At 66.3% G+C, this 111147-nt stretch carries 113 protein-coding genes, 2 tRNA genes and 3 pseudogenes (1 of these 118 only partly in view); 60 read left to right on the top strand and 58 right to left on the bottom strand.

Annotated elements, in window-relative coordinates:
* The 4 genes in view from ccoG to ccoS are tightly spaced (at most 9 nt apart) and all read left to right on the top strand, a layout consistent with a single transcriptional unit that may run on beyond the window.
* Positions 1-88: the final stretch of a cytochrome c oxidase accessory protein CcoG gene (gene ccoG / locus P0645_RS14050; protein WP_284165215.1), read on the top strand. The gene continues 1349 nt to the left of window position 1, outside the view; only the last 88 of its 1437 coding nucleotides appear in the window; its start codon lies off the left edge, out of view; the stop codon is at positions 86-88.
* Position 89: 1 nt separating this feature from the next.
* A complete protein-coding gene (locus P0645_RS14045; RefSeq protein ID WP_284165214.1) occupies positions 90-545 on the top strand; it encodes a FixH family protein in 456 nt (151 codons plus the stop codon).
* Between the two features lie 3 nt (positions 546-548).
* A complete protein-coding gene (locus tag P0645_RS14040; RefSeq protein WP_284165213.1) occupies positions 549-2738 on the top strand; it encodes a heavy metal translocating P-type ATPase in 2190 nt (729 codons plus the stop codon).
* A 9-nt stretch (positions 2739-2747) separates the two neighbouring features.
* Positions 2748-2906 carry a cbb3-type cytochrome oxidase assembly protein CcoS gene (ccoS, locus tag P0645_RS14035; protein ID WP_284165212.1) on the top strand — a complete coding sequence of 53 codons (159 nt, stop codon included), beginning with the start codon at positions 2748-2750 and terminating at the stop codon, positions 2904-2906.
* Between the two features lie 92 nt (positions 2907-2998).
* Here ccoS and P0645_RS14030 read toward each other — a convergent pair whose 3' ends face one another.
* Together P0645_RS14030 and P0645_RS14025 are read right to left on the bottom strand one after the other, a co-directional pair.
* Positions 2999-4882, bottom strand: a complete 1884-nt coding sequence (locus tag P0645_RS14030; protein ID WP_284165389.1) for a D-alanyl-D-alanine carboxypeptidase family protein — start codon at positions 4880-4882, stop codon at positions 2999-3001.
* 278 nt (positions 4883-5160) lie between these two features.
* Positions 5161-5865: an HAD family hydrolase gene (locus P0645_RS14025; RefSeq protein WP_284165388.1), complete on the bottom strand. Its 705-nt coding sequence runs from the start codon at positions 5863-5865 to the stop codon at positions 5161-5163.
* Positions 5866-5998: 133 nt separating this feature from the next.
* Between P0645_RS14025 and clpS the strand changes: the two genes are divergently transcribed.
* Complete coding sequence (gene clpS / locus P0645_RS14020) at positions 5999-6319, top strand: ATP-dependent Clp protease adapter ClpS (protein ID WP_420712576.1); 321 nt, start codon at positions 5999-6001, stop codon at positions 6317-6319.
* A gap of 9 nt (positions 6320-6328) precedes the next feature.
* Entirely contained in the window at positions 6329-7324 is a 996-nt protein-coding gene (locus tag P0645_RS14015; protein WP_284165211.1) for a class I SAM-dependent methyltransferase, read from the top strand.
* A gap of 6 nt (positions 7325-7330) precedes the next feature.
* Here the strand turns inward: P0645_RS14015 and selD are convergent, their stop codons facing one another.
* Positions 7331-9481 carry a selenide, water dikinase SelD gene (selD, locus tag P0645_RS14010; RefSeq protein ID WP_284165210.1) on the bottom strand — a complete coding sequence of 717 codons (2151 nt, stop codon included), beginning with the start codon at positions 9479-9481 and terminating at the stop codon, positions 7331-7333.
* Positions 9482-9667: 186 nt separating this feature from the next.
* On the opposite strand from selD, the gene P0645_RS14005 reads away from it, so the two are divergent.
* Together P0645_RS14005 and P0645_RS14000 are read left to right on the top strand one after the other, a co-directional pair.
* The gene (locus P0645_RS14005) at positions 9668-10681 is read left to right on the top strand and encodes an NAD-dependent epimerase/dehydratase family protein (protein WP_284165209.1); all 1014 of its coding nucleotides are present in this window, start codon (positions 9668-9670) and stop codon (positions 10679-10681) included.
* A gap of 82 nt (positions 10682-10763) precedes the next feature.
* Positions 10764-10840 (top strand) — tRNA-Met (locus tag P0645_RS14000).
* Positions 10841-10929: 89 nt separating this feature from the next.
* Here the strand turns inward: P0645_RS14000 and P0645_RS13995 are convergent.
* The 5 genes from P0645_RS13995 to P0645_RS13975 are packed head-to-tail and all read right to left on the bottom strand — an operon-like array spanning position 10930 to position 16203.
* On the bottom strand, positions 10930-11901 hold the full coding sequence (locus P0645_RS13995; RefSeq protein ID WP_284165208.1) for a GlxA family transcriptional regulator: 972 nt from the start codon (positions 11899-11901) through the stop codon (positions 10930-10932).
* Between the two features lie 33 nt (positions 11902-11934).
* A complete protein-coding gene (gene glnT / locus P0645_RS13990; protein ID WP_284165207.1) occupies positions 11935-13242 on the bottom strand; it encodes a type III glutamate--ammonia ligase in 1308 nt (435 codons plus the stop codon).
* Positions 13243-13275: 33 nt separating this feature from the next.
* Positions 13276-14601, bottom strand: coding sequence for an FMN-binding glutamate synthase family protein (locus P0645_RS13985; RefSeq protein WP_284165206.1), 1326 nt, complete (start codon positions 14599-14601; stop codon positions 13276-13278).
* Between the two features lie 11 nt (positions 14602-14612).
* Complete coding sequence (locus P0645_RS13980) at positions 14613-15302, bottom strand: GXGXG domain-containing protein (protein WP_284165205.1); 690 nt, start codon at positions 15300-15302, stop codon at positions 14613-14615.
* 4 nt (positions 15303-15306) lie between these two features.
* Entirely contained in the window at positions 15307-16203 is an 897-nt protein-coding gene (locus P0645_RS13975) for a class II glutamine amidotransferase (RefSeq protein WP_284165204.1), read from the bottom strand.
* Between the two features lie 275 nt (positions 16204-16478).
* On the opposite strand from P0645_RS13975, the gene P0645_RS13970 reads away from it, so the two are divergent.
* From P0645_RS13970 to P0645_RS13935, 8 genes are all read left to right on the top strand, one after another.
* A complete protein-coding gene (locus tag P0645_RS13970) occupies positions 16479-16736 on the top strand; it encodes a hypothetical protein (RefSeq protein ID WP_284165203.1) in 258 nt (85 codons plus the stop codon).
* A 2-nt stretch (positions 16737-16738) separates the two neighbouring features.
* A complete protein-coding gene (locus P0645_RS13965; protein ID WP_284165202.1) occupies positions 16739-17122 on the top strand; it encodes a hypothetical protein in 384 nt (127 codons plus the stop codon).
* Between the two features lie 6 nt (positions 17123-17128).
* A complete protein-coding gene (locus tag P0645_RS13960) occupies positions 17129-17296 on the top strand; it encodes a hypothetical protein (RefSeq protein ID WP_284165201.1) in 168 nt (55 codons plus the stop codon).
* 9 nt (positions 17297-17305) lie between these two features.
* A complete protein-coding gene (locus P0645_RS13955) occupies positions 17306-18742 on the top strand; it encodes an APC family permease (RefSeq protein WP_284165200.1) in 1437 nt (478 codons plus the stop codon).
* Between the two features lie 70 nt (positions 18743-18812).
* Complete coding sequence (locus P0645_RS13950; RefSeq protein ID WP_284165199.1) at positions 18813-19496, top strand: hypothetical protein; 684 nt, start codon at positions 18813-18815, stop codon at positions 19494-19496.
* Complete coding sequence (locus P0645_RS13945; protein ID WP_284165198.1) at positions 19493-19762, top strand: hypothetical protein; 270 nt, start codon at positions 19493-19495, stop codon at positions 19760-19762. Before P0645_RS13950 ends, P0645_RS13945 begins: the two co-directional genes overlap by 4 nt.
* Positions 19763-19855: 93 nt before the next feature.
* A complete protein-coding gene (recR, locus tag P0645_RS13940) occupies positions 19856-20455 on the top strand; it encodes a recombination mediator RecR (protein WP_284165197.1) in 600 nt (199 codons plus the stop codon).
* Positions 20455-20829 carry a nuclear transport factor 2 family protein gene (locus P0645_RS13935; protein ID WP_284165196.1) on the top strand — a complete coding sequence of 125 codons (375 nt, stop codon included), beginning with the start codon at positions 20455-20457 and terminating at the stop codon, positions 20827-20829. Before recR ends, P0645_RS13935 begins: the two co-directional genes overlap by 1 nt.
* A gap of 72 nt (positions 20830-20901) precedes the next feature.
* On the opposite strand, the pseudogene P0645_RS13930 reads toward P0645_RS13935, so the two are convergent.
* Positions 20902-21123, bottom strand: a pseudogene (locus P0645_RS13930) (methylglyoxal synthase); the annotation flags it as partial.
* Between the two features lie 155 nt (positions 21124-21278).
* A complete protein-coding gene (locus P0645_RS13925; RefSeq protein WP_284165195.1) occupies positions 21279-22031 on the bottom strand; it encodes a DUF1013 domain-containing protein in 753 nt (250 codons plus the stop codon).
* A gap of 151 nt (positions 22032-22182) precedes the next feature.
* Between P0645_RS13925 and P0645_RS13920 the strand changes: the two genes are divergently transcribed.
* Positions 22183-22830, top strand: coding sequence for a ribonuclease T2 family protein (locus P0645_RS13920; protein ID WP_284165194.1), 648 nt, complete (start codon positions 22183-22185; stop codon positions 22828-22830).
* Positions 22831-22832: 2 nt separating this feature from the next.
* On the opposite strand, the gene P0645_RS13915 is transcribed toward P0645_RS13920, so the two are convergent.
* The 5 genes from P0645_RS13915 to bhcA form a co-directional block, all read right to left on the bottom strand.
* Positions 22833-23825, bottom strand: coding sequence for a type I glyceraldehyde-3-phosphate dehydrogenase (locus P0645_RS13915; RefSeq protein ID WP_284165193.1), 993 nt, complete (start codon positions 23823-23825; stop codon positions 22833-22835).
* A gap of 68 nt (positions 23826-23893) precedes the next feature.
* Complete coding sequence (bhcD, locus tag P0645_RS13910; RefSeq protein ID WP_284165192.1) at positions 23894-24853, bottom strand: iminosuccinate reductase BhcD; 960 nt, start codon at positions 24851-24853, stop codon at positions 23894-23896.
* Positions 24854-24952: 99 nt separating this feature from the next.
* Positions 24953-26116: a 3-hydroxy-D-aspartate aldolase BhcC gene (gene bhcC, locus P0645_RS13905; RefSeq protein ID WP_284165191.1), complete on the bottom strand. Its 1164-nt coding sequence runs from the start codon at positions 26114-26116 to the stop codon at positions 24953-24955.
* 10 nt (positions 26117-26126) lie between these two features.
* Positions 26127-27080, bottom strand: coding sequence for a beta-hydroxyaspartate dehydratase BhcB (gene bhcB, locus P0645_RS13900; protein ID WP_284165190.1), 954 nt, complete (start codon positions 27078-27080; stop codon positions 26127-26129).
* 9 nt (positions 27081-27089) lie between these two features.
* Positions 27090-28280, bottom strand: a complete 1191-nt coding sequence (gene bhcA / locus P0645_RS13895) for an L-aspartate--glyoxylate aminotransferase BhcA (RefSeq protein WP_284165189.1) — start codon at positions 28278-28280, stop codon at positions 27090-27092.
* A gap of 160 nt (positions 28281-28440) precedes the next feature.
* Here bhcA and bhcR point away from each other — a divergent pair, with 160 nt between their 5' ends.
* On the top strand, positions 28441-29265 hold the full coding sequence (bhcR, locus tag P0645_RS13890) for an HTH-type transcriptional regulator BhcR (RefSeq protein WP_284165188.1): 825 nt from the start codon (positions 28441-28443) through the stop codon (positions 29263-29265).
* Positions 29266-29351: 86 nt separating this feature from the next.
* Here the strand turns inward: bhcR and uraH are convergent, their stop codons facing one another.
* A complete protein-coding gene (gene uraH, locus P0645_RS13885; protein ID WP_284165187.1) occupies positions 29352-29711 on the bottom strand; it encodes a hydroxyisourate hydrolase in 360 nt (119 codons plus the stop codon).
* Positions 29712-29855: 144 nt separating this feature from the next.
* Between uraH and puuE the strand changes: the two genes are divergently transcribed.
* The 5 genes from puuE to P0645_RS13860 all read left to right on the top strand — a co-directional run bounded on the left by puuE (position 29856) and on the right by P0645_RS13860 (position 35085).
* Positions 29856-31271, top strand: coding sequence for an allantoinase PuuE (puuE, locus tag P0645_RS13880; RefSeq protein ID WP_284165186.1), 1416 nt, complete (start codon positions 29856-29858; stop codon positions 31269-31271).
* Positions 31268-32104 (top strand): bifunctional allantoicase/(S)-ureidoglycine aminohydrolase, encoded by an 837-nt coding sequence (locus tag P0645_RS13875; RefSeq protein ID WP_284165185.1) that lies wholly within the window; start codon positions 31268-31270, stop codon positions 32102-32104. Before puuE ends, P0645_RS13875 begins: the two co-directional genes overlap by 4 nt.
* A gap of 69 nt (positions 32105-32173) precedes the next feature.
* Positions 32174-32659 carry an ureidoglycolate lyase gene (locus P0645_RS13870; RefSeq protein WP_284165184.1) on the top strand — a complete coding sequence of 162 codons (486 nt, stop codon included), beginning with the start codon at positions 32174-32176 and terminating at the stop codon, positions 32657-32659.
* An 84-nt stretch (positions 32660-32743) separates the two neighbouring features.
* Positions 32744-34231: a nucleobase:cation symporter-2 family protein gene (locus tag P0645_RS13865; protein WP_284165183.1), complete on the top strand. Its 1488-nt coding sequence runs from the start codon at positions 32744-32746 to the stop codon at positions 34229-34231.
* Positions 34232-34323: 92 nt separating this feature from the next.
* Positions 34324-35085: a potassium channel family protein gene (locus P0645_RS13860; protein WP_284165182.1), complete on the top strand. Its 762-nt coding sequence runs from the start codon at positions 34324-34326 to the stop codon at positions 35083-35085.
* Positions 35086-35087: 2 nt separating this feature from the next.
* Here P0645_RS13860 and P0645_RS13855 read toward each other — a convergent pair whose 3' ends face one another.
* Positions 35088-35414, bottom strand: a complete 327-nt coding sequence (locus P0645_RS13855) for an antibiotic biosynthesis monooxygenase family protein (RefSeq protein ID WP_284165181.1) — start codon at positions 35412-35414, stop codon at positions 35088-35090.
* Positions 35415-35531: 117 nt separating this feature from the next.
* On the opposite strand from P0645_RS13855, the gene P0645_RS13850 reads away from it, so the two are divergent.
* The 3 genes from P0645_RS13850 (at position 35532) to P0645_RS13840 (ending at position 40440) form a co-directional block, all read left to right on the top strand.
* Positions 35532-36710, top strand: coding sequence for an efflux RND transporter periplasmic adaptor subunit (locus P0645_RS13850; protein WP_284165180.1), 1179 nt, complete (start codon positions 35532-35534; stop codon positions 36708-36710).
* Between the two features lie 65 nt (positions 36711-36775).
* Positions 36776-39811, top strand: coding sequence for an efflux RND transporter permease subunit (locus P0645_RS13845; RefSeq protein ID WP_284165387.1), 3036 nt, complete (start codon positions 36776-36778; stop codon positions 39809-39811).
* A 65-nt stretch (positions 39812-39876) separates the two neighbouring features.
* On the top strand, positions 39877-40440 hold the full coding sequence (locus tag P0645_RS13840; RefSeq protein ID WP_284165179.1) for a DNA-3-methyladenine glycosylase I: 564 nt from the start codon (positions 39877-39879) through the stop codon (positions 40438-40440).
* A gap of 172 nt (positions 40441-40612) precedes the next feature.
* On the opposite strand, the gene pheT is transcribed toward P0645_RS13840, so the two are convergent.
* From pheT to lysA, 3 genes are all read right to left on the bottom strand, one after another.
* On the bottom strand, positions 40613-43021 hold the full coding sequence (gene pheT, locus P0645_RS13835; protein ID WP_284165178.1) for a phenylalanine--tRNA ligase subunit beta: 2409 nt from the start codon (positions 43019-43021) through the stop codon (positions 40613-40615).
* 130 nt (positions 43022-43151) lie between these two features.
* On the bottom strand, positions 43152-45692 hold the full coding sequence (locus P0645_RS13830; RefSeq protein WP_284165177.1) for a TIGR02302 family protein: 2541 nt from the start codon (positions 45690-45692) through the stop codon (positions 43152-43154).
* A gap of 49 nt (positions 45693-45741) precedes the next feature.
* A complete protein-coding gene (lysA, locus tag P0645_RS13825; RefSeq protein WP_284165176.1) occupies positions 45742-47007 on the bottom strand; it encodes a diaminopimelate decarboxylase in 1266 nt (421 codons plus the stop codon).
* A gap of 181 nt (positions 47008-47188) precedes the next feature.
* On the opposite strand from lysA, the gene P0645_RS13820 reads away from it, so the two are divergent.
* Together P0645_RS13820 and rlmN are read left to right on the top strand one after the other, a co-directional pair.
* On the top strand, positions 47189-48964 hold the full coding sequence (locus P0645_RS13820; protein WP_284165175.1) for an ABC transporter ATP-binding protein: 1776 nt from the start codon (positions 47189-47191) through the stop codon (positions 48962-48964).
* Between the two features lie 157 nt (positions 48965-49121).
* The gene (gene rlmN, locus P0645_RS13815; protein WP_284165174.1) at positions 49122-50312 is read left to right on the top strand and encodes a dual-specificity RNA methyltransferase RlmN; all 1191 of its coding nucleotides are present in this window, start codon (positions 49122-49124) and stop codon (positions 50310-50312) included.
* A gap of 9 nt (positions 50313-50321) precedes the next feature.
* Here the strand turns inward: rlmN and bluB are convergent, their stop codons facing one another.
* The 5 genes from bluB to P0645_RS13790 are packed head-to-tail and all read right to left on the bottom strand — an operon-like array spanning position 50322 to position 54208.
* Complete coding sequence (bluB, locus tag P0645_RS13810) at positions 50322-50945, bottom strand: 5,6-dimethylbenzimidazole synthase (RefSeq protein ID WP_284165173.1); 624 nt, start codon at positions 50943-50945, stop codon at positions 50322-50324.
* Positions 50945-51910, bottom strand: a complete 966-nt coding sequence (cobD, locus tag P0645_RS13805) for a threonine-phosphate decarboxylase CobD (protein WP_284165172.1) — start codon at positions 51908-51910, stop codon at positions 50945-50947. Before cobD ends, bluB begins: the two co-directional genes overlap by 1 nt.
* A complete protein-coding gene (gene cbiB / locus P0645_RS13800; protein ID WP_284165171.1) occupies positions 51910-52851 on the bottom strand; it encodes an adenosylcobinamide-phosphate synthase CbiB in 942 nt (313 codons plus the stop codon). The genes cobD and cbiB overlap by 1 nt, the downstream gene beginning before the upstream one ends.
* Positions 52848-53639 carry a propanediol utilization protein gene (locus P0645_RS13795; RefSeq protein ID WP_284165170.1) on the bottom strand — a complete coding sequence of 264 codons (792 nt, stop codon included), beginning with the start codon at positions 53637-53639 and terminating at the stop codon, positions 52848-52850. The genes cbiB and P0645_RS13795 overlap by 4 nt, the downstream gene beginning before the upstream one ends.
* Complete coding sequence (locus P0645_RS13790; RefSeq protein WP_284165169.1) at positions 53636-54208, bottom strand: histidine phosphatase family protein; 573 nt, start codon at positions 54206-54208, stop codon at positions 53636-53638. Before P0645_RS13790 ends, P0645_RS13795 begins: the two co-directional genes overlap by 4 nt.
* Before the next feature lie 51 nt (positions 54209-54259).
* Here P0645_RS13790 and cobU point away from each other — a divergent pair, with 51 nt between their 5' ends.
* The 10 genes from cobU to P0645_RS13740 all read left to right on the top strand — a co-directional run bounded on the left by cobU (position 54260) and on the right by P0645_RS13740 (position 66177).
* On the top strand, positions 54260-54766 hold the full coding sequence (gene cobU, locus P0645_RS13785) for a bifunctional adenosylcobinamide kinase/adenosylcobinamide-phosphate guanylyltransferase (RefSeq protein WP_284165168.1): 507 nt from the start codon (positions 54260-54262) through the stop codon (positions 54764-54766).
* Positions 54767-54781: 15 nt separating this feature from the next.
* Entirely contained in the window at positions 54782-55798 is a 1017-nt protein-coding gene (gene cobT / locus P0645_RS13780; RefSeq protein WP_284165167.1) for a nicotinate-nucleotide--dimethylbenzimidazole phosphoribosyltransferase, read from the top strand.
* Positions 55798-56565 carry an adenosylcobinamide-GDP ribazoletransferase gene (gene cobS / locus P0645_RS13775; RefSeq protein WP_284165166.1) on the top strand — a complete coding sequence of 256 codons (768 nt, stop codon included), beginning with the start codon at positions 55798-55800 and terminating at the stop codon, positions 56563-56565. The genes cobT and cobS overlap by 1 nt, the downstream gene beginning before the upstream one ends.
* A gap of 45 nt (positions 56566-56610) precedes the next feature.
* Positions 56611-57108 (top strand): tRNA (adenosine(37)-N6)-threonylcarbamoyltransferase complex ATPase subunit type 1 TsaE, encoded by a 498-nt coding sequence (gene tsaE, locus P0645_RS13770; protein WP_284165165.1) that lies wholly within the window; start codon positions 56611-56613, stop codon positions 57106-57108.
* Entirely contained in the window at positions 57105-58088 is a 984-nt protein-coding gene (locus tag P0645_RS13765) for an aminoglycoside phosphotransferase family protein (protein ID WP_284165164.1), read from the top strand. The genes tsaE and P0645_RS13765 overlap by 4 nt, the downstream gene beginning before the upstream one ends.
* Positions 58085-58783 (top strand): nucleotidyltransferase family protein, encoded by a 699-nt coding sequence (locus tag P0645_RS13760; protein ID WP_284165163.1) that lies wholly within the window; start codon positions 58085-58087, stop codon positions 58781-58783. The genes P0645_RS13765 and P0645_RS13760 overlap by 4 nt, the downstream gene beginning before the upstream one ends.
* On the top strand, positions 58767-61739 hold the full coding sequence (locus P0645_RS13755) for a PD-(D/E)XK nuclease family protein (protein WP_284165162.1): 2973 nt from the start codon (positions 58767-58769) through the stop codon (positions 61737-61739). Before P0645_RS13760 ends, P0645_RS13755 begins: the two co-directional genes overlap by 17 nt.
* Positions 61729-65088, top strand: a complete 3360-nt coding sequence (gene addA / locus P0645_RS13750) for a double-strand break repair helicase AddA (RefSeq protein WP_284165161.1) — start codon at positions 61729-61731, stop codon at positions 65086-65088. The genes P0645_RS13755 and addA overlap by 11 nt, the downstream gene beginning before the upstream one ends.
* Positions 65085-65480, top strand: a complete 396-nt coding sequence (trxA, locus tag P0645_RS13745) for a thioredoxin (RefSeq protein ID WP_284165160.1) — start codon at positions 65085-65087, stop codon at positions 65478-65480. Before addA ends, trxA begins: the two co-directional genes overlap by 4 nt.
* Before the next feature lie 91 nt (positions 65481-65571).
* Positions 65572-66177 carry a LolA family protein gene (locus P0645_RS13740; protein ID WP_502855020.1) on the top strand — a complete coding sequence of 202 codons (606 nt, stop codon included), beginning with the start codon at positions 65572-65574 and terminating at the stop codon, positions 66175-66177.
* A gap of 1 nt (position 66178) precedes the next feature.
* Here P0645_RS13740 and P0645_RS13735 read toward each other — a convergent pair whose 3' ends face one another.
* Entirely contained in the window at positions 66179-66760 is a 582-nt protein-coding gene (locus P0645_RS13735; protein WP_284165158.1) for a transglycosylase SLT domain-containing protein, read from the bottom strand.
* A gap of 186 nt (positions 66761-66946) precedes the next feature.
* Here P0645_RS13735 and hspQ point away from each other — a divergent pair, with 186 nt between their 5' ends.
* The gene (hspQ, locus tag P0645_RS13730; protein WP_284165157.1) at positions 66947-67273 is read left to right on the top strand and encodes a heat shock protein HspQ; all 327 of its coding nucleotides are present in this window, start codon (positions 66947-66949) and stop codon (positions 67271-67273) included.
* 3 nt (positions 67274-67276) lie between these two features.
* Here the strand turns inward: hspQ and P0645_RS13725 are convergent, their stop codons facing one another.
* The 3 genes from P0645_RS13725 to P0645_RS13715 form a co-directional block, all read right to left on the bottom strand.
* Complete coding sequence (locus P0645_RS13725; protein WP_284165156.1) at positions 67277-68857, bottom strand: gamma-glutamyltransferase family protein; 1581 nt, start codon at positions 68855-68857, stop codon at positions 67277-67279.
* A 243-nt stretch (positions 68858-69100) separates the two neighbouring features.
* On the bottom strand, positions 69101-69619 hold the full coding sequence (locus P0645_RS13720; protein WP_284165155.1) for an ATP-binding protein: 519 nt from the start codon (positions 69617-69619) through the stop codon (positions 69101-69103).
* Complete coding sequence (locus P0645_RS13715) at positions 69609-69947, bottom strand: STAS domain-containing protein (RefSeq protein ID WP_284165154.1); 339 nt, start codon at positions 69945-69947, stop codon at positions 69609-69611. Before P0645_RS13715 ends, P0645_RS13720 begins: the two co-directional genes overlap by 11 nt.
* 133 nt (positions 69948-70080) lie before the next feature.
* On the opposite strand from P0645_RS13715, the gene msrC reads away from it, so the two are divergent.
* Both msrC and P0645_RS13705 read left to right on the top strand, forming a co-directional pair.
* A complete protein-coding gene (gene msrC / locus P0645_RS13710; RefSeq protein WP_284165153.1) occupies positions 70081-70533 on the top strand; it encodes a free L-methionine (R)-S-oxide reductase MsrC in 453 nt (150 codons plus the stop codon).
* 46 nt (positions 70534-70579) lie between these two features.
* Positions 70580-71353: a GFA family protein gene (locus P0645_RS13705; protein WP_284165152.1), complete on the top strand. Its 774-nt coding sequence runs from the start codon at positions 70580-70582 to the stop codon at positions 71351-71353.
* A 92-nt stretch (positions 71354-71445) separates the two neighbouring features.
* On the opposite strand, the gene rpsU is transcribed toward P0645_RS13705, so the two are convergent.
* Entirely contained in the window at positions 71446-71652 is a 207-nt protein-coding gene (rpsU, locus tag P0645_RS13700) for a 30S ribosomal protein S21 (RefSeq protein WP_082400860.1), read from the bottom strand.
* Between the two features lie 105 nt (positions 71653-71757).
* Here rpsU and P0645_RS13695 point away from each other — a divergent pair, with 105 nt between their 5' ends.
* A complete protein-coding gene (locus P0645_RS13695; protein WP_284165151.1) occupies positions 71758-72444 on the top strand; it encodes a COQ9 family protein in 687 nt (228 codons plus the stop codon).
* Between the two features lie 2 nt (positions 72445-72446).
* Positions 72447-73436, top strand: coding sequence for an NAD(P)H-quinone oxidoreductase (locus tag P0645_RS13690; RefSeq protein WP_284165150.1), 990 nt, complete (start codon positions 72447-72449; stop codon positions 73434-73436).
* Between the two features lie 6 nt (positions 73437-73442).
* On the opposite strand, the gene fahA is transcribed toward P0645_RS13690, so the two are convergent.
* Positions 73443-74699, bottom strand: coding sequence for a fumarylacetoacetase (gene fahA / locus P0645_RS13685; protein WP_284165149.1), 1257 nt, complete (start codon positions 74697-74699; stop codon positions 73443-73445).
* Between the two features lie 73 nt (positions 74700-74772).
* Positions 74773-76134, bottom strand: a complete 1362-nt coding sequence (gene hmgA / locus P0645_RS13680; RefSeq protein ID WP_284165148.1) for a homogentisate 1,2-dioxygenase — start codon at positions 76132-76134, stop codon at positions 74773-74775.
* Between the two features lie 123 nt (positions 76135-76257).
* On the opposite strand from hmgA, the gene maiA reads away from it, so the two are divergent.
* Together maiA and P0645_RS13670 are read left to right on the top strand one after the other, a co-directional pair.
* On the top strand, positions 76258-76887 hold the full coding sequence (gene maiA / locus P0645_RS13675; RefSeq protein WP_284165147.1) for a maleylacetoacetate isomerase: 630 nt from the start codon (positions 76258-76260) through the stop codon (positions 76885-76887).
* A gap of 23 nt (positions 76888-76910) precedes the next feature.
* Positions 76911-77366: a MarR family winged helix-turn-helix transcriptional regulator gene (locus P0645_RS13670; RefSeq protein WP_284165146.1), complete on the top strand. Its 456-nt coding sequence runs from the start codon at positions 76911-76913 to the stop codon at positions 77364-77366.
* On the opposite strand, the gene msrA is transcribed toward P0645_RS13670, so the two are convergent.
* From msrA to P0645_RS13650, 4 genes are all read right to left on the bottom strand, one after another.
* Positions 77363-77866, bottom strand: coding sequence for a peptide-methionine (S)-S-oxide reductase MsrA (msrA, locus tag P0645_RS13665; RefSeq protein WP_284165145.1), 504 nt, complete (start codon positions 77864-77866; stop codon positions 77363-77365). The two genes, P0645_RS13670 and msrA, sit on opposite strands and share 4 nt — an antisense overlap.
* Before the next feature lies 1 nt (position 77867).
* A complete protein-coding gene (gene msrB / locus P0645_RS13660) occupies positions 77868-78329 on the bottom strand; it encodes a peptide-methionine (R)-S-oxide reductase MsrB (protein ID WP_284165144.1) in 462 nt (153 codons plus the stop codon).
* A 75-nt stretch (positions 78330-78404) separates the two neighbouring features.
* Positions 78405-79643 (bottom strand): FAD-dependent oxidoreductase, encoded by a 1239-nt coding sequence (locus P0645_RS13655; protein WP_284165143.1) that lies wholly within the window; start codon positions 79641-79643, stop codon positions 78405-78407.
* The gene (locus P0645_RS13650; RefSeq protein WP_284165142.1) at positions 79633-80517 is read right to left on the bottom strand and encodes an SDR family oxidoreductase; all 885 of its coding nucleotides are present in this window, start codon (positions 80515-80517) and stop codon (positions 79633-79635) included. Before P0645_RS13650 ends, P0645_RS13655 begins: the two co-directional genes overlap by 11 nt.
* Before the next feature lie 77 nt (positions 80518-80594).
* Between P0645_RS13650 and P0645_RS13645 the strand changes: the two genes are divergently transcribed.
* From P0645_RS13645 to radC, 3 genes are all read left to right on the top strand, one after another.
* Positions 80595-81224 (top strand): class I SAM-dependent DNA methyltransferase, encoded by a 630-nt coding sequence (locus P0645_RS13645; protein ID WP_284165141.1) that lies wholly within the window; start codon positions 80595-80597, stop codon positions 81222-81224.
* A gap of 107 nt (positions 81225-81331) precedes the next feature.
* Positions 81332-81997 (top strand): FtsZ-binding protein FzlA, encoded by a 666-nt coding sequence (gene fzlA, locus P0645_RS13640; protein ID WP_267633417.1) that lies wholly within the window; start codon positions 81332-81334, stop codon positions 81995-81997.
* A 106-nt stretch (positions 81998-82103) separates the two neighbouring features.
* A complete protein-coding gene (radC, locus tag P0645_RS13635) occupies positions 82104-82868 on the top strand; it encodes a RadC family protein (RefSeq protein ID WP_284165140.1) in 765 nt (254 codons plus the stop codon).
* Between the two features lie 39 nt (positions 82869-82907).
* On the opposite strand, the gene P0645_RS13630 is transcribed toward radC, so the two are convergent.
* From P0645_RS13630 to P0645_RS13620, 3 genes are all read right to left on the bottom strand, one after another.
* On the bottom strand, positions 82908-83633 hold the full coding sequence (locus P0645_RS13630) for a beta-ketoacyl-ACP reductase (RefSeq protein ID WP_284165139.1): 726 nt from the start codon (positions 83631-83633) through the stop codon (positions 82908-82910).
* A gap of 117 nt (positions 83634-83750) precedes the next feature.
* Complete coding sequence (locus P0645_RS13625; protein WP_284165138.1) at positions 83751-84926, bottom strand: acetyl-CoA C-acetyltransferase; 1176 nt, start codon at positions 84924-84926, stop codon at positions 83751-83753.
* A 126-nt stretch (positions 84927-85052) separates the two neighbouring features.
* Positions 85053-85892 (bottom strand): EAL domain-containing protein, encoded by an 840-nt coding sequence (locus tag P0645_RS13620; protein WP_284165137.1) that lies wholly within the window; start codon positions 85890-85892, stop codon positions 85053-85055.
* Between the two features lie 169 nt (positions 85893-86061).
* Here P0645_RS13620 and P0645_RS13615 point away from each other — a divergent pair.
* From P0645_RS13615 to P0645_RS13605, 3 genes are all read left to right on the top strand, one after another.
* A tRNA-Arg gene (locus tag P0645_RS13615) sits at positions 86062-86137 on the top strand.
* Between the two features lie 22 nt (positions 86138-86159).
* Complete coding sequence (locus P0645_RS13610) at positions 86160-86747, top strand: VOC family protein (RefSeq protein WP_284165136.1); 588 nt, start codon at positions 86160-86162, stop codon at positions 86745-86747.
* On the top strand, positions 86737-87489 hold the full coding sequence (locus P0645_RS13605; protein WP_284165135.1) for a heparan-alpha-glucosaminide N-acetyltransferase: 753 nt from the start codon (positions 86737-86739) through the stop codon (positions 87487-87489). Before P0645_RS13610 ends, P0645_RS13605 begins: the two co-directional genes overlap by 11 nt.
* Before the next feature lie 63 nt (positions 87490-87552).
* Here the strand turns inward: P0645_RS13605 and P0645_RS13600 are convergent, their stop codons facing one another.
* The 4 genes from P0645_RS13600 to P0645_RS13585 all read right to left on the bottom strand — a co-directional run bounded on the left by P0645_RS13600 (position 87553) and on the right by P0645_RS13585 (position 91086).
* Positions 87553-88794 (bottom strand): saccharopine dehydrogenase family protein, encoded by a 1242-nt coding sequence (locus P0645_RS13600; protein ID WP_284165134.1) that lies wholly within the window; start codon positions 88792-88794, stop codon positions 87553-87555.
* A 51-nt stretch (positions 88795-88845) separates the two neighbouring features.
* Complete coding sequence (locus tag P0645_RS13595) at positions 88846-89940, bottom strand: carboxynorspermidine decarboxylase (RefSeq protein WP_284165133.1); 1095 nt, start codon at positions 89938-89940, stop codon at positions 88846-88848.
* 149 nt (positions 89941-90089) lie between these two features.
* Positions 90090-90794, bottom strand: coding sequence for a winged helix-turn-helix domain-containing protein (locus P0645_RS13590; protein ID WP_284165132.1), 705 nt, complete (start codon positions 90792-90794; stop codon positions 90090-90092).
* 46 nt (positions 90795-90840) lie between these two features.
* The gene (locus P0645_RS13585; RefSeq protein ID WP_284165131.1) at positions 90841-91086 is read right to left on the bottom strand and encodes a hypothetical protein; all 246 of its coding nucleotides are present in this window, start codon (positions 91084-91086) and stop codon (positions 90841-90843) included.
* 228 nt (positions 91087-91314) lie between these two features.
* Between P0645_RS13585 and P0645_RS13580 the strand changes: the two genes are divergently transcribed.
* The 3 genes from P0645_RS13580 to P0645_RS13570 all read left to right on the top strand — a co-directional run bounded on the left by P0645_RS13580 (position 91315) and on the right by P0645_RS13570 (position 93772).
* Complete coding sequence (locus P0645_RS13580) at positions 91315-91761, top strand: hypothetical protein (protein ID WP_284165130.1); 447 nt, start codon at positions 91315-91317, stop codon at positions 91759-91761.
* Positions 91762-91931: 170 nt separating this feature from the next.
* Positions 91932-92567 (top strand): ribonuclease HII, encoded by a 636-nt coding sequence (gene rnhB, locus P0645_RS13575; protein ID WP_284165129.1) that lies wholly within the window; start codon positions 91932-91934, stop codon positions 92565-92567.
* A gap of 80 nt (positions 92568-92647) precedes the next feature.
* Positions 92648-93772 (top strand): site-specific DNA-methyltransferase, encoded by a 1125-nt coding sequence (locus P0645_RS13570; protein ID WP_284165128.1) that lies wholly within the window; start codon positions 92648-92650, stop codon positions 93770-93772.
* A 108-nt stretch (positions 93773-93880) separates the two neighbouring features.
* On the opposite strand, the gene P0645_RS13565 is transcribed toward P0645_RS13570, so the two are convergent.
* The 3 genes from P0645_RS13565 to mutY all read right to left on the bottom strand — a co-directional run bounded on the left by P0645_RS13565 (position 93881) and on the right by mutY (position 96434).
* Positions 93881-94087: a hypothetical protein gene (locus P0645_RS13565; protein ID WP_284165127.1), complete on the bottom strand. Its 207-nt coding sequence runs from the start codon at positions 94085-94087 to the stop codon at positions 93881-93883.
* A 92-nt stretch (positions 94088-94179) separates the two neighbouring features.
* Complete coding sequence (locus P0645_RS13560) at positions 94180-95322, bottom strand: alkane 1-monooxygenase (RefSeq protein WP_284165126.1); 1143 nt, start codon at positions 95320-95322, stop codon at positions 94180-94182.
* Positions 95323-95342: 20 nt separating this feature from the next.
* Positions 95343-96434, bottom strand: coding sequence for an A/G-specific adenine glycosylase (mutY, locus tag P0645_RS13555; protein WP_284165125.1), 1092 nt, complete (start codon positions 96432-96434; stop codon positions 95343-95345).
* 56 nt (positions 96435-96490) lie between these two features.
* On the opposite strand from mutY, the gene P0645_RS13550 reads away from it, so the two are divergent.
* The 3 genes from P0645_RS13550 to P0645_RS13540 are packed head-to-tail and all read left to right on the top strand — an operon-like array spanning position 96491 to position 98850.
* On the top strand, positions 96491-97036 hold the full coding sequence (locus P0645_RS13550) for a DUF721 domain-containing protein (protein ID WP_284165124.1): 546 nt from the start codon (positions 96491-96493) through the stop codon (positions 97034-97036).
* Between the two features lie 3 nt (positions 97037-97039).
* Positions 97040-97717 (top strand): DsbA family protein, encoded by a 678-nt coding sequence (locus P0645_RS13545; protein WP_349775084.1) that lies wholly within the window; start codon positions 97040-97042, stop codon positions 97715-97717.
* Entirely contained in the window at positions 97714-98850 is a 1137-nt protein-coding gene (locus P0645_RS13540; protein WP_284165123.1) for a CaiB/BaiF CoA transferase family protein, read from the top strand. The genes P0645_RS13545 and P0645_RS13540 overlap by 4 nt, the downstream gene beginning before the upstream one ends.
* Positions 98851-98907: 57 nt before the next feature.
* Here the strand turns inward: P0645_RS13540 and lpxK are convergent, their stop codons facing one another.
* The 6 genes from lpxK to P0645_RS13510 form a co-directional block, all read right to left on the bottom strand.
* Positions 98908-99903: a tetraacyldisaccharide 4'-kinase gene (gene lpxK / locus P0645_RS13535; protein ID WP_284165122.1), complete on the bottom strand. Its 996-nt coding sequence runs from the start codon at positions 99901-99903 to the stop codon at positions 98908-98910.
* Positions 99903-101120, bottom strand: a complete 1218-nt coding sequence (locus P0645_RS13530) for a 3-deoxy-D-manno-octulosonic acid transferase (protein WP_284165121.1) — start codon at positions 101118-101120, stop codon at positions 99903-99905. Before P0645_RS13530 ends, lpxK begins: the two co-directional genes overlap by 1 nt.
* Before the next feature lie 10 nt (positions 101121-101130).
* Positions 101131-101376: a DUF4170 domain-containing protein gene (locus tag P0645_RS13525; protein ID WP_284165120.1), complete on the bottom strand. Its 246-nt coding sequence runs from the start codon at positions 101374-101376 to the stop codon at positions 101131-101133.
* A 52-nt stretch (positions 101377-101428) separates the two neighbouring features.
* On the bottom strand, positions 101429-102211 hold the full coding sequence (locus tag P0645_RS13520) for an inositol monophosphatase family protein (protein ID WP_284165119.1): 783 nt from the start codon (positions 102209-102211) through the stop codon (positions 101429-101431).
* Complete coding sequence (locus P0645_RS13515) at positions 102198-103541, bottom strand: TldD/PmbA family protein (RefSeq protein ID WP_284165118.1); 1344 nt, start codon at positions 103539-103541, stop codon at positions 102198-102200. Before P0645_RS13515 ends, P0645_RS13520 begins: the two co-directional genes overlap by 14 nt.
* A gap of 107 nt (positions 103542-103648) precedes the next feature.
* Positions 103649-105163, bottom strand: coding sequence for a DUF2125 domain-containing protein (locus P0645_RS13510; protein ID WP_284165117.1), 1515 nt, complete (start codon positions 105161-105163; stop codon positions 103649-103651).
* A 130-nt stretch (positions 105164-105293) separates the two neighbouring features.
* On the opposite strand from P0645_RS13510, the gene P0645_RS13505 reads away from it, so the two are divergent.
* The gene (locus tag P0645_RS13505) at positions 105294-105917 is read left to right on the top strand and encodes an enoyl-CoA hydratase/isomerase family protein (RefSeq protein ID WP_284165116.1); all 624 of its coding nucleotides are present in this window, start codon (positions 105294-105296) and stop codon (positions 105915-105917) included.
* 2 nt (positions 105918-105919) lie between these two features.
* On the opposite strand, the gene P0645_RS13500 is transcribed toward P0645_RS13505, so the two are convergent.
* Complete coding sequence (locus tag P0645_RS13500) at positions 105920-106180, bottom strand: YMGG-like glycine zipper-containing protein (protein WP_284165115.1); 261 nt, start codon at positions 106178-106180, stop codon at positions 105920-105922.
* Positions 106181-106375: 195 nt separating this feature from the next.
* On the opposite strand from P0645_RS13500, the pseudogene P0645_RS13495 reads away from it, so the two are divergent.
* A pseudogene (locus tag P0645_RS13495) lies at positions 106376-106629 on the top strand (transposase domain-containing protein); the annotation flags it as partial.
* A 323-nt stretch (positions 106630-106952) separates the two neighbouring features.
* Here P0645_RS13495 and P0645_RS13490 read toward each other — a convergent pair.
* The 4 genes and pseudogenes from P0645_RS13490 to P0645_RS13475 all read right to left on the bottom strand — a co-directional run bounded on the left by P0645_RS13490 (position 106953) and on the right by P0645_RS13475 (position 109943).
* A complete protein-coding gene (locus P0645_RS13490; RefSeq protein ID WP_349775091.1) occupies positions 106953-108149 on the bottom strand; it encodes a GlxA family transcriptional regulator in 1197 nt (398 codons plus the stop codon).
* On the bottom strand, positions 108034-108432 hold the full coding sequence (locus P0645_RS13485) for an aldehyde dehydrogenase family protein (RefSeq protein WP_349775083.1): 399 nt from the start codon (positions 108430-108432) through the stop codon (positions 108034-108036). The genes P0645_RS13490 and P0645_RS13485 overlap by 116 nt, the downstream gene beginning before the upstream one ends.
* Positions 108433-108435: 3 nt before the next feature.
* Positions 108436-108924 (bottom strand): annotated as a pseudogene (locus tag P0645_RS13480) (dihydrodipicolinate synthase family protein); the annotation flags it as partial.
* Between the two features lie 404 nt (positions 108925-109328).
* Positions 109329-109943, bottom strand: coding sequence for a response regulator transcription factor (locus tag P0645_RS13475; protein ID WP_284165114.1), 615 nt, complete (start codon positions 109941-109943; stop codon positions 109329-109331).
* Between the two features lie 327 nt (positions 109944-110270).
* Between P0645_RS13475 and P0645_RS13470 the strand changes: the two genes are divergently transcribed.
* The gene (locus tag P0645_RS13470) at positions 110271-110765 is read left to right on the top strand and encodes a putative pterin-binding protein (protein ID WP_284165113.1); all 495 of its coding nucleotides are present in this window, start codon (positions 110271-110273) and stop codon (positions 110763-110765) included.
* A gap of 28 nt (positions 110766-110793) precedes the next feature.
* On the opposite strand, the gene P0645_RS13465 is transcribed toward P0645_RS13470, so the two are convergent.
* The coding region (locus P0645_RS13465) for a hypothetical protein (RefSeq protein WP_284165112.1) at positions 110794-111147 on the bottom strand (354 nt) is incomplete at its 5' end.

The raw sequence follows: 111147 nt of genomic DNA, 5'->3' as shown, positions 1-111147 counted from the left end.
GCTGGAGATGCGCTTCTGGGTCGTCGATCTGACAGAGGCCACCGACCGGGTCAGCGCCGACACGGTCTTCCACGGCAAGGGAGAGTGAGATGGCGCGCGAACTCACAGGACGGAAGGTCTTTGCCATCACCGCCGGGGCCTTCGCCGTCATCATCGGCGTGAATGTCTTCATGGCGGTGAAGGCGGTCGGCACGTTTCCGGGGCTTGAGGTACAGAATTCCTATGTCGCCTCGCAGACGTTCGAGGCAGAGCGCGCGGCGCAGGAAAGGCTCGGCTGGACGCTTGGCTACCGGTATGAGGGGGGCGAGCTGATCCTGTCCTTCCGCGACCGCGCGGGCCAGCCGGTCCGGGCAAAGGACATCAGCGCGCTGATTGGCCGGACGACAGAGGCGGCGGAAGACAAGCGCCCCGCCTTTACCTTTCGTGATGGTGACTTCCGCGCGCCGGTCGATCTGGGTCAGGGCCGCTGGATGGTGCTCTTGGAGGCGCGGGCCGAGGATGGCACGCGGTTTCACCAGCGGCTTGATCTTTATGTGAAAGGCTAGGCCATGAGCCTTGCCGAACCCCTTTCCCTGTCGGCTTGCCCCGCCTGTGTCGCGCTGCCCGCGACCGAGATGCTGGTGCAGTCGCGGATGCGGGCGGCTTCCGAAGGAATTGTCCTGTCGATACCGGAGGCGAAGGACGGCATGGCGATGGCCGCGATCGAGCGGCGGCTTGCGGCAGAGCCGGGCGTCCTGTCGGCGCGCGTCAACCTGACCCGCCGCCGGGTCTCGGTTGTGGCCGCGCCCGAGGTTCTGCCCGAGCGGTTGATCTCGGTGCTGGAAGAGGTCGGCCAACCGGCGTTCGAGCTTGATCCCGGCCTTCTGACCACGACCGACAGCGAAAGGCGCGGGCGAGACCTTCTGATGCGTCTGGGCGTCGCCGGTTTCGCCATGATGAACATCATGCTTCTGTCGGTCGCTGTCTGGTCGGGGGCCGAGGATGCGACACGCGATCTTTTCCACTGGATCAGCGCGATGATCGCCCTGCCGACGCTCGTCTTCGCGGGCCAGCCCTTCTTCGCCTCCGCCCTCGCCTCGATCCGGGCACGGCGGCTGGGAATGGACGTGCCGATCTCGCTCGCACTGATCCTGTCGTCCGCCGTGTCGCTTTACGAGACGGTCATGGGCGGCGAGCATGCCTATTTCGACGCGGGCGTATCTCTGTGCTTCTTCCTCCTGATCGGCCGCTATCTCGATTATCGCTCGCGCGCTCAGGCCCGGTCTGCGGCAGAGGAGCTGGCGGCGCTGGAAGTGCCGCGTGCCATCCGGCTGGATGCCGACGGCGAGGCGCGGCTGGTGCCCGTGGCAGACGTTCTGCCGGGCGATCTGGTCCTCGTGCGCCCCGGCGCGCGGATGCCCGTCGACGGCGTGGTGGAGGCGGGGGCGTCCGAGACCGACCGCTCGCTCCTGACCGGCGAAACGCGGCCCGTGGCGGTGGAGACCGGGGCCTTGGTCAGTGCGGGCGAGGTCAACCTCACCGGTCCCTTGCAGGTGCGGGTTCAGGCGGCGGGTGCGTCATCGTCACTTCATCGGCTCGCCGATCTGGTGGCGGTCGCGGAAAGCGCGAAGAACCGCTATATCTCGCTCGCCGACCGGATGGCGCGGCGCTATTCGCCGATGGTTCATCTTCTGGCGCTCGGCGCGTTCCTCTTCTGGATCACCCGCACCCATGACATGCGGCTAGCGCTGAACATCGCCTCGGCGGTGCTGATCATCACGTGCCCCTGCGCCCTGGCGCTGGCGGTGCCGTCGGTCGTGACCTCCGCCTCGGGGCGGCTTTTCCGCAAGGGGCTTCTGGTCAAGGACGGTACGGCGCTGGAGCGGCTGGCTGAAGTGAGCCATGTGGTCTTCGACAAGACCGGCACGCTGACGATGGGTGCGCCGGAACCGGCGAACCTCGACAGCCTGACCAGCGAGGAGGCGCGCGTGGCGCTTGCTCTCGCGGACGGGTCCGCTCATCCCCTGTCGCGCGCGCTGGCTGAGGGTCTGAAAGCGCGCAATGTCAGCCCGGCAGTCGTGACCGACCTGCGCGAAATCGCCGGTTATGGGGTCGAGGGCCTGTGGCAGGGCGGTCGCGTGCGGCTAGGGCGTGCGGCCTGGGTCGGCGCGGAAGCGGCCGAGGGCAGCGCGAGCTATCTTGCCGTCGGCGCGGCGCGCAAGGCCCTGATCTTCACCGACCGCCTGCGGCCGGGCGCCGAGGAGGCGGTCGCGGCGCTGAAGGCGGCGGGCCTTGGCGTGACGCTCCTCTCTGGCGATGCGGAAGGTCCGGTGGCGGGGCTGGCCCGCTTGCTGGGGATCGAGACATGGCAAAGCGGCATGCTGCCCGCCGAGAAGGCCGCCCATATCGAGGGGCAGAAGGCGAAGGGCGCGCATGTGCTGATGGTGGGCGACGGGCTGAACGATACGGTGGCGCTCGCCTCAGCCCATGTCTCGGTCTCGCCCGCCTCGGCACTCGATGCCGCGCGCACCGCGTCCGACATCGTGCTGCTGGGCCAGTCGCTGGCGCCCATCGCCGAGGCGCGCACCATCGCCGTCAGGGCGCGGGCGCGGATCAAGGAGAATTTCGCGCTTTCGCTCGGCTATAACGCGCTCGCCGTGCCCGTGGCGCTGGCGGGTTTCGCCACGCCCCTGATCGCGGCTTTCGCCATGTCGACATCGTCGCTCCTGGTGACGCTCAACGCGCTGCGGCTGAAATAGGCGCCCGCGATGGAAATGCTCGTCATCCTCATCCCGGTCTCGCTTCTCTTGGGCGGCCTGGGGCTCGCGGCCTTCCTCTGGTCGCTGAAGACCCGCCAGTATGATGACCCGGACGGCGACGCGCAGCGCATCCTGAACAAGGACTGGGACGAGAGACCGAAGCCGTGATTGTCCGACGCTGGCGGTGCCGGATTTCGACACGAAATCCGGTCCGAAATCTTTGAAAGATTTCGGGCGGCGCGGCGCTGGAAGCGCTCACTTTACCCTGCCGGACTAAGCACCGTGCATTCCGTCCCGCGCGCGCTGAGGCGGCGGCAGGCGAGTTCGGCATCTTCCTGGGTCATGCCGACGAAATTGGCGTCGAACGCGCCTTTGCGACTTGAAACCTTGCGCAAGGCCTCGTCCAGCGTCGCCATCTCGACCAGCGCAGTGCGCAAGAGCTCGCGTTCGGCGTTGTAGCGTGAGGAAAAGCTGCCGACATTGATCCCCCATTCGCGGCCGTCCGAGGTGGACACGCGGGTGACGATTTCCAGGTCGGGATTCTTCGGCTCGACCGGCAGGTCGGCGCTTGTATCGGCACTGGCAAGGATCACCTCGGCCGCCGCTTCAGTTGCCGCGTCGGATGCTGCGACCGGCGCGGGCGGCGTCAGAAGGACCGCCTCGCTCAGCTGATTGTCGTCGGGCGTGACCGGGGTCGCTGCAGGTTCGACGACTGCCGCTGCGATCTCGAGATCCTTCGGAAGGTTGGCGCTTTCGGGGTCGGCAATCACATTCGCGGCAAGCGCGGTCTCGGCAGTCTCTTCGGACGCAGGCGTCGCTTCCGCAACCGCCGTCGGCGCATCTGTCACGGTGGCGCCGGGGCGGGCGGGCGGAACGGGCGTTGCCTTCGGTGCGATTGCCGATGCGGTGGCGATGGCAGCGGTCGCGTCTTCCTCGGGGGCCGCCGCGACCGCCTCTGCGCCGGGCGGCGCTTCGGTGGTCTCCGGCGCGGGCGTTGCGGTTCCGGCCGGTTCAGCCATGGCGAGCGTCTCGGGCTGCGGCGTCGCCGTCTGCTCGAAGGCGGGCTCGGCGTTCGCTTCGGCCAGGGCGGCATCGATGGTTCCGGCGAGCGAGGCCATCAGATCATCAGTCGCGGCGGCCATCTCTGCCGCCTCTGCGGTGATCTCGGCGTCGGGCGCCACTTCGGCTGCGGCGATGGCGAGCGGTGCCGCGAGCGGCCTTGGTCGCGGCCGCGGGCTCTCGGCGACAGCGACATTCAGGCGGATGGTCTTGCCTGCGGCGGGAACCGACGGATCGACGTTCGCCGCGATGGTTTCGGCCATCAGGTCTTCGTCCGGTTCGCTGATGTCGCCATTGTAGGCGATGGCGGGCGGGGGCGAGGTCTTGGCCTTGTTCGGCGCCTTGCCGAAACCGAGGTCCAGAAGCTCGGCCACGCGGGCATTGCGGTTTGCGGTCGATTTGCCGCCGAAGACGGTGGCGATGATGCGCTTGTTGCCGCGCTGGGCCGAGGCCACGAGGTTGAAGCCCGCGGGCGAGGTATAGCCGGTCTTGATCCCGTCCGCACCTTCGTAGCTGTCAAGGAAGCGGCGGTTGGTCGAGGCGACCTGCGCCATGCCCGCATCCGCCGTGCGGCGCGAGAAGAGGCCATAATATTGCGGATAATCGTAGAAGAGCCGCCGCCCGAGGATCGTCATGTCATGGGCGGTCGAAAGGTGGCCCTGCGCGGTCAGCCCGTTGGCGTTCTTGAAGGTCGTCTTCGACATGCCCATTGCTGCGGCGGTGCGGGTCATGCGCTTGGCAAAGGCGCTTTCCGTGCCTTCGATCGCCTCGCCGATCGCGGTTGCCGCGTCATTGGCCGACTTGATCGCGGCGGCGCGGATCAGATAGCGCAGCGCGATCCGCTGGCCCGGCTTCAACCCGAGCCGCGAGGGCGGCTGGGCGGCGGCATGTTTCGACACGGTCACCATCGTGTCGAGCGATATCTCGCCATGCTCGATCGCCTCGAACGCGATGTAGAGCGTCATCATCTTGGTCAGCGAAGCCGGGTGAAGGCGCGTGTTGGCATTGTCCTGATGCAGGACCTCGCCAGTGCGCGCGTCGATCACATAATCCGCGTAGGGCGCGGCCCAGGCGCCGGATGCCATAAGGACAAGCGCGAGCGCCTGAAGGAATAGAACGGACGCGTGCGCAATGCACCGCCGTAACATGGCGAATCTGTCTGTCACTGCCTACTGCCTCGCCCCGGTCTTTGCCGGGTTCTTTCTGATTTGCCTGTGACGATAGCACAGGGTCCAAAAGCCGAAAACAGCTTTTTATTCAAAGGCTTTTCCGTTGTTCTGCGTGCAACGGTATCTGCCGGATTTGGGCGGCCGTCCCATATTTGGTGGCCAGTCGGCGCTTCACCACAACATATCAGGTTCGCTCAGCCCTCGATTGCAGCGATCAGCGCAGGCAGATCGGCGATCCCGGCAAGGCTGCGGAAGCGCGGCTCGCCTTCGGGCGGCTGGTCATGTTCCAGCGCCCAGGTCAGTTCATGCGGCACATGAACGCCCCAGCCGCCAGCCGCGATCATCGGCAACACGTCGGATTTCAGCGAGTTACCGGCCATCAGCGCCCGTTCGGCGCCTGCCCCATGTCTTGCAAAAACCTGCTCGTACGTGCGGGCGGTCTTGTCCGAAACGATCTCGACGGCATGGAACAGGTCGCCGAGACCCGATTGCGCCAGCTTGCGCTCCTGATCCAGAAGGTCGCCCTTGGTGATCAGGATCAGCGGATGGCTGTCGGCCAGCGCCTCGACCGCCGCCCGCGCGCCCGCCAGAAGCTCGATCGGATGGGCAAGCATTTCCTGCCCCGCCGCGATCAGTTCGGCGATCACCCGGGCGGGTACGCGTTCGTCCGTCACCTCGATTGCGGTCTCGATCATGGAAAGGACGAAACCCTTGATGCCAAAGCCATAACGCCCAAGATTGCGCCGCTCGGCAGCCAGAAGCCGGGCATGCAGGTGATCGGAATCTGTGTAGTCCGCCAGAAGCCCCGCGAACCTTTCCTGCGTCATGCGGAAGAAGCGCTCGTTGTGCCAGAGCGTGTCGTCGGCGTCGAAACCGATGGCGGCGAGCCGCTGCATTATCTCTCCCCGAGGTGACAACGGACAAGTTGCGGAAAGGCAACCCTTTCGTCATCTTCGCATTCGACTATAATATTCGCCCTGACGCCTGCCGATTCCAAGGAGCATTTCGCCCGTGTCCCGCCTGCCCGACATGATGACCGACCCGCGGGACGGAACCGAGGGTGACGCCTCTGTCGCGACGAAGACCAAGCCCAAGACCCAGCGCCCGCCGCTCTACAAGGTCATGCTCCTGAACGACGATTACACGCCGATGGAATTCGTCGTCCATATTCTTGAGCGGTTCTTTGGGCTCAATCACGCCCAGGCGTTCGAGATCATGCTGACCGTCCACAAGAAGGGTCTGGCGGTCGTCGGGGTCTTTTCGTTCGAGATTGCCGAGACGAAGGTGGCGCAGGTGATGGATTTCTCGCGCCGTCACCAGCACCCGCTGCAATGCACGATGGAAAAGGAATAGGCGCGGGCCATGGGATCGTCGCGCCTTGAGGATGCGCTCGCCGAGGCGGGCGGCTGGCCCGCATCGGGCCGCATCCTGATACTGCGCCCGACGCTTGCCAGCGATCTGGGCTGCGTGCCGCGTGACCGCGCGGTGATCGTCACCGGCTTCCGCCCCGATTTCGATGCCTTCCGCGAACGCGGCTGGACGGTGGCCGAGGCGCCCGAAGGCGACTTTGCCGGGGCGCTGATCTTCCTGCCGCGCGCCCGGGCGCTGGCGCGGGCGCTGATCCATCAGGCGGCGATGCTGATGCCAGGGGGCGCCCCGATCTGGATCGACGGACAAAAGCATGACGGGATCGAGGCCGCGCTGAAGGACATCCGCTCGCGTGTGTCTCTGCTGGCGCAGGCCTCCAAGGCCCATGGCCGCGCTTTCGGTTTCGCCAATCCCGGCACCGGCGCTTTCGACGGCTGGCAAGCCGCCCCGCACGAGGCCGTTGCCGGCTTCGTCACCCGCCCCGGGGTCTTTTCCGCCGACGGGATCGACCCAGGCTCGGCCCTGCTCGCGCGCCATCTGCCCGCCGACCTGCGTGGCAAGGGCGCCGATCTTGGCGCGGGCTGGGGCTGGCTCGCCGCGCAGGTTCTTGCCCGGCCGGGCGTGAAAGCGCTGCATCTGGTCGAGGCGGAGGCAGAGGCCGTTGCCTGCGCGCGGGAGAATGTCACCGATCCGCGCGCCATCTTTCACTGGGCCGATGCCACCCGCTTCCGCCCGCCCGCTCTTCTGGATTTCGTGGTGACGAACCCGCCTTTCCATGTCTCGCGCGCCGCCGATCCCGCCCTTGGCGCCGCCTTCATCGAGGCCGCGCGCGGCATGCTCGCCCCATCGGGCCAACTCTGGCTCGTCGCCAACCGGACGCTGCCTTACGAGGAGGCGATGGCTCAGGCGTTCCTCGAGGTGCGCCAGATGGCGAGCGAAGGTGGCTTCAAGGTGCTGATGGGCATGAAGCCGCGCTTCAGGAAGCGCTGAGCCAGATCAATCCTCGACTGTCAGGAAGGGCGTGCCTTCCTCGATCCGGCCGATGATCGCTGCTTCCTCGCCCAGAGCCCGCAAGGCATCGACGAGCTTGTCGGCCTCTCCCGCCGGAACCGTCGCCAGCAAGCCGCCTGCCGTTTGCGGATCGAACAGCAGCTCGGCCTTCGGCCCGTCGCTGTAGAACATCCGCGCGCGGGCCCGAAGATTTGCGGGCAGCAGGCTCGACCCATGTCCTGAAGCCGCCAGCTCGACCGCGCCGGGCAGGGTGGGAACTTCCGACAGCCGGAGAGTCGCCGCCACGTCTGATGCATCGAGGATCGACAGAAGATGCCCGGCAAGGCCGAAGCCGGTGACATCGGTCATCGCGGTCGCATGGGGCGCAAGCAGCCGCGCCGCAGCACCTTGCGGGCGCTGCATATGGGCAAGAGCCCCCGCCACCACCCTGCCCGGGGCCGCCCCCAGCATCTCGGCCGCCATGATCACGCCGATGCCGATCGGCTTCGTCAGGACGATCGCCTGCCCGGGCCGCGCGCCTGCGTGCGTCACGGGGCGCGGCGCAAGGCCCGTCACGGTGAAGCCGATGGTCAGTTCGGCCCCGAGCGTCGTATGGCCGCCGACGATATCGGCGCCCTCGGGGGCAAAGACCGACAGCGCGCCCTCCATGATCTCGCGCAGCCACTCGGCCTGCAGGTCCTCAGCCATCGGCGGCAGGATGATCTGGGCGAGCGCGGCCTGCGGTTCCGCCCCCATCGACCAGACATCGCCAAGCGCGTGGATCGCGGCGATGCGGGCCATCACGTAAGGATCGAAGGTGAAGGCGCGCAGATGGTCGGTGGTGATGACCTGATGCGCGCCGCCGATCTTCAGGACCGCCGCATCGTCGCCCGCACCGGTCGCCACATCGGCCCTCTGTGGCGCAGGCAGCCGCGCCAGGGCCTGGTCGAGCGCCCCGCGCCCGGCCTTGGCCCCGCAGCCTCCGCAGAGCGGCCGGTCGGACGGCTTACCCGACGTGGCCGCAGCCGCCATCACCGGCAGGTCCTGGAACTTCGCCATGAACCTGCGGTCAATCCGGTCCTTCCAGCGCCAAAGCAGCCCGCCGTCGAGCCTCAGCCCCCATTTGTCGGCGACCGCGCCCTTGTGGCCGGTCGAGACGAGTTTCAGATAGTCTTTCTGCGGCTGATAGCAGGCGCGTGCCGTGCCTCCGCCTGCGACTGCTCTTAGATTGGCCAGAAGCACTGGCGCCTCACGCACCGCGAAGACCCCGGCCTTGGGGCGCGGCGCGTGGGCCAGATGGGCAATGTCGCCCACCGCGAAGATGCGCGGATCGCTTTCGCTCTGCAACGTCGGCCCGACCCGCACGAACCCGCCTTCAAGCGCCAGCCCCGTCGCGGCAAGCCAGCCGCCCGCCCGCGCCGCCGCCGTTCCGATGACGAAGCGGGCGGGAACTTTCTCACCCCCCTCGAGCACCACCCCTTCCGCCGTGCAGGCAACCGCCGCCCGCCCGGCATGAAGCGCGATCCCGGAACGGTGAAGATGCGCCATCAGCGCCGCCCGCGCCCCGCGCCCCACGGCGGCCAGAGGCTCCGCCACCTCGATCAGCGCCACACGGGCGCCCGGCCCCAGCCGGTGCCGCGCCGCCAGCGCCAGCTCGACCCCGGCAATCCCGGCCCCGATCACCGCCACCTCGGGCGCCGCAGCGCCCGCTGCCACCTGCGCGACGAACGCCTGCCAGCGGTCGGCAAAGGCGGCAAGCGGCTTGGCCGGAACCGCATGGTCGCGAAACCCCGGCAAGGCAGGCATGTCCGACGTCACGCCCACGTCAAGGGACAGATAATCATAGGCGATGTCCGCATGCCCCTCGACCTGCACGCGCCGCTTCTCCCGGTCGATCCCGACAGCGCGGCCAAGCATCAGCCGCGCGCCGGCGAAGCGCGCGAGCTTTACGAGGTCGATCTCCAGCGCCGCGCGCGGATAATGCCCGGCGACATGGCCGGGCAGCATGCCGGAATAGGCGGCGGCGGGCGCGGGGTCGATCAGCGTCAGCCGCACGCCGGGCAGGGGCGCCATCCCCCACTTGCGCAGGACCAGCGCATGGGCATGGCCGCCGCCCACAAGGACGATCTCCTGCGTGATCGGGTCGGGAAGCTTCATGAATGCTCTCCTCCCTCCCCTCCTAGATCGAAACCCGCCACCGCGAAAGAGCTGGCGGTCTGCCCTTCATCTTGGCTCAAATACCTCGGGGGTCCGGGGGCAGCGCCCCCGGCCCTACTTCAGGGAATCAAGGCTTGGACTTGCCGCGCACGGGGCGCTATTCAGGCCAAAAAGCGCGAGGATGGCATGAAGCGGATCTATGTGACGGGGGCGGCGGGCTTCATCGGCTACCATCTGGCCGAACATCTGCTGGACGAGGGCTTCATCGTCCATGGCTTCGACGGGATGACACCCTATTACGATCCGGCCCTTAAAGAGGCGCGGCTCGCGCGCCTGACGGGCCGGAACGGCTTCACCTTCACCCGCGGCATGCTGGAAGAGGCCGAGGCGCTTGCCGCCGACATCAAGGCTTTCCGCCCCGATGCCATCGTCCACCTCGCCGCGCAGGCCGGTGTGCGCTACAGCCTCGAGGCGCCGCGCTCCTACCTCTCATCGAACATCGAGGGCACGTTCAACGTGATGGAGGCGGCGCGCGACCAGGGCGTGAAGCATCTGATGATCGCCTCCACCTCCTCGGTCTTCGGCGCCAATACCGAGATGCCCTACCGGGAAACCGACAAGGCCGATACGCAGGTTTCCCTCTATGCCGCGACCAAGAAGGCGACCGAGAACCTCAGCCATTCCTGGGCGCATCTCTACAACCTGCCGACCACCTGCTTCCGCTTCTTCACCGTCTACGGGCCATGGGGGCGGCCCGACATGGCGCCCTTCAAGTTCACCCGCGCGATCCTTTCGGGCGAGCCAATCGAGGTCTACGGCCAGGGCAACATGTACCGCGACTTCACCTATGTGACCGATCTCGTCCGCGCGCTCAGGCTCTTGGTCGAACAGCCGCCTGTCCGCCCGTCGACGCCCGACCAGATCGCGCCGGGCGACAGCCTGTCGCCCGTGGCGCCCTGGCGCGTCGTGAATGTCGGCAATGGCGAGAAGGTGAGCCTTGGCGATTTCATCGCCGCGATCGAGGCGGCGGCAGGCCAGCAGGCGGTGAAGAAGCTGATGGGCATGCAGAAGGGCGATGTGGTCGCCACCTGGGCCGACAACAGCCTTCTTGCCCGCCTGACCGGCTATCGCCCCGAAACCGGCATCCGCGAAGGCATGGCGCGGTTCGTGGCCTGGTACCGCGATTATTTCGGCTTCTGACGCGCTGTCGAAGCCCGGGCCCCGCATGTGCGATTCCGCCCTTGACGCGGCCGGGGGCCTGACATACCTACGCCGCCCAAGTGGCTAGGTAGCTCAGCTGGTTAGAGCGTGCGACTCATAATCGCAAGGTCGAGGGTTCGAGTCCCTCCCTCGCCACCAAAACTTTCCCCGCAGAGCTTGGACGACACCCGCCGTGGTCGAGCCGATCGCGCGGCGCGCCAGGCCTGCGATGCCGACATCTCAGGCTGTCATCCGGCCTGTGCCAGTCGGCGCTCTTCGCGCGGGCAGATGCCGAACATCTCGGTATAATGGCGCGCGAGCGTCGCAGGCGTCAGATAGCCGACCGAAATCGCGATATCGCGCAGGCCATCCCTGGAATAGAGGATGCGCTGGCGGGCCTTTCTGAGCCTCAGCTGGTGGTAGTATCTAAGCGGGCTTTGCCCGGTTTCCTGCTTGAAGAGACGCTCGAAATGGCGGTTCGACAGGCCGACCGCCTCGGCCACGTCGGGAATGCGCAACGGATCCTCGATATGGGTCGAGAAAAGGTCGATCGCGCGGCGGACGGGCGTGGCCAGCCGTTCGGACAGACTGTCGGCGCGCCCGACCGGGGTCTTCTGGGCCAGGTCCTCCTCGGGCAGAACCGGGTGCTGGAACCAGCAGGCGACCTCGGTCATGCAGTCGCGGCCAAGCCGTTCCTCGATCAGGCGCAGCATCAGGCCGAACACGGCACCCGAACCCGAGACGGTGGCGCGGCGCCGGTCGCGGCAGATGACGGTCTCGGTGGTGATGACCTCGGGAAAGCGGGCCTTGAATGCGGCCTCATAGCACCAGTGAACCGAACAGGTGCGCCCCTCCATCAGCCCGGCCTGCGCCAGGGGGAAGATGCCGCCCGAAAAGGCGCCGAGCGTCACGCCCGTCCGGTCGAGCCAGCGCAGCCGCGCCGGGCTGCGGCGCGGGTCGGCATAGGCCGCCGTCGGCGGCGAAAGGAGGTAGAGATGGTCGAGCCCGCCCGCCTCCTGCAGGGTCGCGTCGGGTTCGAAGCCGATCTCGGCCGAGGACCGGACCGGCGCGCACGCCTCGGCGATCAGCCGCCAGGCGAAGTTGCGGCGGCCGGTGATCTCGTTCGCCGCGCGCAGGGGTTCGATGGCCGAGGTCAGGCAAGCCATCGGAAAGCCGGGGAACAGCAGAAAGCCGAACTGGACGGGGCTGGTGTCAGTCATCGGTCTTGGGGTCCGGCTTTTTCCGGCTGGCGGTCAGATATCCAGCGTATTCTCGGTCTCCCAGCGGGAGAAGTGCGCGCAATAGCTGTTCCATTCCTGATGCTTGAGCTTGAGGTAGGCGGCGGAAAACGCCTCGCCCATCATCGCCTTCAGGACCTTGTCCCTGTCATATTCGCGCAGCGCGTCGAGAAGATTGAGCGGCAGTTTCGGCGCGTTCTTCACCGTATGGCCGAACTGGTACATGTCGATATCGTGCCGCTTGCCCGGATCGGCCCTGGTGCGGACCCCATCGAGGCCTGCGGCAAGGATCACCGCCTGCATGAGATAGGGGTTGGCGGCGCCGTCGGGCAGGCGCAGTTCGAACCGGCCGGGGCCGGGCACGCGCACCATGTGCGTGCGGTTGTTGCCGGTCCAGGTGACGGTGTTCGGCGCCCAGGTTGCGCCGGATGTGGTGCGAGGCGCATTGATGCGCTTGTAGCTGTTCACAGTAGGGTTGGTGATCGCCGCCAGTGCGGAGGCGTGTTTCATGATGCCGCCAAGGAAGTTGCGCCCACGGTCCGACAGACCCAGTTCCGCCTTGTTGTCGGCGAAGGCATTGGTCTTGCCGTCGATCGACCAGACCGAGATATGGGCGTGGCAGCCAGACCCGGTCAGGCCCTTGAACGGTTTGGGCATGAAGGTGGCGCGGAAGCCGTGCTTTTCGGCGACCGATTTCACCATGAACTTGAAGAATGAGTGTTTGTCGGCGGTCTGCAGCACGTCGTCGTATTTCCAGTTCATCTCGAACTGGCCGGTCGCGTCTTCGTGGTCGTTCTGGTAGGGCTCCCAGCCCAGTTCCAGCATGTAGTCGCAGATCTCCGATATCACGTCATAGCGGCGCATGACCGCCTGCTGGTCGTAACAGGGCTTTTCGGCCGTGTCGTAGATGTCGGATACGCCCGAGCCCTCGGCATTGAGGATGAAGAATTCGGGCTCGACGCCGGTGCGGACCCGCAGGCCATCCTTCGCGGCCTCGGCGATCAGCCGCTCCAGCACGTTGCGCGGCGCCTGATCGACAAGCTTTTCCTCCATCGTCGCGCGGGCGGCGACCCAGGCCACCTCTTTCTTCCACGGCAGCTGGATCGCGCTGTCGGGGTCGGGCACCGCCATCAGGTCGGGGTGGGCGGGCGTCAGGTCGAGCCAGGTCGCGAACCCGGCGAAGCCCGCGCCTTCCACCGACATGTCACCGATCGCCTGGGTGGGCACGAGCTTGGCACGTTGCCCCCCGAATAGATCGGTGTAGGAGATCATGAAATATTTGACGCCGTGTTCCTTGGCCCATTTGGCAAGGTCTTTCGCCATTCTCGTAGCTCCCTGTTGTCTTTTTGTCTTTGTTCAGAACCCGTTGCGTCCGGGTATCCAGTTCGTTCCCGCGATCGGCACCCCGGCCATCGCGGCGGCTTCGATCGTCAGCGCGCACAGGTCCTCGGGTTCCAGATTGTGCAGGTGGTTCTTGCCGCAGGCCCGCGCGATGGTCTGCGCTTCCAGCGTCATGACCTTGAGGTAGTTCGTCAGGCGCCGCCCCCCGAGGATCGGATCGAAGCGGTTGTAAAGCTCGGGGTCCTGCGTGGTGATGCCGGCCGGGTCGCGACCTTCGTGCCAGTCGTCATAGGCACCAGCGGTGGTTCCGAGCTTTTTGTATTCGGCCTCAAGTGCGGGGTCGTTGTCGCCCAGCGCGATCAGCGCCGCCGTGCCGATCGACACGGCATCGGCACCAAGCGCAAGCGCCTTGGCCACGTCCGCGCCATTGCGGATGCCGCCCGAGACGATCAGCTGCACCTTGCGGTGCATGCCCAGATCCTGCAGCGCCTTCACCGCCTGGGGAATGCAGGCAAGCGTCGGCTGGCCAACATGTTCGATGAAGACGTCCTGCGTCGCTGCGGTGCCGCCCTGCATCCCGTCAAGGACCACGACATCCGCCCCGGCCTTCACGCTGAGCGCCGTGTCGTAATAGGGTCGCGCGCCGCCGATCTTCACATAGATCGGGATCTGCCAGTCGGTGATCTCGCGCAGCTCGTGGATCTTGATTTCCATGTCGTCCGGCCCTGTCCAGTCCGGGTGACGACAGGCGGACCGCTGGTCGATGCCCTTGGGCAGGTTGCGCATCATGGCGACCCGGTCGGAAATCTTCTGACCCAGCAGCATGCCGCCGCCGCCGGGCTTTGCGCCTTGGCCCACCACCAGTTCGATCGCGTCGGCGCGGCGCAGATCGTCGGGGTTCATGCCATAGCGTGAGGGCAGGTACTGGTAGACGAGGGTCTTGGAATGGCCGCGTTCTTCTTCGGTCATGCCGCCGTCACCGGTGGTGGTCGACGTGCCTGCAGCACTCGCGCCCCGGCCCAAAGCCTCTTTCGCGGGACCGGAAAGCGAACCGAAACTCATGCCGGCGATGGTGATCGGGATATCCAGATGTATCGGCTTCTTGGCAAAGCGCGTGCCGAGCCAGACGTCGGTGCCGCATTTCTCGCGGTAGCCTTCCAGCGGGTAGCGGCTGATCGAGGCGCCGAGGAACAGCAGATCGTCGAAATGCGGCAGGCGCCGCTTCGAGCCGCCGCCGCGAATGTCATAGATGCCCGAGGCCGCCGCGCGGCGGATCTCGGCGTTCGCCTCAGGCGAGAAGGTCCAGGAAAATTTCGGGGGCGTATGGGGAAAATCGCTCATCCTCGGGCGCCTCAATATGCTGCAGCATTGTCGATGTTGAAATTGTAGAGCTTGCGCGCCGAACCATAGCGGCGGAACTCTTCGGGCTTGGCCTTCGCGTCGGCCTCGCCCCTGCGCAGAAGGTCTTCTAGGATCAGAAGATGCTCTTCCCGCATCTCTTTCTCGATGCAATCGGCCCCCAGCGACTTGACCGTGCCGCGCACGAAGATGCGCGCCTCGTAAAGCGAATCCCCCAGCGCCTCGCCCGCATCGCCCAGGACGACGATATTGCCCGATTGCGCCATGAAGCAGGACATGTGGCCGATATGGCCATGCACCACTATGTCGATGCCCTTCATCGAGATACCGCAGCGCGAGGACGCATTGCCCTTGATCACCAGAAGCCCGCCGCGACCTGTCGCGCCCGCATACTGGCTGGCGTCACCATCGACGATCACGGTGCCCGACATCATGTTCTCGGCCACGCCCGGCCCCGCCGATCCCTTGATGCGGATCGTCGCCTGCTTGTTCATGCCTGCGCAGTAATAGCCGGTCGAGCCGCGCACGGTGATATCCACCGGCGCGTCGACGCCGGCGGCGATGGCATGGGCGCCCTTGGGATTGACCACTTCCCAGGCGGTCATGTTGGTCTGGCCCTTCAGCGCGTGCAGGGCGCTGTTCAGCGCCCTCAGGCCGTCCTTGCCCAGATCAAAGCTCTGCATTCTCTCAGCGCTCCCAGAAATAGACGGTGGCGGGTTCGGGTTCCCAGACGCGGGCGTCCTCGATGCCGGGCAGGTTGACCAGCGCGCGATATTCCGAGCCGAAGGCGACATAGTCGTCGGTCTCGGCCATCACGGCGGGCTTGCAGGCGATCGGATCGCGCACCACGCCGAAGCCGTTCCTCGTTCCGACGACGAAGGTGAAGAACCCGTCGAGGTCGGTCAGCGTTGCCTCCATCGCCTTCCCGAGGCTTTCGCCATCCTGCAGCTTGTGGCTGAGGAAAGCCGCCGCGACCTCGGTGTCATTCTCGGTCTCGAAGATCATGCCGTGGCGGCGCAGGTCGCGGCGCACGGAATTGTGGTTCGAGAGCGAGCCGTTATGGACAAGGCACTGGTCCGAGCCGGTCGAGAAAGGATGGGCGCCCATCGTGGTGACGGCCGACTCGGTCGCCATGCGGGTGTGCCCGATGCCGTGCGTGCCCTTCATCTTCGCGATGTCGAAACGCGCCGCCACGTCCCTGGGCAGGCCGACTTCCTTGAATATCTCGATAGAGTCCCCGACGCTCATGACCTTCACGTTCGGACGCAGATGCGCCAGCGCCGCGCGTGCCGCGTCCAGCTGGCCGAGCGGCACTTCGACAACGGCATGGGTATTCTTGGCGATCAGCGCCACGGGCTGGCCGATCGCGTCGCGCAGGTCGGCGTCGAGTGTTTCAAAGTCCTCATCGGGCGTTGCCGACTGGATCGTGATCTTGCCCAGCCCGTCCTTGGCGCCGGAATAGATGGCGATCCCCGCCGAATCCGGCCCGCGATCCGTCATCGTGATCAACATGTCTGTCAACATGGCGCCCAGCTTCGGTTCAAGCTTGGGGTCCTTCAGGAACAGCCCAACGATGCCGCACATCGGATTCGTCTCCTTTTCTCCGCTTGTGCGAACGCTAGCATCGAGATTTGCGGCTTTCAACTGCGAAGAAACAATTTTCACCTCACGGGAAAATGACGAAAGCCTTGTCGGCTTCTCCTGGCCTAAACGGGTTTTCCTTGACAGATTGTCGCACCCCATGTTTCCTTACGGGCAAACAATATTCCGAAGAGAAAAGCGGCGGGCCCCGCCACCTTCGGTAACGATCGGGCCCAGGGGAGGAAAAGGTGAGTCAGCTGAATGAGAGAATTCAGTCCATGCACCGACGCGATGTGCGCGTTGCCTGGGCCTTCGTGATCGGTCTGTGGTTTGCGATCATCTTTGTGGCACTCGCCACCTGGAACCTCGCGCCCACCGGTGCGGCACGGACGATCCTGCTGATCGGCGGCGCGATCGTGCTTCTGTTCAACACCGGCGCGATCCTCGCGATGCTCCGCCATTACCGCGAGGACCGGGACTTCATGTACGGGCTCGACATCAAGTTCCTTGATGAAGCCCGCAAGGCGAGGGGGTAGAGATGGCGCATTACGAACCTCCGAAGCAAAGCAAGGCGAGCCAGCTTTTCGATGTGATCGTGCTGGTCATCCTGACCGTGGGCGCGCTTTTCGTGCCGATCTGGCTGAAGATGGCCGGGGCGGCCAAGAGCGTGACCCAGCCGGTCGAGAACCCGACCTGGGAAACGCTCGGCCAGACGCCCGCGCAGGCGGCCCAGTACGAGGCGCTCGGTTATGACCCGGCGTCCGCGCATGACCTGATCCTCGCGCGGTTCGATTACAGTTTCTCGGCCGGGGCGCTGATCGCGATGATCGTCGTGATCGTTCTCTACTACGTGCTGATGCTGAAATTCTCGGAAGTCGAATATCGCGAGGTGATCGCGGAAAAATTCGGCGACAGGAGGTAGGGGCAAATGGAAACCTGGCAAATCCTCGAATATGCGGCCTGGGGCGCCTCGGCGCTTCTCGGCCTCTACATGCTGATCGACTGGATGAAGGTCGATTCGAGCTATTCCGAAGATGTCCTGACCTCCTCTCGTGAAGGCGAGCTCGAGGCCATGACCGAAGAACAGCACAGGTGAGGGCGGATCATGGCTGATATCGACATTACTTCCCAGACCATGGACGGGATGGGTCCGCACGGCACGAAGGTCGGGCTCCTGCGTGTTCTCGGCCCGGCGCATGTCTGGGCGCTGGGCGTGGGCATCGTTCTGGTCGGCGAATACATGGGCTGGAACTTTGCCGTCGGCAAGGGCGGCGCCTATGCGGCGCTGATCGCGTGCTGGTTCGCGGGCATCCTCTATACCTGTGTCGCCATGATCGACAGCGAGGTCACCTCGACCGTCGCTGCCGCGGGCGGGCAATATACCCAGGCCAAGCATATCGTCGGGCCACTGATGGCTTTCAACGTCGGGCTTTACCTCGTGTTCGCCTACACGATGCTGGAGGCCGCGAATGCGATCACCGCAGGCTATCTGATCTCGGTCGTTGCGGGAATGACCGGATATGCGGGCGAGCTCGATCAGCGACCGTTCATCATTCTCGTCATCATGTTCCTGGCCTGGCTGAACTATCGCGGCGTGCTGGCGACGCTGACCTTCAACCTCGTCATCACCGCCATCGCCTTCATTGCGATCCTCGTCCTCTTCCTGTCGACAAGCGGCGTTCTGGGCGGCGGCATCATGCAGCACGCGGCGCTCTTCGAGGGGCATGAGATGCCCTATGGCTGGATCGGTGTTCTGGCGGCGATGCATTTCGGCCTGTGGTATTACCTCGGGATCGAGGGCACCACGCAGGCGGCGGAAGAAGTGCGCTCGCCCGCCCGCGCGCTGCCTTTCGGCACGCTGGCCGGGATCATGACGCTGCTGATTGCCGCGACGCTGACCTGGTATGTCTGTTCGGGCGTGCTGCCGTGGGAATTCCTCGGCGATGGCGTGAACGGATCGGTGGCGCCGCTTTTCGATACCGCTAGGCTGTCGGGCTCGAACGGGCTGATCTGGCTGCTGGGCTTCGGCACGCTGTTCGCCACCCTTGCCAGCGCAAACGGCTGCATCAATGATGCCAGCCGCGCCTGGTTCGCCATGGGGCGTGACAAGTACCTTCCGGGCTGGTTCGGCGCGGTCCATCCGCGCTATCGCACGCCCTACCGGTCGATCATCTTCCTCGTGCCGATCGCACTGATCTTCGCGCTCGGCGCGCCGCTCGATCAGGTGATCACCTTCTCGATCCTGTCGGGGCTACTGGAATATACGTTCATGCCGCTGAACATCATCATGTTCCGCCGCAAATGGCCGCTGAACTCGATCAAGCGCGGCTATGAACATCCGTTCCACCCGCTGCCTGCGGTAACCCTGCTCGCCCTCTGCGCGCTGACCTTCTTCGCGGTCTTCCTCGGCTACGGTACCCAGCTCGTGGCGATGATCGGCTTCTACATCGTCGTCTCGCTCTGGTTCCACTTCTGGCGCTACCGCTTCGTGAACCGCGGCGCGCAGTTCACCATGCCCTGGCCGAAACCGCAGGGGTACTGACCGGCGCTTGCCGATTCTGAACCGACAGGCCCGCCCGCAAGGGCGGGCCGACCCATGAGAAAGGACATACGTGCCCGCACTCGCCCCAATGTTCGCCGCACTGGCCGCTGTTCTGGCGCTGTTCCTGGCCTGGCGGCTCATCCGCGCGACAGGCGCGCGATCACGGTCCCGGGCGGGCTATTTCGACAAGGTGCGGCTGCTGTTCGAAGGCGGCGAGAGCCGCATCCAGCCCGGCGGGTTTCCCCGCATGACCGGACGGCGCGGCGACCGGTCCTTCGACCTGCAGGTCGTCCCCGACAGCCTGACCTTCCGCAAGCTGCCCGCGCTCTGGGTGATGGTCAGCCTGCCCGAGCCCCTGCCGGTGGCCGCGACGCTCGACCTGATGGCACGGCCATCGGGACAGGAGCCTTTCACCCATTTCACCCGCCTGCCCCAGATCCTGCCGCGCCCCGCCCTGCTGCCGGACGGGATCGCGGTACGGACAGACAATGCGGGCGCCGTGCCGGACGAGTCGCTCATCGCGCGCCATGCGGCGCAGCTTTTCGCTGATCCCCGGGTCAAGGAGCTTCTCATCTCCCCCAAGGGTCTGCGCATCGTCTTTCTCGCCGAAGAGGCCGACCGCTCGCGCTATCTGATCTTCCGCGATGCCGAGATGGGGAGGGAGCCCCTGTCCCCCATGCGCATCGCGCCCCACCTCGACCGGCTGGAAGCGCTGCGCGCCGACCTTCTCGGTCTGATGGAGAAGGCCGCATGAAACCGCCCCCCAATCCCCATCTCGTCCTCGCCGTCGCGCTCCTGCTGCCCGGCGTCGGTCAGGTCATGAACCGCCAGCCGATGCGCGGGCTGATCTTCCTTTTCTTCATCATCCTGCTCGGCGCCTTCACGCTGAAGACCGCGGCACCTGACGTGTCGTTTGTCGGCAAGATGTCGGGCGGGCTTTTCGTCTGGGCGATGGCGGCGCTGGATGCCTACAAGACCGCCCGCATCCGCGCCGCCGTCTGGGCGCACGGTCGCGGCTAGCCCCCTGCGCGGGCATAGCCTGGGGGCTGGACTTCGGCGCTATAGGGATTCATCGTCGCCCGAACCCGTAACCTCCTCCGCGAAGGCCTGCCCATGTCTGACGCCACCCGCGAAATCGAGGCTCTGATCGAGCTGATGGCCCGCCTGCCGGGCCTTGGGCCGCGCTCGGCCCGCCGCGCGGTCCTGCATCTGATCAAGAAGCGCGGTCAGGTGATGGCGCCCCTGGCCGAGGCGATGGCAGGCGTCGCCCTCAACGCCCGCGAATGCGTGGTCTGCGGCAATATCGCCACCGCCGACATCTGTGACATCTGCACCGACGAGCGCCGCGCGACCGGCGAGATCTGCGTGGTCGAGGATGTGGCCGACCTCTGGGCGATGGAGCGCGGCCAGTCTTTCCGCGGCCGCTATCACGTTCTGGGCGGTACGCTCTCGGCGCTGGATGCCATCGGCCCGGACGAGCTTGGCATCCCAAGGCTCGCCGCCCGCGTGGCGCAGGACGGCACGCGCGAAGTGATCCTCGCGCTCAATGCCACCGTCGATGGCCAGACGACGGCCCATTACATCGCCGAGGCGCTGGAAGCGACCGGCGTCGCCATCACCTCGCTTGCGCAAGGCGTGCCAATCGGCGGCGAGCTCGATTATCTCGACGACGGCACGATCAGCGCCGCGCTCCGCGCGCGGAAACGCTTCTGATGGAGCCGCGCGCGACGGTGCTGGCCTATTGGGAGGCGATGCGCACGAACGATTTCGCCGCGGCCGCCCGGTGGCTTGCCGAGGATGTTGTGATCGACTGGCCGCAAAGCCGGGAACGGATTCGCGGCCGGATCAACTTTGCCGCGCTGAACGATGCCTATCCGGCGAGCGGGCGCTGGCGCTTCACACTGAACCGGATCGTGGCCGATGGCGCCGAGGTCGTGACCGACGTTACCGTCACCGACGGCACGCTCATTGCCCGCGCGCTGACCTTTCACCGGGTCGCGGACGGGTTGATCACGCAGCAGACCGAATACTGGCCAGACGATTATCCGGCGCCTGATTGGCGGCGGAGCTGGGTCGAAACCTACTGATCGCCAGGGAAGCAGCCGCGCAAGCACCAGATCGCCGGTGGCCGGGCTCATGGCCAGCGGGATATCGTCGATAACAGCGAGCCGGATCAGCGACTTCACATCGACATCATGCGGCAGGGCCGACAAGGGGTCGGTGACGAAGATCAGCGCATCGAGCCGACCTTCGGCGATCATCGCGCCAAGCTGGGCGTCACCGCCGCGCGGGCCGCGCTTCTTCCGGGTGACGGCGAGGCCCATCGCCTCCTCGACCCGCGCGCCGGTCGTTCCCTTGGTGTAAAGCTCGCGGGCCCGCACTGTATCGTCCTCCCGGCCGCCTCGCCGAGGAGGGTTCGCGGGGCGGCGGGTGGCACGCGCTGCCGAACGGTCTGCGCGAAAGGCCCGTCGTCCGGGTCTCGGCCAGGACCGCCTCCGAAAGCAAGACCCCGGCGCCGGGCCGGGGTCTTTGAAAGTCAGTTGTCGTCCTCGTCGTCGTCCTCGCCCTCGTCGGGCAGGTTGAAGAAGGCGTCGGCGTTCGAGAAATCCTGCGGCGCGGCCTCCTCGGCCTCGCGGCTTTCGGCCATGAAGCTTTCGATCGCGGCCATGGCCGGGTCGTGGCGCGCATCGGGCGCCATGCCCAGCGACTGTTCGGTCGAGACGAGCTTGCGGCGCTCGTCGTCCGACATCACCGCACCATCGGCAGCCTTCTTCTTCGCGGCCTTCTGGACGGCTGCGTCAAGCTCCGACTGGCGGCAGAGGCCAAGTGCCACCGGGTCGATCGGTTGGATATTGCCGATGTTCCAGTGGGTCCGCTCGCGGATCGCGGCGATCGTGGGCTTTGTCGTGCCGACGAGCTTGCCGATCTGGGCGTCCGCCAGTTCGGGATGGAATTTCACCAGCCAGAGGATCGCGGCGGGCCGGTCCTGACGCTTCGACAGGGGCGTATAGCGCGGGCCACGGCGCTTTTCCTCGCCGAGCGCGGCCGCGTTGAACTTCAGCTTCAGCTTGTGAAGCGGGTTCTTCTCGCCCTTCTCGATCTCGGAAGCTTCCAGCTGGCTGTTCGCGATCGGGTCGAAGCCCTTCACGCCCACCGCCACATCGCCATCGGCGATGCCCTGCACTTCCAGCTCGTGCAACCCGCAGAAATCGGCGATCTGCTTGAAGCTCAGCGTCGTATTGTCCACGAGCCAGACGGCGGTCGCCTTGGCCATCAGGGGTTTCGTCATCGGATCTCTCCTTCGCTTCATGCCCCGGGGGGCCGGACAAATCTTTCCTGTGCCGGGAAAACGGCTGCGGGCCCCTGGGCGCCGCCATTCCACGTTTTCAGGGAAAGGTTGGGCGCTATATAGTCGCGGATGAGTGCCAAGGAAAGAGAAAATGCGCGCGAGCCTCATCACCCTCTGTCTGTCGCTTGGCCTGTTGGCCGCCGGCCCCGCGCGGGCCGAAGGCGAACGGGCGGGCGATTTCGACTATTACATCCTGTCGCTTGGCTGGTCGCCAAGCTGGTGCGCGCTGGAAGGCGACGCGCGCGGCGACCGCCAGTGCGATCCGGGCCGGGGTTTCGGCTTCACGCTCCACGGTCTCTGGCCGCAGTACGAGGAGGGCTGGCCGAGCTATTGCCGCAGCGGGATTCGCGAGGCGACGCGGGCCGAGACGGCCGCGATGGCCGACATCATGGGGTCGGCGGGCCTTGCCTGGCATGAATGGAAGAAGCATGGCCGCTGTTCTGGCCTTGCAGCGGGCGAGTATTTTGCACTGTCCCGCGAGGCCTATCGGGCCGTGGCCATCCCCGCCGTGCTGCGCGATCTGGCGCGCGACGTCCGCCTTCCGGCGAGCGTGGTCGAAGATGCTTTCATCGAGGCGAACCCGGGGCTGGCGCCGGGGATGATCACCGTCACCTGCGAAGGCGAGCGGATCGACGAGGTTCGTATCTGCCTCGACCCTGACCTTGGCTTCCGGGCCTGCGCCCCGGATGCGGCGCACGACTGTCGGCTGAAGGACGCGCTGATGGACAGGGTGCGCTGACATCAGCGCCCGAAGCTGCCCATGATCCGCGCCACGTCGATCATCCGGTTGGAGAAGCCCCATTCGTTGTCATACCAGCCGAAGACCCGGACGAGGCCGCCCGCCGTCACCCGTGTCTCGGGCAGGGCCATCACGATGCTTTCGGGCCGCGCCCGGAGGTCGGACGAGACGAGCGGCCTGTCGGTCACGCCGATCACCCCGCCCGCTGTCTTGAGTGCCGCGTTCACAGCCGCAACATCTGGCTTGCTTGCAAGCGTCACGGTCAGGTCTACCGCCGAGACAGAGGCGACGGGCACGCGGACCGCCGCGCCCTCGATCCGCCCGGCAAGCCCCGGCAGAACTACATCCAGAAGCTTCTGTGCCGAGGTCGTGGTCGGCACCATCGACAGCGCCGCCGCGCGCGAGCGGGCGAAATCGGCGGCGGGCGCGTCGACCGTGGGCTGGCTGCCGGTGTAGCAGTGGATCGTGGTCATCCAGCCGGTCCCGACCCCGAACGCCTCATCGAGCAGGTGCGCGAGCGGCGCCAGCGCATTGGTGGTGCAGGAGGCATTCGAGACCACGCGGTGCGCGGCAGAAAGCCCGCCCTCGTTCGCGCCAAGCACCACGGTATAGTCCGCAGTCAGCGCCGGACCCGATACCAGCACGCGCCCCGCCCCGGCCCTTAGCCCGGCGTCCGCCACCGCACGGTCCCCGGCGCGGCCGGTGCATTCCATGACGAGGTCGATATCGGACAGGTCAAGCGCTGCAAGGTCGCGTTCGCCCGTCAGGCGGATCGCATGGCCGTTGACGACCAGCGCGCCGGGGTCCAGCCGCACCTCGCCCCGGAACGGACCGAAGGTGGAATCATATTCGAAAAGATAAGCAGCCATGTCGGGCCGGGCGATATCGTTGATCGCCACCACCTCGATCCCGGTGCGCGCGGGGTTTTCGGCCCAGGCACGCAGGACGGACCGGCCGATGCGCCCGAACCCGTTGATCGCCACCCGAACCGGCATGATACCCTCCGCCCTGATCCGCCCTCACAGATCATGAAGCATATCTGCAGGCAACCGCTGGAAAACCCTTATATTGTAACCGATACGCCCAAGCCCCGTGCCTCGGCCCGCCGCACGGCGGCGCCTGCCACGGCGAGGTCTTGCAGGCCGACGCCGGTGCCGTCGAAAAGCGTGATCTGGTCGTCGGACCGGCGGCCCTCGGCCAGCCCTGCGATCACGGCGCCAATGGGAGTGATGTCCTTCGCCGCAAGCAACCCGGCGGCCGCGGCATGCTGTGCCTCGCCGATGGTGACCGATTGTGCGACCTCGTCGGTGAAGACCTTCGCGCGGGCGAGAAGGGAGGGCTCGACCTCCTGCTTGCCCTTGGTGTCGGTGCCCATGCAGGCCAGATGCGTGCCGGGGCTGACATGCCTGTCCATGAGCGAGGCGGCGGGCGAGGAGGTGATGGTGACGATCACGTCCGCCTCGACCATCCGCTCAAGGGGCACCGCCTCGAACGGCAGGCCCAGTTCGGCGGCGACCTCACCCAGTTTCGGCAGCATGTCGGCATGGTAGTTCCAGCCGATGACCTTCTCGAACTCGCGCACGCGCGCGGCGGCGCGCAGCTGGAACTGCGCCTGATGTCCGGCGCCGACCATGCCGAGCACTTTCGCATCCTGCCGCGCCAGCCGGTCGATCGAGATGGCCGAGGCGGCTGCGGTGCGCAGCGCGGTCAGCAGGTTGCCGCCCACCATCGCGACGGGCCGCCCGGTGTCCGGGTCGAACAGATAGACGGTCGACTGGTGATTGGTGATGCCGCGCGCAAGATTGCCGGGGAAATAGCCCCCCGCCTTCACGCCGAGCATCCCGCCCGCCCGGTCGAGACCCGACTTGAAGCCGTACTGGCGGTCGCCGCCCAACGCCTCGCGCACCACCGGGAAATTATGGGCCTCGCCCCGCGCCATCGCGGCGAAGGTCGCCTCGACCGCCGCGAAGGCATCCTCGGCAGAGACAAGATCGGCAATCAGCGCTTCGGGAACGATCAGCATGTCCTTACCTTCATCTTACCCCGCCGACCCGCCCCGGACTTGATCCGGGGCCTCCTGTGTCTGGCGCGGAGGTCCCGGATCAGGTCCGGGACGGGTTTTTCAATAGGCCTTGCCGCGCGCCGAAACCGGCCAGACGCATTCGACCTTGCCGCCCCTGACGCCCACATACCAGTCGTGGACATTGCAGGTCGGGTCGCAATGGCCGGGCACCAGCTTGAGCTTGTCGCCCACCTTCAGGACACCGTTGGGATCCTCGATCACGCCATGTTCGTCCGAGCATTTGATGTATTTCACATCCGTCCGCCCGTAGACGAAGGGCAGGCCGCTATCGACCGACTGCGCCTTCAGGCCCGCATCGCAGATCGCCTTGTCGGCCTTGGCGTGGCTCATCACCGAGGTCAGGATGAAGAGGGCATTCTCCCACTCGCCCTGGTCGATCCGGCGACCGTCCTTGTCGAGGATGCGGCCATAATCGGCATCCATGAAGGCGTAGGACCCGCACTGAAGTTCGTTGTAGACCCCGGAGTTAGACTCGAAATAATAGCTGCCCGTACCGCCGCCCGACACGAGTTCCGGCGTCAGCCCGTTGGCCTTCAGCCCCTGAACCGCGTCCTTGACCATGGCGATGGCGGCATCGAGCTTGGCCTTGCGGTCCTCGTAGCGGTCCATGTGCTGCATCGCGCCCTGATAGGCCTGGATGCCGGTGAACTTCAGCCCCGGCGCCGCCTCGACGGCCTTTGCGATGGCGACCACATCCTGCGTCGTATTGACCCCGCAGCGCCCCGCGCCGCAGTCGATCTCGACGAAGCACTCCAATTTCGTGCCATGTTTCACCGCCGCCGCCGACAGGTCTGCGACATTCGCCAGATCGTCGACGCAGACGATGATCCGGCTGCCAAGCTTCGGCAGACGCGCCAGCCGGTCGATCTTGGCCGGGTCGCGCACCTGATTGGAGACGAGCACATCCTTGATGCCGCCGCGCACGAAAACCTCGGCCTCCGAGACCTTCTGGCAGCAGACGCCGACCGCGCCGCCGAGCCGTTCCTGCAGCTTCTGGACGTCGACCGATTTGTGCATCTTGCCATGGCTGCGGTGGCGCATGCCGTGGGCTTTCGCATAGTCGCCCATCTTCTTCACGTTGCGTTCCAGCGCGTCGAGGTCGAGGATCAGGCAGGGGGTCTGGATATCGGCCTCGTCCATGCCGGGCTTGGCCGGGATGTCATAGCCCACTTCGAAACTGGCAAAACGGTCCTGAGCGTTCATTCTATCCTCCTTACCCCTGCATCCAGGGCAATCTGTCCAGATCGACATTGCCGCCGGTGATGATCACCCCGACGCGCTTGCCTTTGAAATAGGCCTTGTTCTTCAGGATGGTGGCCAAGGGCACCGCCGAAGACGGCTCCATCACCACGCGCAGATGCTTCCAGGTGAGCTTCATCGCCTCGACGATCTCTGGGTCCGCGGCGGTGAACATGTCGGCGACATGGCTCTTCACGAAATGCCAGGTCAGGTCCTTCAGGGGCACCAGAAGCCCGTCGGCGATAGTCTTCGGCGCATCGTCGGCAATGATGTGTCCGGCCTTGAAGCTCCGATAGGCGTCATCGGCCTGTTCCGGTTCGGCGGCGATCACCTTCGTCTCGGGCGCCAGCGTCGACAAGGTCAGGCAGGTGCCCGAGATCATGCCGCCGCCGCCGATCGGCGCGACAACGAAATCCAGCCCGTCGGTATCCTCAATGAGTTCCTTCGAGCAGGTCCCTTGCCCGGCAATCACGCGCGGATCGTTGTAGGGATGGACGAAATCGCCCCCCGTCTCGGCCTGCACCTTCGCGAACGTCTCCTCGCGCGAGCTGGTCGAGGGTTCGCATTCGGTGATCCTGCCGCCATAGCGCCGCACCGTGTCCTTCTTGGCCTGTGGGGCGGTATGCGGCATCACCACATTGCAGGGAATGCCGCGCAGCATCGCCGCATAGGACAGGCACGAGGCATGGTTGCCCGAGGAATGGGTCGCAACGCCCTTCGCCGCCTGGGCGTCGCTCAGCCCGAAAACCGCATTCGTCGCGCCCCGCACCTTGAAGGCGCCCGGTTCCTGAAAGTTCTCGCATTTGAAGAACAGCTTCGCCCCCGTCAGCTCGTTCAGATAGTCCGACGTGCGGATCGGCGTGCGGCGGATATGCGGCCGGATACGCTCGTGCGCCTCCAGCATGTCCTGATAGGTCGGAATGTACATCGCCCCTCCTTACGCTGCCGCTTTCGCGGGCTCGACCGCACTCGTCCGGTAATAGTCCTGTGCCGCTGCCACTCCGGACCCAAGCGCGACCTTCCAGCCGAGATCGGCCATGCACATTTCCGCGACCGCGAGACCCGAGAGCATCATCGCATCGGTCAGGCTGCCCAGATGGCCGATGCGGAAGACCTTGCCCGCCACGTCGCCAAGACCGACGCCGAAGGCCATGTCGTACTTCTGCGCGGCAAGCTTCACGAGGTCGGTGCCGTTGCATCCCTCGGGCACGACGACTGCCGTGACCGTATCGGAATAAAGGTCCGGCGAGGCTGCACAGGGGCGAAGGCCCCAGCCCGCGATGGCGCGGCGCACGCCCTCGGCGATGCGGTAATGGCGAGCCCAGACCGATTCCATCCCCTCGGCCAGAAGATGATCGCACGAGACTTTCAGCCCGTTCAGCAGGCCGACCGCCGGCGTATAGGGATAGCCGCCTGCCGCATAGCTTTTACGCATGTCGCGGAAGTCGAAGAAAGTGCGCGGCAGTTTGGCCTCGTCCATCGCCGCCAATGCCTTCGGGCTCGCCCCGAGGATCGCGAGGCCCGCGGGCAGCATGAAGCCCTTCTGGCTGCCGGTCACGGCGATATCGACGCCCCAATCATCCATGCGGAATTCCATCGAGGCGATGGAGGACACACCATCGACGAAGAGCATTGCCGGATGGTTGGTGCGGTCAAGCGCGCGGCGGATGCCCGCGATGTCGGACCGGACGCCGGTCGCGGTTTCGTTGTGGGTTGCCAGCACCGCCTTGATCATGTGGTCGCGGTCGGCCTTCAGCGCGGCCTCGAGCTGGCCGAGCGGCGCACCCTGACCCCAGTGCGTCTCGATCACCTGCACGTTCAGCCGGTGGCGCTGGCACATGTCGATCCAGCGGTGGCTGAACATGCCGAAGCGCGCAGTCAGAACCGTATCGCCGGGGGAGAGCGTGTTGGAGATCGCCGCTTCCCAGCCGCCGGTGCCGGTCGAGGGAAAGATGAAGACCTCGCCCGTCTCGGTCGCCAGAACCTTCTTCACGCTTGCGACCGCCGGGGCGAAGATGCCGCCGAAGGCCGCCGACCGATGGTCGAGCGTGGCAATGTCGCAGGCCTTGCGGATCACGTCCGGCATATTGGTCGGGCCGGGGATGAAGACCGGGTTCTGATGGTACATCGGGCGCTCCCTTCATTGTCGCAAGAAGGCTAGAGCGGGATGCGCCGCGCTGCAATTTTTTCGAAATTGATTTTCGATATGTGAAAATATGGGGTTTTAGTTTGAATTCATTGGTGTATTTGTTTTTCACATGCTGAAACGTATTTTCGAAGGGTTGGAGATGACGACCGCCCGCCCGCGTGGCCGCCCCAGAAGCTTCCATGACAAGACCGACCAGAATATGGTCCAGTCGCTCGACCGGGCGCTGCTATTGCTCCGCGTTCTGGGCGAGGCGGGCGGCCTGACGCTGACCGAGCTTGCCCAGCGGACCGGCAGTTCCGCGCCCACCGTCTATCGCGCGCTGACAACGCTTCAGACCCATGGCTTCGCCGAGATGGAGGAGCCCGGCCAGCTCTGGCATGTGGGCGGCGGTGCCTTCCGGGTCGGGTCGGCCTTTCTCAGGCGGACGAAGATCGTGGACCGCGCCCGACAGCCGATGGACCGGCTGATGCGATTGACCGGAGAAACCGCGAACCTCGGGGTCGAGCATCGCGACCAGGTGCTGTTTCTCGCCCAGGTCGAAACGCACGAGGCAATCCGCGCCTTCTTTCCGCCCGGGACGCTGGGCGCGATGCATGTCTCGGGTATCGGCAAGGCGCTGCTGGCCTGGATGCCGCCCGCGCGCGTGGCGGCAGTCGTCGGCGAAGGCGGTCTCGCGCGGTTCACGGCCCAGTCGCACGGCGATCTTGCATCCTTGACCGACGATCTCGACCGTACACGGGCGCGCGGCTATGCCATCGACGATCAGGAACGCGCCGAAGGCATGCGCTGCATTGCCGCGCCGATCTTCAACGCCCATGGCGAACCGGTCGCCGGACTTTCGATCTCGGGACCGACCTTCAGGATCGATCTGGCCGATACCGAACGGCTCGGCGCATTGGTGCAGGCGGCCGCAGATGAGGTGACCATCGCAACCGGCGGCACGGCGCCGCGCGACCGGGCGTGACGCGGAAAATCCTTCGCGAAGGATTTTCCGCCACAGGCGCGCGGGGCCGAAGAATTTTCGCGAAAATTCTTCGGCGGCAACCCCGGTCAGCTTCCCCGGTAGGTGGACATGCCGAAAGGCGACAGAAGCAGCGGCACGTGATAATGCGCCTTTGCGTCAGAGATGCCGAAGCGGATCGGAATCTGGTCGAGGAAACGCGGACTTTCCGGCGCGGCGCCGGTCCGGTCGAGATAGTCGCCCGCGAAGAACACCAGTTCGTAGGTGCCGACCGCGAACTTCTCCCTGGGCAGGATCGGCCCGTCGGTCCGGCCGTCGGCGTTGGTCACCGCCTCGGCAATCTTCTGGTGGCTGTTGCCGCGCAGCCGGTAGAGCGCGATCTTCATGCCCGCCGCAGGCAGGCCACGCGCCGTGTCGAGCACATGGGTCGTCAGATATCCCTCGGCCATGTCATCCTCCGTCAGGCCCCCATCATGCGCCCTGCACGACGGCCGCAACAGCGCCGGAGCCCTGTAAGACCTTCTGTATTTTGGCGATAATCCTTTCGCCAATCGCGTACTATCAAAGCACAGAAGCTGCAGGAAGGCGCATCCATGAACCGCTATCCCCGCGATTTCCGAGGCTACGGCCCGAACCCGCCCGATGCGAACTGGCCGGGTGGCGCGAAGATCGCGATCTCGCTTGTCCTGAACTATGAAGAGGGCGGCGAGAACAACCTCCTGCATGGTGACAAACAGTCCGAAGCCTTCCTGTCGGACATCGCCGGTGCCGCACCCTGGACGGGCCTGCGGCACTGGAACATGGAATCGATCTATGAATACGGCGCGCGGGCAGGGTTCTGGCGGCTCCATCGCCTGTTCGCCGGCATGGATATTCCCGTCACCATCTACGGCGTGACCTCGGCCCTTGCCCGCAATCCCGAACAGGTCGCGGGGATGAAGGCGGCGGGGTGGGAGATTGCCTCTCACGGCCTGAAATGGGTCGATCACCGCGACATGGACGAGGCAGAGGAACGCGCGCAGATCGCGGAGTCTTTCCGCCTGCACGAAGAGGTCGTGGGCGAACCGCCGCGGGGCTGGTATACTGGCCGCTGTTCGATGAACACCGTCCGCCTGACGGCCGAGACGGGCAGGCTCGACTGGATTTCCGACACCTACGACGACGACCTGCCCTACTGGATGGAGGCGGGCGAGCGCGACCAGCTGGTCATTCCCTACACGTTAGAGGCCAACGACATGCGCTTCGCCACGGCGCCGGGCTATATCGAGGGCGAGCAGTTCTTCACCTACCTGAAGGACACGTTCGACACGCTTTATGCCGAGGGCGCGGCGGGTCGGGCCAAGATGTTCTCGGTCGGCCTCCATTGCCGCCTGATCGGGCGGCCCGGCAAGATCGCCGGGCTGAAGCGCTTCCTCGATTATGCGCGGGGACATGAGGGCGTGTGGTTCGCGCGGCGGATCGACATCGCACGGCACTGGGCCAAGACCCATCCGCACAAGCGGATCGAGCGGCCCTCGCAGATGACCCGTGACCGGTTCGTCGAACGGTTCGGCTCCATCTTCGAACATTCGCCCTGGATCGCCGAACGGGCCTGGGCGCTTGAACTCGGCCCGGCCCATGACAGCGCCTCAGGCCTGCACAATGCGCTCGTCCGGATGTTCCGCTCCGCCACGCCCGAGGAACGGCTGGGGGTCCTGAAGGCCCACCCCGATCTTGCAGGCAAGCTTGCCGCCGCGAAGAGGCTCACCCCGGAATCGACCGCCGAGCAGGCATCGGCCGCGCTCGACGCGCTGACCGACGATGAGCGAGCGACCTTCCAGCGGCTGAACGCGGATTATGTCGCCAAGCACGGCTTCCCCTTCATCATCGCCGTGCGCGACAATGACAAGGCCTCGATCCTGCAGGCTTTCGAGACCCGGATCGGCAACGACACCGAAACCGAATTCGCCACCGCCTGCAAACAGGTCGAACGGATCGCCGAACTCAGGCTCAAGGACATGCTGCCATGACCGGATATTACGCCCCGAAAGGCGGCTTGCCGCCGCAGACCGCGCTGATGACCCAGCGCGCGGTCTTCACCGAGGCCTATTGCTTCATCCCCCGGGGCTGCTTTTCCGACATCGTGACCAGTTTCCTGCCGGGTTGGTCCAAGACCCGCATGTGGCTAATTGCCCGCCCGATGTCGGGCTTTTCCGAGACCTTCAGCCAGTATGTCATGGAGGTGGGCCCCGGCGGCGGTTCCGATACGCCGGAGCCGGACGAAGGCGCCGAAGGGGTGATCTTCGTCACCGAGGGCGATCTCTGGCTGTCGCTCGACGGCGAGGAGCATGACCTCGGCCCTGGCGGCTATGCCTATATCCCGGCGGGTTGCACATGGCGCGTTCACAACGGCAAGACCGCCCCCGCCCGCTTTCACTGGGTCCGCAAGCTCTATGAGCCGGCACCCGGCATTCCCGCGCCCAAGGCCTTCGTCACCTCCGACAAGGACGTGTCGCCCATCGCCATGCCCGACACGCAGGGCCGCTGGGCCACGACCCGCTTCGCCGAACCCGACGACCTTTCCCACGACATGCATGTCAATATCGTCACCTTCCAGCCGGGCGGCGTGATCCCGTTCGAGGAAACCCATGTGATGGAACACGGGCTCTACGTGCTGGAAGGCAAGGCGGTCTACAAACTCAATCAGGACTGGGTCGAGGTCGAGGCGGGCGATTTCATGTGGCTCCGCGCCTATTGCCCGCAGGCCTGCTATGCCGCCGGACCCGGGCCCTTCCGCTATCTCCTCTACAAGGACGTCAACCGCCATGCGCGCCTGAGGGGCGTCGGCGCTTTCGGGCGCTGACCGTCTCTTTCGTTTTCAAATATCCCGGGGGTCCGGGGGCAGCGCCCCCGGCCTCCGCCCGGAGGGCAGATGACCCAGACGATGACCGCAAGCGCCCTGACCGCGAACGCCTTCGCCCCGTTCGGCGAGGTGCTCGAGGTCTCCGGCCCGCCCACGAAACTGATCAACGCGGGCAAATGCGGGCGCTGGCACGACCGCGCCCTTCTCGATTTCGCCGATGCCCGCGCGGGTATCTCGATCTTCCGGTCCGAGTGCTTTGCGCTGCCCTACGAGTTCGACCTCGTCGAACGCCACCCGGAAGGCAGCCAGGCCTTCATCCCGATGTCGGCCGATCCGTTTCTTGTCATCGCCGCGCCGGATGAAAATGGCCGCCCCGGCCCGCCCGTGGCCTTCCTCACCAGCGGCGCGCAGGGGATCAACCTGCGCCGCAATGTCTGGCACGGCGTCCTGACCCCGCTCGGCGGCCCCGGCCTTTTCGCCGTCATCGACCGGATCGGCACGACGCCGAACCTTGAGGAATACCGCTACCCCGAACCTTTCCGGGTCACGGCATAGCCCCGGACGGGGCTTCTAACCGGACCGCGCCCATGGGGCGGCGCGGAGACGGCGCGAACAATAAGCCCCGAAGGGAAGTGAAACATGTCCGACAAAGTCCATCCGGCGGACGAGGTTCTGCCACCACCGAAGCTCTTCACCCTCGGCCTGCAGCATGTGCTGGTCATGTACGCGGGTGCCGTTGCCGTTCCGCTGATTGTGGGGCGCGCGCTGAAACTCGAACCTGCCGACGTCGCCTTTCTGATCTCGGCCGACCTTTTCGTCTGCGGGATCGTCACCTTGATCCAGTCGCTGGGGGCAACCCAGTGGTTCGGCATCCGGCTGCCGGTGATGATGGGCGTCACCTTCGCCGCCGTTGGCCCGATGGTGGCCATGGCGAACGCGAACGGCGGCACCGAAGGCGCGCGGGCGATCTTCGGCGCGATCATCGCGGCGGGGATCATCTCGATCCTGATCGCTCCCTTCGTGTCGAGGATGCTGCGGTTCTTCCCGCCCGTCGTCACGGGGACGATCATCCTCGTCATCGGCGTCAGCCTCATGCGGATCGGCATCAACTGGATCTTCGGCAATCCCGTCGGCCCGACCGCGCCGCAGCTTGTGGACCCCGCCCATGCAGACTGGCTGAAAGCCGTGACCGACGGCGCAGCATCGGGTGCGATTTCCGGCCTGCCCGAGATGCCCCAGGGTCTGGCGCTGGCCGCGAAATCCAGCAACCCGCTCTATGCGGCGCCGGGCAATATCGTGATTTCGGCCATCGTTTTGGCCTCGATCCTGCTCATTGCCCGCTTCGGCAGGGGGTTCGTCGCCAATATCGCCGTGCTTCTGGGCATCGTGATCGGCGCGGTCATCGCCATCGCGCTTGGCAAGATGAACTTCGACAAGGTCGCGGACGCCAGCTGGTTCGGGCTGATCACGCCCTTCCATTTCGGCATGCCGACATTTGATGGCGTGATGATCCTGACCATGACGCTGGTGATGATCGTGGTAATGATCGAATCGACCGGCATGTTCCTGGCCCTTGGCGAGATGACCGGAAAGCGGGTGGACCAGCCCGCCCTGTCGGCCGGCCTCAGGACCGATGGCCTCGGCACGCTGATCGGCGGGATCTTCAACACATTCCCCTACACGTCCTTCAGCCAGAATGTCGGGCTTGTCGGTGTTACCGGCATCCGGTCGCGCTTTGTCTGTGTCGCGGGCGGCCTCATCCTGATCGTCCTTGGCCTCGTGCCGAAGATGGGGGCGCTGGTCGAATCGGTGCCGACGATGGTTCTTGGCGGTGCAGGCCTCGTGATGTTCGGCATGGTTGCCGCAACCGGCATCCGCATCCTCGCGGGCGTCAATTTCAGCACCAACCGCAACAACCTGTTTATCGTCGCGGTCGCGCTGGGCATGGGGATGATCCCGCTCATCGCGCCGAACTTCAAGCAGTGGATGCCCCACGGCATCCATCCCCTGATCGAATCGGGCATCCTGCTCGCCTCGATCACGGCGGTCGCACTCAATGCCTTCTTCAACGGAGCATCCGCCACCGAGGAAGACCTCAAGGCCGCGGCTTCAACCGCCGACCACTGAAACAGCCGGGGGGCCGCAGCCGTGGCCCCCCGGCCCGACGGCGTTGACGTCCGCCGCTCATCCCCCCAAGAAGGGCAGGGGACGGAGGACGGATGAGACGATTTCTGACAGAGCTTTACGAACGCAACACCCGGCGCGGCGTGCGGTTTCGGTACGGGCTCCTTGCGTTCGACCTGGTCACCATCGCCTTCATCGTCGCCACATCTTTCGTCACGCGCGGGATCGAGACCGAGGCGCTCGACGTGGTGATCGGCGTGATCTACCTCGCCGACGTATCGGCCCGGGTCTATATCAGCCGCCACCGGGTGCGGGAACTTCTGCATCCCTATGGCATCGCCGATCTGGTCGTGGTCTTTTCGCTGCTCGCGCCGCTGGTGGGCGAAGGGTTCGCCTTCCTCCGCGTCGCGCGGATCTTCCGGGTGCTCAGGTCGTACGAGACGCTTCGCCGCCTCCGGCAGGATTTCCGCTTCTTCCACGACAATGAACAGACGATCATCGCCGCGACCAACCTCGCGCTGTTCATCTATCTGATGACCGCGCTCGTCTACGAAACCCAGCACCGCACGAACCCTGACATCAACAACTATGTCGATGCACTCTATTTCACCGTCACGACGCTGACCACGACCGGCTACGGCGACATTCTTATGCGCGGCACCACCGGGCGGCTGATGGCCGTCATCATCATGATCTGCGGCATCTCGCTGTTCATCCGGCTGGTGCAGGTACTGCTCAGGCCCGTGAAGGTCGAGCATAAATGCCCGGCCTGCGGTCTCAAGCGGCATGACCCGGACGCGGTTCATTGCAAGGCCTGCGGCCTGCTGCTGCATATCGAGGACGAGGGGCGCGACTGACCTCAGACAGGTTCGGCGACGGCGCTTACCTCGTACATCACCGGTTCGAACCGCGAACAAAGCGCGGCGATCCGGCGGTTCCTCTCGCGCATCTCGTCGGTCCTGAGCATCGCCTGAAAATCCTCGCGCCGCCGCCACTGGCTGTAGTTGGCGATTCGGGTCTGGGCGTCGTTCATATGCAGGCCCGCACCAAGGAAACCGGGCTGATGGCGAATGAAGGCTTCATAGGCATCCTTCAGCTCGTCCATCAGGTCTTGCGCCGTTCCGGGCGTCATCTCGAAAGTGGTGATCACCGTCTGTCCGGTGAAGTCGCGGCGGATCGCGGGCATGGTCGGTCCTTTCCGGGTCGGTTCGCGCGCTTTCAGCCTATCACAAGGCCCTGAAATCTCTAGGATCGACTCGCAAGTTGGCGCGGTTTTGCTACAGTCGCGCCTGTTGCCGCATCCATGGGGGGCAAAGCGCTGCGCCTGCAAATCGCCTTTCTGACGCTGATCCTGATCGGAACGCTTGTTCTGTGGGCGGTGTTTGTGCCTGCGTCGCGACCCGTGCTCGACCGGATCGGCGCCGCGCCGTTTTTCGAGGCGGTCGGACTGCCGCTCGCCGGGGCCGAGGTGCCGGGGTCCGGGCAAGGGCCGGGCGGCAAGTCGCCGGGCGGGCAGGCGGGGCCACAGGTCATCGCCGCTCCGGCGAGGTCGACCCGGCTCGTCGACCGGGCTGAAGCGATCGGCACAGCACGCGGCATCCGCTCTGCCTCGGTCGCAAGCGAGATCCTCGGGCGGGTCGAACGCGTGACGGCCGCCCCCGGAACCTATGTCGAAGAGGCAAGCCTGATTGCCGAACTTGATGCGGGCGGCGCCCGGATCGGCGTCGAACAGGCGCGGCTGGCGCTGGCCGATGCCGAACGCGCCCGCGACCGGCTGGACCGGCTGGCCGGGTCGGGCGCGGTGACCGTTCAGCAGAAAGAGGACGCCGCCTCTGCCGTGCGCGCGGCGGAGCTGGCGCTTGAGGCCGCGACGCTTGACCTCGCGCGGCACCGCATCCTTGCGCCGGTCGCGGGCTGGGTCGGCCTGATCGCCGCCGAGCCCGGCGATTATGTGACGGCGGGAAGCACACTCACGACGATCGAGGACCGGTCGACCCTGACGGTCGAGTTCCGCCTGCCCGAACGGCTCGCGGCGCGGCTGGCGCCGGGCATGGAAATCGCGGCCCATCCTTTGTCCGACCCCGGCCTGAGTGTCGCGGGCAGGATCACGGCCGTCGACAATCAGGTCGAGGCGGCGAGCCGGACGATCCGTGTCGAGGCGCATATTCCGAACGAGGGCGACCTGATCCGCCCCGGCATGGCGATCCGCCTGACGCTCGAGATTCCCGGGCCGGACTATCCTGCCGTCGATCCGCTCTCGATCCAGTGGGGGGCGGAGGGCGCCTATGTCTGGGTCCTGCGCGATGGCGTCGCGGACAAGCTGCCGGTGCGGGTGATCCAGCGCAATGCCGCGACCGTGCTTGTCGCCGCCGATTTCGCGCCGGATGATCTGGTGGTCAGCGAGGGGATGATGAACCTGCGCGCGGGCCAGCCCGCAACCGTCATCTTGCCGCAACCCGCCGCTGCCGAGGTCGGCGGGTGAGGCCGGAGCATCCCACCGACGCGCCGCGGTCGGGCGATCAGCGGACGGGACTCGTACGGCTTCTCGTGGAACGCCCGGTCCTTGCCTTCGTCCTCAACGCGCTGATCGTGATTGCGGGCCTTGCCGCGCTTCTGGGGATCGAGGTGCGCGAACTGCCCTCGGTCGAAGCGCCGGTCATCACCGTCTCGACCGATTTCCCCGGCGCCGCGCCCGAAACCGTCGACCGCGAGGTGACGGCGGTGATCGAGGGCGCGGTCAGCCGGGTGAGCGGCGTGAATGCCATCTCTTCCTCCTCGCGCTTCGGGGCAAGCCGGGTGAGCATAGAGTTCCGCGACAAGGTGGATATCGACATCGCGGCAAGCGATGTGCGCGACGCGCTCGCCCGCGTGACAGGGGCCTTGCCCGACGGGGCCGAGGTGCCGCGCGCCATCAAGGCCGACGCGAACGGCGAGACGGTCGTGCGCCTGGCGCTGACCTCGCCCCGGCGGGGATCCGAGGCGCTGACGGCGCTCGCCGAAGACCTGCTGGAAGACCGGCTTCTCGCCATTCCCGGCGTCGCCGACGTGCAGATGAACGGCGCGCGCAGCGCGATTTTCCGCGTCGATGTCGATCAGGCGGCTTTGGCAAGCCGCGGCCTGACTTTGGCCGACCTGACGCGGGTTCTGGGCAGTGCTACGCTCGATGCGCCGGCGGGTGCGCTGACCTCGGCCCGCCAGAGCCTTTTCGTGCGTGCGACCGCCGAGATCGCGACCGAGGCCGATATCGAGGACCTGACGGTCGCCCCCGACGTGCGGCTCGGCGATGTGGCATCGGTCTATTTCGGGCCCGAACCCGGTACCTCGGTCCTCAGGACCAATGGCGAAACCGGGATCGGCCTGTCGGTCATCCGCGCGGCGCAAAGCAACAGCCTGGCCATTTCCGCCGCCGTCACCGCACTGGTGGCCGAGGTGCAGCGCGACCTGCCACCGGATGTCACGCTCTTCGTCTCGTCCGATGCCGCCGCCTTCGTGCGCGGCGCGCTCCATGAGATCGAGGTTGCCCTGTCGCTGTCGGTCATGGTCGTCGCGCTGATCATCTTCCTTTTCCTGCGCGACCTGCGCGCGACGCTTATTCCTGTGCTGGCGATTCCCGTCTCGCTGATCGGCACGCTTGCCGCACTTTGGGCGGTGGGCTTTTCGGTCAATATCCTCACGCTTCTGGCCTTCGTGCTGGCCACCGGCCTCGTCGTCGACGATGCGATCGTGGTGCTGGAAAATATCGCCCGCCGCCGGGCCGAGGGGATGGGCCCCCGCGCCGCCGCCGTTCTGGGCACCGGGCAGGTCTTCTTCGCGGTCGTCGCGACGACGACCACGCTCGCCGCCGTCTTCGTGCCCCTCTCCTTCCTGCCCGGTCAGGTTGGCGGGCTCTTCCGGGAGTTCGGCCTGACGCTCGCCCTGTCGGTCGCCATCTCGGCCCTCGTCGCGCTCAGCTTCTGCCCGGTCCTTGCCGCGCTGACATTGAAAGGGGCGCCGGCGGGCGAGGTCCGCAGGCCGGGCTTCCTCGCCCGCGCCTATGCGGCAAGCCTCAGGGCCGCGCTGCGTGTACCCCTGGCCATCGTCCTTGCCGCCGTCCTTGCCGCGATCACCGCCTGGTTCCTGCAATCCTCCATCCGGCGCGAGCTCACACCGCCTGAAGATCGGTCGGTGATCCTTCTTTCCGTCCGCGCACCCCAGGGCGCCGCGCTCGACTACACCTACGAGAAGATGCGGCAGATCGAGGATCTGGTGGAACCCTTGCGCACCTCCGGCGAGGCGCGCAGCATCTTTTCCGTCTCGGGCACCGGCAGCGGCAATGGCGGGTTCATTGTCATCGCGCTGGTGGACTGGGCAGACCGGGCCCGCAGCCAGCAAGAGATCGCGGCCGAGGCCCAGTCGCGGATCGACGGCGTCATCGGCGTACGCGCGACGCTTCTGCAGCCCAATTCCCTTGGCATTCGCGGCGCGGGCCAGGGCCTCAGCTTCGCTGTCGTCGGCCCCGATTATCCGGCGCTGGCCGAGGCCGCTTCGCGGCTGGTGGCGCGGATGGGCGAGGACCCGGCCTTCGGCCGCACGCAGGTGGGCTATGACCTGACGCAGGCGCAATTGTTCGTCACCGTCGACCGCGCCCGTGCGACCGACCTCGGCATCGACATCGCGGGCCTTGGACCGGCGATCGAGGCGCTGATCGACGGGCGCAAGGTCGGGCAGGTCTTTCTGGGCGACAAGAGCTATGACATAAGCCTGACCTCGGGGTCCGAGCCGGTGAACGACCCCGGCGATCTGGAACGGCTGTTCGTCAAGGCGGGCGACGGGCAGATGGTGCCGCTGTCGTCCTTCGTCACGCTCGAGGAACGCCCTGTCGCGCCCGACCTGCAGCGCGAAGGGCTGATGCGTGCCGTACCGGTCAGCGCGGGCCTCACGCCCGACCTCTCGCTCGGCGCGGCGCTGGACCGGGTGCGGGCGCTGGCGCCGGAGGTTCTGGCGGAAGGGATGCGCATCGTGCCCTTGGCCGAGGCGAAACTGCTTGAAACCAGCCAGTCCGGCACGCTCATCACCTTCGGCTTCGCGCTTCTCGTGGTGCTGCTGGTCCTGGCCGCCCAGTTCGAAAGCGTCGTCTCGGCGCTGATCGTGATGGCGACCGTACCGCTCGGCCTTGCCTGCGCGGTCTTCGCGCTCTTGCTGACCGGCGGCAGCCTCAATGTCTACAGCCAGATCGGGCTGGTGCTTCTGGTCGGAATCATGGCCAAGAACGGCATCCTTGTCGTCGAGTTCGCCAACCAGCGGCGGGAGGAGGGCGCAAGCGTCCGCACTGCCATCGAGGAAGCGGCGCTGATCCGCCTCCGTCCGGTGGCGATGACGATGCTGTCCACGGTCGTGGGCGCGGTGCCGCTGCTTCTGGCCAGCGGCGCGGGGGCCGAGGCGCGCGCCGCGCTCGGCTGGGTGATCGTCGGCGGGCTGGGTCTGTCGGCGCTCGCCACGCTCTACCTGACGCCTGCCGCCTACCTCCTGCTCGCGGGCCTGTCGAAGCCGCGCTCGGCCGGGCGCGACCGGCTTCAGGCGGAACTCGCGAAGGCGGGGTTCTGATCGGGCGTTTGCCCGACGGCCGCGCCCGGGCTAAGAAGCGCCGGAGATCACGGGAGGAGAGGCGGATGACCGAACGCTGCGGCTGGTGCGGGACGGAACCGATCTATGTCACCTATCACGACACGGAATGGGGCGTGCCGGAATATGACGCTCGCGCCTTGTGGGAAAAGCTGATCCTCGACGGCTTTCAGGCGGGGCTGAGCTGGATCACCATCCTGAAGAAGCGCGATGCCTTCCGCGCCGCCTTCGAAGGCTTCCATCCCGAGATGATCGCCCGCTGGGGCGAGCCGGAGGTGGCGCGCCTGCTGGCCGATCCCGGCATCGTGCGGTCCCGCGCCAAGATCGAGGCGACGATCGGCAATGCTCGCGCCTGGCTGGCCATCGCCGAAGACGAGGGGTTCGACCAGTTCCTTTGGCGCTATGTCGACGGCCGACCCTTGCAGAACAAGTTCCGCACGATGGCCGACGTCCCCGCCCAGACGCCGCTGTCGGAACGCATTTCGAAAGACCTCAAGAAAGCCGGCTTCCGCTTTGCCGGGCCGACGATCACCTATGCTTTCATGCAGGCGGTCGGGCTGGTGAACGACCATATCGTGACCTGCCACCGGCACGCGCCGCTTTCTGCCTGAGGCCGGAGTGGGGGTCTTCCACCCCGTCGTCCATTGGTTCTTGAACCAATGGCGCACCAATGAACGACCCCCGGAGGATATTTGGAAACGAAAGACGAGAAAGCCTCTCTTTCGTTCTGAAATATCCCGGGGGAGTCCCGGACAGGGTCCGGGACGGGGGCAGAGCCCCCTGTCAGCCCCGCAAGGTGCCGCCGGTCGCCTTGGCGACCTTCTCGACGATCTTCGCGCTGACCGCCTCGATCTCGGCCTCGGTCAGGGTCTTGTCGCGCGGCTGGAGCCGCACGGTGATGGCCAGCGATTTCTTGCCCGGCCCCATCTGCGCCTCGGCCTTCTCGCCCGCGAACTGGTCGAAGACCGCGACGCGCTCGATCAGCGCCTTGTCGGCGCCCTGCGCGGCGTTGAGAAGCGTCAGCGCCTCGACTGTCCTGTCGACGACGAAGGCGAAGTCCCGCTCGACCGCCTGCAGGTCGGAAATATCGAGCGCGGGCCGGGTGGCCGTCTTCACCTTCGGGAAGGGGACGGCGGCCAGATGGACGGTCAGTGCCATGGCCGGGCCCTTCACATCCATCGCTTTCAGAACCTTCGGGTGAACCTCGCCGAACGTGGCCATCACGTTCGGCCCAAGCGACATGGTGCCCGACCGGCCGGGATGGAACCAGCTTGCCACCTTGCGGCCGATCTGCACCTTCTGGGGCGCGCCGATGGCGGCAAGCACCGCCTCGGCATCGGCCTTGGCGTCATAGACATCGACCGGGCGGCGCGAGCCATGCGGGTCGCGCGCGGCGCTGGCGCCCACGAGAAGGGCGGTCGCCTGCAGGGCCTGTTCGCCGGGCTCGCCGCCGGTGAAAGCCTGCCCGACCTCGAAGAGCGCCAGATCCATGAATCCACGCGCCTGATTGCGGGCGGCGGCCCGCAGAAGGCCCGGCAGCAGGTCGGGCCGCATATGGGTCATTTCCGACGAGATCGGATTTTCCAGCCGCGTCGCTTCCGCCCCGCCGCCGAAAAGCGCGGCCGAGGCACCGTCGATGAACGAATAGGTCACGCATTCATTGTAGCCCAAGGCAGCGAGCGTGCGGCGCGCGGTCTTTTCCCGCACCTGCATCGGCGTCAGGATCGGTTTCGGCACGCCCGGCCGCGCCCGCCGCATCGGCTTGCCTTCAAGCTTGGTCAGCGAAGCGATGCGCGCGACTTCCTCGACAAGGTCCGCCTCGCCCAGCACATCGGGCCGCCACGAGGGCGGGCTCGCCATGTCGCCCTTCAGCGCGAAGCCCAAAGCCTCCAGCGTCGCGCGCTGCTCGGTCTCGGGGATGTCCATGCCGACGAGCGAGATCACGCGGGCCGGGTCAAGGCGGTAGGCGCGTGACGTATCCGGCACCGCGCCGTCCATCACCACGTGCGAGGGTTCGCCGCCGCAAAGGTCGATGACCATGCGTGTGGCCAGTTCCAGCCCGGGCAGGGTGAAGGCCGGGTCCACCCCGCGTTCGAACCGGTAGCGGGCGTCGGAATTGATCTTCAGCGCGCGCCCCGTGGCGGCGATGGTGATCGGGTCCCAATAGGCGCTTTCGAGGAAGACATCGGTCGTGTCCTCGGTGCAGCCCGACATCTCGCCCCCCATGATGCCCGCGAGGCTTTCCGGCCCCTGATCGTCGGAGATGACCATCATCCCTTCGCGCAAGGCATAGGTCTTGCCGTCGAGTGCCAAGAGCTCCTCGCCGCCCTTCGCCGGGTGGATGCGCAGATCGCCCTTCACCTTCGCCACGTCGAAGACGTGAAGCGGCCGGTTGAGAGCGAAGGTGAAGAAGTTGGTGATATCGACCAGCGTCGAGATGGGGCGAAGGCCGATCGCCGCCAGCCGGGCTTGCAGCCAGGCAGGCGAGGGGCCGTTCTTCACGCCCCGGATCACCCGGCCCGCGAAAATGGGGCAGCCCTTGTCCTTCAGCCCGCCTTCGATGCGGACTTTCACCGGGCTGTCGAACGTGCCTGTAACCGGCTCGATCGCAAGCGGTTTCAGCCGACCCAAGCCCCGCGCCGCGAGATCGCGCGCGATGCCGCGCACGCCAAGCGCGTCGGGGCGGTTCGGCGTGATCTTCACATGCACCATCGGATCGACGGTCTCGGGGCGGTTCGCCGCCAGCCAGTCGGTGAACTTCTGGCCCACCTCGCCCGAGGGCAGTTCGATGATGCCGTTATGTTCGTCAGAAAGTTCCAGCTCGCGTTCCGACGCCATCATCCCGTGGCTTTCGACGCCGCGGATTTTGCCGACGCCAAGTGTCACGTCGATCCCCGGCACATAATCGCCGGGCTTGCACAGCACGACCGTGATCCCCGCCCGCGCGTTCGGCGCGCCGCAGACGATCTGCTTTTCGCCCTCGTCGGTCAGGACCCGGCAGACACGCAGCTTGTCGGCATCGGGGTGCTGTTCGGCATGCAGGACCTTCGCCAGCGTGAAGGGCTTCAGCCGCGCCGCGCGATCCACCACCTCCTCGACCTCGAGGCCAAGGTCGGTCAGCGCATAGGTGATCTCGTCCAGCGTCGCCTCGGTTTCGAGGTGATCCTTCAGCCAGGAGAGGGTGAATTTCATGGTCTGGTCCCGGATTTCGGGGCCGGGATCGCCCGGCCGGCCGCTGTTTCGCGGCCCGGGATAACGCATAGGACGCAGGCAGGAAAGGGTGCGTGGGCGCGATTGCGCCCGGATTACCTGCCGTGGCCCCTCAGAACTGGTCGAGAAGGCGCTTCAGGTAATCCAGTTCCAGATCGGGGCGGGTCTGATCCGACGACCGTCGGCGGATTTCGTCCAGAAGGTCGCGGGCGCGGCGGTAGACATCCTTGTCCTGCAACACGTCGCGGCCATCGCCCAACTGGCCGCGCGCGCCGTCCTGACGGCCAAGCGGATCAAGCGGGACTTCACGGTTCGGGTCGCCCTGGGCCTGACCCTCGGCGCCTTGCAGGCGGTTCTGGTCCTGCGCATAGGCCTGACCGAGGCTGCGCATCCCTTCGCGGAGGTTCTCGATCGCCTCGGCCTGGCGGTCGATGGCGGTCGGCAGATCGTTGTTGCGCAGCGCCTCCTCGGCGCCGTCCATGGCGCGGCCCGCCTCCTCGAGCGAGCGGCGGGCATTGTCGGCATCCTGCCCCTGCGCGTCGGGCAGGCCCTTGCGCTGGCGGTCAAGCTCGCGCCGCAGCGCGCGCTGCCGGTCGGCGAGGCTCTGGCCATCCTCACCGCCGCCAGTCGAGGGATCTGCCTGCTCCTCCGGCCCCTCCTCGCCATCGCGCATGCCCTGTGGGTCGCCCTGACCCTCGCGGCCGTCCCCATTCTGCTGGCCTTCGCGGAAGGCGTCGTCGGACAGTTGCTGCTGATTGCGGAGCGTGTCCTGCAGGTCGCGCATCGCCTGCTGGCCGGGCCGCTGCCGCCCCTCGCCGCCCTCGCCCTGGGTGACCTTCAGGTTCTCTAGCAGCTGGTTCAGCTCGTTCAGCAGCTCCTGCGCTTCGGCCATCTTGCCTTCTTCCATCAGGCGCTGGATTTCATCCATCATCTGCTGGATCTGGTCGTCGGTTATGCTGGGACCCTGCTGGTTGTCGGTAAACCGGTCGGCGGGGTCCTCCTCCTGCCGCTCGGCCAGCATGTTCAGATAATCGTCTGTCGCGGCGCGCAGCTCGTCCATCAGCTTCTGGATCTCGTCCTGACTCGCGCCGTTCTTGATCGCCTCCGACAGACGTTCCTGCGCGCGCCGCATCCGTTCGCGGGCATTGTCGAGCCCGCCATCCTCGATCAGGAGCGCAGCGTCCCACAGTGCCTTGGCGAGCTCATCGCGAAGCTCGGGCTGCAGCTCGCCCGCCTCGCGCCCCGCCGTCAGGCGCCGGATCGCCACGCGCAGCATCAGATAGGCCTTTTCATCGCGCACGAAGCCTTCGGGCCGATGGGTAATGGCGCGCAGGAGCTGGTCGGCGCGCTTGGCATTCTCGCGCGACCACAAAAGATCGCGGCGCATCTCGACCACCGCGGCCGCGAGCGGGTCGAAGAAACGGCGGCCCGGTAAGGTGAGCGGCATGGGTTCCGAACTGCCGGTCTGTCCGGCGCTGTCGGTCACCGTCATGGTCATGACCACCGGCAGGTTGGCCCAAGGGTGTTCGGAGGCATTCTCGCCCAGAACCTCGGTGAAATCGGCGCGGCTGCCGCTGACCGGAAGCGGCAGGTCATAGGTCAGGACCGGCTGCGGTTCGGGTTCGGCGGCAAGGCCGTAGCGGCGCTGGATGGCAGCGAGATCGAGCGTGAAGCGCACCTCGCCTTTGGCAATCGCGTAATCGTCGGCGGCATGGAAGCTTTGCACCATGCGTCCATCCGCCTTGCGGTCCATCGGCCCCTCGGGCGCGACGGTGGGCGCGCCGTCGGCGAGGACCGAGATTTGCCAGCTGCGCCCGCCCTCGCCCTCGACGGAAAGCGTGCCGGATTTGGTCGCGGCAAGATCGAAGGCGCGCAGGCTGTCGGGGGCGGCTTCCGGCGATGCCGCAGGGGCTGGCGGCGGGCTGGCGATATCCTGCGACACAGTCAGTGCCGACGCCGGGCCGTAAAGCCGCAGGATGATGCGGCTTCCGGTCGGCACTTCCAGCCGGTCTTCCTTCACCGAGGACAGATACAGGGTCGGCCGCCCGGTATAGGCGGGCGGTTCGATCCAGCCTTCCCAGCTTGCCGCGATCTGCGCCGCCCCGGCTGCAGGCGCCGTCACCGTGGCCAGCCGCCAGAGCGAGCCGAAAAGCAGCGCGATCATCAGCGCGGTAAAGGCCGCATAGCGCAGCGCGAAAGGATCGCGCGCGGCCAGCCTGAGGTCGGGCGCGGGTGCCTTTGCGGCGCGCGCCCGGGCGCGCATCCGGTCAAGATGGGCCTGCCAGACCGCGCGCGAGGCCGGATCGGCGGCGCCGATTGCCTGATGGTCGTTCAGCGCGGCAATCGGCCGGCCCGGCAGGGTTGCGTCAAGCCGTGCCTCGGCTTCTGCCACTCTGGGCCAGCGGAAGGCGCGCAGCCCGCGCACGACAAACCACAAAAGCGCAAGCGGCACCGCGACCAGCACGGCCCAGAACAATTCCAGGGGCGCCCAGTCCTGAAATCCGAGCGCAAGCGCGGCGATCGAGGCGATGGCGAGGGTCCAGAACGGCCAGAAGGCGCGGGTCAGACGTTCGGCCACGAGCCCCGCCCGGGTCAGGCGCAGGGGCCAGCGCAGGTCCCTGTCGAGGGGCTTCTGCCGGGTCTCTCTCGTCATCTCGCCTTTCGCCGGACGGGAAACACCCACGGGTACGCCCCGCCCGCTTCTAGAGCCACGCGGGCAGTCTATCGCGGTTTATCATCTCGTCATAGGTCGGACGTTCGCGGATAACGGCGAATTGTTGCCCATGAACAAGCACTTCGGGAATGAGCGGGCGGGCATTGTATTCCGAGGCCATCGCCGCGCCATAGGCCCCGGCAGAGCGGAAGGCCACCAGATCGCCCTCACCCACCGGCGGCAGCGGGCGGGCCCTGGCGAATGTGTCGCCGGTTTCGCAGACCGGGCCGACGATGTCGTAAGGCTGCTGGTCGACCCCCGGTGCCGGTTCGATCACCGGCACGATGTCATGATGGGCGCCGTACATGGATGGGCGCACCAGATCGTTCATTGCCGCGTCGAGAATGAGGAAATCCCGACCCTCGCCGTGCTTGAGGTAGATCACCGAGGCAACGAGGAGGCCCGCATTGCCGGATATGAGCCGCCCCGGCTCGATCTCCACCTCGCAGCCCAGATGGCCAACGGTGCGCTTGATCAGCGCGCCATAGTCCAGCGGCAGGGGCGGCGCCTCGTTCGACCGGGTGTAGGGGATGCCCAAACCGCCGCCGAGGTCGAGGCGGCGAATCTCGTGGCCGTCGGCGCGGAGCACTGCGGTCAGTTCCGCGACCTTCAGATAGGCCTGTTCGAACGGTTCAAGCTCGGTCAGCTGGCTGCCGATATGCACGTCGATGCCAACGACCTCGATCCCCGGCAGGCACGCGGCTTCGGCATAGACCTCGCGCGCGCGTTCGATCGGGATGCCGAACTTGTTTTCCTTCTTGCCGGTGGCGATCTTCTCATGGGTGCGGGCGTCGACGTCGGGGTTCACCCGGATGGTGATCGGTGCGGTCGCCCCGAGGCTTTTCGCGACCTCCGACAGGGCGCGCAGCTCGGGCTCGCTTTCGACGTTGAACTGCCGGATGCCGCCCTCAAGTGCCATCCGCATCTCTTCCCGCGTCTTGCCGACGCCGGAAAAGACGATCCTGTCGCCCGGCACGCCCGCGGCCTTCGCCCGCAGATATTCGCCGATCGAGACCACATCCATCCCCGCACCAAGCCGCGCGAGCGTCTTCAGGACCGCGATATTGCCGTTCGACTTGACCGCGAAGCAGACAAGATGGTCGAGCGGGCTCAATGCCTCCTGAAACAGCCGGAAGTGGCGCTCCAACGTCGCGGTCGAGTAGACATAGAAGGGCGTACCGACCGCTGCGGCGATCTCCGGCAGGGACACGTCCTCGGCATGAAGGATGCCGTTGCGATAGAGGAAGTGATCCATCCGAAACCTTTCTGCCAGGCGCCGCGCCGCCAGCATCCCTAGTGTGAGGCAGGGCCCGCGCCAAGGGAAAAGCGCGCGCGGTCGTTGCCGGCGAAGCGGCGGCAAGCCGCCTGCGGTCTTTTGGTTGGCTTGACCGCAGCAAAGCGATACTTAACTACCACGCCCTGACCAGAAGTCGCAGATGAGCACCCCCGTGAAAATGAATGTTCTGTCCGGTTTCCGGGATAGCCATGTCGGCAGGCTTCTACGCGAGAACTTCCGTGCCCAGATGCCGCTCTACATCATCGCGATCATCGCCATGGTGATGGTTGCGGCGACGACATCCCTGACCGCCTGGATCATGAAGGACATCGTCGATTCGATGACCAATCCGGATGATCGGATGCGGGTCTTCCTGGTCGCGGGGGCCGTGGCGCTGATCTTTTTCCTGAAAGGCGTGGCGAGTTACGTGCAGACCGTTGCGCTGACCCGGGCCGGCAACCGGATCGTCGCGGTCCAGCAGCGCAGGCTTTATGCGAAGCTTCTGCGTCAGGGCGCTGCCTTCTACAACACGAACGAATCTTCCAGCCTTCTGATGCGGCTCACGCAATCGGCGCAGTCGGCGCGCGCGATCATCGATATCCTGGTCACCGGTTTCGTGCGCGACATGCTGACCCTCGTCGGGCTTGTCGCGGTGATGATCTACCAGCAACCGACCCTGTCGGTCGTGTCGCTTCTCGTCGGACCGCTCGCCCTCCTTGGCGTGCGCCTCATCCTGCGCAAGGTGCGCGCGATCATGGAGCAGGAGCTTGCCTCGCTTGCCGAGATCTTCAAGGTCGTGCAGGAAACCTCGGCCGGGATCATGGTGGTGAAGGCTTTCTCGCTTGAAGAGAAGATGGCAGGGCGGATGAATGCGGCGGTGGGGCAGGTCGAAAAGCGCGCAAATGCCATCGCCCGGCTCGAGGCGGTCACGAGCCCTCTGATGGACACTCTTTCAGGCTTCGCGATCGCGGGCGTCGTTGCCCTGAGCGCCGTCAGTCTGTTTGGCGAGAGCCCCACATCGGCTGGCCAGCTCATGTCTTTCGTGACCGCGCTTCTCATGGCCTATGAGCCGGCAAAACGGCTTTCGCGCATGCGCGTGTCGATCGAGGCAAGCATGGTCGGCGTGAAGATGATGTACGATCTTCTGGACGCGCCCGAGACGCTGACGGAAGCCGAGATGCCCGTTGATCTGCCTGCGGGCCCGGGGCGGGTGGAGTTCAGTGCGGTCAGGTTCGCCTACGCCAGGAACAAGCCCGCGCTGCGCGATATTTCGATCGTTTGCGAGGCGGGCAAGACAACGGCGCTGGTCGGCCCCTCGGGCGGTGGCAAGTCGACGATCCTGAACCTTGTGCTCAGACTCTACGATCCGCAGACCGGAACTGTTGCGATCGACGGTGTCGATCTCAAGACCGTCTCCTTTGCCACCTTGCGTGAGCGGATTTCCTTTGTAGGCCAGGGAACCTTTCTCTTTTCGGCAAGCATCATCGACAATATCCGCCTCAGCCGCCCCGACGCGACGGAAGAGCAGGTAGTCGAGGCGGCTCGCGCGGCCAATGCGCATGAGTTCATCAAGGAACTGCCGCAGGGCTATCAGACCCAGGTGGGCGAGAACGGCGCCTTCCTTTCGGGCGGGCAGAAGCAGAGGCTGGCGATCGCAAGGGCGATTCTGAAGGATAGCCCGATCCTTCTGCTCGATGAGGCAACGAGTGCCCTTGACGCGACCTCCGAAGGCCTGGTGCAGGAAGCGCTGCACCGGCTGACACGCGGGCGGACGACGATCGTGATCGCGCATCGTCTCTCGACGGTGCTGGAGGCCGACCGGATCTGCGTGGTGAACGAGGGCCGTGTGGTCGAGCAGGGCACGACCGAGGAGCTGCTGGCGAAGGGCGGGATGTTCCGGCGGCTCTATGACCAGCAGTTCCGCGCGGTCGGCTAGGCTGTGCCAGGCGCCTCCTCGTGCGCTTCGCTTCTCGTCGGGCCGACGCGCGAAGAGCGCACGAAGTGCGACGATGAGCAGGCCTGAGAGCCACCCTGTTCCGTTCATCGCGCTTTTGGCCTATAGGAGCGGGTCTCGAATCCCTGATGGTTGTCCCATGTCCGATGCCGCCCCCGCCCCCCTGGTGCCCGATGTCCATGCGATCCCCCGCCGCCCGGCCGTGGATGGCAAGGTCAATCTCGTCGGCCTGACGCGGGCAGCTCTTCGCGAGGCGCTCATCGCCGCAGGCACGTCGGAAAAGCAGGTGAAGATGCGGGTCGGTCAGGTCTGGCAATGGATCTACCATTGGGGCGTGCGCGATTTCGGCGCGATGACCAATCTGGCGAAGGATTATCGACGCCTCCTTGCCGACAATTTCACCATCGCGCTGCCGGAGCTCGTCACCCGCCAGCTGTCTGCCGATGGCACCCGCAAATATCTGGTGCGCATCGCCGGTGGGCATGAGGTCGAGGTTGTCTATATCCCCGAGGAAGGGCGCGGAACGCTCTGTGTTTCCTCTCAGGTCGGCTGCACGCTCACCTGTTCCTTCTGTCACACGGGCACCCAGAAACTGGTGCGCAACCTGACCGCGGGTGAGATCGTCGGACAGGTGATGCTTGCCCGTGACGATCTGGACGAATGGCCCGCACCCGGCACCGGCACGGGCGAGGACGGGCCACGGCTTGTGTCGAACATCGTGCTGATGGGCATGGGCGAGCCTTTGTACAATTTCGACAATGTCCGCGACGCGATGAACATCGTGATGGACGGCGAAGGCATCGCCCTTGGCCGCCGCCGTATCACTTTGTCGACCTCCGGCGTGGTGCCCGAGATCGCCCGGACCGCGACCGAAATCGGCTGTCAGCTCGCGATCAGCTTCCATGCGACGACGGACGCGGTCCGCGACATTCTGGTGCCGATCAACAAGCGCTGGAACATCGCAACGCTTCTGGAGGCGCTCAAGGCCTATCCGGGCCTGTCGAACTCTGAACGGATCACGTTCGAATATGTGATGCTCGACGGCATCAACGACAGCAAGGAAGATGCCCACCGGCTGGTGAAGCTCCTGGAGGGCATTCCGGCGAAGGTGAACCTCATTCCCTTCAACGAATGGCCCGGCGCGCCTTACAAGCGTTCCTCTGGCAACCGGATTCATGCGTTCGCCGACATCATCTACAAGGCCGGTTATGCCTCGCCGATCCGGACCCCGCGCGGCGAAGATATCATGGCCGCCTGCGGCCAGCTGAAATCGGCGACGGAACGCGCGCGCAAGAGCCGGGCGCAGATTGCCGCCGAGACCGGTCAATAACGACCGGCGTCAGCGTTCTTCCCAGGTCGTTTCGCGGTTCTCCTGCCAGCCGACACGGTGCAGAAGCGGCGTGTCGTCATGGGTCTCGGGCCAGCCGAGGCAGAGGTAGGCGCTGAACTCCCATCCCTCCGGCACGCCGAAAAGCGTCTCTATTCCGGCCGGATCGAGGATCGAAACCATGCCGAGCCCGAGGTTTTCCGCCCGTGCCGCCAGCCAGAGCGTATGGATCGCCATCGCCGTCGATTGGCGCAGGGTGTCGGGCATGGTCATGCGGCCAAGGCGGCGGCCCTCGGCCGGGTCGGTCGCCGTGAAGACGGCCAGATGTTCCGGCGCCCGGTCGAGGCCCGCGAGCTTCAGCCGCGCATAGTCGGACCGCGCCTGCCCGTCGTAGCTTTCCAGCGCGGCGGCATTGGTGGCGCGGAAGTTCTGCCGTACGCCGTCGCGCAGGCCCGCGTCGCGGACCCGCACCACCCGCCAGGGCCGCGCGTTGCCGACCGACGGCGCGCAATCCATGGCCCGGCGCAGACGCTCCAACACCTCTTCCGGCACCGGATCTCTGCGGAAATGCCGCACATCGCGGCGCCAGCGCAGGATTTCCACAAGCGTCGTGGCATGGGCGCGGGTGAACAGCATCAGCCTGCCAACGCCCCCTCAAGCCGCGTCCATTCCGCCGCGCTGCCCGGCAGGCCGAGGCGCAGCCAGTCGCCCGACCAGGGGAAGATGCGCGACCAGATATGATGCGTCGCAAGCTGCGCCTGTGCCGCCGCCGCGTCCGGCACGCGGTAGCTGCGAAAGAGAGGCGTGCCGCCGATCAGGCGCCACCCGGCCCTGAGTGCCAATGCATCCATCCGGTCGCAGTCACTGGCCAGCCGCGCGATGGTCGCAGCCGCCCAGTCCCGGTCGGCCAAAGCCTTCGCCCCAACCTCGATCGCCGCGCCTGAGACCGGCCAGGGCCCCGCCATGGCCGAGAGCTTTCCAATGGTGTCCTCATGGCCCAGAACGAAACCGAGCCGTACCCCGGCGAGGCCGTAGAACTTGCCGAAAGAGCGCAGGATCACGAGGCCCGGTCGGGGCGTCTCGCTTGCAAGAGAGAGGTGCGGATAGGGGTCGGCGAAGCTTTCATCGACCACCAGCAATCCGGCCCTCTCTGCCAGCGCCTGCAGGTCGGCGGGCGTGTGCTGGCGGCCGTCGGGATTGTTGGGATTGACAACCACCGCAAGGTCCGCGCCCGCAAGTTGGGCAGGCATAGACACTTCCTCGACCGTCCAGGCGGCCGCGCGCAGGCTGGCGGCATGTTCGTTGTAGGTGGGGGCGAGGACCCGGGCGATGCCGGGCGGGCGCAGGCGCGGCATCATCTGGATTGCCGCCTGCGCGCCCGCGACCGGCAGGACAGCGGCTTGCGTTCCGTAGGCCTGCCGGGCGGCTACGATCAGCCCCTCCATCGCGGCACGGGTAGGCAGTGCCGTCCAGGCCTCGGTGCTGAGAGGCGGCAGCGGATAGGGCATGCGGTTGATGCCGGTCGACAGGTCGATCCAGTCTTCCGCCCGCCCGCCCCAACGCGCCCGCGCTGCGTCGATATTGCCGCCATGGTCGCGCATCAGATCAGCCACAGGAGAAGGAGGAGAAGCGCAGTCAGCGCCAGCGCATTCCGGCAGATTTCCAGCGCCCGCGTGATGTCTTCCGCTGCCGGATCGCGGGCGGAACCGTTGATCCAGGGCTCGTTCGCCACCCGGTCGTGATAGAGGCGGGGGCCAGACAGGCGCACCCCAAGTGCGGCCGCCATCGCCGCCTCTGGCCAGCCCGCGTTGGGGGACCGGTGACTGCCTGCCTCGCGCCACATCCGGTCGAATGCCGCGCGCGGCGCGGTCGAGACGGCGGCGATCAGAAGGCCGGTCAGCCGCGCCGGGATCAGGTTTGCCAGATCGTCGATCCGCGCCGCCGCCCAGCCGAAGGCCTCATGCCGCGGCGTGCGGTGGCCGATCATCGAATCGAGCGTGTTGATCGCCTTGTAGGCCGCGATCCCCGGCAGGCCGAAGATCGCGCCCCAGAAGAGCGGCGCGATGACGCCGTCAGAGGCATTCTCCGACAGGCTCTCGATCGTTGCGCGCGCTATGCCCGCCTCGTCCAGCCGGTCGGGATCGCGCCCGACGATCATCGCCACCGCGCGACGCGCGCCAGCAACATCGCCACCGCGAAGCGGTCTCGACACGGCCACCACATGGTCGCGCAGCGACCGGGCCGCGATCAGCGGCCAGGCGAGGAGGCCGCCGATCAGAAGGCCTTTCCAGCCGGAAGGCAGAACGCTTTGCAGGATAAGGCCGATGATGGCCGCGATGCCGATCACCAGAAGGGCGGCGGCAAGGCCTGCGATGCGCCGGTCGCGGTCAGCAGTGCCCTCGATATTCAGCCAGTCGTCGAGGCGGCTGATCAGGCGCCCGATCCAAGTCACGGGGTGGCCTAGAAGCGCGTAAAGCCCGCGCGGCCAGCCCAGCGCGAGGTCGATCACCAGACCCGCCAGCATCAGCCCCGCGCCGGTCATGCGTCGCCGCCGGTGCGGAAGGTAACGACACGGCGGAAGCCTGCCGCGTGAAGCCGCGCTGTGGCGTCCTTGGGCGCTTGTCCGGGTGCGAAGATCAGCCCGCGCGCCGATCCGGTATGGGCGGCCGTATGGCCAAGTGCGCCGAGCGCGTGGCAGAGGCCCGGTGTCGGATCCTCGGCCGGGCCGCGCAATGCCCGGTTGCGACGGGCCGATTCGCTGGTCAACGCCGCAAGCGCGGGCAGGTCGCCCGTGCGCGCCGCTGCCTCCCACGGGTCGATCAGGTCGGCGATGTCGGCGAAATTCTCGTCCGCCGCATTGGTACGGCGGTTGGGGCCGAAGAAGCCGCCAACCACTTCCATAGCGGGAAGCGCGGGCAGGTCGCGCATGACCTCGCCCCGGCGCGAGGCCCAGAGCATCTGTTCGGGCCTGTCGAACATCAGGGGATCGCTCGCGCCCTCGACGCCCACGCAGGCGCTGGCCAACTCCATCGCGCCATGGCGCGATCCGGCGAGGCGCGCGAGCGCCACCAGAGCCGCCGTCGATACCCCGCCACCGCCGCCGCGCGGCATGTTGGCCGACAGGGTGAAAGGGCCCGGATCAGCAAGCCCGAGGGTCTTCAGAAGCGCCCTGCCGCGCGCCTGTGACAAAAGGCCATGCGGCTCCGTCGCATCGGTCCGGCGGATGCCGACGGTCAGAAGCGGGCAGGGCAAGGTGACCAGAACCACCGGGCCGTCCGGCCCGAGCCGCCCTTGCAAGAACTCTCCGAAATGTCCCTGGACCCGAATCATCCGGCCACCCTCTCATTCACGCCGCCGATCTGCCAGCCCGCCGCGTGACGCACCAGCCGGGTAACGGAGAGGGGCGCGACATCGAAGGCAAGCCCGGGCGGAACAGACCCAAGCGCCAGCGCCAGCGCGGCCCTGACCGTCCCGGCATGGGCCAGGAGGGTGGCGGGGCCAGCTTCCGCGATGTCGATGAGCGCGGGGTGAATCCGCGCGCAGATATCTGCAAAACTTTCGCCGCCCGGCGGGCGATGGCGGGCAAGCTCGGCCGCTTCCAGCGGGCCGATGTCGGGCAGATCAGCGTAGGACTTGCCTTCCCAGTCGCCGAAATCCTGTTCCCACAACCTCGGGTCCGTCTCTGCCACCTGATCCCACAGCGCCAGAGCGGTTTCCCGGCAGCGGCGCGCCGGGCTGGTGATCAGCCGGTCAGGCCGGGGCAGACGGTCGCGCAGCGCCGCGATGGCCGCAGCGTCCGAGAGGTCGGCGCCCACATCCGTCCGCCCGTTCAGGCGGCCCATGGCCAAGGTCGGCGCATGGCGGATCAGGATCAGTTCTGTCGCGGTCCGGCCGGGCACGGTCGCATTCCCCCTTCCGTGGTCGCGCCGTTTCTGCTTTGAGGCTGACCCATGAGCAAGACGATACTTGTGACCGGGGGCGCCCGATCGGGCAAAAGCGGCATCGCCGAGACGAAGGCGCTGTCCTTCGGGCGGCCTGCGACCTATATCGCCACCGCCGAGATCCGGGACGAGGAGATGGCGGCCCGTATCGCGGCCCATCAGGCGCGGCGCGGGGCGGAATGGCGCGATCATCCCGCGCCCTTCGATCTGGTTGGCGCGCTTGGGGCAACCGATGGCACCGGGCCGCGCCTTGTCGATTGCCTGACGCTCTGGCTGACCAACCTGATGCTTTCCGATCGTGACTGGCAGGCCGAGGGCCGCGCGCTTGCAGCGGCACTGCCGCGTCAGCAAAGCCCCGTGGTGATCGTGACCAACGAGGTCGGCGCCGGGATCGTGCCGGAAAACAGGCTCGCCCGCGAGTTCCGCGATGCGGCGGGGCTTCTCAATCAATGGGTGGCGGCGGCCGCGGACGAGGTCTGGCTCGCCGTCGCGGGCCTGCCCCTGCAAGTCAAATGACCGAAAGAAACTGACATGACCTTCGCGCTCGCCTCGCTCGATGACCTCAAGACCCTCGCTGCCCGTCTGCCCGCGGCCGATGCCGAGGCGGCGGCGGGCGCCCGTGCGCGGCAGAATTCGCTGACCAAGCCGCCCGGCTCGCTGGGGCGGCTGGAAGAGATCGCCGAATTCATGGCCGCCTGGCGGGCGACGGCGCGGCCGGAAATCTGGCAGGCGCAGGCCCTGGTTTTCGCGGGCAACCACGGTATCTGCGCCCAAGGGGTGAACCCCTATCCGCAGGAAGTGACCGTGCAGATGGTCGCGAATTTTCAGGCTGGGGGCGCCGCGATCAACCAGCTTGCGCGCGTCAATGGCGCTGATCTCGACGTCATCGCGCTCGACCTGGACCGACCCACGGGGGACTTCACCCAAGGACCGGCGATGAGCGCGGACGACTGCCTCGACGCGCTGAACCGGGGCGCGGCGGCGGTGAACGAGGGCGCCGACATCCTTATTCTCGGCGAGATGGGCATCGGCAACTCGACCGTTGCGGCGGCTCTGGCGGCGGCGTCTTTCGGCGGCGGCGCGGCGGAGTGGGTCGGGCCCGGAACAGGCTCTGATCAGGCCGGAATCGCCCGAAAAGTCGACGCGATCGAGCGCGGGCTGATGCTGCACGCGGGCGCGAAGGGCGACGCGGGCGCGATCCTTTCCGCCCTTGGCGGGCGTGAACAGGCGGCGATCTGCGGCGCGGTTCTGGCGGCGCGGGCGGCGCGGGTTCCGGTGATCCTAGACGGGTTCATCTGCACGGCGGCCGCGGCGGTGCTGCATGTGGCCGATCCCGCGCTTCTCGATCATTGCCTTGTCGGCCATGCCTCGGCAGAGCCCGGCCATCGGAAGCTACTTGCCGCAACGGCCAAGCGCCCGGTCCTCGAGTTCGACATGCGGCTTGGCGAAGGCTCCGGCGCGGCCTTGGCGCTGGGCATCGTGCGGGCGGCGCTGGCGTGCCACAATGGCATGGCGACTTTCGGCGAAGCAGGGGTTTCGGAGGCATGATGGCGGGCGATCCGGCGGACCGGTGGGAGGAGCTGAAGGTCGGCCTGATGATGCTGACCCGGCTTCCGGTCGGGCGGATCGCGGGCGAGGCGCCTTCGGTTGCGGCCTCCGCCTGGTCCTGGCCGCTCGCCGGGCTCGCGGTCGGCGCCATCTCTGCCGCCACTTACTGGCTTGCGACGTTCCTCGGCCTGCCCGGGCCGCTCGCGGCGGTGCTCGGGGTGCTGGCGCTCGTGCTGGCGACCGGCGGCTTGCATGAGGACGGGCTGGCCGATCTTGCCGACGGGTTCGGCGGCGGACGCGACCGGGAACGGATGCTGGAGATCATGCGCGACAGCCGGATCGGCAGCTACGGCGCGCTGGCCATCGGCTTTTCGCTGCTGATCCGCGTGCTGGCCATCGGAACGCTCGCGTGTTGGGATGCGATCTTCGGCTTTCTGGCCATCGCCGCCGCCAGCCGCGCGGTAATGCCCGCTGCGCTTCATCTGATGCCGCCCGCGCGCGGCGACGGACTTGGCAACGGCGCCTCTGGCGTGTCGCAGGAGGCGGCCCTCGCCGCCGCCCTGCTCGGCGGTGCCTGCCTTCTGCCCTTCGGGCTTCTGGACGCTGCACTCGTGGCGGCCACGATGGCTGGCGCCGCCCTCTGGCTCGGCCGCCGCGCGATGGCCCGGATCGGCGGGCAGACCGGCGATGTCTGTGGCGCCATGCAGCAGGTCGCGGAAGCGGTGGGCTGGCTGGCGCTTGTCGTTGTGCAGGGTGCGACGGGCTGACCCTTTGACCTTGCGGGCGCCGCGCGCGCGCCGCTATGGAAGGGTATGAGCGCCCCGCCCGAGTTTCACCTGAGCCTTGCCCTGCCCTCGCCCGGGGCCACGGCCGACCTCGCGGCGCGTCTGGCGCCACTGCTCGGCCCCGGTCATGTGATCCTGCTGGAAGGCGAGATCGGCGCGGGAAAGACCCATTTCGCCCGCGCCCTGATCCAGACGCTTCTGGCGGCGGAGGGGCGGCGCGAGGACGTGCCGTCGCCCACCTTCACGCTGGTGCAGGTCTATGAGACGGTGCGGGCCGAGGTCTGGCATGCCGACCTTTACCGGCTGACCGATCCGTCGGAAGTGATCGAGCTTGGCCTGACCGACGCATTCGATAGCGCCATCTGCCTCGTCGAATGGCCCGACCGTCTGGGCGAACTTGCCCCGCACGAAGCGCTCTTGCTGTCGCTTCATGCAGAGATGACCGGCGACAGCCGTACCGCGACGCTTCGGGCGACCGGCGACCGCTGGGCGCCAGTCTTTGCAGCGCTGGGTGAAGCTGCATGAGCGACCTGCGTCAAGACGAGGCCCGCGCCTTCCTTGCCCGTGCGGGATGGGCCGCTGCGCCGCTCGCGCCGCTCTCGGGCGATGCTTCGGCGCGGCGCTATTTCCGGCTGCCGGGCGGGGCGGTGCTGATGGATGCCGACCCGGCGACGGGGGAACGGGTCGAGCGGTTCCTTGCAGTGGGCGACTGGCTTCTGGATCACGGCTATTCGGCGCCGAAGATCCTCGCCCGCGATCCCGATCAGGGCTTTTTGCTGCTCGAAGACCTGGGCGACGCGCTTTTCGCCCGCGTTACCGCCGCCGAACCGGCGAAGGAGGCGCCGCTTTACAGGACGGCGATCAGTTTCCTTGCCGATCTCGCACAGCAGATGCCGCCAGCTTTCGTTGCTGCGGGCGATGGGTCCGCGCTCGCCCGTCTCGTCACGCTCTTGAACGATCACTACCTGCCCGCGCTTGGCGCGCCGCCGCTGAGGGAGCTGCCGGGGCTGATCGCGGCGCTTTACGAGGAATGGAACGACCGGCCAGCCGTTCTTTCCCTGCGCGATTTCCATGCCGAGAACCTGATCTGGTTGCCGGAGCGACAGGGCTTCTGCCGCGCGGGCCTTCTGGATTTTCAGGACGCCTTCGCCACCCATCCCGCCTATGACCTCGTGTCGCTTCTGCAGGACGCCCGCCGTGACGTGTCTGCCGCGACCGCCGAGGCCTGCTATCGCGCCTATCTCGACCTGACCGGGTTTGAGGAGCGCCTCTTTTCGCGCGTCCACGCGCTCATCGGCGTACAGCGGGCGCTGCGCATCCTTGCGGTCTTTGCCAAGCTCGCCCGGGCGAACGGCAAGCCGCAGTATCTGGCCTACGCGCCGCGCGTTGCAGGCCATCTGCGCCGCAGCCTCGCGCATCCTGCGCTCGGGCCTCTCGCCGCCTGCGTGGCGCGCGAGGTGCCTGACCTTACGGCCGAACGGCTGGAAAGGCTGAGGGCGGGATGAGCGCACGGCCGAAATCCCTGATGCTGTTCGCCGCGGGCCTTGGCACAAGAATGCGGCCCCTGACCGACGACCGGCCAAAGCCACTGATCGAGGTGGCGGGGCGGACGCTTCTGCACCATGCGCTGGACCAAACGCGAGGCGACGAGCGTATCGTCGTCAACCTGCATTACCGGGGCGAACAGATCAGGCAGCATCTGCAGGGACGCGAAAATATCGCCTTTTCGGCTGAAACAGAGACGCTTCTGGAAACCGGCGGCGGGCTGAAGGCGGCGCTGCCGCTTCTGGGTGCGGACCCGGTTTTCGTGATGAACAGCGATGCGGTCTGGAATGGCGCGAACCCGCTAGATCAGCTGGCCGCCGCCTGGGATGGCGAGCGGATGGAGGCACTTCTGCTGCTGGTCCCCAAGGATCGGGCGACCGGTCACACCGGCAGGGGCGACTTTCTCCTGGGCGGGGACGCGCGGCTGACGCGCTGGCCCGGTCACGTCTATACTGGCGCCCATATCACCCGAACCGGCCGGATCGCCGCCTGGCCCGAGGACCGTTTCTCGCTCAATCCCGTCTGGGATGCGATGGCCGCCGAGGGGCGGCTTTACGGGGCGATCCATCAGGGCGGCTGGTGCGATGTCGGTCGGCCCGAGAGCATCGCGCTTGCCGAAGACATGCTGGGGGGCGCCGATGTTTCCCGCCTCTGACCGCGCGCGCCTCTTCGGCCTGCCGCCCGGCGCCGACTTCGCGCAAGGCTTCGTCGCGGGGCTGATGGCGCGGACGGCGGGCAGGCCGCCCGAGGCGCTGGCCGAGGTCACGATCTATCTCAATACCGCCAAGATGCGCGAACGGGTGCGCGCGGCCTTTCGCGCGCGCGGGCCGCTGTTGCTGCCGCGCCTGAAGCTGCTGTCCGAGCTTGACGCGGACCCGACGCTTGATCTGCCCGAGGCCCAGCCCGCGCTCCGGCGGCGGCTGGAACTGATGCGGCTGGTGCGCGAACTGATGGCGCGCGAGGCGGATTTCGCCCCCGGCACCGCCGCGATCGATCTGGCCGACAGTCTGGCCGACCTGATTGATGAAATGGCCGCCGAAGGCGTGCTGCCCGAGGCTTTGGAAGACCCCGGCCTTGCCGAGGACCATGCGGTGCATTGGGAACGCTCGCTGCGTTTCCTGCGCATCATCGCACCCTTCTTCGCCGAAGGCGGCATGGCAGCGGGGACTGCCGCCCGGCAAAGGCGCGCGGCCGAGATGCTGATCGACCGCTGGCGCGAGACTGCGCCGCAAACGCCGGTGATCGTTGCCGGATCGACCGGATCGCGCGGTGCGACCGCGCTTTTCATGCAGACGGTGGCGTCGCTGCCGCAGGGCGCGGTCGTCCTGCCGGGCTTCGACGCGCATATGACCAGCGCCGCTTGGGAAAGCCTGGCAGGCGGGCGCGTCCCGAACGAGGATCATCCGCAATTCCGCTTCGCGAAGCTGCTGAACGCGCTCGGCATGCGTCCGGCGGAGGTTGCGGATTGGCATGGCGCGGCGCCCGATCCGGCGCGCAACCGGCTTGTGTCGCTTGCGCTCAGGCCCGCGCCGGTGACTGATCAGTGGCTGAGCGAGGGGCAGGCTCTGGTGCCGCTTGGCGGGGCCGCTGCGGGTCTGACCCTGATCGAGGCGCCGACCCCGCGCGCCGAGGCGCTGGCGATCGCGCTTGCGCTGCGCGAGGCGGCGCAGAAGGGTGTGCGCGCCGCGCTGGTGACGCCGGACCGAACGCTCGCCCGGCGCGTCACCGCCCAGCTCGACCGCTGGCGGATCGAGCCCGACGATTCGGCCGGGCGCCCGCTGCATCTGAGCGCGCCGGGCCGGTTCCTGCGCCATGTCGCGGGGCTTTTCGGACGGCGGGTGACGGGCGAGGCGCTGCTGACGCTTCTCAAGCACCCTTTGACCGCGACGGGCGGCGAGGACCGGGGCGACCATCTGCGCTTTACCCGAGAGCTGGAACTGCAGCTGCGCCGCACGGGTCCGGCCTTTCCAGGCGGGGCCGACCTGCTCGACTGGGCCGCGCGGCTGGAAGAACCCGCACGCATCGGCTGGGCCGGCTGGATCGGCGAGAGTCTGGCCGGGCTGCCGCAAGGGCCAGACCGGCCGCTTTCGGCATGGTTAGAGACTGTTTTGTCCGTCGCAGAGCAGTTCGCCGCCGGGCCGGGCGGGGTGGCGGAAGCGAGCGAACTGTGGCGCGAGGCGGCGGGCGAAGCGGCAGCGCGGCTGATGGCGGAACTGGGGGCCGAGGCGGATGCGGCGGCGGATCTGTCCGCCGCCGATTTCACCGATCTGCTGACCCGGCTTCTGCAGGCCGAGACGGTAAGGCCGACACACGCGGCCTCGCGCCTCATCACCATCGAAGGCACCCGCGAGGCGCGCGAGATTCAGGCCGATCTGGTGGTGCTCGGCGGCCTCAATGAAGGCACATGGCCCGCTTCCGTGCCGCCCGATCCGTGGCTGTCTCGGCAGATGCGGCTGAAGGCGGGGCTGTTGCTGCCAGAACGGCAGGTGGGCCTGTCGGCGCATGATTTCCAGATCGCCGCCGCCGCGCCGACGGTAATCCTGTCGCGCGCCATGCGCGATGACGAGGCGGAAACCATCGCCTCGCGCTGGCTCGACCGTCTGGTCAACCTGATGGGCGGGCTGGAAGGCGAGGGCGGGGCGCTGGCCGACATGCGCGCACGTGGGCAGCGCTGGCTGGCGCTCGCGCGGGCGGTCGAGGCGCGCGACACCGTGCCATCCGCCCGCCGCCCGAGCCCGCGCCCACCCACCGGGACGCGACCGAAGGAGCTGCCGGTCACGGCTATCGCGCGGCTGATCCGCGACCCCTATGCGATCTATGCGCGGGAGATCCTGCGACTGAAGCCGCTGGCCCCCATGCTGGCGGAGCCGGATGCCCGCATGCGCGGCCAGATTCTGCACCGGATCGTCGAGACTTTCGTGAAGACCCGCCCCGAGGGCGAAAGCCTCGAGGCAGCGCGGGAGCGGTTCTTGGCCTTAACAGACACTGTTTTGGCGCAGGATGTGCAATGGCCCGCCGCGCGCGCGCTCTGGCGCGCCCGGATGGCGCGGATTGCGGATACATTTGTGCGCAATGAGGAAAGACGACAGTCTGAAGGGGGAACGATACTCATTGAAGACAAGGGCGGGGCATCGCTGACCCAGCTTGATTTCAGGCTTACCGCGCGGCCCGACCGGATCGACTTGTTGAACAACGGGGATCTGCACATTTTCGACTACAAGTCAGGCGAGCCGCCGAAACCAGAGCAGCGCCGTCGTTTCGAAAAACAATTGCCACTTGAGGCCGCCCTGGCCGAGCGGGGCGCCTTTGTTCACATCGGGCCAAGGAAAGTGGCTGCGGCCACTTACGTCCGGCTTGGCGGCGCCGGAGAAGAGAAGAGGCTCAGCCGCGAAGAGCTTGATCCCGACGGCGAATGGGCGCGGCTCGCGGCGCTGATCGCCGCCTATGCCCGGCCGACGAAAGGCTATACCGCACGGCGGGCGCCGTTCATGAAGGACGATCCGGGCGACTATGACCATCTGGCGCGTTTCGGCGAATGGCAGATGAGCGATGCGCCCTGGCCGGAAGATGTGGGCGCAGAGGAAGGCGGAGGGCCCGGCGATGGCCCATGACGAGGCAAGCCGCGCGCAGGCGCGCGCCGCCGATCCCGGCCGTTCCGTCTGGCTCGCGGCCAATGCCGGGTCGGGCAAGACGCGGGTCCTGACGGACCGGGTGGCGCGGCTCCTGCTTGGCGGGACAGAACCGCAACGCATCCTCTGCCTGACCTACACCAAGGCGGCGGCGAGCGAGATGCAGAACCGGCTTTTCCGCCGCCTCGGCCGCTGGGCGATGCTGGAAGAGGGGGCGCTGCGCTGCGAACTGGCCGACCTGGGCGTCGAGGGGGAGATATCGGCCGCGGTTCTGGCCGGGGCGCGGCGGCTTTTTGCCCGCGCGATCGAGACGCCGGGCGGGCTGAAGATCCAGACGATCCATGCCTTCTGCGCCGGGCTTTTGCGGCGCTTTCCGCTGGAGGCGCGGGTCTCGCCCGATTTCACCGAACTTGACGACCGGACCGCAGGTCTGATGCGCCGCGAGATCGTCGAGGAAATGGCCGAGGATGACAGGGAAGGCGCGGTCGCGGCCCTCGCCAGTCTCGCGCAGGGGGAGGATCTGGCCGCCCTTCTGACCGAAATCTGCGGGAACAGAGACGCTTTTTCGCGGGAAGAAACGCGCGAGAGCCTGGGGTTGGCGCTCGGCCTGCCACCCGGACTGGACGCGCGTGCACTTCTGTCCCAGGTGTTTCTCGGGGATGAAGAGCCGCTCCTCGCGGCCTTGCGGCCGCTCCTCGCTGAGGGCGGCAAGACCGAGCGCGGTGCGGCCGAGAAAATCATGGACTTTTCACCCGATCACGCAGGGCTCGCGTTGCTAGAGAGCCTGTTCCTATACAAGTCCGGGCCGAATGCCGGCACAGCCAAGATCGGTGACTTTCCGAACAAGGAGACCCGGACCAAGACAGCGGCCCATCTCATGCCCGAACTCGAAGCCCTGATGCTGCGGGTCGAGGCGGCGCGGCCCCTGCGCGTGGGCCTTGCCGCCGTGGAACGCACGCTGGCGCTTCACACCTTCGCTCGGCCCTTCCTTGGCCGCTACGCGGCGCGCAAGGCGGCGCGGGGGGCGCTCGATTTCGACGATCTGATCGCGCGGGCCGCTTCGCTTCTGTCGGACCGGTCGGTCGCGGCCTGGGTGCTTTACCGGCTGGATGGCGGCATCGACCATATCCTCGTCGACGAGGCGCAGGATACGAGCCCCGGCCAGTGGCGGGTGATCGAGCGGCTGGCCGAGGAGTTTACCGCAGGCGAGGGCGCACGCGGCGCAGGTCGGCGCATCTTCGTGGTGGGCGACAAGAAACAGTCGATCTATTCCTTCCAGGGGGCCGACCTTGCCACCTTCGACGCGATGGCGGGGGAATTCGAGAGCCGCCACCAAGGCGCGGTCGCGCCGTTCGAGAGCCTGTCCTTGAGGCATTCCTTCCGGTCGTCGCGCGCGATCCTCGATGTGGTCGATCACACGTTCAAGGCGGCGGCGGGGCGTGGCCTTGGCGGCGAGACGCGGCATATCGCCTTTCATGCGACCATGCCGGGGCGTGTCGATCTGTGGGATCCGGTCGAAAGGCCGGGCGAGCCGGAGGAGGGCGACTGGTCCGATCCGGTCGACCAACTGGCCGACAGCCATGAAAGCGTGGTTCTGGCGCGCAAGGTCGCGGGCGAGATCCGCCGGATGATCGATGAAGGCACGGCGATCGGGACGCGCGAGGGGCCGCGCGCGCTGGATGAGGGCGATGTGCTCATTCTGGTGCGGCGGCGCGGAGCCTTGTTTCACGAACTGGTCCGCGCCTGCAAGGCGGCGGGGCTGGAGGTGGCGGGGGCCGACCGCCTGACGCTTGGCGATCAGTTGGCGGTGAAGGATATCCTGGCGCTTCTGTCTTTCCTTGCGCTGCCCGAGGATGACCTGTCGCTTGCCGCTGCGCTGCGCTCGCCACTGTTCGGCTGGTCGGAGGACGAGCTTTTCCGGCTGGCGCAGCCGCGGGCGAAGGGCGTGTTCCTCTGGCAGATGTTGCGCGGGGCGGAAGGGGCAAAGTCCGAGGCGGCGCGGACATTGATTGCCGATCTTCGCGATCAGGCGGATTTTCTCAGGCCATACGAGCTGATCGAGCGGCTGCTCACACGACATGATGGCCGCCGCAGGCTGCTCGCCCGGCTTGGCGTCGAGGCGGAGGATGCGATCGACGCGCTTCTGGCCGAGGCGCTGACCTATGAACAGGCGAGCGTGCCGAGCCTCACGGGCTTCCTCGTCTGGATGCAGTCGGGCGATGTCGAGGTCAAGCGGCGCCATGACGGCACGGCGCGGGCGATCCGGGTGATGACGGTTCACGGCGCCAAGGGGCTTGAGGCGCCTCTGGTGATCCTGCCGGACACGGCCAAATGGTCGTCGCGGGAGCGCGGCTCGGTTATGGCGTCGCGAGAGGGTGCCTTCTGGCGGATGGCCGACGATGCCAAGCCACCGTTGCTGACGGCTCTGGCCGAGGCGCGCCGCGAGGCCGAGCGGGAAGAATGGATGCGGCTTCTCTATGTGGCGATGACGCGGGCGGAAAGCTGGCTGATCGTCTGTGCCGCGGGCGATGTGGGGAAGGGCGACGAAAGCTGGTACCGGCTGGTCGAGGCGGGGATGGAACATGCGGGCGCGGCCTCGCTGCCGGCCGAGGGCGAGCTTTGGCCCTTCGGTCGCGGCAAACGGTTCGAATGGGGGCGCTGGCCCGACCCGCTGGGGGCCGCAAGGCGTCTTGCGCAGGCTGCCGTGGCCCTTCCCGATTGGGCGACAGGCCCCGCGCCGACGGAGCCGGAGCCGGAGCGCGCGCTGTCGCCGTCCGCCCTGCCCGGACCCAAGGCCTTGCCGGGCGAGGCGGGGCTGGATCAGGAGGCGGCAAAGCGGGTCGGGACGGCGCTGCACCTTCTGCTGGAATATCTGCCCGGCACGGCGGAGGCGGACCGCGAGGGGATCGCCCGGCGGCTCCTCGGGCCTCATTCAGCCGAAACAGACACTGTTTTCCGGCGCGCCACGGCCCTCCTCGCCGATCCCGCGCTTGCTTCGCTTTTCGGGCCGGGAAGCCTGGCCGAGGTCGAGCTGGCGGCGCGTGTGCCTGCGCCGGGCGGGCGGCTGGTGGCCGGGACGGTTGATCGGTTGATCGTGAAACCCGACCGGGTGCTGGCGGTGGATTTCAAGTCGAACCGGATGGTGCCCGCGCACGCAGAGGACATTCCCCCGGGCATCCTCAGCCAGCTTGGCGCCTATGCGGCGATGCTGGGGGCGATCTATCCCGACCGGCGGGTCGAGGTGGCGATCCTCTGGACCGAGACGGCGGCGCTGATGCCGGTCCCTCTCAATATCGTGAGGACCGCCTATGAGACAGCCACACTCCCTTGACGGGGCGGGGTGGCGGACCTACTTTCCTTACCCGACCTCATCCTTCCACACACGAGAATCCGGAGAAGATCATGGCCACCGTCGCCGTTACCGATGCCACTTTTGACGCCGAAGTCCGCAAGTCGGACGTTCCGGTCGTTGTCGATTTCTGGGCGGAATGGTGCGGTCCGTGCAAGCAGATCGGCCCGTCGCTTGAGGAACTGTCCGCCGAATATGCGGGCAAGGTGAAGATCGCCAAGGTCAACGCGGATGAAAACCCCGACCTTCTGACCCAGTTCGGCGTGCGCGGCATCCCGGCGCTTTTCCTGTTCAAGGACGGTCAGGTCGTGTCGAACAAGGTCGGCGCCGCGCCCAAGGCCGCGCTGAAGAATTGGATCGACGCCTCGCTTTGACCTGCGCCCGAGAGCCGCGCGCTGGCGGACATTCGCCACCTGCGCGCGGCCGGTTATGGCATAACCGCAGAGGCCGTCCTAGATTGGCGCCATGATGAAGAGACGCACCCTTCTGGCCTCGGCCCTGCTCACCCTTCTCGCCCTGCCCGCGCAGGCCGAGAAACTGTCGCTTGACGCGATTTCCGCCTATCTGAACGGGCTAACCGCAGCCGAGGCGACCTTCACCCAGATCAATCCCGACGGGTCGGGCGCCAAGGGCAAGGTGATCATCCGCCGCCCGGGGCGCATGCGGTTTGAATATGCCAAGCCCGACAAGACGGTGGTGCTGGCCTCTTCGGGTCAGGTCGCGATCTTCGACGCGAAATCGAACCAGCCGCCCGAGCAATATCCGCTGGCCAAGACACCCCTGAACCTGATCCTCGGCCGCGAGATCGACCTCAAGAAGGCGCGGATGGTGGTGGGCCATGCCGAGGAAGGCGCGCTGACAATCGTCACCGCCCAGGACCCCGACCACCCGGAGTATGGCACGCTTTCGCTTGGTTTCTCGGCGAATCCGGTCGCGCTGCGCCAATGGGTGGTGACGGACGAGACGGGTGGTCAGACGACTGTTCTGCTCGACAAGCTGGAAGAAGGCGGAAGCTATCCGCCCTCCACCTTCCTCATCGACGCAGAAATGCGGGCGCGTGGCCTGAACTGACCTAGAGTTTCCCGCAGTAGATCAACTGGTTCTGGTAGGTTTGCGACCGTTCGCCCACGTTCGCAGCGACCCGCATCAGCCACGCTTTCTGCAGATGCGTGCCGCGGCCGTATCCGGCAAGCCCCTCGTGATAGGCAAGATAAAGGCTCGTCGCGTCATAGGGCGACACCCCGTGCCTGCTCACCGCTTCGTTCATGTACCAGCCCATGAAATCGGCGGCGTCGTCGAAACGCGTGCGCTTCGCGCCGAAGCGGCCCGTGGCCTTGCGGTAATCGTCCCAGGTGCCGTCGATCGCCTGGCTGTAGCCATAGGCCGAGCTTTGGCGCCCCATCGGGATGATCCCCAGCGCGAACTTGTGCGGGGTCTTGGCATTGCCGATGAACTTCGATTCCTGATGGATCGTCGCCATCAGCACATTTCGCGGAATGCCCCAGCGCCGCTCGGTCGCCTCAAGGGCGCGCAGGTAATGCGGACGCTCGTCGAGGATCGCGCAGGCATTGTCGAGGTTGCGCGGCGCGGTCCGTTCGCCGCCACCGCAGGAGACAAGCGCCATAAGCACCGCAAGACGGAGAAACTTCTTCATACTGCCTCAGGTCTGCTCTTCTTTTTTTCATACCTTACGCGAAATCACCCGTCGTGGAAATCACAAAGCCCACGCGCGCGGCTTCAGACTGTCGGACCACCCGTCACAAACTGTTTCCGCCGCCCGCTCGCAATGAATTGGACTTGGCGGCCCTGCGGGAGTATCTGTAGGCTAGGGGCTGAGACTATGCTGAAAACGCAAGCGAAATATCATCTGGGGCAAGTGCTCCGGCATCGCAAGCACGCCTTCCGCGGCGTGGTCTTCGATGTCGATGCGATGTTTGCCAATACCGAGGAATGGTATGCGGCCATTCCCGAGGACAGCCGCCCTGCGAAAAACCAGCCCTTCTACCACCTTCTGGCCGAGAACAGCGACAATTACTATGTCGCCTATGTCTCGGAACAGAACCTCGTGCCCGACGATACGGGCGGCCCGGTCGGCCATCCTGACCTGCCGGACTTGTTCGGCGATTTCGAGGATGGCCGCTATCCGTTGCAGGTGCGGCTGAACTGACCGTCAATAGCCGAGTGCGATCCCGTCCTTGCGCGGGTCCGAGGCACCCAGAAGGAAGCCCCCCTCGCGGTCGATGAAGATCGCCTGCGCGCCGCCGAGCGGTCCGTCAGGGGCAGCGATCCTGTGGCCCTTGGCGGCGAGCGCCGCGCGCACCTCCTCGCCATAGCCGCGTTCCATCTCCAGCCGGTCCTGATTGGCGAAGGCGCGGGGCGCGTCGATCGCCGTCTGCGGATCCATGCCGTAGGTGACCATGTTCGAGACGAAACGCGCGTGGCCCGTGGGCTGATAGGCGCCGCCCATCACGCCGAAGGGCATGATCACCCGGCCCGCTTTCCTCAGCATGCCGGGGATGATCGTATGCATCGGGCGCCTGCCGCCTGCCGCCTCGTTCGGGTGACCCTGCTCCAGTGAAAAGCCCGCGCCGCGGTTCTGGAAGAGGATGCCGTATTTTTCGGACGCAAGGCCGGTGCCGAAGCCCCAGTAGATCGAATAGATCAGCGAAACAGCCATCAGGTCGCGGTCGACGACGGTGATATAGACCGTGTCACGATGGACGGCGCCCGCGGCGGTGGGCGGGTTCGGCATCGCGCGGTCGGGGTCTATGAGGGCGGCGAGGCGTCGGGCGGTTTCCGGCGCGAGCATGTGCTCCAGCCGCGCGGTGCGGTCGGGATCGGCGATGAAGCGGTTACGGGCATCGTAAGCGAGTTTCGCCGCCTCCGCCTCCAGATGCAGGCGGTCGGCACCCAGCGGGTCGAGGCTTGCCAGATCGAACTCCGACAGGATGTTCAGCATCAGGATCGCCGTCGCGCCCTGGCCGTTCGGCGGATGTTCCAGCAGCTCGATCCCGCCATAATCGCCCGCGACCGGGTCGGTATAGTCGCATGAGACCGCCGCCAGATCATCGAGTGTATGGGTGCCGCCGATCGCGCGCAGGCTCCGCACCAGATCCTCTGCGACCGGACCGTCGTAGAAACCGGCGCGTCCGTCGCGGGCGATCCGCTCCATCACGTCGGCTTGAAAGGGCGCGCGGAAGATTGCCCCGGTTGCGGGGGCGGCGCCGTTCACGAGATAGAAATCGCGCGCCGCATCGGCAAGGCGGGGGCCATCTTCGGCCCAGTCGAAGGCGACGCGCGGCGCGACCGGCACGCCCTCGCGTGCATAGCGGATCGCGGGCGCGAGAACCGGCCCGAGGCCGAGGCGCCCCCAGTCGGCCGAGAGGCGGCACAGCGCGTCGACGGCGCCGGGAAGGGTCGCGGCCTCGACGCTTTCGGTCGGGATCGTGGACCAGCCCTTCGCGCGGAGCGCCGCCGCGTCGAGCCCCGCAGGCGCGCGACCCGAGCCGTTCAGGCCGATGACCCGCTCTTCGCCTGCCGGTTTGAGGAGGACGAAGCAATCGCCGCCCAGCCCGCACATCTGCGGTTCGGCGATGTTCAGCACCATCGCGCCCCCGATCGCGGCATCCACCGCATTGCCGCCTGCCTGCAGGATCGAGATGGCGGTCTGCGCGGCAAGCGGATGCGAGGTGGCGCACATCCCGTTGGTCGCAAAGACGGCAGAGCGGCCCGGCCTTTCGAAATCGCGCATGATACCTCCCCGCGGATCGGTGAGGGGAGCCTAGGAAGCGCCGGGCGGAAAGGAAAGACCTCGGCGGCACGAAAAGGGGGCTGAAAACGCACCGCCGAGGGAAGCTGTGAAAGCTACAGCGCAACAATGCCGGACGATTGTGGCGGCATGCAGAAATAGTGATGGCTCAAATGAGAACAGTTCCCGCATCTGCGCGGCACCGTTTCATGATCGCTGCGGGTGCCGCCGGGGTTCAGCCGGGGTTCAGCCGCCAGCGACTCGCTGGCGGGCGATGGTGTCGCGGTCCGGATCGCTGTCCGCCTTCCAACTGACCGGGACCCTGAAGGTCAGCCGGTTGGCGCGCGGCGTCCGTTCATAGATGAGATCGGCGGTCAGCGACCGGATCAGAGCCCAGCCCCAGCCACCTTCGGGCAAGAGATCAAGCTCGTCGCCCAACTCGGGCAGACGTCCGTCCGGCAGGACGAGGCTTGGCATCGGATGGCCGTCATCCTCGACCCGGCAGGCCAGCCCATCCCCGACCGGCGTGAGGAACAGGCGGATGCGGCCGGGCGGGCGACGCGCATAGGCATGTTCGACGATATTGTTCAGGACCTCGGCCAGCACGATCTCGACCGTGCCGCGATCTGGCTGGCAGAGCCCGTCGCCGAGATAGGCCATGATGCGGCCAAGCACGCGGCGCACTTCCCGCTCGTTCGCCTGCAGGCGAAAGCGGGCGCTTTCCCCGGTCCTTACGGGCGGGCGCACGGTGGCGTCAGACTGCATGCCTCATGCCCTCGCCGGGAACTTCGGGGTGAATGGCAAAGACCGAATCCATGCGCGTCATGTGAAAGACCTTGCCCACGGTCGGCGTCAGGGCCGCCAGCTCCAGCCTGGTCGCGGGGGCCAGCAGCTTCATCACCGCGACGATGGCGCCAAGCCCGGAACTGTCGACGAAGCCGACGCGCCCCATGTCGAGGATGACCCGCCCCGGGGCGCTGCCTGCAAGTTCGCGCATCCGGTCCTTGAACTGGATGGCGACGGAGGCATCGATCCGCTCCTCCTCCACCCTCACCACTTGCGCGCCGTCGATCATTTCGGATGTCAGTTTCATCGGCCCTCTCCGTACCGCCGTCGGGGCCAAGCCTAGGGGCCAATCCTTACCAATCGGTATGCAAGGCCCGGGCGACCCGTGGGAATCGGCAAGGCAAGGCGCTATGACGGTCGAAACCACCCGAGGGAAAGACATGCCCGACTACTCCGCCCTTGCCGCCGCCATCGAAAGCCTGACTCATGGAGAAAGTGACGAGGTGGCGCTGATGGCCACCGTCGCCTGCGAGGTCCATCATTCGGACGCGCGTTTCGACTGGACCGGCTTCTACCGGGTCGTGGGGCCGGAGCTTCTGAAGATCGGTCCCTATCAGGGCGGACATGGCTGCCTTGTCATCCCCTTCTCGCGCGGGGTCTGCGGCGCGGCGGCGCGCACCGGAAAGGTGCAGCTTGTCCCCGATGTCGATGCTTTCCCCGGCCATATCGCCTGCGCCTCCTCGACCCGGTCGGAACTCGTGCTGCCGGTCTTCGGACGCGGTGGGCGATTGATCGGCGTCTTCGATATCGACAGCGACCAGCCTGCCGCCTTCACCGAGGAAGACGCGCGCGAAATGGCGGCGATCCTTGCGTCGGTTTTCGGCGCGATCTGACGAATCCGGGCCGTGTGGGCGCCGCATCGCGTGCCACGATGGCGCCATGAAAGACACCAAAACCCACCCCGGTTCCTGCCTCTGCGGCGCGGTTGCCTTCACCGCGACCGGTCCCTTGCGCGACGTCCTCGGCTGCCATTGCGGCCGGTGCCGCAAGACCTCTGGCCACTATTGGGCGGCAACGTCGGTGCCGCTTGAGCGGTTCGAGATCACCAAGGACGAGGGCCTCGCCTGGTACCGATCCTCTGCCACCGCCGTGCGCGGTTTCTGCCGCCAGTGCGGCGCGAGCCTCTTCTGGAAGCCCGAGGGCGAAGGCCGCATCGCGATCGCCCCCGGCGCCTTCGACGATGCGCCACCGTTCACCTTGTCGGGCCATATCTTCACCGAGGATGCGGGCGACTATTACGCCCCCGAAGGCCCGCCGCCCGCGCCCGGCCCGGCACAGGCGGGCCTGTCCTGCAGCTGCCTGTGCGGCGCTGTCGCCTTTTCGGTCGCAGGTCCGGCGGGCGAGGTCTGGGCCTGCCATTGCAGCCAGTGCCGGAAGCTGTCCGGCCATTATTCGGCTTCGTTCGATGCCGACGAGGCGACGCTGCGCTACCGTGCGAAGCGCAGCCTTGCCGAATACCGCACCCCGGGCGGGGCCACGCGCGGCTTCTGCACCGGCTGCGGGTCAAGCCTGTGGTTCCGCGCGGCCGCTGGCGCATTTTCTGTCGAGGCTGGTTGCGTCGATGGCCCGACCGGCGGCCAGCTGGCCCGCCATATCTTCACGGCCTCGAAAGGCGGTTATTACCGCATCGACGACCGCCTGCCGCAGGAATAGCCCCGCCGGAAAAGAAAAACCCCTGCGGCCGGGCCCCAGGGGTTCATCTTGGCGCGGGGTTGCCCCCGCCAACGTTCCGAGCCTTCGGGCGCTCAGAGAGCGCCTTCGCGCTGGGCCTTCTTGCGTGCCAGTTTACGGGCACGGCGGATGGCCTCGGCTTGCTCGCGGGCTTTCTTCACGGACGGCTTCTCGAAATGCTGCTTGAGCTTCATTTCGCGAAACACGCCTTCCCGCTGAAGTTTCTTCTTCAGGGCGCGAAGAGCCTGTTCGACGTTATTGTCGCGAACGCTGACCTGCATGTGGTGTCACCACCTTCCTAAGTTAGAGTTGCAAGAGTCGCAGGAGGCGCCCCCATAGCAGGGGATTGGGCTTTTGTCCACCGCGCTGGCGGGGTAAGAGAAAGCATGAGCAGGAACTCCAGCGAAATTCCCGACGACCGCGCCGGGCTTTTTGAGGCGGCCCTGCCGCATGTGGTCTTCGACGGCTGGTCGGATGCCTGTTTCACGGCGGCCTGCGCGGATGCGGGGATCGACCCGGCGCTCGGGCGAGTTCTCTGCCCTGCGGGCGCGCGCGACCTTGCCGCCGACTATCACCGCGCGGGCGACCGGGCGATGGAGGCGCGGCTGGCGGAAATCGATCTTGCGGGGCTTAGATTCCGTGAGCGGGTCGTGAGCGCGGTGCGCTTCAGGCTTCAGGCGGCGGACCGCGAGCTGGTGCGCAAGGGGGCGGCGCTTTTTGCCCTGCCGCAGAATGCGGGCCGGGGCGCCGAACTGATCTGGGGCACGGCAGATGCGATCTGGCGGGCCCTCGGCGATACGTCCACGGATGTGAACTGGTACACCAAGCGCGCCAGCCTGTCGGCGGTCTATGGATCGACCGTACTTTACTGGCTCGGCGACGAAAGCGAGGGATACGGCGCCACCTGGGCTTTCCTCGACCGGCGGATCGAGGATGTGATGCGGTTCGAGAAGGCGAAGGCCGATTTCCGCGCCTCGCCCTGGGCGAAGCTGTTCGCGGTGCCGCTGAAGGGGCTTGAGGCCATTCGGGCGCCCGGGCCGTCAGCGGACGATCTGCCGGGAAGAAAGGACTGAGTATGACCCTGCCGGAAGTGATGCGGGCGGTAGAGATCACGCGCCCGGGCGGGCCCGATGTGCTGCAGCTGTGCGAACGGCCGGTGCCCCGGCCCGCGGCGGGCCAGATCCTGATCGAGGTTGCCTATGCGGGCGTGAACCGCCCCGACGCCTTGCAGCGCGCGGGCGCCTATGCGCCGCCGCCCTCCGCCTCGCCCTTGCCGGGGCTTGAGGCTTCGGGCCGCGTCGCGGCTGTCGGTCCCGGGGTTGCGGACTGGCGGGTTGGCGATCAGGTCTGCGCCCTTCTGCCGGGTGGCGGTTATGCGGACTATGTCGTGACCCCCGCCGCCCATGCGCTGCCGGTGCCCAAGGGCATGGGCTTGCGCGAAGCGGCCTGCCTGCCGGAAACCTTCTTCACCGTCTGGACCAATGTCTTCCAGCGCGGCGGTCTGAAAGCCGGTGAACGCTTCCTCGTCCATGGCGGCACCTCCGGCATCGGCACGACCGCGATCCAGCTTGCCTCCGCCTTCGGCGCGCGGGTCTTCGCAACCGCCGGATCGGACGAGAAATGCGCGGTCGCCGCGCGTCTCGGCGCCGAGCGCGCGATCAATTACCGGACGGAGGATTTCGTCGCGATCCTCAAGGCCGAAGGCGGCGCCGACCTGATCCTCGACATGGTGGGCGGCGACTATCTGCCGCGCAATGTGCAGGCTTTGGCCGATGACGGGCGGCTGGTGCAGATCGCCTTCCTGCAAGGGCCGAAGGTCGAACTGAATTTCGCCCAGGTCATGACCCGGCGCCTGACGATCACAGGCTCGACCCTGCGCCCGCAGTCCGACCTTGCCAAGGCGCGGATTGGCGCCGACCTCCGCGCCCATGTCTGGCCACTTCTCGACGCCGGTCGGATCGCGCCGGTGATGGACAGCGAATTTCCCCTTGCCGACGCGGCGGACGCGCACCGCCGCATCGAGGGCGCCGACCATATCGGCAAGATCGTCCTGAAACTGCGCTGAGTCCCTTCAGTCCCGCCGGTAAGGGTCGGCCAGCGCCGGGATGACCTTGCCCGAACACGCGCCAAAGCCGATCCGGTAGCCATCCCCCCGCGCATGACCGCGCAGGGTCAGCCTGTCGCCATCCTCGATGAAGCTCCGCCGCCCGCCCGCGATCTCGAACGGCTCCTTGCCGCCCCACGAGAGCTCCAGCAGGCTGCCGCAGCTTTCCTTCGCCGGGCCGGAGATCGTGCCGGATCCCAGAAGATCACCGGTGTTCATCGCGCAGCCGCTCACCGTGTGATGGGCAAGCTGCTGGGCGGCGGAATAATACATCTCGGCATAGTTGGTGCGGCTGATGATCGTTTCCTGCCCGCCCTCGGGCGTCAGCCCGACCTCCAGTGCTATGTCGTAAAGCAGCGGGCGCGGCTCCTGCAGATAGGCCAGCAGCGGCTTTTCCCGTGCGGGCGTCGCGGTGCGGAACGGCTCGAGCGCCGCGCGCGTCACGATCCAGGGGCTGATCGTCGTGGCGGTCGCCTTCGACTGGAAGGGCCCGAGCGGCTGATATTCCCAGGCCTGGATGTCGCGCGCCGACCAGTCGTTCAGCAAGACATAGCCGAAGATCATCGCATCGGCTTCCTCGACCGTCACCGGCTGGCCATGGTCCGACGGCAGGCCGACGACCGCCCCCATCTCCAGCTCGATATCGAACCGGGCCGAGGGCGCGAACCGCGGCGCCTGATCGTCGGGCCCCTTCACCTGGCCCCAGGGGCGGCGGACGTCGGTGCCCGAGACGACCACCGAAGACGCGCGCCCGTTGTAGCCGATCGGAATATGCAGCCAGTTGGGCGGCAGCGCATTCTCCGGCCCCCGGAACATGGTGCCGACATTGAAGGCATGATGCCGGCCTGCATAGAAATCGGTATATTCGCTGACGAGGAACGGCAGGTGCAGCTCCACCTCGTTGCGGCGATGCAGATAGGGCTCCGCCACCCGCTCCGCCCCCTCCGCCAGAAGCGCCGTCACCTGCGCCCGCAAGCTGGCCCAGACCTCCGGCCCCGCCGCCATCACCTCGTTCCAGAACGGCACATCCAGAAGCGGCCCGCCGTCGAGCGCCAGATGTCCCGCCGCCTCCAGCCCGCTCACATCCAGAACGAAATCGCCGATCGCCATGCCGCAGCGCGGCTCCTCCGCCCCGGTCGAGAACACGCCGCAGGGCAGATTGTTCAGCGGAAAATCCGCATCAGGCGAATTGGCGCTTTCGACCCAGGATCGGTTCAGTCCCATTCTCTGCCCTTCATCTTGGCCCAAATACCTCGGGGGGTGCGGGGGGCAGCGCCCCCCGCCGTGCTGCGGGGCCTCACTTCACGCCCGGCGTCCCGTCGAACTTCTTCTCTAGGCTGCCCCAGCAGTCGATGTAATCTTCCTGCAGATGCCCGGCCTGCGCGGCGAACGGGGTCAGATGCTGCGGGAAGCGGGTCTCGAACATGAAGCTCATGGTCTCGTCGAGCTTTTCCGGCCCCAGATCGGCATTCGAGGCGCCCTCGAACGCATTCTTGTCGGGCCCGTGCGGCAGCATGCAATTGTGCAAGGACATGCCGCCCGGGACAAATCCCTTGGGCTTGGCGTCATAGACGCCGTAGATATTGCCCATCAGCTCGGACATCACATTCTTGTGGTACCACGGCGGCCGGAAGGTGTTTTCGGCCACCATCCAGCGTTCGCGGAAAAGGACGAAATCGATGTTCGCCGTGCCCTCGATGCCGCTCGGCGCGGTCAGCACGGTGAAGATCGACGGGTCGGGGTGATCGAAGAGGATCGCGCCGACCGGGCAGTAGGTGCGCAGGTCGTATTTCACCGGCGCGTAATTGCCGTGCCAGGCCACGACATCCAGCGGGCTGTGGCCGATCTTGGTCTCATGGAACTGGCCGCACCATTTCACCACGACGCGCGAGGGCACTTCGCGATCCTCGAAGGCCGCGACGGGGGTCTTGAAATCGCGCCGGTTGGCCATGCAGTTCGCGCCGATCGGTCCGCGACCGGGCAACTGGAACTTCTGGCCGTAATTCTCGCAGACGAAACCGCGGCAGGGACCTTCCAGCACCTCGACCCGGTAGACCAGACCGCGCGGCAGGATGGCGATTTCCTTGGGCTCCAGATCGATGATGCCCAGCTCGGTGCAGAACCTCAGCCGCCCTTCCTGCGGCACGACCAGCAATTCGCCATCGGCCGAAAAGAAATAGTCGTCCTTCATCGAGTCCGTCACCAGATAGACATGGCTCGCCATGCCGGTCTGAATGTTCACGTCGCCCGCCGTCACCATCGTGCGCATGCCGGTGATCCAGGTCAGCGGCTCGGCCGGAACCGGCAGCGGATCCCAGCGGTACTGGCCAAGCGAGATGATGTCGGGGTCGATGCAGGGCGCCGATTTCCAGAAGGGCACGGCGATCTTTTCGAACCGGTGGGTGTGCTTCACCGAGGGCCGGATACGGTAGCACCAGGTCCGTTCGTTCTGGTGTGAGGGCGCGGTGAAGGCGGTGCCCGAAAGCTGTTCGCCATAAAGGCCGTAATTGCATTTCTGCGGCGAGTTCATGCCCTGCGGCAGCGCGCCGGGCAGGGCCTCCGTCTCGAAATCATTGCCAAAGCCCGGCATGTAGCCCTCGTGCGGGCCGGGCGCGCAGGCGGCGCGGATCATTCCTTTGGGCAGCGCATGGGTGGTCATGTCATCCTCCGGATTGGCGCATCGGGCGAGGGCATGTGTCCCGCCCGAACGGGAAGAGCTTTTAGTTGCATATGCAACCAAGTCAAGATAAAGTTGCACCTGTAACTTCTTGTGAGCCCCGCATTGCCCGAAACCGTCCTTTACGACTATTGGCGCTCGTCGGCCGCATACCGCGTGCGCATCGGTCTTTCACTGCTGGGGATTCCCTATCGGCGGCTGCCCGTTGATCTGACCGCCGGAGAGCAGCGGGAGCCAGACAATCTGGCCTGCAACCCGCAAGGCCTGGTGCCGACGCTCGATATCGACGGGCGGCGGCTGACCCAGTCGCTTGCCATCCTCGAATATCTCGATGAGACGCGGCAGGCGGGCTGGTTGCCGGGCGATGCGGGTCGCCGGGCAGAGGTGCGGGCAAGCGCCCATGCGATCGCGATGGACATTCACCCGGTCTGCAACCTGCGTGTGGCAAAGCATGCCGTCAGCCTTGGCGCGACGATGGAAGGCTGGATGCGGCATTTCATCCCGCTGGGGCTGGAAGGGGTCGAGGGGCTTCTGTCGCGCGATGCGGTCGGCCGCTTCAGCCATGGCGACGCCGTCACGCTGACCGATATCTGCCTTGTGCCGCAGCTCTACAATGCCCGCCGCTGGGGGGTGGAGCTTGCCGCCTTCCCTCGTATCCTCGCGGTTTCCGACGCGCTTGATGCGCTGGCCGCCTTTCAGGCCGCCCATCCCGACCGGGCGCGGCCCGCAGCTTGAACCTTCCAGACAGTGCAGACCCGATGACCGACAGCCACTTCGACCTCGACCTTTTCCTGCCCTATCTGCTCAATCAGGCGGCAGAGGCGGTTTCGCGCGAGTTTCAGGCCATCTATCGCGAACGCCACGGCATGACGCGGACGCAATGGCGGGTCATGGCCAACCTCGGCCGGTTCGGCGCGATGACGGCGCGCGACATCTGCGCTGCCTCGCATGAGGAGAAGACGAGGGTCAGCCGCGCCGTCGCGGCGCTGGAGGTGGCGGGCTTTCTTGCGCGTCTGCCGAGCGACCGGGACGGTAGGGCGGAAATCCTGTCGCTGACCGCAAAGGGACTGGCGGTCTTTGCCGATCTCGGCCAGCAGGCCTTGTCCTACGATGCCGGTCTCAGGGCGCAACTCGGCGCGGCCGATGCCGATGCGCTTCACGATCTCTTGCTGCGGCTGCGAGCGCTGGTGCCGCCCGCAGCCGCCGAGGACTAGGCCGCGCTTCTCGGCAGTTTCCAGCCGGGGCGCGGGAAATGGCAGGTATAGCCGTTGGGGTAACGTTCCAGATAATCCTGATGCTCGGGCTCGGCTTCCCAGAACGGACCCGCCGCCTTCACTTCCGTCACCACCCGCCCCGGCCAGATGCCCGAGGCATTGACATCGGCGATCGTGCGCGCGGCCTCAGCCTGCTGCGCCTCGCTCAGGTAATAGATACCCGACCGGTAGGAAAGCCCAAGGTCATTACCCTGCCGGTTCAGTGTCGTCGGGTCGTGGATCTGGAAGAAGAATTCCAGAAGCTGGCGGTAGCTGAGTTTTGCAGGGTCAAAGACCACCTCGATCCCTTCGGCATGGGTCCCGTGGTTGCGGTAGGTGGCGTTGGCCACGTCGCCGCCGGTATAGCCGACACGGGTCGAGATCACGCCGGGTATGCGCCGGATCAGGTCCTGCATGCCCCAGAAGCAGCCGCCCGCAAGGATCGCCGTTTCGGTCGCCATGTCACTTGCCTCCCTTGATCTGGTTCGCAAACTCGCCGTAGCCCTCGGCCTCCAGCCGGTTAAGCGGGATGAACCGCAGCGACGCGGAATTGATGCAGTAACGCAGGCCCCCCCGGTCGCGCGGCCCGTCGGGGAAGACATGGCCGAGGTGGCTGTCGCCATGCTTTGACCGGACCTCGGTGCGGATCATGCCGTGGGTGCGGTCCTCCAGCTCCTCGACATGTGCGTCCACCACGGGTTTGGTGAAGGAGGGCCAGCCGCAATGGCTGTCGAACTTGTCGTCGGAGGAGAAGAGCGGCTCGCCCGAGACGACGTCGACATAAAGGCCAGCTTCCTTGTGGTCCCAGAATTCGCCGGTGAAGGCGCGCTCGGTCCCGTCGGTCTGGGTCACGCGGTACTGTTCCGGGGTCAGCCGGGAAAGCGCTTCGTCGGTCTTGGCATAGGTCTTGGTCGCGGTGGTCATCGTCACTCCCTTCGCTGCCGTCGCCGCACGCATATGGCGGTGGATGATAGCGCCGCAAGCGAATGCTTCAATGGCTCACGGAGCCTTGACATGCGGCAAGGAAAGATCGGGCAGTTCGGGGCGCAGACCCATCCCGATCAGCCGGGCGGGCAGGCGGTTGAGGTAGGGCAGGCGCGCGATGAGCCGCGCCACGAGGGGCGCCCGCAGGGTCGGCGCGCCAGAGGCAAGGGCGGGTGCAAGCACCCGGTTCTGCGCGAAGACCTGAAAGGCCTGCGTCGCCCGCGTCGGCCACAGCCGCCGCTTCTCGACCGATGCAAGATCGGCATCCGTCACGGATCCTGCGATAAGCGGGCGGGTCAGCAGATTGGCGGCGGCGACGGCATCCTGCACGGCAAGATTCACGCCCACGCCACCCACCGGTGACATCGCATGCGCCGCATCGCCGATGGCAAGGAACCCCGGCCGCCACCAGCGCTTCAACCGGTTGACCTGCACGTTCAGAAGCTTGACCTGATCCCAACCCTCAAGTTCTGCCGCACGGTCGTCGGTGAACGGCAGAAGCGAGCGAAGCTCTGCCCGGAAGGCTGAGAGACCGGCGACCCGAATCCGTTCGTCCGCGCCCTTGGCAATGACCTTTGCGCACTGCCAGTAATCGCCCCGGTTCAACATGATGAATATCCGCCCCCTGTCGAACCTTCCCTGCGTCTGGTCGGTATCGCCGGACTGGCGCGAGAGGCGGAACCACAGCACGTCGATCGGCGCGCCGAGGTCTATCACCTCCAGCCCCGCCGCCTGCCGCAACACCGACCCCCGTCCATCGGCCGCGATGGACAGCCGGGCCGGGATTTCGCCGGCACCCTCCGGCCCCAGAATCTGGACGCCGGTCACCCGGCCCTTGTTGGTCATCAACCCGGTCGCCTCGGTCCGCATCCGAAGATCGAAGCCGGGGAAGGTGGCGGCATGGGCGGCAAGGAAGTTCAGAAAGTCCCACTGCGGCATCATCGCCACGTAAGGCGCCGCGACCCTGAGATGCGAGAAATCGCCAAGGATCAGCTCCTCGCCGCCGAAATTCGCGGCGATGGTCGGCACTTTCTGGTGCGGAAGTTTCAGGAAATCGCCCAGCAGCCCCAGCCGCGCCATCACCTCCATCGTCGAGGGATGAATCGTATCACCGCGAAAGTCGCGCAGGAAATCCGCGTGCTTTTCGAGGACCGTCACCTTCAGCCCCGCCCGGGCGAGAAGATAGCCAAGCATCAGCCCCGCCGGTCCGCCCCCGGCGATGCAGCAATCCCTTAAGGTGCCTTCATTCGTCATCGTCCCCGCCATCGGCCATCGCCGCACGCATCGCGGCCAGCCCCTCGCGATAGGTCGGATAGGCGAGCTGCACGCCCAGTTCGGTCCGGATCCGGTCGTTCCGCACCTTCTTCGATTCCGCATAGAAACTGCGCGCCATCGGCGACATGGCCGCTTCCTCGTAAGGAATGCGCGGCGGCGGCGGCAGGCCCAGAAGCCGCGCGGCATGGATCAGCACTTCCTCGGGAGAGGTCGGCTCGTCATCGCAGACATTATAGACGCTGCCCGACGCGGGCGCCCGGATCGAGGCTTCCAGCACGGCGGCGATGTCTTCCACGTGAATGCGGCTCATGAACTGGTTCTCGCGGATGATCAGCCGCGCCGTGCCGTCCAGAACCTTGCGGAACGGCCCGCGCCCGGGGCCGTAGATGCCCGCCAGCCGAAAGATGTGCAGCGCAAGGCCGGTGCGGGCCGCAAGCTTCTGCCAGGCCTCCTCCGCCTCCAGCCGCGCCCGCCCGCGCGCGGTCGAAGGGGCAAGCGGCGTGTCCTCGTCGACCCAGCCGCCCGCATGGTCGCCGTAGACGCCGGTCGTCGACAGATAGCCCGCCCAGACAAGGCGTGGCGCGGCTGCCTCGACCTCTGCCCGGTGCGCGGCCAGCACCGGATCGCCCTCAGGCCCCGGGCCGATCCCGGCCAGAAGGTGGGTGGCGCGCGAGAGCGCGGGCTGAAGCGGTTCGCCCGGCCAGACCAGGGGTTCAACGCCCGAGGCGCGCAAGGCTTCGCCCTTCTCCGCACTACGGGTGGTGCCGATCACGGTCCACCCCTGCGGCAGCAAGCGTCGTGACAGGGCGGCGGCCGAATAGCCGTGGCCGAGGATGAGAAGCGTTCCGGTCATGGCGCGACTATCCCCGCCAGCGGCGCGGGATACAAGCCGCCCTTGACGGACCTCTTGCCGCATGGCGGGATAGGGGCATGAGCGACGATCCCTCCCTTGACGCGGCCTATGCACTTGAAGGTGCCGACGGCGCGCGGCGGCTCTACCGCGACTGGGCGGCAAGCTACGACGGCGGCTTTGCAGCGGGGCAGGACTATCTGCTGCCCGCCCATGTGGCACGGCACTTCGCCGCGCTTGGCGGGCAGGGACCCGTCCTTGACGTCGGCGCGGGCACCGGGCTCTGCGCGGAAGGGCTGGCGCGCGCCGGGATCGGCCCGATCGACGGGATCGACCTGTCGCCCGAGATGCTGGCCATCGCCGCAACGAAGGGTCTGTACGCGCGGCTTCTCGAGGCGGACGTGACTCGACCGATGGCCCTGCCAGAGGCGCATTACCGGGGCATCGTCAGTTCCGGCACCTTCACCCTCGGCCATGTCGGGCCGGAGGCCATTGCCGGGCTTCTGGCCCATGCGGCGCCAGAGGCGCTGGTGGTGATCTCGGTCAATGTGAAACATTGGGAGAGCGCCGGTTTCGCCGCCGCACTGGCCGCACTTTCGGGTCGCATTACCCTGCCCGACCGGCAGGGGGTGATGATCTACGGTCCCGCCGCCGACCCGGCCCACCGCGAGGACCGCGCCTGGCTTGTCAGCTTCCGCACACTCGCCTGAGGCGACAGGCCGATTTCCGCGCCGCAGGTGCGGCTCTCGTACTATCGTATTGAACGGGCCCTGCCGCGCGGCTATCAGGACGGATGATCCCAGACCCGATGATGGACATGGCCCGGCTCTATCACGTTCCCCTCTCGCCCTTCTGCCGCAAGGTGCGCCTGACGCTCGCCGAGAAGAAGATCGAGGTCGAGCTGGTCGAGGAACGCTATTGGGAGCAGGGCCAGGACTTCCTGCGCCGCAACCCGGCGGGCAAGGTGCCGGTCCTGAAGATCGACAACCGCACCCTTTCCGAAAGCCAGGCAATCTGCGAGCTGCTGGAGGAATCCGTGCCCGAGCCGCGCCTGATGCCGCGCGACATCGACGGGCGCTATGAGGTGCGCCGCCTCTGCGCCTGGTTCGACGACAAGTTCCACGAGGAAGTCACCTCGAAGCTGCTTTACGAGCGGATCAACAAGAAGATCATGGGCCAGGGCTATCCGGATTCGAAGAACGTCAAGACCGGGGCGAGCCGGATCAAATACCATCTCGATTACATGAGCTGGCTTCTGGATCAACGCCGCTGGCTGGCGGGCGATCAGATGACCTTGGCCGACCTGACCGCCGCCGCGCATCTTTCCGCGCTCGACTATATTTCCGACGTCGACTGGAACCGCAGCCAGAACGTGCGCGACTGGTACGCCAAGATCAAATCGCGCCCCTCGTTCCGCTCGATCCTCGCCGACCAGATCCCGGGCTTCCCGCCGCCATCGCATTACGCCGATCTGGATTTCTGAGAAAAGGCCGGGGGGCTGTCTGCCCCCCGGACCCCCCGAGGATATTTGGAAACGAAAGAGCAGGGGCATTAACCCTTCCTTCACCATGGCGCGCGAGCCTTGAGCCATGCGCCCGACTCGTTCCGCCTTCGAGGAAGCTCCCCTGCCGCTCTTCGGCGACGATGAGGCGCCGGGGCTTGCGCTTCCCGAAGGCAGGCTGCCCTCCTATATCCGCGATCACCGCCAAAGGCTGCGCGAAAGGTTCATGGCGGGCGGCGCGACAGCGATGCCGGACTATGAGCTTCTGGAACTGGTCCTCTTCCGGGCGATCCCCCGGCAGGATGTCAAGCCGCTCGCCCGGCGGCTCCTGGACATGTTCGACACATTCGAAAGCGTCCTTTCAGCACCAGTCGCGCGGCTGGAGGAGGTCTCGGGCGTTGGCGCCGCCGTCATTCAGGAGTTGAAGATCGTCGAGGCCGCCGCCCATCGCCTGACCCGCACACGGGTGATGAACCGGCCGGTCCTGTCGTCGTGGGAGGCGCTTCTGGATTATTGCCGGGCGGCGATGGGGCACCGGCAGACCGAACAGTTCCGCATCCTCTACCTCGACCGCAAGAACATCCTCATCGCCGACGAGGAGCAGGCGAAGGGTACCGTCGATCATGTGCCGGTCTATCCGCGCGAGGTGGTCAAGCGGGCGCTGGAACTGAATGCCTCGGCGCTGATCCTCGTCCACAACCACCCGTCGGGCGATCCGAGCCCGTCGGAGGCCGATATTCTCGTGACCAATCAGGTGCGCGACGCGGCCGAGGTTCTGGGCCTTGTGGTCCACGACCATCTGATCATCGGACGCAGCAACGTGCTGAGCTTTCGCAGCGAGGGCTATCTCTGAACCGGCGGCGCAGCGCGCGCCGCCGGTTGCCGGGTGCGATCAGACGACGAACTGCCCGCCGTTCGCACTGATGGTCGAGCCGGTGATGAAGCCCGCCTCGTCGGAGGCAAGGAAGCAGACGATGCGCGCGATCTCCTCGGGCTCGCCCAGCCGGCCGACCGGGATCAGGGGGATGATCCGCTCGTTCAGCACCTTCTCGTCGATCGCCTTGACCATTTCTGTCGCGATATAGCCGGGGCAGATCGCATTGACTGTGATCCCGGCCCGCGCGCCTTCCTGCGCCAGCGCCTTCGTGAACCCGAGGTCACCCGCCTTGGCGGCGGAATAGTTGGCCTGGCCCGCCTGCCCCTTCTGGCCGTTGATCGACGAGATCGAGATCACGCGCCCGAACTTGCGGTCGCGCATGCCGGACCACAGCGGATGGGTCATGTTGAAGAGGCCCGAGAGGTTCGTGTCGATGACCTCTTTCCACTGCTGCGGCGTCATCTTGTGAAACATCGCGTCGCGGGTAATGCCCGCGTTGTTGACCAGCACGTCGACCGGTCCAAGGTCGGCCTCGACCTTGGCGATCCCGGCCGCGCAGGCATCGTAGTCGGCGACGGACCATTTGTAGGTCGGGATACCGGTTTCCTTGGTGAAGGCCGCCGCCGCCTCGTCATTGCCGGCGTAGTTCGCCGCGACCTTGTAGCCCGCCGCCTTCAGCGCCACCGAAATTGCCGCGCCAATGCCGCGCGACCCGCCCGTGACCAATGCTACCCGTGCCATGATTCTCTCCCGTAATGAGTGCTGTTTGAAACAGCGTTAGCCAAATGCAAAACCGGGCGCAACAATGTTGCGCCCGGTTTTTTGCTTATGCAGCAAAATTGCGCCGCAATGCCGCGATCAGGCGCGTTCCAGGCACATGGCCACGCCCATGCCGCCACCGATGCACAGCGTGGCGAGGCCCTTCTTGGCACCTGAACGTTTCATTTCGAAGACAAGGGTGTTGAGGATGCGCGCTCCGCTGGCGCCGATCGGATGGCCGATGGCGATGGCGCCGCCGTTCACGTTCACGCGCGCCGGATCCCAGCCCATGTCCTTGTTGACCGCACAGGCCTGCGCCGCGAACGCCTCGTTCGCCTCGATCCGGTCCAGATCGGCCGCCTTCCAGCCCGCCTTTTCCAGCGCCTTGCGGCTGGCATGGATCGGGCCGACGCCCATGATCGCCGGATCGAGACCGGCGGTCGCATAGGAGGCGATCCGGGCCAGCGGCGTCAGACCGCGCCGCGCCGCCTCTTCCTCGCTCATCACCAGAACCGCCGCCGCACCGTCGTTGATGCCGCTCGCATTGCCCGCGGTGACGGAACCGTCCTTGGCGAAGGCCGGGCGCAGCTTGGTCATTGCATCGATCGTGGCACCGTGGCGGATATATTCGTCCTGATCGACAACCGTATCGCCCTTGCGGGTCTTCACGGTGAAAGCCACGATTTCATCGGCGAACTTGCCCGCCTTCTGCGCCGCTTCGGCCTTGTTCTGGCTGGCCAGCGCGAATTCGTCCTGCATCTCGCGGCTGATCTGCCATTTCTGCGCGACATTCTCGGCGGTCGTGCCCATGTGGTAGCCGTTGAACGCGTCCCACAGGCCGTCCTTGATCATGCAGTCGATGAAGTTCAGATCGCCCATCTTCTGGCCCGCGCGCAGATGGGCGACATGGGGCGACAGCGACATCGATTCCTGACCGCCCGCCGCGACGATCGCCGCATCGCCCAGCTGCACATGCTGGGCCGCCAGCGCCACGGCGCGCAGACCCGATCCGCAGACCTGGTTGATGCCCCAGGCCGCGCTTTCCTGCGCGAGGCCCGCCTTGATATGGGCCTGACGCGCCGGGTTCTGGCCCTGACCGGCGGTCAGCACCTGACCGAGGATCGTCTCGCTCACCTCGGCCTTGTCGATGCCCGCGCGGGCCACCACCGCCTCCAGCACCGCCGCGCCCAGATCATGTGCCGGCGTATTGGCGAAAGAACCGTTGAAGCTGCCGACCGCTGTGCGTGCGGCCGAGACGATTACGACATTGGTCATGCTCTATCCTTTGCTCTGCGATATGGGCGGCCGACACCCCGGCGCATCCCCCTTGCCGCCCTGCAGCATGACCAATGCCGCCGGTGCGTCAAGTATTTCGCAGTCGCAAAATGACCGATTGCGACCTCAGGCGCTTTTCTTCTGTTTCTCCGCCTTCCAGGGCGGGGTCACCGACGGCGCGCCGAAGTAATAGCCCTGCAGGCAAGGCATGCCCATTGCCGCCAGGCAGTCGGCATCGCGCGCGCTTTCGACCGATTCCGCCACGGCGAACATGTCGAACTCCCGCGCCACGGCCAGGAGCGCGCGCGCCATGCACTGATTGTCGGCATTGTCGGCGATCCCGCGAATGAACTGGCCGTCGATCTTGATGAAATCGAAGAGCAACTGCTTGAGATATTTGAAACTCGTCATGCCCGCGCCGAAATCGTCGAGAGCGAAGGAGATGCCCTGTTTCTGCAGCTCCTTCATGAAGACGGCGACGATGTCGGGCATCACCATCACCGATTCCTCGGAAATCTCCAAGATCAGCCGTTCCGCCGCCGTCGGGCAGGCCTTCAGGCCGCGCCTCAGCGTCCGCGTCCAGCCGGGGTAGGCGATCGAGCGGGCCGACATGTTGATCGCCATCCGGAGGTCGGGCGCGCGGGCAAGTGCCTGCAGGCCCATTTCCAGCGACAGGCAATCGATGATCCGGCCGATCTCGCTCGTCTCGACCGATCCCATGAAATCGCGGGCGGGGATGATTCGCCTTGTTTCGTCCAGAAGCCGGATGAAGCCTTCGTAGAAGGCCGGCCGGTCGGGGCGCGCGATGCTGATCACCGGCTGGAAGGCCAGCATCACATCCTTGCGCTCAAGCGCCTTGCGGACCATGGCCATGACTTCGCGGTCGCGGCTGGTCACGGCGGCGTCGAGGGGGCTGGCGTCGGCCGGTTCGACCGGCGCGCGGCGCGTTTCTACCGGCTGGTTCATGGCACCTCCGTTCGGCTGGCGACAGGATCGGTGCGCAGGGCTAAGAACCGGTAAAGAAACCCCGCCCGCGCGAAGAAAAGCCGCCGCCCCGCCCGGCGCTTGCATTCAGGGCTGCCAAAGCCTATCCACGATGGAGATGACGAACCGGCCGGCGCCGTCGGGTCATCGCGGCCCCGTAGCTCAGGGGATAGAGCGACCGCCTCCTAAGCGGTAGGTCACAGGTTCGAATCCTGTCGGGGCCGCCAGTCCGGCGCTACGGGGGCGGAGATGCGCAAGATCCAGGTTCAGGCGGTTCACCATATCACGCTTCTCGGTGCCGACCGGCAAACATCGATCGGTTTCTGGGAAGGCGTGCTGGGCATGCCCTTCGTCTTCGACCAACCGAACCTCGACAATCCGGGCGAGGGGCATCTCTACTTCGATCCGGGCGACGGGCGTCTGATCACCGTCTTCACCAACGAAGACAGGGTGGCGGACCCGACGCCGCGCAAGCCGCATGTCGGCGGGCTGCACCATATCGCCTTCGCCGTGTCGAAGGCCACCTTCTCGCAGGCGGTGGCACGCCTGGACGAGCGCGGGATTTCCCATTCCGGCGTGAAGGACCGCGGTTTCATGGATTCGATCTATTTCCGCGATCCGATGGGATTGCTGGTCGAGCTTGCCGCCTACCGGTTCGAGCCGCCCTTCGGCTTTTCCCATGCCGACGTGCTGCATCAGGCACATCTGATCCGGGTCGAACGGGACGATCATGCGATTGCGGAAGTGCACCTCGCCGACGCGATCGAGGTGCTGATCGCCCGGCGGCAAGGGTCGCTGTCGCAGGATCGGGGGCCGAAAGATCCCTATGGCGACTGACGCCTCGCCCGTGGCACGGGGCCGGATCAACGCGCTCGATCTCGTCCGCAGCGCGGCGCTCGTTGCCATGGCGATCTATCATTTCGGTTACGACCTTGCCGCTTTCGGCAGGCTCGGGCCAGAGGTGATGGTGACCGGCTTCTGGGCCATCTATGCCCGGGCCGTGGCCGGAACCTTCCTGTTCCTCGTCGGGATCGGCCTCTGGCTCGCGCATGGGCGGGGGATCCGCTGGGCGGCGTTCCTCAAGCGCCTCGCCCAGATCGCGGCAGGGGCGGCGCTGGTGAGTTTCGGGACGTGGAAACTGTTCGGCGCCGGAAGTTTCGTTTTCTTCGGCATCCTGCATTCGATTGCGCTCTCGAGCGTGATCGGACTTGCCTTCCTGCGCCTGCCGGTCGTGGTGACCCTTGCGGCGGCCATCGCCGCTTTCCTTGCGCCCCGCTACCTGCAGACCGGCCAGTTCGACGCGCCGTGGCTCATCTGGTCGGGGCTCACGACCTTTCCCGTTCATGCGGTCGACTATGTGCCGACCTTTCCGTGGCTCGCCCCGGTCCTTGCCGGGCTCGCGACCGCAAAGCTTATGAGCCATCTGAATCTGTGGTCGCGGTTCTACTCCTCGGTTCCGCCCGCTGGCGGTTTCTACTGGCTCACCCTGCCGGGCAGGCACTCGCTTCTGGTCTATCTGATCCATCAGCCAATCCTGTTTGGCGCCGTCTCTCTCGCGGTGCGCTTCGGATTGATCTGAGACCTGCGGGGAGACGTGGCCTCCCCGCAGGTCTTCAGGATTTCCAAAGCAGGATGTGCCCGTCTAGGCGAAATCCACCGGCCGGTCGCCGGTCGCATCCTTGATGCGCGTCGGCAGGCCCATCCGGTTCAGGAGCGTGATGAAGGGTCTGGGGTCGAGGTCCTCGACATTCGCCATGTGGCCGACGTCCCAGGTGCCGTTCGCGATCAGGATCGCGGCGGCGACGGGGGGAACGCCTGCGGTGTAGGAAATGCCCTGGGAACCGGTTTCCTCATAGGCTTCCTTGTGGTCGGCCACATTGTAGATGAAAACCTCGGCCGGTTTGCCGTCCTTCGTACCCTTCACGATGTCGCCGATGCAGGTCTTGCCCACATAATCGGGCGCGAGCGAGGCCGGGTCGGGCAGGACGGCCTTCACCACTTTCAGCGGGATCACCTCCAGCCCCTCGGCGGTCCTTACCGGCTTTTCAGAGAGAAGGCCGAGGTTCTTCAGGACGGTGAAGACATTGATGTAATGATCGCCGAACCCCATCCAGAAGCGCACGTCGGCCTGCGGGAAGCGTGCGGACAGCGAATGAACCTCGTCATGGCCGGTCAGGTAGGCCTTCTGCGGGCCGACGACGGGCAGGTCGAAGGTCTCACCCACTTCGAACATCTTGTTCGACTGCCACGCGCCACCCTGCCAGCTGTAGACCGTGCCGGTGAATTCGCGGAAGTTGATCTCGGGGTCGAAGTTCGTGGAGAACCAGCGCCCGTGCGATCCGGCGTTGATATCGACGATGTCGATACTGTCGACTCTGTCGAGGTAGTCATCCGCCGCCAGCCGGGCATAGGCGTTGACGACGCCCGGGTCGAAGCCCACGCCGAGGATCGCCGTGACCCCGGCCTTCTCGCAGGCCTCGCGACGCTTCCATTCGTAATTGCCGTACCAGGGCGGCGTTTCGCAGATTTTCGCCGGGTCCTCGTGGATCGCCGTGTCCATATAGGCGACACCCGTGTCGATGCAGGCCTGCAGCACGGTCATGTTGACGAAGGAACTCCCGACGTTGATCACGATCCGGGCGCCGGTCCGGCGGATCAGCGCCGCCACCGCGCCCGTATCCATCGCATCGACGGCATGGGCCTCGAACGTGCCCGGCACCTTCATCGCGCTTTTGGCGTGGACGCTTGCGATGATCGCCTCGCATTTGGCCCTGGTGCGGCTCGCGATATGCAGGTCGCCCAGAAGATCGTTGTTCTGCGCGCATTTGTGCGCCACGACCTGCGCGACGCCACCGGCGCCAATAATCAGTACATTCCGTTTCACTTCGGCTGTCTCCTTATCGTGGGGCACAGGGGAAGGGGAGAGGTTTCCCTCTCATGACAGGCTGGAGGCGTAGTCCTCGTAGCCGAATTGGCGGACGAGCCGTTCGGACCCGTCCAGTTCGCGGATGACAATGGATGGCATGCCCACGCCGTTGAACCAGTTCTTCTTGACCATCGTGTAACCGGCCGCGTCCGCGACCGAGATCCGGTCACCCACGTTCAGCGGCCGTTCGAACCGCGCCTCACCGAAAATGTCCCCGGCCAGACAGGACTTGCCGCAGATCTGATAGGCGTGGTCGCCCGCCTGCGGCAGCTTCGCCTCTTGCCGGTAGATCAGGAGGTCGAGCATATGCGCCTCGATCGAACTGTCCACGACAGCCAGGTCCTTGCCGTTGTTGAGAAGGTCGAGGACCGTCACCTCCAGCGAGGTCGAATTGGTGATCGCCGCTTCGCCGGGTTCCAGATAGACCTGCACGCCGAACCGCTCGCTGAAACGCTTCAGCCGCGCGGCAAGGGCATCAACGGGATAGAACTCGCCGGTAAAGTGGATGCCGCCGCCGAGGCTGACCCATTTGACGCGGGACAGGAGCGCGCCGAATTCTTCCTCGATCCGCGTCAGCTGCCGGTCGAAAAGGTCGAAATCGGCATTCTCGCAATTGTAATGGATCATGAAGCCGGAAATCCGGTCGATCACGCGGGCGATCCTGCCCGCGTCCCATTCGCCGAGACGAGAGAAGGGCCGCGCCGGGTCGGCGAGGTCGAAGCCCGAGGTCGAGAAGCGCGGGTTGAGCCTGAGCCCCCGCGCGATCCCGGCGGAATGATTGTCGAACCGCTCAAGCTGGCCGATCGAGTTGAAGATGATCTTGTCGGCATAGCCCACCGCCTCGGCGATCTCGTGATCGGCCCAGGCGACCGAATAGGCGTGGGTTTCCTTGCCGAATCTCTCCCGCCCCAGCCGCAACTCGAACAAGGACGACGAGGTCGTGCCGTCCATGTGGTCGCGCATCAGGTCGAATACCGACCAGGTGGCGAAACATTTCAGCGCCAGAAGCGCCTTCGCTCCCGAGCCCGCGCGCAGCCGGTCGATGATTTCCATGTTGCGAAGAAGTTTCGCCTTGTCGATCAGATAGAAGGGCGTCTGGATCATCTTTCCCCCCACCGGCAGCGGAAGCGCCCCTATAGGGCGGGGGGGCGGGTGACGCAAGTGCAGCGCCCGCGAAGCAGGCGCTCGTCGAGCATTTCATGCACTCCTCGCAGGGGGGCCCGACGAGAAACGAAGTGCCCGAGGAGGCCGCGTCAGATCATCCGTATCGCATCCTTGTTGACGGCAAGCGTATAGCCGCGCCGCGCGATGTTCTTGACCAGAAGTTCCGATACCATCTGGTTGCCCAGCGCATCCCTCAGCCGCTTGATCCGCATGGCGCCCGCCGCCTCGTCGCAATCGGCCTCGCGCTTGCCCGAGATCACCGATTCGATCTGCGCCCCGGTCAGGATATCGTCATCAAGCCGCGCCTCGGCGAGGACCGAGAGCGTCTCGATCGCCGCCTCGGTCAGCTTGAATTCCATATCGTTCAGGACCACCGCATTCTCGCCCCGGCTGATCAGAAGCGAGGCGACCTGAATACCCTGTTTCTGGATCGTCTCCATCCGCCGGTTCAGGGCGAGGATCATGACGAGGAACACCAAAGCCGCGATCAGCATCGCGGTCGAAAAGACCAGAAGCACGAAGATGATCATCCGGTAGCTGGTCAGCACTTCGGAAAAGGCGGTGCCGGACTGGGCGAGTATTTCCAGAAGCCTGATCTGGTCGCCGGTCGTCAGCGCGTCGTTCTGGACGAAAATCTGTTCAACGCGCGTGTTGAAGGCATTGGCGTCGGGCAGCGAAGCGAAAAGCAGGATCGCCGCCACCAGCAGGATCACGACAATGGCCGCGATGCCCCATACCAGCACGCGGTTGCCGGACCGGAGCACATCCTTTGCAATCGTCACGGATTCGTTCAAGCCGTCTTCCCCACCTGTCTTCCCCGAGCCGCAGGCAGCGTTGCCCTTAACCGGGGAGAATGGCGGTAATGGCCAGAAGCGTCCAGCCCTGCTGTGCCAGGATCGGCGCCAGCGCGGCGGCGGCGGCCTCCTTCGACCCGCAGGCGGCGTCTGGCAGGGTCGTCTGACCGGCCTGAAGCTTCAGCGGATTATCCTGCTTGGCCTTGTATTTCACCGTGCAGTCGGCAAGCGCCGCACCGCCGGTCAGGGCCAGCAGCGGAAGCGCTAAAAGAAGGGCGCGCACGGTTTGCATCAGGGCTTTCATGGTCGGAAACCTGCCTCTTCGCCCCTTGCTATGCAATAGCAAAGCCGTCCCACCCTGTCGGCCCTGCCGGTTATCCGATAGCCGGGCGGCGTTATTGCCTTCACTGGCCAGCCCGGCACACGTTTCTGGCAACGGCGCCGACCAAGGGCGCCCGGTCGATGCCCCGGTCGATGCGACGCCGATGGGCGACGCGCAACGAGACGAAAGGAAACGCCGATGAAACGCCAGATGATCAGCCTCGCCGCCGCCGCCGCCGTCGCGCTTTCCGGCATGGCCGCGCCGGCCCGGGCCGAGGACAAGGATGTGCTGAAGCTCCTCCTCGGCGCGGCCGCCGTCGGCCTTCTGATCAACGAGATCAACAAGAACAAGAAGACCGCGCCGGTCGCGCGCAGCCCCTATCCAGAAGGCGATCCCTGGCAGAAACCGGACAGCTGGAAACGGAAGAAGGCCCATTACATTCCGTCCGAATGCGTGATGGACGTGACTATCGGTGGTCGCCTGCGCGAGGTCGTCTCGGCGCGCTGCCTCAAGGAATTCGGACTGGCCCGGAAGGTGCCCGCCGAATGCAGCTTCGATATCCGCACCAGCGTCGGCACCCGTACCGTCTACGGACCGCAGTGCCTGCGCGAGAACGGCTATCGCATCGAACAGGCCCGTTACTGACGAGTAATTATCGAGTGCGCCTTCGGGCTTTTACCGCGTGAAATTCCAAACAGGGGCGATATCGAGCAGAGACCCCGGAACATCCCCTGTCATTCGGGGTCCTGAAAGGCGGGTGTTGCCTCACCCGCCTTTCTTCTTGCCTTCACCCGTGCAAGCGGCGAAGGGAAGGCATGGCAGAGCGTCCCGATCTTTCCTTCGAAAAAGCCGCGATGGTGCGCGGTTTCACTCTCGTTGCTGGCGTCGACGAAGCCGGGCGCGGGCCCCTCTGCGGTCCGGTGGTCGCGGCGGCGGTGATCCTTGATCCTGCCCGTCTGCCGCAAGGACTGAACGATTCCAAGAAACTGAGCGAGCGGCGGCGCGAGGCCCTCTATGCCGCGATCCGCGCCGAGGCGGAGGTTGGCGTCGGCCTCGCCTCGGTCGAGGAGATCGACACACTGAACATCCTGCGCGCCAGTCATCTGGCGATGGTCCGCGCGATAGAAGCGCTGCCGCGCGCGCCCGACCACTGCCTGATCGACGGCAACCTGCTGCCGCGCGGCCTGGCGCTGTCGGCCGATGCGATCGTGAGGGGCGATGCCCGGTCCATGTCGGTCGCGGCGGCCTCGATCGTGGCCAAGGTGACGCGCGACCGGATCATGGTGGATTTGGCGCAACAGCACCCCGGCTACGGCTGGGCGAAGAACGCCGGTTACCCGACCAAGGACCATCTGGCAGCGCTTCGAAATCTTGGTGTGACCCCACACCATAGGCGTTCGTTCAAGCCCGTCCACAATATCTTGTATCAAGCAGAAATCATAAGTGCTTGATTCAAAAAAGAAATTGACGGCGAATCAGTCCTGACTCATCTTGGACTCAACAACCGGCGTCAGACCGGAACGAGGCAGAGATGACAGTGACGACACAGAAAAAGCCGGCGGCCCTGCCGCTGAACCAGATCATTGCGGGTGATTGCATCGAGGTGATGCGCAGTCTTCCCGAAGGCTCGGTCGACCTGATCTTCGCCGATCCGCCCTATAATCTGCAGCTCAGGGGCGATCTGCACCGGCCCGACAATTCCAAGGTCGACGCGGTTGACGACCATTGGGACCAGTTCGACAGTTTCAGGGCCTATGACCAGTTCACCAAGGACTGGCTGGCCGCCGCCCGGCGCCTTCTGAAACCGAACGGCGCGATCTGGGTGATCGGTTCCTACCACAATGTCTTCCGCCTTGGCGCCGAACTGCAGAACCAGGGCTTCTGGATCCTGAACGACGTTGTCTGGCGCAAGTCGAACCCGATGCCGAACTTCCGCGGCAAGCGCTTCACCAACGCCCATGAGACGCTGATCTGGGCCTCGAAGTCAGAGGCGGGCAAATACACCTTCAACTACGAGGCGCTGAAAGCCCTGAACGAAGGCGTGCAGATGCGGTCTGACTGGGTGATCCCGCTCTGCACCGGCAATGAACGCATCAAGGACGAGGCGGGCGACAAGGCCCATCCGACGCAAAAGCCCGAGGCGCTTCTGCACCGCGTCATCCTCGGCACCACGAACCCCGGCGATGTGGTCCTCGACCCGTTCTTCGGCACCGGTACCACCGGCGCGGTCGCAAAGATGCTTGGCCGCGAATTCATCGGCATCGAACGCGAGGCCGCCTACCGCGAGGCGGCTGAGAAGCGCATCGCCAAGATCCGCAAGTTCGACAAGGAAGCGCTGGAAATCACCGGATCGAAGCGCGCCGAACCGCGCGTGCCCTTCGGTCAGGTGGTGGAACGCGGCATGCTGAGGCCGGGGGAGGAGCTTTTCTCGATCGGCAACCGCTTCAAGGTCAAGGTCAGGGCCGATGGCACGCTTGTCGGCAATGATGTGAAGGGCTCGATCCATCAGGTCGGCGCGCATCTGGAAGGGGCGCCCTCCTGCAACGGCTGGACCTACTGGCATTTCAAGCGCGACGGTAAGATGGTGCCGATCGATCTTCTGCGTCAGCAGATCCGGGCAGAGATGGAGGCCGACCAGACCGGCCGCCCGCACTGAATATCAAACTGATTTCAAAGTTACCGCCGGTGCCTGTGGCCTGAACCACGGCACATACCTTGCCCCGCCGTAGCGATACGGCGGGGTCTTTATCGCCTGCCGCCGTGGCTACGCGCAGCTGACCTCGAAGACCGTGCTGCCCGGCGTGTTGTTGACCCGGTAGCAGCGCTGGGTGCCGTTCTCATCGACGCAGGTCGTCCATGAGGTTCCGTCGCCCTGATCCATCCAGGTGCTGCAGCTTTGTTCGGCGACGGCCTGCCCGGCGCCCAGCAGCGCGGCCAGCGTGAGGCAGGCGAGTTTTCGCGATCGCGACATGGTTCTCCCCCTTCCGGTTGCAAGGACCAGACGGGGCCATTCTACGCCCCTGCCGCGGCGGGACAACGGCGGGAATCCCTACCCCTCGCGCCTCAGCTCGCGCCCTTCGGCAGCGGCAGGCGGCCCTTGTTGTAATCCGCCCAGTCGGTGATCTCGGGGTAGAACTGCCGCCGCCAGGCGCGGACCTTCGGGTTCATCACCCGCCGCCACAGCGGTGGGATGAGCGCCAGTGTCGTCATCGCCGGATAGCCGTAGGGCAGTTGAGGCGCCTCATCCTCGCCGTAGGTCTGCAACAGCGGGAAGCGGCGGTCAGGCTTGTAATGATGGTCCGAATGGCGCTGCAGGTTGATCAGGAACCAGTTCGTCGCCTTGTGTGCCGCGTTCCAGCTGTGATGGGGCTTCACATGTTCGTACCTGCCCTCGCCCAGATGTTTCCGCGACAGGCCATAATGTTCGATGTAATCGACCAGCTCCAGCTGCCAGATCGCCACATAGGCCTGGAAGATGAAGAGGATAAGCCCCAGCCAGCCGCCGACCGCGCAGGCGGCGAGAAGCGCCAGCGCGGACAGCGCCGCATAGCGCCAGAACGGGTTCGACCGGTGGAACGGCCCCCGCCCCGCCCGCGCCAGCATCTGTTTCTCGGCCCGCCAGGCCGAACCGGGCCCCTCGCGCAGCACACGCAGGAAGAAGCGGTGGAAGTTCTCGTTATAGCGGGCCGAAACCGCATCGCGCGGGGTGCCGACATAGCGGTGATGCACCAGAAGATGCTCGGTCCGGTAATAGCTGTAAAGGACAGTCGCCAGCAGCAGGTCGCCCAGCCAGCGTTCGGCCGCGTTCTTCTGGTGCATCAGCTCATGCGCATAGACGATGCCGACCGCGCCGGTGACGATGCCTATGCCGAAGAACAGGCCGACCTTCTCCCACAGCGCCAGCGCATCGGTCTGGGTGGCCCACCAGAGCGCGCCGTAGATCACCGCGGCCTGTATCGGGAACCAAAGAAGCGTGATGAGCCGGTACCAGAAGAGCTTCTTCTCAGGCGTCTCAGTGTCGGGGTTGTCTTCGTTCAGCCCAAGCGCGATGTCGAAGAGCGGCAGCAAGACCCAGCCATAGACCGGCAGCGCCAGAAGCGCCCAGCCGCCGTGGCTGGCGGCAAGCCAGACACAGGGCAAGAGCCCAAGCGACAGCCAGAAGGGCAGCGCGGCAAGCGGGTGGGAAATGTCCTTCGGTTTCGACATGCGACCTCTTCGCCCCCAGTCTACCGCCGCCGCCCCTTGCGCTCAATCGGCGCGGAAGGAGGGGACGCGGCGTCATGTACCTTCAGCATCACGGTCGGCAAGGCGGCCGGGTCGAACTCGGCAGAGGGCAGGAAAAACCCCCGGTCGGGATTGGCGCCCTGCGGGACGGTCGCGGTCATCACCGAAAGTGTCAGGTGAAAATGCGTGAAGGTGTGGCGCACCATGCCTTGGGTCTGCCAGTCGGCGGCAACCGGCGGCGCGGGCGTGGGATCGCCCGACCAGTCGCTCGTCGGCCAGCCGAGCATGCCGCCCAGAAGGCCCTTCTCCGCCCGGCGCTCCAGCAGCACGGCACCGTCCGCACGGCGAACGACATAGGCAAAACCCCGGCGCTCGGGCTTTGCCGGCTTCGGCATGCGCCGGGGCAGGTCTGCGGCGATACCCGCCTGCCGGCCAAGGCACGCGCCCGTCAGCGGGCAGATCGCACAGGCCGGATTGCGCGGGGTGCAGATCGTCGCGCCAAGATCCATCATCGCCTGCGCATGATCGCCCGCGCGCGCATCCGGCGTCAGCCGGGCGGCCAGAGCCTGAAGCTCCGGCTTCGCGACCGGCAACGGTGTTTCGACCGCGAAGAGCCGCGAAACCACGCGTTCGACATTGCCGTCGACCACGGTCGCGGGCCGGTCGAAGGCGATGGCGGCGACGGCGGCGGCGGTGTAGGGGCCGATGCCGGGCAGGGCCAAAAGCGTCTCTAATTCAGCCGGAAACTGCCCCTGATGACGCTCCACCACCGAGCGGGCGCATTTCAGCAGGTTGCGGGCGCGGGCGTAATAGCCAAGCCCGGCCCATTCGGCCATCACCTCTTCGTCGCGCGCTGCGGCAAGGTCGGCCACGGTCGGCCAGCGCGCGGTGAAGCGGTTGAAATAACCGGTGACGGCGGCGACCGTCGTCTGTTGCAGCATCACCTCCGACAGCCAGACCCGGTAGGGATCGGGCCGCGCGCCCCGCGCCCGCGCCGCCGGGCCGGTGCGCCAGGGCATGGTCCGCGCCGACCGGTCGTACCAGGCAAGCAGCGCGCCACCCACCCCCGCCGCGTCGACCCTGTCTTTCGCCATACCCAAATCCCCCGCGCGCCCCTATGATGGGGTGAACCGCCCCAGACGTGATCCGAATGAGCGCCGCTTCGCAACCCCCCGGAAAGGATCCCGCGCCCCGGCGCGACCGCCGCCTGCGCGGGTTCGAACCGGCGGCGGGCCTTTTGCGCGATCCGATCCGCAAGGCGGGCGAGACGCGCGGCTTTGCCCTGTCGCGGCTTCTGACCCAATGGGCAGAGATCGTGGGCGAAGAGATCGCCGCCATCGCCCAGCCCGCGCGCATCGGCTATGGCCGCGAGGGGATGGGCGGTACGCTGACCCTTCTGGTCTCCGGCGCCGCCGCGCCCGTCGTGCAGATGCAGCTTCCGCGCATTCAGGAAAGGGTGAACGGCTGTTATGGCTACAACGCCATTGCCCGCATCAGCCTGACCCAGACGGCGGCAACGGGTTTTGCCGAGGGCCAGACGCCATTCCGGCCGAAACCCGCCGATGCCGCCCCCGATCCGGCGATCCACGCCACTGCCGAAGCACTTTCGCGTGATGTTGGCGACGAAACCCTCAGGGCCGCGCTTGAAGCCTTGGGCGAAAAAGTCTTATCTCGGCCCCGATCAAGGAAAGGCTGACCGATGATGAAAAAGCTCCTCGTGCCAGTGGCTACCGCGCTTGCCGCTGTCGGCGGCGCCTGGTGGTATGCAGGCTCCACCACGGCTGAACTCGCCACGCTGATCCCGCCCGCCTCGGCGCAGGAAAGTGCGACCACCAGTTCTGCCGTCGCACTCGTGCCCGACATGATCCTCGGCGACCAGAATGCGCCGGTGACGGTGGTGGAATATGCCTCCTTCACCTGCCCGCATTGCGCGAACTTCCACGATACGGTCTATGACGAGTTCAAGAAGAACTACATCGACACCGGCAAGGTGAAGTTCGTCTACCGCGAGGTCTATTTCGACAAGTACGGCCTCTGGGCCGCGATGGTGGCGCGCTGCGGGGGGCCCGAGAAATATTTCGGCATCTCCGACATGCTCTATGACGGGCAGCGCGACTGGCTCGCCTCCGGCGCCGATCAGGGGATTGCCGACGAACTCAGGAAGATCGGCCTCAAGGCCGGGATGACCGCCGATCAGGTCAACGCCTGCCTGAACGATAACGACAAGGCCAAGGCGATGGTCACCGCCTACCAGACCAATGCGACGAACGACAATGTGAAGGGCACGCCCACCTTCCTGATCAACGGCGAGCTACATTCGGGCGAAATGTCCTACGCCGATTTCGCCGCTCTTCTCGACGCGGCGCTCGCCAATTGACGCCTCTCGCCGGGCTGAAGGTCGTCGAACTGGCGCGGATCCTGGCCGGCCCCTGGGCGGGCCAGATCCTCGCCGACCTTGGCGCCGACGTGATCAAGGTCGAGGCGCCGGAGGGCGACGATACCCGCCGCTGGGGCCCGCCCTTCATCGAGCGCGACGGCGATCGCTCGGCCGCCTATTTCCACGCCTGCAATCGCGGCAAGCGGTCCGTCATCGCCGATTTCCGCACCGAGGAGGGCCAGGCCTTCGTGCGCGATCTGGTGCGCGATGCCGATGTGCTGATCGAGAATTTCAAGGTCGGAGGGCTGAAGAAATACGGGCTGGATTACGAGAGCCTGAGGGCCGTCAATCCCCGCCTGATTTATTGCTCGATCACCGGCTTCGGCCAGACCGGGCCCTATGCCCATCGCGCGGGCTATGATTACATCATTCAGGGCATGGGCGGGCTGATGTCGGTGACCGGTGATCCCGACGGCCAGCCGCAGAAGGTGGGCGTCGCGGTATCCGACATCTTCACCGGCGTCTATGCCGCGACCGGCATTCTTGCAGCGCTGCATCAGCGCGACCGGACCGGCGAGGGCCAGCAGGTCGACATGGCGCTGCTCGACGTGACGACCGCGATCATGGCCAATCAGGCGATGAATTACCTCGCGACCGGCACCGCGCCGGTCAGGCTCGGCAATGCCCATCCCAATATCGTGCCCTATGCGGTCTTCGATTGCGCCGACGGCTGGCTGATCCTCGCGCCCGGCAATGACGCGCAATTCGGCAGGCTCTGCGCGATCCTCGGGCTGGAAGGCGTGGCGGGGGATGCGAAATACCGCACCAACGCCGACCGGATCGCCAACCGTGTCGAACTGACGGCCCTTCTGAACGGTGCCACGAAAACCCGCACCAAGGCCGACCTCCTCGCTGCCTGCGAGCGTGACGGCGTGCCCGCAGGCCAGATCAACGACCTGTCCGAGGTCTTCGCCGACCCCCAGATCGTCGCCCGCGGCATGAAGCGGGACGTGGGCGGTATCCCCACCGTCCGCTCGCCCTTCACCTTCTCCGCCGCCGACCTGGCGCTTGACCGGCCCTCGCCGAAGCTTGGCGAGCATGATGCGGAAGTAAGGGCGCACCGGCGCGGCTGAGGCAAATTCCTTCGAAGGAATTTGCGAAAAGTCTTCGAAGACTTTTCGTCTCCGCCGTCAGCGCAGGGCGTCGAGCTGCGCATCGAGCGCCGCGCCCTCGCCGATCCTGAGCCTGACCGGCAGCGCCAGCACCTTCGGGCGGAAGCTCGCGGGCAGGCGGGCAGCGTCCTTTTCGGTGGTCACCAGCTGCGCCCCCCTTAGGTCCGCCTCCGCCTCCAGCCGCTTCAGAAGCGCGGGTGTGAAGGGCTGGTGGTCGTCAAGCGGCTCCGCGCGGACCAGATCGGCGCCGAGCGACCGCAGGGTGGCGAAGAATTTTTCCGGATGTCCGATCCCGGCGAAGGCGAGGACGCGCAGGCCCTGCCAGTCCATCCCGGTCTGCAGCGGTTCGAGCACGCCGGTAACCAGCGGGCAGGGCAGCATCGCGCCCCAGCGGGCGCGGAAATCCTGCTGGGCGCTGTCCGGCCCGATGGACAGGACCAGATCGGCGCGGGCGAGGCCCTTGCTGACCGGCTCGCGCAAGGGGCCGGCGGGCAGGCAATAGCCGTTGCCGAAACCCTTGGCCGCATCGACGACGACGATCGACAGATGTTTTCTCAGCGCCGGGTTCTGGTGGGCATCATCGAGGATGATCGCCTGCGCGCCCGCCGTGACTGCGGCGCGGGCGCCCGCCGCCCGGTCCCGCGCCACCCAGGTGGGCGCGAAAGCCGACAGAAGCAGGGGCTCGTCGCCCACATCCGCCGCCACATGCTGCCGCTCGTCGACCCTGACCGGGCCAACAAGCCGCCCGCCATGGCCCCGGCTGACGACATGCGCCGCGATCCCGCGCTGGGCGAGCCGTTCGGCAAGGGCAATCACCGTGGGCGTCTTGCCGGTGCCGCCCGCGTTCAGATTGCCGACCGAGATCACCGGAACGCCGGGGTCGTACCCCGCCCCGCCCTTCGCCAGCCTGCGAGCGGTGGCCGCGGCATAGGCAAGCCCGAGCGGTGCCAGAAGCCGCGCCTGCCAGCCGGGCCGGTCGGGGGGGAAGAACCAGAAATCCGGCGGCCGGGCCATCAGCGCCCCCCGACCCGCACGGGCGCGGGTTCGATCAGCTGGCGCAGCGCCGCCGCCGTGCGTTCGGCGACCTCGGCCCCGCTCGAGGTCGCCGACCAGGCGTTATGGGCAAGTGCCGCCGCCTTGTCCGGCGCGATCAGGTCGGCGATGGCGGCGTTGAGGTCCTCCGGCCCCGCAACGGTACGCGCTGCACGGGCCTCGGCCAGCCGCGCGTAGGATGAGCCGAAGCGCTCGGTCTTCGGCCCATGCACGACCGCCGAGCCCAGAACCGCCGGTTCGAACGGGCAGCGTGTGCCCTCTGCCCCCGACAGGCTGCCGCCCATGTAGGTCACCGGCGCGAGCCGGTACCACAGGCCAGCCTCCGGCAGCCCGTCGGCGATCAGGACCTGCACCTCCTCGTCGGGTTCTTCCTCCTCGGCGCGGGTGGCCGTGACAAGGCCCGCGTCAGCGCATTTCGCCGCGATCGACGGCGCGCGCGCGGCATCAACCGGCGCAATGATCAGAAGCAGCCGGTGCGCATGGCTCTGCGCATGGACCTGCGCGGCGATCACCGCCTCCTCTTCCTCTTCGGGGCAGGCCATGGCGAGCCACACCGGACGCGCGCGCAATTGCAGCGCCAGATCCTCGCGTTCGGCCTCGTTATAGGGCAGGGGATCGGTGCTTTCCTCGATCCGCCCGCCAAGCTCCAGCTTCAGCGCCGGTCCGCCAAGCCGTCTGAGCGCCGCCAGCGCCTCCATGTTCTCGGCGAAGATGCGCTGAAACCGGCCAAGAACCGACCCGACCATTCCGCGCTTCCAGAAGGCGGTACCGGAACCGGTGCCCGCCTCCGCCAGGATCAGCGGCACGCCCCGGCCATGCGCCTCGGCAATAAGCGCCGCAGGCAGGTCGCTGCCCAGCATCAGGCCCGCGTCCGGGCGCCAATGGTCCAGAAAGGCCCGCACGGCGGGCAGCCGGTCGGGCGGCGGCGGTGCCAGCAGCGCACCCTCCGGCGCCGCGGCAGGGGCCGTCGTCTCGGACGTGATCAGCAGGGTCAGGTCGGCCCCCCCCCGCCCAAGCTCGCGCGCGATCTGCGCCATGGCCTCGGCCCGCCCGCCGCGCGCCAGATGCAGCCAGACCAGGCGTCCCTCGGGCCGGGGCGGCAGGTCCTCGGCCTGCCATGCCGCTTCTGCCCGCTCGGCGAGCAGAAGATAAAGCCCAAGGGCAAGCGAGCGGGCCATGGGCCTACCGTCAGAACCCGAGTTCTTCGGTCGGGCCTGAAGCCTGCGCCTCGTCCCGCAGCCGGTGGATATGGGCGATGAAGTAGCGCATGTGCGCATCGTCGACCGTGCGCTGGGCTTCGGCCTTCCAGGCGGCATGGGCGCTGGCATAGTCGGGGAAGATGCCCACGACATGGATCTTCGACACATCGCGGAAGACGTTCCTGGCGGGGCTCACGAGCTCCCCTCCGAAGACAAGATGCAGGCGCTGGGTCATGGGATGGTCCTTTGGCTTCGGTGTCAAATCTAGTGCAGCTTGGGCGGCGAGGCTAGCGCAGGAGCTGGCCCGCAAGCGCCCGGTGCAGGCCGGGTGCAGCGGCGAGACAGCCGTCGAGCCGCGGCGGGGCGCAATTGAAGCGAAGAGGGGCGCCCCTTCGGTCGGTCACGAGCGCACCCGCCTGAGCCGCGATGAGCGTCCCGGCGGCGGCGTCCCATTCCCAGGTGGGTTTCAGCGTCAGCATCGCGTCGAAGGCGCCCTCTGCCACCAGACACAGCCGCCAGGCGATGGAGGAGCGGAACATCCGCCGGACCGGCGGCACGTTGCCGCCTTGCCAGTGCTCTGGCGCAAGATTGGGCCGTGTGGTCAGCAGCGTCGCGCCTTCCGGCCTGTCAGCGGCAGAGGCCGAGATCGGCCGGCCATTCAACGTCGAAACCGTGTCTATTCCGGCGGAATAGAGCCTGTCCTGCGCCGGTAGATAAACGACGGCGGCTGTCACCCAGCCCTTCTCGGCCACCGCGAGTGAATGGGCAAAGTCGGGCGTGCCGTCGATGAAGGCGCGCGTGCCGTCGATCGGGTCGATAATGAACAACCGCTCGTCATTCAGCCTGAGGTCGCTGTCGGGCGTCTCCTCCGACAGCCAGCCATAGTCGGGGCGGGCGGCGCGCAATTCCGCCTCCAGCATCCGGTTCACGGCGAGGTCCGCCTCGGTCACCGGCCCGGCGCCACCGCCCTTGTCCCAGGTTTTGGGCGACTGCCGCCAGTAGGACAGCGCGATCTGCCCCGCCGCGCGCGCCGCCTCGGTCAGAAGCGCCAGATCATCACTCGCCGGCAAGGGTCAGGCCCGCGACCAGAAGGCTGGGTACGACATGCGACAGATGGGTGCGGGCGTCATTCGCGGGCACAATCGCCAGAAGCATGTCGCGCAGGTTGCCCGCGATGGTGCATTCATTCACCGGATAGGTGATCTCGCCCTTCTCGACCCAGAAGCCCGAAACACCGCGCGAATAATCGCCCGTATTTGGGTTGATCGAGGCGCCGATGAAGCCGGTGACCAGAAGGCCCGTGCCCATGTCGCTGAGCAGGTCCTCGCGGCTGTGCACACCTTGCGTCAGCGCGATATTGCCATTGCCCGGCGCGGGCGGCGAGGAGACATTGCGCGAGGCGGACGCGGTCGACTGCATCCCGAGCCGCCGCGCGGTCGCAAGGTCAAGCGTCCAGCCGGTCAGCACCCCGTCGGCCACGATCGCTCGGACGCCCGTCGCCAGCCCTTCGCCATCGAACGGGCGCGAGCCCGTCAGGCGCGGGCGGGTCGGATCCTCGGTGATCGACATTCCCTTGGGCAGCACCTGCTGGCCCAGCGCATCGCGCAGCCACGAGGCGCCGCGCACGATCGACATGCCATTCACCGCCGACAGAAGGTGGCCGACAAGGCTTGCCGATATCCGCTCGTCGAACAGCACCGGATAGGCGCCGGTCTTTGGCCGCCGCGCCCCGGCGCGCGAAACGGCGCGGTCGCCCGCGCGCTGGCCGATTTCCTCGGGCGAGGGCATGTCGGCGCCCCAGGCGCGGCTCTCGGCCGCCCAGTCACGCTCCATCGCCAGGCCCTCGCCGGTGATCGCCATGGCCGAGAGGGAATGGGAACTGCGGCCATAGCCGCCCGCGAAACCGTTGCTGGCGGCAAGGAACAAACTGCGGCGCGAAAAGGCCGCGCCCGCCTCGACCTGTGTGACACCTTGCACCCCAAGCGCCGCCGCCTCGGCCGCCCGCGCGGCCGCTTCCAGCGCCGCCGCCGACGGATCGTCTGCCGGATCGGTCAGCTCCAGCGCCGCCAGATCCCAGCCTTTCGCCAGCTGCGACGGATCGGCGAGCCCCGCCGTGTCATCCTCGGGCGCCTCGCGCGCCATGGCGACGGCGCGTTCGGCCATCTCGGCGATCGTGCGCGCCGACTGGTCCGAGGCCGAGACACAGGCCTGCCGATGGCCGACGAAGACCCTCAGCCCGATCTCGACGCCTTCGGCCCGTTCGGCCTGTTCCAGCCGCCCCTGCCGAACGTCGGCCGAAATCGCCGTGCCCTCAGTCGCCATCGCGTCCGCCGACGTGGCACCCGCTGCGCGTGCCGCCGACAGAAGCGCCCCGGTCAAAGCTTCCAGCCTGTCTGCCATCTTGGTTTTCCTTGCCTCTTGCAAAGCGACCTAAGCAATCGCGCGCGATTTGCCAAGCCAAAGCGCCGCCCGGTCACCCGGACGGCCCTTGAAGGATCGCGCGACGTTTACTGGATGCGCTGGCCGTTGGCGTAGATGCCGCCGTCTTCCTTGAATTCGATCTTCGAGGTCAGCGCATCGTCGCCCGCGGGCACGGCGAACATGCCCATCATCATCCGCGCGCCCATCGCCGTGTCGGCGGGCAGAAGGCCGATCGCCGTCAGTTTGTCCATCAGCGCATTCGCGCCAGTCAGGTTCAGCGTGATCTCGCCCACCGGTTTCGGGGGCGTCTGGCTGTTGTCGAAGGTCGCCGCCCCCGTACCCGTCAGTTCCGCGCCCGCCGCCTTCAGCTGCAGCTGGTTGATCTTCGCCTCCGTCACCTCGAAGGGCGAGGGCGCGGCGAGCGGATTGGCGGCCTCGGCCTCAAGCGCCTTGGCCGCCTCGGGATCGAAGAGATCGAAGAGCGGCTTCAGCTGGCCCGACAGATCCAGGACCAGGGTCGCGGGATCGCGGGGCAATTGCGAGGTCGGGTCGAAGAGGTTCCAGATATCGTCCGAAACTTTCAGATCGACGAGCTTCAGCAGCAAGGCCCCCGGCTGCGCCTCGTCCGATTTCGTCACCGGCATGGCGAGGTTGAAGGCCGACTGGCCCAGCTCAGCCACCACCGGGAAGGGGATCGCAGCCGACGTCAGCTCGAACTTCGATGCTTGAGCCTCGCCGCCATAGGCGATCCCGTCCGCCGCCATGTGGAAAGTCAGCTTGCCGCCGCCGCCCGAGGATTTGACGGTGAAATCGCCGTCCGTTTCGGTGCCGGTGATCGAGTAGCCGCCATCGGCGTACGAGAAATTCCCGTCGATCAGCACGCCCGCCTTCAGCGCCGCGCCGAGGTTCTTCATGTCGACGCCCTCGGGCATCGCGAAGGAACCGGTGCCTGCCAGCCCGTTCATCGTGCCGTCGAGGTTGAAGGTATTGCCGCTTTCGGGATCGGCGCCGGTCAGCACCACATCCATCGCGGCTGCCGAGAAGTCCGAGGTCACGGTGCGGCCCGCATCCTTGACCGAGCGGTAGGTGCCCTTGCTGTCGCGGGCGGTGAGCTTCATCTTGAAGGGCGGCGCATCACCCTCCACCTTAAGCTCCTCGACCTCGACGCTGACCTCGGGCGCGGTGACGGCATAGGTCATGTCCTCGGGCGTACCGCTGACGATCGAGACCATGTCCTTCTGTACCATCTTCATCGCGACATCGGCCTTGGGCCCGTCCTCGGCCTTGCCGTGGAAGGTCATCGGCACTTCCGGCGAGAGGGTCACCTCGACCGTGCCGTCGCCCAGATCGCGGAAGCGCAGTTCGGGCACCGTCACCTCGCTCGACCCGTCGGGAACCTCGGTCACGATCTTCAGATCGCGTACCACAAGCGCGTCGCCCTCGGTCGCTTCCGAACCTGCGGTCACGGTCGCGCCAAGGTCGGTGTAATAGCTCTTCCAGTCCTGCCAGACCTGATCGGCGGTCACATCCGCCCAGGCGGCGCCGGACGAGGCAAGGGCGGCAAGAAGGGCTGCGGCACTGACATGCGAGAGGGTTTTCATGGAATGGCCTTTCGAAATGGGTCGGGCGCGACAATCCAACCAGATAAGGCTGCGGTCAAGGTCGGGGCCTGGTGGAATTCCGCCATTGCCTGTGCTTAACAGGCCCTATCCGGCATTTTTATGGCACCCGATGATCACGCTTGACACATATGAAGGACTGACGGTCGCGACGATCCGGCGACCGGAGAAGGCCAATTCCCTGACCCGCGACATGCTGACCTCGCTGGCCGACGCCGCCGAGGCCGCGGCCTCTGACGGCACGCGCGCGCTGATCCTGACCGGCGAGGGGCGGGTGTTTTCCGCTGGCGCCGACCTTGACGAGGCGCGCGCGGGGCTCGCCACCGACCCGGTCTGGGAAAGGCTTTCGGGCGCCATCGCGGCGCTTCCTTGCCTGACGATCGCGGCCCTGAACGGCACCCTTGCGGGCGGCGCCTTCGGCATGGCGCTCGCTTGCGACATGCGCCTTACCGTGCCGGAGGCGAAATTCTTCTATCCGGTGATGCGGCTCGGCTTCCTGCCGCAGCCGTCCGACCCCGCGCGGCTTGCCGCGCTGATCGGCCCGGCGCGCGCGAAGATGATCCTGATGGCGGGGCAAAAGATTGCGTCCGACGAGGCGTTGGCCTGGGGCCTTGTCGACCGGATCGTCCCAGCGGAAGACCTTCTGGCGTCCGCACGCAGCCTCGCAGCGGATGTTCTGGCGGCGCGCGCTGAACATGCCGCCGCCATCAAGGCGCTGATCAGGCCGCCACGCTGAGCTTACGGGCAGGCGGCGGTATATTCGCGTCCGTAGCGGTCGCGATAAAGGCACATGCCCGGCTGCCTGGTCTGGCCGATCAGGGCACCTGCCGCCAGACCGACGGCCCCGCCAAGCATCGCGCCCTTCAGCTCGTCGCCGTCGTCAGCCGCAACCGCACCGATCGCCGCGCCGGTGGCAGCGCCCGCCATCGCGGTCTGTTCGGGCGTCTGGCACGCGGTCAGCGCGGCAAGGACCGGCAGCAACAGAAAATATCTTCTCATGATCGTCTCCATGTGTCGCCATTCCCCTGCACGGGACAGTCTATCGCGCTTCCTCGCCGCCCGCGCCCCCGTCCCGCCGTCGTCGGCGGATTCCTGCGAAACCGGTCCCGGGACGGGTCCCGTCGCGAAGTTTCGGGTTCCCTGCTGGTGCGTGATGCGTCGGCTTTGTCAGGGAGCTGGCGAGAGGCGGTTGGCGTGATCGAGTTCAAGGGCGTGCATTGTCCGACGGCGGTGATCCTGCACGCGGTCTTCTTCCTCCGCTAAGCTGTCTCCGGCCGCGATCCCGAGGAGATCATGGCAGAGCGGGGTGTCATCTTCGACCACGCCGCGCTGGACCGCCGGGTGGTGTATTTCGCACCGCTGATCGCGGGCGGAGCGCCACATCCCGGCGAATGGACGAGACCTGCACCAGGGTGAAGGGCCGCTGGACCTGCCTCTACCCGGCCGTGGCCACCATCGCCGGGATCGAAACGGGCCAGATGATCCTCAAGGGGCAGAGCCCCTGCTCTGACGCAACCGGACAATCACATCCCTCGCCGATCAATTCAGTCACTGAACAGCCTGGGCGCCAAGCGGCACCAGCCTCCCGGCGGCAGAGTGGAACATAGCTTTTATGATAGCGCGACCACTCGTCCGCGAGATGGAAGGACGGGGCGGGATCGGATGGTGCGTGCAGTGAACTGGGAAGGCGATCCCCTGACCAGGTACAGCTGCCGCTGGCCGAGCCTCTTGCCTGTGCGCTTGACGTTCCGTGACCCTCTGCCCCGCCGGTCTAGGAGATCGGCTTTCGTGGCGTTCCGTGCTCAAGTTTCGAAGGTGCCATGCCGAAATGTGCGCGAAAGGTCTTCGAAAAATGCGAGACCGTCGAAAAGCCGCAAGCCATCGATACTTCCATCAGAGTAAGATCGGTTGTGCTGAGGAGACTCCGCGCCCGATCCAGCCGCAGTCCCCGGTAGAAGTTGCCCGGCGTCTTGCCGACGGCATCGCGGAACAGGCGCTCAAGATGCCTGCGTGAATAGCCGGATGCCTCAGCCAGTTCGTCCATCGACAGCGGCTCGTCGATATGGCGGCTCATGAGCGTGACCGTTGCGACAAGTACCGGATTGCGTGACGACATCAGGGCAGCGAGCGAGCTTCGCTGTTCGGCATTCACTCCCGACATCACGGTGCGCAGGCACATTTCCGAAACCACGGTCGCAAATGGACCGCCGTGGTCCTCGGCGATCAGCGATATCATCATGTCTGTCGAGGCGGCCCCTCCGCCGCACGTCAGAAGCCGGTCGTCTGTTTCGAAGCGATTCAGTGTTGGCACGAGCTCGGGAAAGGTCTCCATGAAGCCCGGCTGGTTTTCCCAGTGCAGGGTGAAGCGACGATCCTCCAGCAGGCCAGCCCTTGCCAGGGCGATTGCACCTGTGCAGATGCCTCCGACGACACCGCCAAAGCGGTGGTGCCGCTGGACCAGGTTGACGACAGCCGGGTCGGCGGCGGCCATCTGCGGGTTTCCCGCGCAGACAAACATGCGCGTCGCCTTGTCCTGCATGTCAAACCGTCCGTCCACACCGACGGGGATTCCTGCGGAGCTGGTTACGGCCTGACCGGAGGCAGAGAGCACGCGCCAATGATAAAGCGGATGCTGAGATAGCTGGTTGGCGATGCGCAGTGGCTCTACTGCCGAAGAAAAAGCCAGAAGCGTAAAGCCGGGCACAAGAGCGAACGTATAGTTCCGGGTCGGACCGGGTTCCGGGATCGGAAAGAAGGCGGCCCCTCGAGGGACCAAAGGCTCGTCTTGTGACATCGCACGATCCTCGTTGGCCGGGCTATTCAAGCGCCTTGCGTGAAATGCGGTCAGATCGTCATGCCATTTGATGACGTGGATGGTTTCGGGGATATCGACCGTCTCGCAATCGTAGATCGTCTTGCCGGAATCGAGGCTTTCCATGACCGCCAATTCGCGCGTATTGCGTTCCAGCAGTATTGCCAGCCGTACCAGCACCTCCTTGCGCGCGCCGGGGATGCAGGCGCGACCAGCGGCCATCCTCGAACGCTTCGTGGGCCTTGGCCACCGCCAGATCAACGTCGGCGGCGTCACAGGCGGCGACCGTTCCCAGAACGGCACCCGTTGCAGGGTTCACCGTGTCAAAGGTCTTGCCCGAGATCGCGGGACGATAGCCACCGTCGATCCACGCGTTCTGCGGCAGGTCCATCGCTGCGGCACGGCTGCGATATTCCTCATGGGTCAAGAGGTCGGTCATGGCTCAGTTCCCCTGCACAATCGCGGCGACAGTGGTTTTCAATGTACGGATCACCTGTTCCAGCTCGCGCTTTTCTTCCTTGTTCAGACCCTTGAGCGGCGGGCGCACCGGCCCTGCCGAAATGCCCGACACCTCGACCCCGTGCTTGATGCACCGGATGAACTTGCCGCCCTGTTCCAGCACGGCCATCAAGGGCAGCATGGCCGACATGATGCGCCAGCCCTTTGCGAAACCGCCCCGGATCACGCAGGCCTCATAAAGGGCGATGTGTTCTTCGGGCAGGAAATTCGATTCGCCGCAGATCCAGCTTTGCACGCCCCAGGCAAAGAACTCCAGCGCCTGATCGTCCATGCCGCACGACATCTGGATATGCGGGTAATCAGGGGCGAGAAGGTGCACCCGATTGATATCCCCGCTGCTTTCCTTGATGCCGATCACGTTGCGAGAGCGCCCGACACGGTCCAGAAACTCCTGTCCCATCGCAACGCCCAACGAATCGAAGTCGATGCTGTCGTCTTCAAAAAACGGCGTGATCAACGGGGTGTATATCCCCCGCAACTTGAACCGGACAGTCATGCGCGACCCCTCCCTTGCGAATGTCGGACGTTCCGCCTGCTTGCGGAGACGGGGCCAGGCGTAAGAGTCCACGCGAACTGGATAGGTGGGTTTCCACCTGTCGCGCAAAGGAGAAAGTTCTGCGGCCAGGCATTAGAAAAACTATTGCCGGTCGGTTGCCGGCGGGGCAATGCCGCCGGTCGGGCGGAGGTTGCCTATGGCGTCGCAACTGGAACCTGCCTTCAGCAGGCCAGCGCAGAGTGGCCGTCCGGAGGCAACCTTCCGCGATTGGCTACCCCAACATCACGGTCGGATTTCATCAGCCAGACCTGCCAACCGTTCTATTCGAAATCCGCACCTTTCGCGATCATCGCGGCCTGAGTGCGGTTCTTCGCGTTCAGCTTCTTGCAGATGGAACGGACATGAAGCTTTATTGTAACCTCTTGAAGATCCAGATTTCTTGCAATTTCCTTGTTGGAATTGCCGTTGCACAAACCGCGCAGGACCTCCTTCTCTCGCTGGCTGAACTGCTTGGTGAAACTTGTTTCTCCGGGCTCACCTGCGTCGGACAGTATCGAGGCGGGTAGATAGGTATCGCCGGAAACCATGAAGCGCACGGCGTTCGCCAGAGAGTTGGCGCCAAGTGCCTTTGGCACAAAGCCGATCGCGCCGAGCTTGAGCGCATCCTGGGCTATCCGGTTCGGAGCACTGCCTGTCAACAGCGCAAAAGCCTGACCGGGAAACCTGCGTACCGCATCCTCCAGACCCTGCAGCCCGTTCATGCCGGGCATGCTGAAGTCCAGCAGAACCAGGTCGAACTGGCCCTGTGATGAAAGGATTTTCATGGCGCCCGGGTAGTCGGAAACTGTCGCTACATCGGCACGCAACTCTGCCTTGAGGTAGTCCGAGAGGGTGTCACGCACCATCGCGTGATCGTCGGCAAGAAGAATTCTCATAGCAACCTTCTCAGCGGTTGAGGGAACGTCCGAGACATCAATCTCTAGCGGTTCGGGCTCTACCCTCCAAGCAGAAATACCTTTAGATTCCATTGTCTGCATTATCCGGCCTTCCCTGCCGCTAACCTTTCGTCCAATTACGGAACTTTAGCGTGCGAGGCAGAGCGGAGGGCGGTCAACTTTGCACAGCAGTGCAGGGAATTCGTTACACATTACATACCAAATCATAGCAGACTATCCTTATGGACTATGGTCAAGACGCAAGTTCGCGCGCTAGCTCAGTGCAGGCATACTGCTTTGATCACCAGAAACAGAAGGTCCGGCCCGATGCGGAAAGTCGTCTATGCTGCGCTTGCAGGTTTCGCTTTCTTCGGCGCGTCGCCGCTGCTGGCGCAGGAGGTCGTCCTGACGCTGAGCGGGGCTATCGCCGGACAGGATGGCAGCACAAGCGTGGAACTGACAATGGAAGACCTGCAAGAGCTTCCGCGCGAACGATTTGAGACCACGACCATATGGACAGAGGGCCCACAGGTTTTCGAAGGCGTTTCGCTGCGCATCCTCCTCGATCATGTCCAGGCAGCCGAGGGTGAAATCCGCGCCTCGGCCCTCAATGACTATACGATCACGATCCCAACGGCGGACGCGGTCGAAGGTGGGCCGATTGTCGCATTTTCTCGCAACGGCGCAGAGATGGCCGTGCGTGACAAAGGCCCCCTGTGGATCGTCTATCCCTTCGATATCGTTGATCGCTATAAGTCAGAAGAATATTATTCGCGCAGCATCTGGCAGTTGAGTAGGATGGAGATTGTTGCCAAGGACTGACAGGGCTGGCAGCGACCACCGCCAAACGCTATCGACCATGCTTGGCAGAATGTCCTTGCCCATTCTTGCGGCGATTGTGATTGCCGGGGTGTTCTTTGTCGCTGACATGGGCCGGACGGTCCTGAGGGAGCTCGAACAGGTTTCGACGGCCCAGAACGACGATGTCAGCTGGCGGTTGTCTCAGCTCGAAGTCGAACTTCAGAACGTCCGGTATGCTGCCAAAGTGGCTTCGCAAGACGATGGCGGGCCGGATGCGCTGCGGAATTTCCGGTTGCGTTACAATATCTTCTACAGCCGTGTCGCCACGCTGATGGAAGGCGGCGTTGTTGCATAACTCTGGTGGCAAAGGATTCACTTCGTGAATCCAAGCGGTTAGACAGGC

The sequence above is a fragment of the Frigidibacter sp. SD6-1 genome, from assembly GCF_030143255.1.
Lineage (GTDB): Bacteria > Pseudomonadota > Alphaproteobacteria > Rhodobacterales > Rhodobacteraceae > TMP-24.
Note: the sequence above shows the minus strand (reverse complement) of the source record. Positions and strands in the feature narration are given on the sequence as shown.

Excerpts from the sequence above, each read along its gene's own strand:
- P0645_RS14045 (WP_284165214.1), top strand. The coding sequence starts at position 90 with ATGGCGCGCGAACTCACAGGACGGAAGGTCTTTGCCATCACCGCCGGG.
- P0645_RS14040 (WP_284165213.1), top strand. The coding sequence starts at position 549 with ATGAGCCTTGCCGAACCCCTTTCCCTGTCGGCTTGCCCCGCCTGTGTC.
- ccoS (WP_284165212.1), top strand. The coding sequence starts at position 2,748 with ATGGAAATGCTCGTCATCCTCATCCCGGTCTCGCTTCTCTTGGGCGGC.
- P0645_RS14030 (WP_284165389.1), bottom strand. The coding sequence starts at position 4,882 with ATGGCATCCGGCGCCTGGGCCGCGCCCTACGCGGATTATGTGATCGAC.
- clpS (WP_420712576.1), top strand. The coding sequence starts at position 5,999 with ATGACCGACCCGCGGGACGGAACCGAGGGTGACGCCTCTGTCGCGACG.
- P0645_RS14015 (WP_284165211.1), top strand. The coding sequence starts at position 6,329 with ATGGGATCGTCGCGCCTTGAGGATGCGCTCGCCGAGGCGGGCGGCTGG.
- selD (WP_284165210.1), bottom strand. The coding sequence starts at position 9,481 with ATGAAGCTTCCCGACCCGATCACGCAGGAGATCGTCCTTGTGGGCGGC.
- P0645_RS14005 (WP_284165209.1), top strand. The coding sequence starts at position 9,668 with ATGAAGCGGATCTATGTGACGGGGGCGGCGGGCTTCATCGGCTACCAT.
- P0645_RS13995 (WP_284165208.1), bottom strand. The coding sequence starts at position 11,901 with ATGACTGACACCAGCCCCGTCCAGTTCGGCTTTCTGCTGTTCCCCGGC.
- glnT (WP_284165207.1), bottom strand. The coding sequence starts at position 13,242 with ATGGCGAAAGACCTTGCCAAATGGGCCAAGGAACACGGCGTCAAATAT.
- P0645_RS13985 (WP_284165206.1), bottom strand. The coding sequence starts at position 14,601 with ATGAGCGATTTTCCCCATACGCCCCCGAAATTTTCCTGGACCTTCTCG.
- P0645_RS13980 (WP_284165205.1), bottom strand. The coding sequence starts at position 15,302 with ATGCAGAGCTTTGATCTGGGCAAGGACGGCCTGAGGGCGCTGAACAGC.
- P0645_RS13975 (WP_284165204.1), bottom strand. The coding sequence starts at position 16,203 with ATGTGCGGCATCGTTGGGCTGTTCCTGAAGGACCCCAAGCTTGAACCG.
- P0645_RS13970 (WP_284165203.1), top strand. The coding sequence starts at position 16,479 with ATGCACCGACGCGATGTGCGCGTTGCCTGGGCCTTCGTGATCGGTCTG.
- P0645_RS13965 (WP_284165202.1), top strand. The coding sequence starts at position 16,739 with ATGGCGCATTACGAACCTCCGAAGCAAAGCAAGGCGAGCCAGCTTTTC.
- P0645_RS13960 (WP_284165201.1), top strand. The coding sequence starts at position 17,129 with ATGGAAACCTGGCAAATCCTCGAATATGCGGCCTGGGGCGCCTCGGCG.
- P0645_RS13955 (WP_284165200.1), top strand. The coding sequence starts at position 17,306 with ATGGCTGATATCGACATTACTTCCCAGACCATGGACGGGATGGGTCCG.
- P0645_RS13945 (WP_284165198.1), top strand. The coding sequence starts at position 19,493 with ATGAAACCGCCCCCCAATCCCCATCTCGTCCTCGCCGTCGCGCTCCTG.
- recR (WP_284165197.1), top strand. The coding sequence starts at position 19,856 with ATGTCTGACGCCACCCGCGAAATCGAGGCTCTGATCGAGCTGATGGCC.
- P0645_RS13935 (WP_284165196.1), top strand. The coding sequence starts at position 20,455 with ATGGAGCCGCGCGCGACGGTGCTGGCCTATTGGGAGGCGATGCGCACG.
- P0645_RS13925 (WP_284165195.1), bottom strand. The coding sequence starts at position 22,031 with ATGACGAAACCCCTGATGGCCAAGGCGACCGCCGTCTGGCTCGTGGAC.
- P0645_RS13920 (WP_284165194.1), top strand. The coding sequence starts at position 22,183 with ATGCGCGCGAGCCTCATCACCCTCTGTCTGTCGCTTGGCCTGTTGGCC.
- P0645_RS13915 (WP_284165193.1), bottom strand. The coding sequence starts at position 23,825 with ATGCCGGTTCGGGTGGCGATCAACGGGTTCGGGCGCATCGGCCGGTCC.
- bhcD (WP_284165192.1), bottom strand. The coding sequence starts at position 24,853 with ATGCTGATCGTTCCCGAAGCGCTGATTGCCGATCTTGTCTCTGCCGAG.
- bhcC (WP_284165191.1), bottom strand. The coding sequence starts at position 26,116 with ATGAACGCTCAGGACCGTTTTGCCAGTTTCGAAGTGGGCTATGACATC.
- bhcB (WP_284165190.1), bottom strand. The coding sequence starts at position 27,080 with ATGTACATTCCGACCTATCAGGACATGCTGGAGGCGCACGAGCGTATC.
- bhcA (WP_284165189.1), bottom strand. The coding sequence starts at position 28,280 with ATGTACCATCAGAACCCGGTCTTCATCCCCGGCCCGACCAATATGCCG.
- bhcR (WP_284165188.1), top strand. The coding sequence starts at position 28,441 with ATGACGACCGCCCGCCCGCGTGGCCGCCCCAGAAGCTTCCATGACAAG.
- uraH (WP_284165187.1), bottom strand. The coding sequence starts at position 29,711 with ATGGCCGAGGGATATCTGACGACCCATGTGCTCGACACGGCGCGTGGC.
- puuE (WP_284165186.1), top strand. The coding sequence starts at position 29,856 with ATGAACCGCTATCCCCGCGATTTCCGAGGCTACGGCCCGAACCCGCCC.
- P0645_RS13875 (WP_284165185.1), top strand. The coding sequence starts at position 31,268 with ATGACCGGATATTACGCCCCGAAAGGCGGCTTGCCGCCGCAGACCGCG.
- P0645_RS13870 (WP_284165184.1), top strand. The coding sequence starts at position 32,174 with ATGACCCAGACGATGACCGCAAGCGCCCTGACCGCGAACGCCTTCGCC.
- P0645_RS13865 (WP_284165183.1), top strand. The coding sequence starts at position 32,744 with ATGTCCGACAAAGTCCATCCGGCGGACGAGGTTCTGCCACCACCGAAG.
- P0645_RS13860 (WP_284165182.1), top strand. The coding sequence starts at position 34,324 with ATGAGACGATTTCTGACAGAGCTTTACGAACGCAACACCCGGCGCGGC.
- P0645_RS13855 (WP_284165181.1), bottom strand. The coding sequence starts at position 35,414 with ATGCCCGCGATCCGCCGCGACTTCACCGGACAGACGGTGATCACCACT.
- P0645_RS13850 (WP_284165180.1), top strand. The coding sequence starts at position 35,532 with ATGGGGGGCAAAGCGCTGCGCCTGCAAATCGCCTTTCTGACGCTGATC.
- P0645_RS13840 (WP_284165179.1), top strand. The coding sequence starts at position 39,877 with ATGACCGAACGCTGCGGCTGGTGCGGGACGGAACCGATCTATGTCACC.
- pheT (WP_284165178.1), bottom strand. The coding sequence starts at position 43,021 with ATGAAATTCACCCTCTCCTGGCTGAAGGATCACCTCGAAACCGAGGCG.
- P0645_RS13830 (WP_284165177.1), bottom strand. The coding sequence starts at position 45,692 with ATGACGAGAGAGACCCGGCAGAAGCCCCTCGACAGGGACCTGCGCTGG.
- lysA (WP_284165176.1), bottom strand. The coding sequence starts at position 47,007 with ATGGATCACTTCCTCTATCGCAACGGCATCCTTCATGCCGAGGACGTG.
- P0645_RS13820 (WP_284165175.1), top strand. The coding sequence starts at position 47,189 with ATGAGCACCCCCGTGAAAATGAATGTTCTGTCCGGTTTCCGGGATAGC.
- rlmN (WP_284165174.1), top strand. The coding sequence starts at position 49,122 with ATGTCCGATGCCGCCCCCGCCCCCCTGGTGCCCGATGTCCATGCGATC.
- bluB (WP_284165173.1), bottom strand. The coding sequence starts at position 50,945 with ATGCTGTTCACCCGCGCCCATGCCACGACGCTTGTGGAAATCCTGCGC.
- cobD (WP_284165172.1), bottom strand. The coding sequence starts at position 51,910 with ATGCGCGACCATGGCGGCAATATCGACGCAGCGCGGGCGCGTTGGGGC.
- cbiB (WP_284165171.1), bottom strand. The coding sequence starts at position 52,851 with ATGACCGGCGCGGGGCTGATGCTGGCGGGTCTGGTGATCGACCTCGCG.
- P0645_RS13795 (WP_284165170.1), bottom strand. The coding sequence starts at position 53,639 with ATGATTCGGGTCCAGGGACATTTCGGAGAGTTCTTGCAAGGGCGGCTC.
- cobU (WP_284165168.1), top strand. The coding sequence starts at position 54,260 with ATGAGCAAGACGATACTTGTGACCGGGGGCGCCCGATCGGGCAAAAGC.
- cobT (WP_284165167.1), top strand. The coding sequence starts at position 54,782 with ATGACCTTCGCGCTCGCCTCGCTCGATGACCTCAAGACCCTCGCTGCC.
- cobS (WP_284165166.1), top strand. The coding sequence starts at position 55,798 with ATGGCGGGCGATCCGGCGGACCGGTGGGAGGAGCTGAAGGTCGGCCTG.
- tsaE (WP_284165165.1), top strand. The coding sequence starts at position 56,611 with ATGAGCGCCCCGCCCGAGTTTCACCTGAGCCTTGCCCTGCCCTCGCCC.
- P0645_RS13765 (WP_284165164.1), top strand. The coding sequence starts at position 57,105 with ATGAGCGACCTGCGTCAAGACGAGGCCCGCGCCTTCCTTGCCCGTGCG.
- P0645_RS13760 (WP_284165163.1), top strand. The coding sequence starts at position 58,085 with ATGAGCGCACGGCCGAAATCCCTGATGCTGTTCGCCGCGGGCCTTGGC.
- P0645_RS13755 (WP_284165162.1), top strand. The coding sequence starts at position 58,767 with ATGTTTCCCGCCTCTGACCGCGCGCGCCTCTTCGGCCTGCCGCCCGGC.
- addA (WP_284165161.1), top strand. The coding sequence starts at position 61,729 with ATGGCCCATGACGAGGCAAGCCGCGCGCAGGCGCGCGCCGCCGATCCC.
- P0645_RS13740 (WP_502855020.1), top strand. The coding sequence starts at position 65,572 with ATGATGAAGAGACGCACCCTTCTGGCCTCGGCCCTGCTCACCCTTCTC.
- P0645_RS13735 (WP_284165158.1), bottom strand. The coding sequence starts at position 66,760 with ATGAAGAAGTTTCTCCGTCTTGCGGTGCTTATGGCGCTTGTCTCCTGC.
- hspQ (WP_284165157.1), top strand. The coding sequence starts at position 66,947 with ATGCTGAAAACGCAAGCGAAATATCATCTGGGGCAAGTGCTCCGGCAT.
- P0645_RS13725 (WP_284165156.1), bottom strand. The coding sequence starts at position 68,857 with ATGCGCGATTTCGAAAGGCCGGGCCGCTCTGCCGTCTTTGCGACCAAC.
- P0645_RS13720 (WP_284165155.1), bottom strand. The coding sequence starts at position 69,619 with ATGCAGTCTGACGCCACCGTGCGCCCGCCCGTAAGGACCGGGGAAAGC.
- P0645_RS13715 (WP_284165154.1), bottom strand. The coding sequence starts at position 69,947 with ATGAAACTGACATCCGAAATGATCGACGGCGCGCAAGTGGTGAGGGTG.
- msrC (WP_284165153.1), top strand. The coding sequence starts at position 70,081 with ATGCCCGACTACTCCGCCCTTGCCGCCGCCATCGAAAGCCTGACTCAT.
- P0645_RS13705 (WP_284165152.1), top strand. The coding sequence starts at position 70,580 with ATGAAAGACACCAAAACCCACCCCGGTTCCTGCCTCTGCGGCGCGGTT.
- rpsU (WP_082400860.1), bottom strand. The coding sequence starts at position 71,652 with ATGCAGGTCAGCGTTCGCGACAATAACGTCGAACAGGCTCTTCGCGCC.
- P0645_RS13695 (WP_284165151.1), top strand. The coding sequence starts at position 71,758 with ATGAGCAGGAACTCCAGCGAAATTCCCGACGACCGCGCCGGGCTTTTT.
- P0645_RS13690 (WP_284165150.1), top strand. The coding sequence starts at position 72,447 with ATGACCCTGCCGGAAGTGATGCGGGCGGTAGAGATCACGCGCCCGGGC.
- fahA (WP_284165149.1), bottom strand. The coding sequence starts at position 74,699 with ATGGGACTGAACCGATCCTGGGTCGAAAGCGCCAATTCGCCTGATGCG.
- hmgA (WP_284165148.1), bottom strand. The coding sequence starts at position 76,134 with ATGACCACCCATGCGCTGCCCAAAGGAATGATCCGCGCCGCCTGCGCG.
- P0645_RS13670 (WP_284165146.1), top strand. The coding sequence starts at position 76,911 with ATGACCGACAGCCACTTCGACCTCGACCTTTTCCTGCCCTATCTGCTC.
- msrA (WP_284165145.1), bottom strand. The coding sequence starts at position 77,866 with ATGGCGACCGAAACGGCGATCCTTGCGGGCGGCTGCTTCTGGGGCATG.
- msrB (WP_284165144.1), bottom strand. The coding sequence starts at position 78,329 with ATGACCACCGCGACCAAGACCTATGCCAAGACCGACGAAGCGCTTTCC.
- P0645_RS13655 (WP_284165143.1), bottom strand. The coding sequence starts at position 79,643 with ATGACGAATGAAGGCACCTTAAGGGATTGCTGCATCGCCGGGGGCGGA.
- P0645_RS13650 (WP_284165142.1), bottom strand. The coding sequence starts at position 80,517 with ATGACCGGAACGCTTCTCATCCTCGGCCACGGCTATTCGGCCGCCGCC.
- P0645_RS13645 (WP_284165141.1), top strand. The coding sequence starts at position 80,595 with ATGAGCGACGATCCCTCCCTTGACGCGGCCTATGCACTTGAAGGTGCC.
- fzlA (WP_267633417.1), top strand. The coding sequence starts at position 81,332 with ATGGCCCGGCTCTATCACGTTCCCCTCTCGCCCTTCTGCCGCAAGGTG.
- radC (WP_284165140.1), top strand. The coding sequence starts at position 82,104 with ATGCGCCCGACTCGTTCCGCCTTCGAGGAAGCTCCCCTGCCGCTCTTC.
- P0645_RS13630 (WP_284165139.1), bottom strand. The coding sequence starts at position 83,633 with ATGGCACGGGTAGCATTGGTCACGGGCGGGTCGCGCGGCATTGGCGCG.
- P0645_RS13625 (WP_284165138.1), bottom strand. The coding sequence starts at position 84,926 with ATGACCAATGTCGTAATCGTCTCGGCCGCACGCACAGCGGTCGGCAGC.
- P0645_RS13620 (WP_284165137.1), bottom strand. The coding sequence starts at position 85,892 with ATGAACCAGCCGGTAGAAACGCGCCGCGCGCCGGTCGAACCGGCCGAC.
- P0645_RS13610 (WP_284165136.1), top strand. The coding sequence starts at position 86,160 with ATGCGCAAGATCCAGGTTCAGGCGGTTCACCATATCACGCTTCTCGGT.
- P0645_RS13605 (WP_284165135.1), top strand. The coding sequence starts at position 86,737 with ATGGCGACTGACGCCTCGCCCGTGGCACGGGGCCGGATCAACGCGCTC.
- P0645_RS13595 (WP_284165133.1), bottom strand. The coding sequence starts at position 89,940 with ATGATCCAGACGCCCTTCTATCTGATCGACAAGGCGAAACTTCTTCGC.
- P0645_RS13585 (WP_284165131.1), bottom strand. The coding sequence starts at position 91,086 with ATGCAAACCGTGCGCGCCCTTCTTTTAGCGCTTCCGCTGCTGGCCCTG.
- P0645_RS13580 (WP_284165130.1), top strand. The coding sequence starts at position 91,315 with ATGAAACGCCAGATGATCAGCCTCGCCGCCGCCGCCGCCGTCGCGCTT.
- rnhB (WP_284165129.1), top strand. The coding sequence starts at position 91,932 with ATGGCAGAGCGTCCCGATCTTTCCTTCGAAAAAGCCGCGATGGTGCGC.
- P0645_RS13570 (WP_284165128.1), top strand. The coding sequence starts at position 92,648 with ATGACAGTGACGACACAGAAAAAGCCGGCGGCCCTGCCGCTGAACCAG.
- P0645_RS13565 (WP_284165127.1), bottom strand. The coding sequence starts at position 94,087 with ATGTCGCGATCGCGAAAACTCGCCTGCCTCACGCTGGCCGCGCTGCTG.
- P0645_RS13560 (WP_284165126.1), bottom strand. The coding sequence starts at position 95,322 with ATGTCGAAACCGAAGGACATTTCCCACCCGCTTGCCGCGCTGCCCTTC.
- mutY (WP_284165125.1), bottom strand. The coding sequence starts at position 96,434 with ATGGCGAAAGACAGGGTCGACGCGGCGGGGGTGGGTGGCGCGCTGCTT.
- P0645_RS13550 (WP_284165124.1), top strand. The coding sequence starts at position 96,491 with ATGAGCGCCGCTTCGCAACCCCCCGGAAAGGATCCCGCGCCCCGGCGC.
- P0645_RS13545 (WP_349775084.1), top strand. The coding sequence starts at position 97,040 with ATGATGAAAAAGCTCCTCGTGCCAGTGGCTACCGCGCTTGCCGCTGTC.
- lpxK (WP_284165122.1), bottom strand. The coding sequence starts at position 99,903 with ATGGCCCGGCCGCCGGATTTCTGGTTCTTCCCCCCCGACCGGCCCGGC.
- P0645_RS13530 (WP_284165121.1), bottom strand. The coding sequence starts at position 101,120 with ATGGCCCGCTCGCTTGCCCTTGGGCTTTATCTTCTGCTCGCCGAGCGG.
- P0645_RS13525 (WP_284165120.1), bottom strand. The coding sequence starts at position 101,376 with ATGACCCAGCGCCTGCATCTTGTCTTCGGAGGGGAGCTCGTGAGCCCC.
- P0645_RS13515 (WP_284165118.1), bottom strand. The coding sequence starts at position 103,541 with ATGGCAGACAGGCTGGAAGCTTTGACCGGGGCGCTTCTGTCGGCGGCA.
- P0645_RS13510 (WP_284165117.1), bottom strand. The coding sequence starts at position 105,163 with ATGAAAACCCTCTCGCATGTCAGTGCCGCAGCCCTTCTTGCCGCCCTT.
- P0645_RS13505 (WP_284165116.1), top strand. The coding sequence starts at position 105,294 with ATGATCACGCTTGACACATATGAAGGACTGACGGTCGCGACGATCCGG.
- P0645_RS13500 (WP_284165115.1), bottom strand. The coding sequence starts at position 106,180 with ATGAGAAGATATTTTCTGTTGCTGCCGGTCCTTGCCGCGCTGACCGCG.
- P0645_RS13485 (WP_349775083.1), bottom strand. The coding sequence starts at position 108,432 with ATGACCGACCTCTTGACCCATGAGGAATATCGCAGCCGTGCCGCAGCG.
- P0645_RS13475 (WP_284165114.1), bottom strand. The coding sequence starts at position 109,943 with ATGAGAATTCTTCTTGCCGACGATCACGCGATGGTGCGTGACACCCTC.
- P0645_RS13470 (WP_284165113.1), top strand. The coding sequence starts at position 110,271 with ATGCGGAAAGTCGTCTATGCTGCGCTTGCAGGTTTCGCTTTCTTCGGC.